Here is a 115,343-nt window from a genome sequence, read left to right on the forward strand (position 1 = left end):
CTTCACGGCCACCTCGGCCGTCTGCGTGACCGGGCTGACCGTGGTATCCACCGCGGTGCACTGGTCCTTCTTCGGCCAAGTGGTCATCATCGTGGGCATCTTCATCGGCGGGCTGGGCATCCTGACCCTGGCCTCACTGCTGTCCCTGGCGGTGAGCAAGCGGCTGGGGGTACGCGGCAAGCTGCGCGCCCAGGAGGCCATGAACATCCAAAACGTCGGGCGCCTCGGTGAGGTCGGCACCTTGCTCCGGGTGGTCATCACCACCTCGGTGACCATCGAGGCGCTGCTGGCATTGGCCCTGGCCCCGCGTTTCCTGGTGTTGGGCGAGTCCATCGGCCAAGCCATCTGGCATGGGATCTTCTACGCCATCTCGGCCTTCAACAGCGCCGGATTCACCCCGCACTCCGATGGCCTGGTCCCCTACGAAACCGATTTGTGGGTCCTGGTCCCCATCACCGTCGGGGCCATCATCGGGTCCTTGGGTTTCCCGGCCCTCATGGTGCTGATCGTCTTCCGCAGCAAATTCCGCAAATGGAACCTCCACACCAAACTCACCGTCGTGGTGTCGGGCATCCTGCTGCTGGTGGGCAGCCTCAGCTGGGGTCTCATGGAGTGGAACAACCCGCAGACCATCGGCGGGATGAGCCTGTCCGATAAGCTCATCCACTCGTTCTTCGCCTCGGCGATGACCCGTTCCACGGGTTTTTCCCTGGTGGACCAGAACCAGCTCGAATCCTCCACCCTGCTGCTCACCGACGCGTTGATGTTCGCCGGCGGGGGTTCGGCGTCCACGGCAGGGGGCATCAAGGTCACCACGATCGCGGTGATGTTCCTGGCCATCGTGGCCGAGGCCCGGGGCGATAAGGACATCAAAGCCTTCGGGCGCCGCATCCCCGAGAGCACCATGCGTGTGGCGATCTCCGTCACCGTCCTGGGGGCCACCCTGGTCAGCGTGGGCACCGGGGTGATCCTGTCCATCAGTGATGAACCGTTGGATCGGGTCCTCTTCGATTCGATTTCCGCGTTCGGCACGGTGGGGCTGAGCACCAATCTGGCGGCCGAGCTCCCTCCCGAGGGCAAGTATGTCCTCTCCGCGCTGATGTTTGCCGGACGCGTGGGCACCATTACACTGGCGACGGCACTGAGCCTGCGCCAACGCAACCAGCTGTACCACTACCCCGAAGAGAGGCCGATCATTGGCTGAGAACTCGTCGAAACATAATGCCCCGGTGCTGGTCATCGGTCTGGGCCGCTTCGGCGCGGCGGTGGCCAATCAGCTGGTGCGCCAGGGCCGGGAGGTCCTGGCGATCGAGCGGAACCAGGATCTGGTGCAGAAGTGGGCCGGCACGCTCACCCATGTGGTGGAGGCCGATGCCACCAACGTCGATGCCTTGCGCCAACTCGGCGCCCAGGATTTCAACTCGGCGGTGGTCGGGGTGGGCACCTCGATCGAGTCCTCCGTGCTGATCACCGTGAACCTGGTCGATCTGGGCGTCGAGCACCTCTGGGTCAAGGCGATCACCCCATCGCACGGCAAGATCCTCTCGCGGATCGGCGCCAACCACGTCGTCTACCCGGAAGCCGACGCCGGGGTCCGCGCGGCCCACCTGGTGGGCGGGCGCATGCTGGACTTCATCGAGTTCGACGACGGGTTCGCGATCGTGAAGATGTATCCCCCGACGGAGACCCAGGGCTTCACGTTGGGCGAATCCCAGGTCAGGTCCAAATACGGCGTGACCATCGTCGGGGTGAAATCCCCCGGCGAGGATTTCACCTACGCCCAACCCGATACCAAGGTCACGCGGCGGGACATCCTCATCGTGTCGGGACACGTGGACCTGCTCGAGCGGTTCGCCTCCCGACCGTAGGGCCGGCCGGCGGGCTATCCGGCCAGTTCGCGGGTGATCTCCGCGGCCCGTTCGGTGGCCGCCTTGACCCCGGAGCCGATACCGGCCCGCACGCCGGCGGCGTCGAAGCCCTCCAAGGCCGCCTGGGTGGTTCCCCCGGGGCTGGTGACGGCGGTGCGCAGCGCGGAGGGATCGGCGTCGGGCTCGTCGAGCATGACCCCGGCGCCGGCCACCGTGGCCCGCGCCAGATCCCGGGCCAACCCGGCTTCCAGCCCCAGCTCCTCACCCGCGGCGGCCATCGCCTCGGCCAGGTAGAACGCGTAGGCGGGTCCGGAACCGCTCACTGCCGAGACGGCGTCGATCTGGTCTTCGGAGACGATCCGCACCATGCCGGTCTCGGAGAGCAGCGCGGACACCGCTTCAAGGTCCTTCTCGCCGGTCGAGGTGCCCCCGGCCAGGGCCACGACGCCCTTGCCGACGGTCATCGGGGTGTTCGGCATGGCGCGCACGACCGGCTGTCCCTGCGGCAGGGCCTCTTCGATCATGGAGATGGTGACCGCTGCGGCCACGCTGACGACGACGGCCTGCGCCGGGAGGGAGGCGGCGATATCGCGGCAGGCGTCCTGGATCCCGACCGGTTTGACCCCGACGAAGACGATGTCCGCCGCGGCGACCGCCTGCTGGTTGGCGGTCTCGTCCACGGTGGTGGCGAGGGAGCGCACCCCGGTGTCGGCGGCCAAACGCTCCGCTTTTTCGCTGCCACGCACCGTGGCGGTGATGGATCGGGGGTCGAAGCCACCGGCGAGGATGCCGCGGAGGATCGCCCCGTTCATGTTGCCGGTGCCGATGAAGGCCAGACGCCGGCCGGTCGACGTGGTGTCAGGAGTGTGTTTCGAAGATGCCATGGAACCATTCTTCCACGGGGCTCCGGCGGGCGTAGTCCCTGACGGTTCGTCGGCGATCGGCCGGGCAGCGGCCCGGTGGTCCGCTCAGGAACGCAGCGTGGAGGAATCCGAGGTGTTCCCGGCATCGCCTGCCTCGTTGGTGCCGGCGGGGGGGTCGACCGCTTCCAAGTGCTTCCGGGCAAAGCGCAGGGTCTCGGCGAGCCATTCCTCGCGCCCTCCGGCTCCCTTGGCCTTGCGGGTCGATACCTCCACGACGACGTGGCCGTCCCATTCGCTGTCGCGCAGGAACTGCAACGATTCCGCGACCGGCTGGGTGCCCCGTCCGGGGACCAGGTGTTCGTCCTTGCCGTTGTCGACCCCGTCGCAGAGGTGGACGTGGCTCAGCCGGCTCCCCAGCGCCTTGATGGACTCCAACGAGTCCACGTTCGCGATGGCGGCATGGGAGAAGTCCCAGGTGACGTATTCGTAGGGTTGCGGCACGGGGTTCCAGTGCGGAAGGTACATCTTGGCTTCACGACCGCGGGCCCGCCAGGGATACATGTTCTCCACGGCGATGCGGACCCCGTAATCGTCCATGATCTTCTTGACCCCGTCGGCAAAACCGGTGGCATAGCCCCCCTGCCAGCGGAACGGGGGGTGGACGACGACGATGTCGCAGCCCACATCACGGGCCATCGCGGCCGACATCTCGATCTTCGACCAGGCGTCACCCCAGACCTGCTGGGTCAACAGCAGCGTGGGGGCGTGGATCGCCAGGATCGGTTGATCGTAACGGGTACTGAGTTCGTGCAGCTTGCGGGGGTCCTGCGAGAGATGGTTTCCGGTGACCAGCACCTCGACGCCGTCGTAGCCCAGATCATGCGAGACCGCGAAGGCATCGTGGACGTTCAGCGGGAACACCGACGCGCTGGACAACCCCACCTGGATCGGATCCTTCGACATTGCCTGGCTCCCTCTTTTCAATCGACCGCGCCCACGGTGGGCAATCCCGGCAGTTGGCCGAGTTCGACGTGGCCAACTCCCACGCTACTCCCCAGTGGTAAAGGTCCGTCAAAGATCAAATGGTCGAAGCGGCGCAGGATCAGCCCCTCACGCAGCGCCCAGGGGCAGATGCGCAGGGATTTCACCCCCAGCGTGTTCATCGCCACGGAGGCCACGATGGCCCCGGCGAGCATCTGCGGTGCGCGCACTTCGGATACCCCGGGCAGCTCGGTGCGTTCGAGGGTCGTCATGGCTTCAAGCCGGCGGGTCCAGAGTTTCAGGTCATCCAGGCGCAGGACCCGTTTGACATGGATCCCTTCGGCGCTCGGGGCGGCCCCGGTGATCCGGGCCAGGGACCTGAAGGTCTTGGACGTCCCGGTGACCAGGGTCGGCTTCGGATGCTCGGCGATCAGCGCCAGCGGTTCGGCCAAGGTCTCCTTGACGTGGGCCCGCAGCGCCTTCACATCGGAGGTGCGGGGCGGGTCCCCGGGCAACCAGTCACGGGTCAACCTGCCGGCACCCAGAGGGACCGAAAGGGCCAGTTCGGGAAACTCGTCGGTCCCGTAGGCCATTTCAAACGACCCACCGCCGATGTCCAGGTCCAGGATCCTTTCCGAGCTCCACCCGAACCAGCGACGGACCGCATGGTAGGTCATCCCCGATTCCTGCTCGCCGGAGAGCTCCGCCAGCTGGATCCCGGTTTCCTGCACCACCCGGTCCAAGACGGCGGGACCGTTGCTGGCACTGCGGATCGCCGAGGTGCAGAACGCCAGCAGGTCCTCGGCCCGGTGACGGGTGGCGAACAAGGAGGCCTCGTGGACGAAGTCAAGCAGCTCGCGTTGGCCGTCCTCGGTGATCGCCCCGTCCTCATCGAGGTAGGCCACCAGGGACAGCGGCCGCTTATGCGAGGCGAAGGCCGTGGGCCGGGCCCCCGGGTAGGCATCGATCAACAACAGATGAACCGTGTTCGAACCGATATCGAGGACACCCAGTCGCATCTCTGACCCCGCCTGCGCTACTTCTTCTTCTTGGCTGCCGGGCGCTTGGCCGGGGCCTTGCCAGCCCGCTTGACCGGACCCTTGGCGCGCTTGTCCGCCAGCAGCTCCACTGCCTGCTCGCGGGTCAGGTCCTCGATCGCGGTCCCGCGCGGAACCGTGATATTGGTGGCCCCATCGGTGATGTAGGCCCCGAAGCGGCCCTCCTTGACGATGATCGGCTTCTCGGACACCGGGTCGTCCCCGAATTCCGCCAAGGGCGGGGTCGCGGCGCGGCCACCACGCTGCTTGGGCTGGGAGTAGATCTCCAGTGCCTGTTCCAGCGTGATGCTGAAGATCTCTTCCTCGGTCCCGATGGAACGCGAGTCGGAGCCCTTCTTCAAATACGGCCCGAAGCGACCGTTCTGCACGGTGATCTCCGCGCCTTCGGCATCGGTCCCGAGCACCCGAGGCAGGGAAAGCAGCTTCAAGGCCTCCTCGAGGGTGATGGTCTCCAGGGACATCGACTTGAACAGCGAACCGGTGCGCGGCTTGATCTTCTCCGGCTTCTTCGGGGGCTTGGGCTTGCCGTTCTTGTAGTATTCGACCGGCCTGGCGGCCAGCTCCTCCTCGGTCGGCGGGACGATCACCTCGGAAACGAAGGGTCCGTATCTCCCGTCCTTGGCCACGATTTCGCGTCCGGTCTCCGGATCGATGCCCAGCGGGCGCTCCGAGGGCCCGGCATTGTCCATCAGGTAGGTCGCCTTCTCGGCGGTGAGCTCATCGGGGGCCAGATCCTCGGGGACGTTCGCCCGTTCGGGGTCGGTGCCTTCCGGGGAGCCGGCCGGGGCGGGACGTTCCAGATAGGGGCCGTATTTGCCCACCCGCAACACGATGCCCGGGGCGATGTCGATCGAGTTGATGGCCCGGGCGTCGATGTCGCCGAGGTTCTCGACCAGGCCCTGCAGACCCTTTTCCTCCCCGTCACCGAAGTAGAAGTCCTTCAGCCACGCCGAGCGAGCCAGATGTCCTGCGGCGATCTCATCGAGGTCGTCCTCCAACCGTGCGGTGAATCCGTAGTCGACGTACTGGGCGAAGTGTTCCTCCAGCAGGCGGATCACCGAGAAGGCGATCCAGCTCGGCACCAGGGCGCCACCGCGTTTGCTGACGTATCCGCGATCCATGATGGTCGAAATCGTGGGGGCGAAGGTCGAGGGCCTGCCGATCTCCCGCTCTTCGAGTTCGGCGATGATCGATGCCTCGGTGTAGCGCGGCGGAGGGGTGGTTTCGTGGCCGGAGGCCGTGACATCCGTGCCCACCAGGGCGTCGCCCTGGGCCAGCTGCGGCAGCCGGCGCTCGGCATCCTTCTCGGCTTCCTCGGCGGCCGAGACGTCCTTGCCTTCTTCATAGGCGGCCATGAAACCGCGGAAGGTGATGACCGTGCCGGAGGCGGAGAATTCAGCGCGGCGGCCGTCGGTGGCTTCCCCGGCCAGCCGGACCGAAGCGGTCGAGCCCTTGGCGTCGGCCATCTGCGAGGCGACCGTGCGCTTCCAGATCAGTTCGTAGAGCCGGAATTCGTCGGCCCCCAACTGGGATTTCACGTCCCGGGGGCGGCGGAAGGCGTCACCGGAGGGCCGGATGGCCTCGTGGGCCTCCTGGGCGCTATCGGATTTGGCCTTGTACATCCGCGGCTTCGAGGGCACCGATTCCTGCCCATAGAGTTCGGCGGCCTGTTTCCGGGCCGCCGAGACGGCCTCGTTGGAGAGGAACACCGAGTCGGTACGCATATACGTGATGTAGCCGTTTTCGTACAGGCGCTGGGCGACCTGCATGGTCGACTTCGAGGACCACCGCAGTTTGCGCGAGGCCTCCTGCTGCAGCGTCGAGGTGGTGAACGGGGCCGCCGGGCGGCGGGTATAGGGCTTGGTGTCGACACTGGTGACGGCGAAATCGCTATCCTGCAGGCCAGCGGCCAGCGAGGTCGCCGCTGCTTCGTCCAGGTGGACGACTGCGGTGCCGGATTTCGGGGTCTTCAGTCCACCCCGGTCATCGAAGTCACGGCCGGCGGCCACGCGGCCCCCGTCGACGGCCACGAGCTTGGCGCGGAAGGACTCTCCCGCTGTGGTCGCGAATTCCCCGGCCAGATCCCAGTAGGAGGCGGAGCGGAAGGCCATGCGTTCGCGTTCACGTTCGACGACCAGCCGGGTGGCCACCGATTGCACACGCCCCGCGGAGAGACCGCGGGCCACCTTGCGCCACAGGACGGGTGAGATCTCGTATCCGTAGATCCGGTCCAGGACCCGACGGGTCTCCTGGGCGTCCACCAGATCGGTATCGAGTTCACGGACGTTCTCCATGGCCCGGGCGATACCTTCGCGGGTGATTTCGGTGAAGGCCAGACGGTAGACGGGGACCTTGGGTTTGAGGACCTGCAACAGGTGCCACGCGATGGCTTCGCCTTCGCGGTCCGCATCGGTGGCCAGATAGAGTTCGTCGGCATCCTTGAGTTCGGCCTTGAGTTCCGAGACCTTCTTCTTCTTGTCCGGATAGACCACGTAATAGGGCTCGAAGTCGTTCTCCAGATCGACGGCGAACTTGCCGACCGAGGACTTCTTCAGTTCCGCCGGCAGCTCCGAGGGTTGGGGAAGATCCCGGATATGACCGACCGAGGCATCGACGATGAAGCCATCGCCCAGATACTTGGCGATCGACTTGCTCTTGGCCGGTGACTCGACGATCACGAGCTTCTTGCCGGTTTTTTCCTTGGCCTTGGGGGGCACAACACTCCTATTTGCCGCTGACGGCACGCCGTTGGGGGCGCACCTGCTCATTCTGCACTAGGTTAGCCGCTTCGGGCACACCAACCGCAAGCCAGGACCTCCCGGTGTGGTCAACGCCGCGTTGCGCGGGTCAGGAATCGGTGGCAGGTGCCTCGGGGAGGAAGGAGAGCATGTAGTAGATGCGTTCGCCTTCCACCCCGCGCTCATCCGGTTGCGCCAGGGCCTCGTATTCGTCCACCAGCCCGTAGACCCTCTGGGCGAACTCCTCCTGCAATTCCTTGCGCAGGAACACCATGCCGGTCGTCAGGACCGGTGGTCGGTTCGGGGAAGGTTCGATTCCTGCCTTGCGTTCCTCATCGCGACGGTTGATCTCCACGCTGAGCCGCTCGCGGAAGGCGTTGAGCTGGACGTTGAGGAAGGAATTCTTGGCTGCCGTCGAGTCGTTGAAGGATCCGACCACCAACTGGTCCCCCGCCGCCTTCCAACGGCGTTCCCGGCCATCGCCCTCGCTGGCTGCACGTTCGACGTAGCCGTACTTCTCCAGGGCCCGCAGATGGTAGCTCATGGCGCTGGGCGTCAGGTTGCAGCGCGAGGCAAGTTCGGTCGCGGTGCGGGTGGACTGCGAGGCAAACAGCTCTTCGAGGACCTCCAACCGGGCCTCGTGGGCCAACGCACGGATGGCCTGCGGGTCGCCGATGACCACCGGTTTCTGGGCCTGTCGCCGGAACTTCGCCTCAACGGGCGGCTCTTCTCCGGATGTGTTCTGAGTCATACGGAAAAAGTTTAGCCTTTGTTTCGCACTTCGGTGACGAACCCCTGGGTAACGAGTCGATCAACACTGGCCAGTAGGTTCGCCGCGGTCTCCCGTTCGTCCCCTTCCACGAGGGAGGCCACGGCCTGGGCCAGCACGCCGGCGCTGAATTCTCCGTCGCAGGCCGAAACGAATCCGGCCTCCGCCGAACCGAGCAGGGTGGTGCGTCGCAATCCGGCCCCCTGGCGCAGCAGGATGACCCCGGGATGTTGCGCGCCGGGTCGTTGGTGGCGTTCTTCGGTCACGTCGTCGGCGACCACCAGGACCAGCTCCGCCCGGTCACGCCCCAGCAGGGAGTCGGTGGCCTCGATCTGCGCCTGCAGATACGGGGCGACGGGCTGCTCCAGGGGATGGGTGATCTCTTCGAAACGCAGGCCGAACGGCAACCGGTCCGGCTGGGCCGGCCGTCGGAGCCAGAGCATCCCGAAACCGATCCCGGCCACGTCGCGGTCGGCGAAATCCCTCAGATAATCCCGGTAGGCCGCGTCATGGGCCTCCTGGTCACGCCCCTGGGAGGCATCGCGCAACCAGGTTTCGGCATAGACCTCCGGTGCGGTGACATCGCGCTGGATGAACCACGCTTCAGTGCCCTCGCGGATCCAGGAGCGAGGACCGGCCTCCCACGCATCAGGGGACTCCTCACCCGGTGTCATCTCATCTACGTGGTTCTCGCCGTCATCCGACGCCGCCTGGGTTCGGATCTCCCAGTTCGCCAGCATCTGCGCCGTCCCTCCGGGAGCGAGCACGTCCGGAAGGTCCCGCACCAGGGATTCGACGAGGGAGTCCCCCGGCATCCCTCCATCCCGGTAGGTGTACCGGTCTTCGGGCCGTTCGCTCGCCGAGCGGGGGGTGATCACGAAGGGCGGGTTGGAGACCACGAGGTCGAACTCCTCCCCGGCGACGGGTTCAAGCAGGGACCCCAGGCGAAGCCCGACCCGCTCCTCGAGTCGTTCCGGATCCACTCCGAGCACCCGGTGGTTCAGCAGCAGGTTGAACCGGGCAAAGGCCAGCGCCCGATCCGAGATGTCGGTGGCCACGATGCGTCGGCAATGGCTGAGCAGGTAGAAGAGCTGGATCCCGGATCCGGTGCCCAGCTCGAGTGCCCGTTCTACGGGCCGGCGGATGACCGCCTGCGCCAGGGTCGCCGACGCGCGGCCGACACCCAGGACGTGGTCATGCCGCAACGGCCCGGGCCGTTGGTGGGCCCCGAGGTCACTGGCGATCCATGTCTGCGCAACGACATCGCTGGCGTGCGGGCGCAGATCCACCGCGGCACGGAATCCTTCGCCGTCGGGTTCGATCAGCTGAAGCCGGGACAGCCCGGCGGTACCGGTGCGCGGGAACGCCATCTGGAGGGCCTCGTCGGGGAAGGACATCCCCAGCAACCACAGCCCGACCAGCACCGGGAGGGCCCCGGCGCCCCCGGCGCCCAGGGACCGTTCGACCACCAGCTTCGCCGGCACGATCTGGACCCGCCCCAGGGCCTCGTGGGACGCGTCTCCGAGGAGGGTGGCCACGGCCTCCTGGTGATAGCAGGCCCGGGTCAGATCGTCGGCCAGGGCATCGAGCAGATCCTGCTCGTTGCTATGGGGGGCATGGTTGATGACGGAGAAGGGGGCCGAGGTATTCACCGTTCGAGCCTAGCGGCGGATAGGCTTCCGATGCATCGACCCGCACCGGAACCCCAGGAGCAGCCTTGACCTTGGTCACCACGACATCCCTGCAGATGACTTCCGCCCGGTCCCTGACCCCTGCCGCACGCCCGCTGCCCCGGGGGTGCCGGATCGAACGCGTCCCGGGGATCACCGCCGACTACAGCAAGTTCCTCTACCGCTCGGTGGGCGGGTCGTGGAACTGGGTGGATCGGCTGGGGCTGACCCGGCAGCAGTGGGCGGCAGAAGTCCAGCGTGAGGGCAGCGAGACCTGGGTGTTGACGGTCGACGGCGCGCCGGCCGGGTACATCGAACTCGGTGGTTCGGCCGACGGGGTCGTGGAAATCATCTACTTCGGCCTCTTCCCCGAACAACTCGGTCGGGGTCTCGGTGGGGTGCTGCTCAGCGAGGGGACGGCACGGGCCTGGGACCTGCATACGCGGTGGGAGGGGTTCGCCGCGGTGCACCGGGTCTGGGTCCACACCTGTTCCCTGGACGGTCCCGCCGCCCTGGCCAACTACCGGGCCCGCGGCTTCGAGGTCTTCGCGACCGAAGAGGCCGATCAGGTCGTGGAGGACGCCTCGGCCGGCCTCTGGCCCAAGGCATAGCAGTCGGGGCATAGCCGCAGTTGGTCATCGGCGGCACACCCGGCGCAGAACAACCGCAACTTCCGGCATGAGGCCGTGGCGCAGTTCTCGAACTTGTTCGTCGGGTCCTGGCAGCCCACGCAACGTCCGACCGTCACCGCCTCGGGAGTGAATTCCAGGTGCATCCGACGGTCGAAGACGTAGAGCGATCCCTCCCACAGTCCACGGTCCCCGTATTGCTCGCCGTAGCGCGCAATCCCGCCTTCGAGCTGGTAGACCTCCGTGAACCCCCGGTTGAGCATCAACGCCGAGAGCACTTCGCAGCGGATGCCCCCGGTGCAATAGGTGACCACCGGCTGGTCCTTGAGGTCATCGTATTTTCCCGAGTCGAGTTCCTTGACGAAGTCGCGCGTGGTCTGGACGTCGGGAACCACGGCGTCGCGGAATTTGCCGATCTGCGCTTCAAAGGCATTGCGCCCATCGAAGAAGACCACCTCCTCCCCGGAGGTCCTGCGGTTTTCGACGAGTTCATGCAGCTGGCGGGGGTTCAGATGCCGGCCGCCGCCCTGCACCCCGTCGTCGGTGACCGCTAATTCGCCCGGGGCCCCGAATGAGACGATCTCCTGACGGACCTTGACCGAGATCCGCGGAAAGTCCTCGGCGCCACCCTCGCTCCACTTCACATCCAGGCCGTGGAAGGCCGGGTATTCGCGGGTGGCCTTCAGGTATTGCTTCACCGCACGGATCTCCCCGCCCACGGTTCCGTTGATCCCGTCGGGGGAAATGAGGATGCGCCCGCGCAGTTGCCATTGTTCCAGGAGTGAACGCTGCCACAGGCGGATGGCCTCGGGATCGGGCAACGGCTTGAAGACGTAGAAGAGGGCGATGCGGTGCTGGGCCATCCTTCAAGGATAAGGCGGCCATCGTCCTCGGAGCGCGTCGGGCCCGGGGCCGCGCCCACCCGCGCCGACGCCAGCGGTCCATGCGGTGGTCGCCGTCGTTAACAATTCGCTACCGAAGTGCCGAAAATGCCCTCCCGACTCTGCAGTGGATCGCGGCACCGGGTATTGTCTGGAGCATGGGATCGACTGCAACTGACAAATTGATTGGCGTCTGGGTCACCGGCTGGGTCGGTGCCCGCGGTTATGAAAGCCGTACCGAGGGCCGGGTCCATGCCGCCCTGCGCCATGACACGAGCGGGGACTGGGAATACATCATCAACGACCCCACCTCCGAGGAGCTCGTGGCGGTCAGCGAGACGCTGAACAAACACCCTGCCCGCCGGCTGACGATCGTCACCGGCGATTCCCTCAGTGTCACCGAGGCGGCCCTGGCCGCCGGCTTGGGCGTGGTCACCTCGGATGAGGCCCTGATGGTCGCCGACATCTCGGGACACGACGTGGAGTCGCCCCGCCCGGCCGAGGGCTTCACCATCGAGACCGAACGCGATGGCAAGCACGCCTACGTCTCCATCCACCTGGAGGACGACCCCGACGTCGTTGCCGCCAGTGGGCACGTCGCAATGGTCGACGAATACGCCGTCTTCGACCGGATCATCACGGCCGATGACTTCCGCCGCCGTGGGCTCGGCAGCCTGGTGATGCGCGCACTGGTCGCCCTCGCCCTGGAGCATGACGTCGAAGAGGGTCTGCTGGTGGCCTCCACCGACGGGCAGGCGTTGTACCACTACCTCGGCTGGACCCCCATCGGCAGCATCGTCACCCTCGAGGGCAAGAAGGACTAATCATCTCCGGTCCCCGTTCCGTCGGTCAGTGATGCCACACTGATGCGGTGAGAGAACCCAACGCACTGATCGAGCAACTGGGCCATGGCGATTCCCCCGAGGCCTTGACGCATCTGCACGTCATCCCGGCCCGCGAAGCCGTCCATGGTCCGTGGCCGCAGTGGGCGCATCCGGAGGTCGTGGAAGCCTTCGAACGGTGCGGCGTCCAGACTCCCTGGTTGCACCAGGTGCAAGCGGCCCACAGTGCCCACGAGGGCCATCACACGATCGTTGCCACGGGCACGGCCTCCGGCAAGTCCCTTTCCTACCAGTTGCCTGCCCTGGACGCGATCCACCGGGCAGAGCTGGACCAGACGGTCAGCCTGCGGACCACCGGTTCGGTGGTGCTCTACCTCTCCCCCACCAAGGCGCTGGCCGCAGACCAGCGTTCCGCACTGATCGGCTTGGGGTTGCCCACGGTGAAGGTCGCCAGCTACGACGGGGACACCGACCCCGGCGAACGCCGGTGGATCCGCGATCATGCCAATCTCGTGTTGACCAACCCGGACATGCTGCATTTCGGGATCCTGCCCAACCATCCGGGGTGGGCCCGGTTCTTCCGCCGGCTCAGCTACGTCGTCATCGACGAAGCCCACAGCTACCGGGGGGTCTTCGGCTCCCATGTGGCCAACCTGCTGCGGCGTCTGCGCCGGATCTGCGCCCACTACGGTGCCGACCCCGTGTTCATCGGGGCCTCGGCCACCAGCGCCGATCCCGCCGAGTCCTTCGGACGACTCATCGGGGCCGAGGCCCGGGAGGTCACCGTCGATTTCTCCCCCCACGGCCAGACCGCGGTGGCGCTCTGGGAACCCCCTCTGCTGGAGGGGCGGGGGGAGAACGGTGCCCCGGTCCGCCGCACGGTCATCGCCGAGACCGCCGGGCTGTTGGCCCATCTGGTCAGCGGTCAGGTCCGTACCATCGCGTTCATCAAATCGCGGCGGGGGGCGGAGACCATCTCCAGCATCGCCCGCCGTCTGGTCGACGAGGTCCACCCGTCGCTGCCCGGCCGTATTGCCGCCTACCGTTCCGGCTACCTGCCCGAGGAACGCCGGGACCTGGAAACCCAGCTGCGTACCGGTGAACTGCTCGGGATCGCGTCGACCTCGGCACTGGAATTGGGCATCGACGTCGCCGGTTTGGATGCGGTGCTGGTGGCGGGTTGGCCGGGGACCCGGGCCTCGTTCTTCCAGCAGATCGGCCGCGCCGGCCGGGCGGGCCAGGATGCGCTGGCCACATTCGTCGCCAGCGACGACCCGCTGGATACGTATCTGGTCCACCACCCGGAAGCCATTTTCGAGACTTCGGTCGAAGCCACCGTCTTCGATCCGTCCAACCCCTACGTGTTGGGCCCCCACCTGTGTTCTGCGGCGGCCGAGCAGCCGCTGCGCACCGAGGAGGTGGAACTGTTCGGCGCGAGCGCGGCCGGACTGTTGGATTCGCTGGTGGACCGCGGGTACCTGCGCCGACGCCCGTCGGGCTGGTTCTGGACCCACCCGGAGAACGCCGCCTCGATGGTGAACCTGCGGGCGGACGGCGGTGGCCCGATGAACATCATCGATGCCGCCACCGGCGCCCTGCTGGGAACCATGGGGTCCCCACAGACCCAATACCAGGCCCATACCGGGGCGGTCTATGTGCATCAAGGAACCACCTATGTGGTGGAGGAGCTCAATGAGCAGGACCACTGCGTGCTGGTCCAGCGGGCCACCCCTGATTTCTACACCCAGGCCCGGGACATCACCACCATCGGGGTCCTCGAGGTCCTGCGCACCCTGGATTGGGGCCCGGTCCAGGTGCACTTCGGCGAGGTGAAGGTGACCACGCAAGTGGTCTCCTTCCAACGCAAGGCGTTGGTCTCCAACGAGATCCTCGGAGAAGAGCCCCTGGAACTCGAGGCCCGGGACCTGTTCACCAAGGCCATCTGGTTCACCGTGCCCGAACGCGAGATGGCGGCGGCGGGAATCCTTCCCGATGCCGCCCCCGGGGCCTTGCACGCCGCCGAACACGCGGGCATCGGCATGCTCCCGCTGGTGGCCACCAGCGACCGGTGGGATATCGGCGGGGTCTCCACTGCATTGCACGTGGACACCGGGATGCCCACCATCTTCGTCTATGACGGACATCCCGGCGGCGCCGGTTTCGTCGAGCGGGCCTTCGAGCAGGTCACCGTCTGGCTACGGGCCACCCGGGAGGCCATCAGCGCCTGTGAGTGCGACGCAGGATGCCCCTCCTGCGTCCAGTCCCCCAAATGCGGCAATCGCAACAACCCCTTGGACAAGGCAGGAGCCATCGCCTTGCTGGGGCTGTTGCTGCGGCACGCTTCATGACTGCCTGATCACCCCGGAGGGGTCCAGGCGGTCGTGGGGGGACCGGCCCTGGAACGACCCGTGGCTTCCACCCCCAGCGGGGCCAGCCAGGAAAGCCCCGGCCCGAGCGGGATGTTGGTCCGGACGTCGACGACGACTCCTCCGGTCCCTGACCTGTGGCATTGGGCCAGGCCGGCCCCGTTCCGGGCGGCCGTCTGGGCAGCGACGGTGCACGGTTCACCCGGGGCCAGGCCGCGGGCCGCGTCGGCCGCGGCCAATGCCGCCAGATCGGCGGCGCTGGCCGCCCGACCGGCCGCGGTGGCCACCGCGGACACGGACAGGACCACCACCAGGCAGAAGGCGAGGCCGGCGACCAGGGCCACGACCAGCAGTGTCCCGGAACCGCGCTCGGATCCTGCAGGGCAGCGGACGCAGACCCCCACGGGTCGCGGTTCAGCGACCATCGTGGCCCACCGGCCCGCCCGGGTCGGCCTCGGTTCGCGCCTGGGCCTGCGCGCTGAGCACCAGGAACTCCCGGTCGGAGAGCCAGGGCAGCGTGATCGTGCGGGTGACCTCCACCTTCCGATACCGGCCCGCGGATCCGATCCGGACGGAGGCGCCCTCCCCCGCCAGACGATGTCCGGTGTCCACGGCGTGGGCGGCAGGTTCACCCCGGGCCAGTTCCCTGGCTGCCGCCCGGGCCGCCTGTTCCACCCTGACCTGGGTGCTGCCGCAGACACCCACCCCCAGGACCAGGGCCAGGAAGGCGGCCACCACCGGCAGCAGCACGGCGAACTCCGCCGTGCTGCTGCCTCGCTGGTGATTGACGATCACCACCGGTCCTAGAAGGACAGGGCCTGACGCACCAGGCCCATCAGCAGCTCACGGACACCCCCGCTGCTGAGGATGCTCACCAACAACCCGGCAAACCCCACGGCGGCCAGGGCCACGATGGCAAATTCAGCGGTGGCGATCCCCTCCTCACCGCTTCCCGACCCGGAGCCGATTTCCGCGGCGTCCTCCGGGCCGCCGGCCCTGGTGTGGCCTCCGGGGTCGACCTGTTCGTCCTGCTCGTTCATGATGTTCTCCATTCCTTCCGGCTACGGGCCCCGGCACGGGACCTGCCTCCACCCTCCGGTGCCCACGGCCGGGGGCGGGGGCGGGGCCGGCACGCTCTGGACAACGGCGTGGCCGCCACCACCTGTGAGGGATCCGTCGGCGGCCACGGGGCCATGAAGACGCCCGTCCGGCTAGCCCAGCGCCGGGAGCAGGGCCATGACCACGGGAACGATCCCGAGGCAGATGAAGGCCGGTAGTGCGCAGACGCCCAGCGGGATGACCATCTTCACGCCCAGTTCGGCCGCTTCCTTCTCCGTTCTCCTGGCCTCGCTCCGTCGGGCCTGGTCCGCGGCGGAACGGAGCAGGCCCGACGTGGCCGCCCCGGTGAGGTGGGCGAAGGCCAACGCCTCACCGATTCCGAGCAGCTCCGCGGGGGCGGCTTGCCAGGCCCGCTGCCAGTCGATGCCCAGGTCCAGGCATCGGACCACCGGCTGCAACCCCCGGCAGGGGGCCACCTCACGCGCCAGGGTCGCCAGGACCCCGTTGACCGGAAGCCCGGCGTCGAGCAAGGTCGCGGCCAGTTCCAGCAACAGCGGAACATCCGCGGTCGTCGGGTGCTGGTCCCCGGCTCCGGAGGCCTGCTTCCCGGCCCCTGTCGCTGGGCCGGCGGCGGGGCCGGGTCCGGCCCACGGGCCGCGCCGGACGGCCAATGACCACCAGGCCGTCATCCCGGCCAGGAGCGCGGCAACCAGGACCATCACCGGCTCCGTCCCGCCCCCCGGGTGCGCCCCCGGCGCCGATGCGGCCGGGGCGGCCCCAATAGATGCCTGCTCCACAGCGCGTTGGCCCACCAGAGTCCACCCCCGGCCACCAGGCACATCCGTCCCAGATCGGTTCCGGTGAGTGTTCCGAGGGGGTCCGCCCCCATGAGTTGGGCCAACCCCAATCCCAGGGCAGGCAACCAGGCCAGCAGCTTCTGCGTCATCCGTGGTCCGGCCAAGGCAGCCTCGAGGGCCCGGCGACGGTCCTGTTCGGCTTCAAGCTGGTCGGCCAGGCGGTGCAGCAGATCGCCCAACGCGGCCCCCGTGGACTCCGAGAGGCTGATGCACCACAACAGCCGCTGCCAGGCGTGCCGGAATTCCGGCCGGTCACGCAGATGGCGTTCGATTCCCGCCGAAGACCCCGAACCGGTTTCCTGGCAGATCCGGGCGGCCCGACATCCCGACACGATGTCCCGGGCGCCGGCAGCGCCACCGGCCCGTGGGCCCCTGCCTCCCACAGCGGACCCGCCGGCTGGTCTTCCGGCTTCCCCGGCGTGCGGGATCCTCAGGTCCCAGCTGGATTCCAGCAGCAGCCAGGCTTCCCCCGGGTGGCGCCCCGAACGCAGCAAGGCGGCCAGTTGGCGCATCATTTCGACGTGGTCGTCCAGCCCCGCCCCCGATGCCGGGCCGGGGCGATGGAACCATCGGCGTTTCCTGCCCGGGTCTCCGCCGGCTCCGGGCTCCTGCGTCCTCCTCGCGGCAGCGGGCCGTCCCGCAGCGGCTGCGGGGACGGAAGGCAGCGACCGGCTGGTCGGCAGGAACCAGCAGGCGAGCCCGGCCAACACGCTGCCGGCGAGGATCACCAGGGACATGGGATCGACCTTTCGGCCAACAGTCCGGCCAACCATGGGGCCGAAGGTCCCGGCCGCAGGGCCTGATCGGTCCCTGGGTGCAGCACCGGAGAGACCGTGAGGAACCCGTGCCCGTCGGGGACCAGCCGCCCCAATTCCAGCGGGGTGCGGCGTCCTCCGATCCGGCCCATGTGGATGACCAGGTCCAGGGCGCTGCCGGTCTGGACGGCGAGCGCGGTGCCGGTCATTCCCGACAGGGCCGCCAGGGCCGCCAGCCGTGCGGGGACCGCGGCGGCGGAACTGGCATGCACCGTGCCGCCGGCGCCGTCGTGCCCCGTGTTCATGGCGGTGAGGAAGTCGCTGACTTCGGCACCACGGCATTCCCCCACCACCAACCGGTCCGGGCGCATGCGCAGGGCCTGCCGGACCAGTTCGGTCATCCCCACCGCCCCGGCCCCCTCGATGTTCCCGGTCCGGCATTGCAGGCCCACCACATGGGGATGGTCTGGTTCCAGTTCCCGGGCGTCCTCCACGATCAGCAGCCTCTCGGTGGGTTCCGATTCCCCCAGCAGCGCCCCGAGCAGCGTGGTCTTGCCGCTGCCGGTGCCCCCGCTGACCAGGAAGTTCAGCCGGGCCCGGACCACGGCGAGCAACACCGGATGCCAGGGGTTGGACGTGCCCCCGGGCAGGAGCGCTTCCAGTCCCGCGGACCGACCTGGTCTGATCCTCACCGAGATCAGGGGGCCGCCGGTGGAGATGGGAGGCAGGACCACATGGATGCGGTAGCGTCCCACGACGACGTCGGCGAAGGGTTGGGCCCCGTCCAGCCTCCGCCCTCCCGAGGCGGCCAACCTCACGGCCAGGGCCCTGATCCGTTCGGGGTCGGTGAAATGCAACGCGGTCCGGCACAACCCCTCCTCGCCGTCCCGCCAGACCCGTCCCTCGGCGTCGACGAGGACATCGGTGGTGCCCGGTTCATCGGCGATGGCCTGCAAGGGGCCCAGACCCTGCAGGTCCTCCTGGAGCAGGCGGATGACCTGGGCCGCACTACTGCTGCCGACCACCAGTCCCGAGGCCCGGACCGCGTCGGCCAGATCCGCTCCGGTCAACGGTCCGGCCCCGCCCAGGGCCCGTCGCCGCACCTCTTCGAGCAGGCGTTCGTCGAGGTCCGGACCACCGGACCGGGCCGCGGCCCGCGGATCCCAGCGACGCCGACCGGTGGGCTGGTCCCGGGCCCCGGCGGCGGGCGACCCGTTGAGGCTCATGAGGCCACCGGTCCGGTGTCTGCCGGGTCGTCCACAGGCGGGAGGGACCACCCCACGATGCCGGCGAGTCGACGGCGCAACCGGCGGCGCGTGAGCACCCCACCCAGCCGTCCTTCCCCGGCCGCCGCGGAGAATGCGGCGCTTGCGGGGACGTATCCCAGCAGTTCCAGCCCCGTGGCGGAGGCCAGCCGGCCGGCATCGACCCCGGTGGGCAGGCGTCCGGTGACCACCAGGCGGCAGGGGCTTCGGTGGGCAGGCCCGTCACCGGGCACCGGTGGTCCGGTGCCGGTCATGGTACCCGGGGCCACCACGATGACCGAGTCCGCCAGCGAGGACAGTGTCTGATCCACCCCTGCAGTCCTGCCGGCATCGACCACGACCGTATCGAAGGTCCTGCGCGAGGCGGCGATGACCTCGTTCACCATCGCCGGCGGGACCGGTGCCGGCAGGCCCCCGGTCCAGGTCAGCACGGTGGTGCCCTCGCTGGAGGGCAGGACCTCGGCAAGATGCCCGGGGGCGATGCGGCCCCTCGAGCGCATGAAGTCCTCCCAGCCAACCCCGGAAACCGCCGGCCGGCCCAGCAGTGGCCACAACCCCCGGCTATGCGGATCCGCATCCACCAGCAGGCTCCGGACACCGCGGCGGGCGGCTCCCACCGCGGCGAGCACGGCCAAGGTGGTGGTGCCGGCACCCCCGGTGGCCCCGGAGAACACGGTGACCCGTCCCCGCCCCGAATGCAGGGCCCGTTCCCCGAGATACTCCCCCAGCCAGGCTGCTGCCTCGGGCAGCACCGCCACCCGGGCTCCCGGGTCCCGGGCCGCGGCCCGCCAGAGGTCCTCACCGTCACGGCCGAACCCGATCAGGACCACCGGAACCCGGAATCCGCCGGCCGGGCACTCCGGTGCGGCATCGGGGCCCAGCAAGACCATGGAACATCCGTCCGGCACCGCTTCCGGAACGCTTCGGTGGAGCAGCAGGACCACCCCGCACGCGGCAGCGATGAGGGCCACGTGATCGGCCAGCTGCTCATCGCGGGTCACCAGGAGACAGCCGGTGCCCGCCGATTCACCCCCGCCGGCCTCCTCGCGCCCGGCCGGTGGCATCGGCCGGGTGGGCTGGCCCACCTCCCGGACGGCAGCGCCGGTGGGTGGGGCCGACGGGGTGAAGGCTGGCGACTGGTCCATGAGCCCACCGTGCCGCGGGCCCCGGCCACGGCAGGGCCCCGCCCCGCCCGTTGTGGACGCTGCGCGGGCCGCTGCCTTCCGACACCGGCTGTGCAGGGCCCGTCGGCTCCGGTGTCCCTGTCAGAATGGGACGGTGCCCGGTTATGCAGTCCTTGCCACCCATTCCACCGCCCAGGCGGCCCCCGACCAGGGGGCGGCCACCGCCGTCGTGCAGTTATTGGATGGGTCCGGTGTCGCCGAGGCCGACCCCGTCGTCCTGCTCCGTGACCAATTGGCCGGTGCCGTCCAGGAATTGGGGCCACGGCGGCTGCGCTGGGTCTGGGGGCGCACCAGCGACTGGTATCCGGGCCTGCTGGCCGCCGGGTGCACCGTGGAGCGGGCCAGTGACCTGAGCCTGAACCGCACCATCCTGCGTCATGCCCCGGCCGCGACGAACACCGAATATCTGGCTTCCCTGCGGGCGGACGGGGCCGCGGGGGACGACGGCGGCGAACCCGCCTGGTCCCTGCCGCCGGCCCGGGTGCCGGAGAACCAGGGGGCGCTCTTTTCCGAGCCGAAGGACGATCAGACCTCCATCGAGGCCGTCACCGCAGAATTCCGGGAACAGCAGCGTTCCGTACCCGGCAGCCAGCCGGGGCGTCGGCTCCAATTGCTCTTGGCCGCCGAATCCGCCGGTGCCCTGGTGGCCGCGGAGATGCAGCACCAGGGCATTCCGTGGAACCGCGGGGTCCACGAACAGCTCCTGGTCGACCAGCTGGGTCCCCGCCCCGCCCCCGGGGTTCGTCCGCCGCGGATGGAGGAGGTCGCTGCCGAGCTGCGTGCCGCCTTGGGCGCCCCGGGACTGAACCCGGACTCCCCCCACGAATTGCTGAAGGCCCTGCACCGCGTGGGCGTGGACGCCAAGAGCACCGGCCAGTGGGAGTTGCGCGACTTCTCCCACCCGGCCCTGGAGGTCCTGCAACGCTATAAGAAGCTCTCGCGGCTGCATTCGGCCAACGGGTGGGTCTGGCTGGACGAGTGGATCCATGAGGGCCGTTTCCGGCCCGAGTACGTGGTCGGCGGGGTGGTCACCGGACGGTGGGCGTCGCGCGGCGGTGGGGCATTGCAGATTCCGCACACCATCCGCGATGCCGCCCGGGCCGACCCCGGGCATCTGCTGGTCGTCGCCGACGCCGCCCAGCTGGAACCGCGCATCCTGGCCGTCCTGGGTCGCGATACCCCGCTGGCGGAGGCCGCCCGGGGGCAGGACCTCTACCAGGGCATCGCGGAAAAGGGGTTCGGCGGGGATCGTGCCCACGCCAAGATCGCGATGCTCGGGGCCATGTATGGCTCCACCACCGGTGAGGCCGGACGCCTCATGCCGCAGCTGACCCGGACGTTCCCGCAGGCCATCGGGGTGCTGGAACGGGCCGCCCGGACCGGGGAATCCGGCGGGTCCGTGCAGACCTTCCTGGGCCGTGGTTCCCCCGCTGCCTCGCAGGCCTGGCTCACCGGGCAGCGTGCCGCCTCCGCCGAGGAACAACGCCGGGCCGATGCGGCGGCCCGGGCCCGGGGGCGGTTCACCCGGAACTTCGTGGTCCAGGGAACCGCCGCGGAGTGGGCCCTGTGCTGGCTGGCCGAGATCCGCCTGCGGTTGCGGGCCGCCCGGGCCGCTGGACGGGACGACGGCGCACTGGTCTTCTTCCTGCACGACGAAGTGATGCTCCATGTCCCCCGCGAAGCGGCCGAACGGGTCTCGGTGATGGTCCAGGAGGCCGCCGAGCGGGCGGCAACACTGCTCTTCGGCACCGTCCCGGTGCAGTTCCCCGTCGGGGTCACCGTCGTGGAATCCTACGCCGACGCCGACTGAGCCCCTCCGATCAGGAGAACGGGTGGGGTCTGGTCCTGGACGGATCCCAGGGAAGGGACCATCCCAGGTCGTCGAGCAGCCGGGACAACACGATCCCGGTGAACCCCCAGATGAGCCGGCCCTGCAGGTCGAAAGCCGGCGACCGGTGCTGCTGGCCTCTGCGGCTGACTTCGATGCTCAGCCGGTTCCGTGGATCCACCAGATCCGCGACGGGGGCACGGAACACGGAGGCCGATTCCCCCTGGTCGACGGCAAAGACCTCGCAGGGCAGCTTCCACCAGCCCAGCACGGGGGTCACCACGAAGTTGGTGACGGGAAGTTCGGCCGGCGGCAGCTGCCCCAGGATCTCCACGCCTTCCGGGTCCAGCCCGGTCTCCTCCTCGGCCTCGCGCAGCGCCGCCGCCCGGCTGGAGGAATCGGTGTCGTCGATGGCCCCGCCGGGAAAGGCGACCTGTCCCGGATGATTGCGCAGGGTCGTCGCCCTTTCGACGAACAGCACGTCCAGATCCGCGGGTGCGGTCAGCGGTGCCGCCGTCGCATCGATGTCGTCCAACCGCCCGAAAAGGATCAGCACCGCGGCCCGGCGGGCCCGGGAGTGGTCCATGCCATCGAACATCCACGAGGAGGGCATCTTGCTGACCCCCGCGTCACCGGCTTCGGCCATCGGACGGTGGCGTTCGATCACCTCCAGCAGGTCCTCGCGCGCCAGCCCCGATGTCACCTGCCGTCCGGGGGCCGCCTGGCCGTTGGTCTGCCGAGCGTTCATGCGCCCAACCCGAAGCCCAGCGCCCGCAGTTCGCGCCGCGATGTGCCCGACCGCATCAAATCCAGCAGGTCCTCACGTCCGGGCGCCAGCTCATATTTCAGCAGTTTCGCCGCCTTCACCGGGTCGACTTCCCCTTCCCCGTAGGACGGGCACAACGTGGCGATCGGGCATTGGCCGCAGGCCGGCTTCCTGGCATGGCAGATGCGCCTGCCATGGAAGACGATCCGATGCGAGAGCATCGTCCAATCACGTTTTTCGAAGAGCTCCCCGACGGCATGCTCGACCTTGACCGGATCGGTTTCCAGGGTCCACCCCAGTCGGCGGGCCAACCGCAGGAAGTGGGTGTCCACGGTGATGCCCGGGAGGCCGAACGCATTGCCGAGCACCACGTTGGCCGTCTTGCGCCCGACCCCCGGCAGGGTGACCAGATCCTCGAGACGAGAGGGGACCACGCCGTCGTACTCGTCGACCACGGCCCGGGCCAGCGCGATGATGTTGCTGGCCTTGGTCCGGTAGAACCCGGTGGAGCGCACCAGCTCCTGGACGTCCTCGAGCTGGGCCTCGGAAAGGGACAGCGGGTCCGGGTAGGCGGCGAAGAGCGCCGGGGTGGCCGCGTTTACCCGCACATCGGTGGTCTGGGCGGACAGGACCGTGGCGATGATGAGTTCGAAGGCGTTCTCGAAGTCCAGTTCGGGGACGGCATAGGGGTAGGTTTCGGCCAGGACCCGGTTGATCTTCCGGGCCCGGCGTTTGAGCCCGATCATCGTTTCCCGGTCACGGGGCGTCGCCTTCAGGGGGCGCTCGGCGGTCACGGTCAGGCTCGCTCGATCCGGCTCAGATCGCGCAGGACCCCGACCGCACCGTCGGAGGTCTGGACGAGGAATTCATATCCACGGTCCTCCAGGGCCAGGATCCACTCCCCCGGTTCCAGGACGAAGGAGTTGCGGCCGGTGGCTTCGTTGACCGCGGTGCGGCGGTCGGGGACGGCGAACCAGAAGGCCGTGGAGGCCGCGGCGTTCCCTCCGCTGGTGGCGGCGAAGGACTGTTCGGCGTCCTGCCGGGTGGCGGTGTCGCTGCCGGCGGCCACCGGATGCACGGTCGTCTGCGGTGCCGGGGCTTCGGCGGCGGGTTCCTGCGCTGCCGGGGTTCCCACGATGTCCTCCTCGACGGCCGGGGACCGGCGATCGGCGACGACCGGCAGGGCCCCCGCATCGGTGGAGGGTCCCGCTGCCTCAGGTTCCTCGCCTCCTCCGGCGGGCTCGGACGGCTCCGACGCTGCGGGTGCCTCGGGTCCTTCGTGCGCCTCGGGCTCCTCGGGCTCCTCGGGCTCCTCGGGCTCCTCGGGCTCATCGGGTTCTGCCGCGGCGGGCTGCGGGTCCACGCCGTCCGTGGTGTCGGCGGCCCGGTCGGCGTCCGCGGATACCGGCCAGGCACCCGGAACCGGTTCGGGCGTCGTGCTGTGTCCGGCGGCCAGTGCGGTCGCCACCGTGGCCTCCGCCGTCGGATCGTGCGGCCGGTCCGCGGTGGACGGTTCCGTTCCGGTGGCGGACGGGGTGGCCGCAGCCGGGGCGTTCGACTCCGCGGGCCGGGTGTCGGCGCGGGGGGCGCTGGGGCGGATCGGACGGGTCAGCAGGGCCGTCTGACCGGGCGCGAAATCAAGCACGAACCCGGGAATGTAGGGGGCCGCCGTCGTGCCTGCGGCCATGACCAGTGCGCCAACCAGTCCCAGTAGGAACGCCGGGTTCATCGACATCACCGACGAGATGAAGAAGTACAGGATCCCCAGCAGGGACACCACCGAACCCAGCTGGTCCAGGGTGAGGGAACCAGCGGTCACCTTGGTCCTGCCGGCGAGCCGGCGCCAGGCGAACGCCCCGCCGATGATCAGCGGCAGGGCCAGCGAGATGAACTGGTTGAAGGCGGTCGTCTGATGGTTCCAGACGTTGGCATAGGAGCCGGCGCCGATCTGGAACGGCAACACGGATCCCACCAGCAGCAGCAAGGCACCGGCCATCACCACGACTTCGCGCAGGGTGAAGGGACCGGCCAGGGCCGGGGCGGCCCCCGACGAATCGGCGGAGGAACTAGCCACGATGACTCCTTTCGCCGCCCACTTCGTGACGGTCTGCAATCGACTGTGGGTCCCAGCCTATCGGCGGGGGACGGCCAACGCCGCACCCTTTCCGACGCCATTTCAGCCTCCGGGGCGCCTCGGGGCTACCGTTCACCGCAGAATCCGCACGGTGGGCGTCTCACTGCGTGATCGAGGCCACCACGAGCGGCGATCGGTTGTAACCTGACTCACAGCACTTAATTCCGCGCCGAAAGGATCCGCACCGTGTCGGACAAGCACTCCACCCTCGATAACCTCTCCCATGAGGACCGCAGCTTCGCGCCGAGCGCCGAATTCGCGGCCCAGGCGGTGGCCCGCGAGGAGTTGTACCAGCGCGCAGCCGAGGACCGGCTGGGTTATTGGGCCGATCGGGCCCGGGAGGCCTTGACCTGGGAGACCGACTTCACTGAAACCCTCGACTGGTCCGAAGCCCCGGTCGCGAAGTGGTTCGTCGGAGGCAAGGTCAACGCCGCCTACAACGCCCTGGACCGGCACGTCGAAGCCGGCCACGGCGACCGGGTCGCCATCCACTTCGAAGGCGAACCCGGCGATACCCGCCGCTACACCTACGCCGAGCTCACCGCCGAGGTGAAGCGGGCCGCCAACGCCTTCGGCTCGTTGGGCGTGGGCAAGGGCGACCGCGTCGCCGTCTACCTGCCGATGATCCCCGAGGCCGTCATCACCATGCTGGCCTGCGCCCGCATCGGCGCGATCCACTCGGTCGTCTTCGGCGGCTACTCGGCCGACGCCCTGCGCAGCCGCATCGACGACGCCGAAGCCAAGCTGGTCGTCACCGCCGACGGGACCTGGCGCCGGGGCAAGCCCAGCACGCTGAAGCCGGCCGTCGACGAGGCGGTGGCCGGTTGCGCCGGCTCGGTGCAGAACGTGCTGGTGGTCAAGCGCAACGGCGAAGACGTCGCCTGGACCGAGGGACTCGATGTGTGGTGGGACGACGTCGTGGCCACCGCCGAGCCCGAGCATGTCGCCGAAGGCCATGACTCCGAGCACCCGCTCTTCGTCCTCTACACCTCGGGGACCACCGGCAAGCCGAAGGGGATCATCCACACCACCGGCGGCTATCTGGTGCAGAACGCCGTCACCCACCGCGACACCTTCGACCTGCACCCCGAATCGGATGTCTTCTGGTGCACCGCCGACATCGGCTGGGTGACCGGCCACAGCTACGTCACCTACGGCCCGCTGCTCAACGGTGCCACCCAGATCATCTACGAGGGCACCCCCGACAGCCCGCACCAGGGCCGCTGGTGGGAGATCGTGCAGAAGTACGGCGTCTCCATCCTGTACACCGCCCCCACCGCGATCCGCACCATGATGAAATGGGGCCGCGACATCCCCGACGGCTACGACCTCTCCTCGCTGCGCGTGCTGGGGTCGGTGGGCGAACCGATCAACCCCGAAGCCTGGATGTGGTACCGCGATGTCATCGGTTCCAATGCCGGGGCCAACGGGGAGCGCAAGGAGAATCCGACGCCGATCGTCGATACCTGGTGGCAGACCGAAACCGGCGCCCACATGATCGCCCCGCTTCCGGGCGTCACGGCGGCCAAGCCGGGGTCGGCCCAGGTCCCGGTCCCGGGCATCAACATCGACGTGGTCGACGAGAACGGCGAAGCGGTGGCCAACGGCGAGGGCGGCTACCTGGTCATCCGCGACCCCTGGCCGGCCATGCTGCGCGGCATCTGGGGCGATATGCAGCGCTATAAGGACACCTACTGGTCGCGCTTCGACGGCATGTACTTCGCCGGCGACGGGGCCAAACGCGACGAGGACGGCGACCTCTGGCTGCTGGGCCGGGTCGACGACGTCATGAACGTCTCGGGCCACCGGCTCTCCACCACCGAGATCGAGTCCTCGCTGGTGTCCAGCGACCTGGTGGCCGAGGCCGCCGTCGTCGGGGCGAAGGACGAAACCACCGGGGAGGCCGTCTACGCCTTCGTCATCCTCCAGCGCGAAGCACGCAACGGGGAGGACGTCGTGCAGTTGCTGCGCAGCCACGTGGGCAAGCAGATCGGCCCGATCGCCAAACCCCGCGATATTTTCGTGGTCCCCGAGCTGCCCAAGACCCGGTCGGGCAAGATCATGCGCCGCCTGCTCAAGGACGTCGCCGAGGGTCGTGAGGTCGGGGATTCCAGCACCTTGGCGGACGCCTCGGTGATGCAGGAAATCGCTGATTCCGTGCGCCACTGATCCACCCGGTCCCGGCGGGGACTTTCCGCCCCGCCGGGACACTGTTGCTGCCACGCCCCGTCATACACCATGTGTAGGCGGGGCGTGGGGGTTTAATGAGGGCATGACTGTCACCACTTCGGAACCCCGCCGCGTCCTGGTCCTGAACGGGCCGAACCTGAATCTGCTCGGAACCCGCGAACCGGGGATCTACGGCACCGCGACCCTGGCCGACGTCGAGGCCCTGTGCCGGGACCGGGCCGCCGCACATGGCCTGGCGGCCGATTTCCTGCAGTCCAACCACGAGGGCGTGCTCGTCGATGCCATCCAGGCGGCCCGCGATACGGCGTCGGGCATCGTCCTCAATGCCGGGGCCTACACCCATACCTCGGTGGCGATCGCCGATGCCATCTCGGCGGTCGGGCTTCCGGTGGTCGAGGTCCACCTGTCCAACGTCCACGCCCGGGAGGAATTCCGTCATCATTCCTTCATCTCCCCCGTCGCCACCGCGATCATCATCGGGGCGGGCCTCAATGGATATGGGTATGCCATCGACCAGCTCGCCGGTCTACCCTGAGCTGAAGGACCCCCACCAGGCAGGAGCAGCCCATGGAGGAAACGCACGAGCCGGTGGCAGCGACCGCGGCCATCTACGACCAGTTCACCCGGCACTGGTTCGCCGGACATTCACCGCTCTATGCCGCCTGGGCTTCCCGGGTCGCCACCGACCGGGAGCTGGCCGCACTGGTGGCGACCCTGCCGCCGGCCAAACGCCAACCCAATCTGGTGTTCGCGGCCAGCCGTTTCCTGGGCTGTCCGGACCAGGACGCCGACACCCTGGCCCGGTTCCTGCGCGACCGCTGGTCCGAGGTCGCCGAGGTGGTCCTAGCCCGGCGCACCCAGACCAACGAACCGCGCCGGTGCGCCACCCTGCTTCCGGCCCTGGGGCTGATCGCCGCGGCCGAGGAACGGCCCCTGGCCCTGATCGAGGTCGGCCCCTCCGCCGGGCTCTGCCTGCTGCCCGACCTCTACGCCTATGAGTACGACGACGGCCCCCGACTAGGCACCGGGAGCCCCCTGTTGCGCTGCACCACCACGGGGAATCCGCCGTTGCCCCCGGCCCTGCCCCGGGTCGCCTCGCGGACCGGGGTGGACCTGAACCCGCTGGACGGCACCGATGCCTCCACGGTCCGCTGGCTTGAATGCCTGGTCTGGCCGGGGCAGGAGGACCGGCTGGCCACCCTGCGCGCGGCGTTGGGGAGGTTGGCGTCCCTGGGCCCTGAAGGGCCGACGCTGCTGGCCGGGGACCTGAACGACCGGGTCGCCGAGCTGGTGGCCGGGGTGCCGGACACCCATGCCGCCGTCGTCTTCCATTCGGCGGTGTTGGCCTATCTGTCACCGGACGACCGGGCCCGCTTCGCCGCCACGGTCAGGTCGTTGGACTGCCGGTGGCTCTCCAACGAGAACTTCTTCCTCGATGAGGCCGGCCGGACCGTCGACTCGGTCCAGGGGGACCGGTTCACGCTGGCCCTGGACTCGGTCCCGTTGGCCTACACCGGTCAGCACGGGGCCACACTGGATTGGATCGGTTGAAGGGCTCAGTGCGCCGAGCAGGCCCCGGTGGACACGGTTTCGGAATAGTCGGAGGCCTGTTCCAGGACCGGGCCGACTTCCTGCAGCGAGAGCGCATATCCCACCTCGGTGTCGCCCTTGGCCTTGGCGAAGATGACCCCGACCAGTTTCCCGGCATCGTCCAGCAGCGGGCCGCCGGAGTTGCCCTGTTGGACGTCGGCGCCGAGCTGGTAGATCTCCAGGGTGGAGGCGTCCGCCCCGTAGATGTTCTGCACCGAGATGCTGCGCAGCGACTGGACGATGGCGCCCCGGGCCTGGAACGGGCCGCCTTCGGGGTAGCCCATGTAGGTGGCCGAATCCCCGGTGGATAGATCCCGGCCTTCCTTCACCGGATCCAGTCCCAGGGAGTCCACCGCCAGCACGGCCAGATCCTGGGTGGAGTCGAAGTGGACCACCCGGGCGGGGAGCGCCCGGCCGTCGGCGGTGTTCACCACCGGTTCGGCGATACCGGCGACCACATGCGCGTTGGTCAGGATCCGGTCCGGCGCGACGACGAAGCCGCTGCCGGTCTGGTTGACCCCGCAGGCGAAGGCCGTCCCGGTGATCTTGGCCACCGACTCCTCCACCGTGTTGATGGCTTCCGGCTCCGCCTCCGCCGCGGCCCCGTCGGGGGCCGGGGCGAAGGGTTCGATCAGATCGGGGATGGACTGTCCCATGACCACCAAGCGGGCCTTGGCCATCGCCGAGGAGACCGGGTCGGGGGTGGCATTGCGGATCGTGCTGATCACCTGCGAGGAGGCGATCTGTTGGGATAGGAAGGGCAGGCCCATGCTCGCGGCGGAGAAGGCGATCGCCGAGATCACCAGGGCCGCGACGACGACGTTGGTGATCCCGCCCAGGAGCCGGTCGAAGGTCTTGATGACGGGGAAGTTCAGCAGCAGGCGCACCCGGTTGCCGACCGCCACCCCGATGGAATGTCCCAGCAGCACCAGGACGACGGCGGTGGCGATGACCCAGAAGACCCGCCAGCCGGCCGTGGTGACCCAGCTGGAGACGAAGGGGATCGCGTAGAAGGCTCCGACCCCGCCGGCCACCAGGCCGACCACCCCGCCCAGGGTGACGAACAATCCCTTGCGCAGACCCGAGATCAGGAAGGCGACGAACGACAGCAACAGCAGGATGTCGAGCCAGCTGAACCCGAAAATCACCAATATCTCCTACCGTCGCGTGGGGCTGCGGCGGGTTTCCGGCAGGCGCCGGTGCCCGCACGGCTCCATCAGTCTACGGGCACGCCCGGGTCAAACATTGGTGCTGAGGGCTGAAATCATGCCACTATCGTTGTGGAAGGTGTCACATCGGTTCTGACTACGGCACAATAGGACAAGCGCCATCACACTTGCAAGGAGAATTCATGGACATCGAGGTACTGCGCCGGGCACCACTATTCACGACGCTCAGCGACGAAGTATTCGCCGCCCTGACCGAGGAATTGATCGAGGTCGATTTGTCACGCGGGGCATCAGTGTTCCGCGAGGGGGATCAGGGCGACCAGCTCTACTTCATCGTTTCGGGCAAGATCAAGCTCGGGCGTACCGCCCCGGACGGACGGGAGAACCTGCTGGCCGTCCTCGGTCCGGGTGAACTCTTCGGGGAAATGGCCCTGTTCGACCCCAGCCCGCGCAACGCCACGGCAACCGCCGTGTCGGAGACCCGTCTGGCCGGGCTGCGCCACGAGAACCTGCGCAAGGTCCTGCAGAACTCCCCGGAGGTCTCGGTGCAGCTGCTCCAGGCGTTGGCCCGCCGTCTACGCCGGACCAACGAGTCGCTGGCCGATCTGGTGTTCTCCGATGTCCCCGGCCGCGTGGCCAAGGCCCTGCTGGATCTGGCGGACCGTTTCGGCCGCCCGGCCACCGACGGGGTGCTGGTCGCCCACGAACTCACCCAGGAGGAACTGGCCCAGCTGGTCGGGGCCTCCCGCGAGACGGTGAACAAGGCCCTGGCGGAATTCGTCCAGCGTGGCTGGCTCCGGCTCGAAGCCCGCGCCGTGGTGATCCTGGACATCCAGCGTCTACGCCAGCGTTCGCGCTAGGGCCGTAGCCTCCGGGCGGTACCCACCGCCCCTCGTTCCACCCCCGCCACCGGGGACGCCCCACGACGGGGTCCCGGGGTGGGGGTCGTTCGTTTAAGCGCCGGGCCGGCCGTGCTGCAGGGCTCGGCCACGTTGGACCCGGTTCAGCGTCCGCGGGCGCCGGCTCCGCCCTCCGTGGCGGTACTGATGCTGACGTCGAGGTAGAAGGACCCCTCGACCTGGGTCAGCTTGGGGTGGTAGGACTTCATCCGGCGGCGATGGGAGAGATAGGCCACCGTGCCGCGGGTGGTGGCCACCTTCTCCAGGATGAACTCCACGGCGGGTGTGGTGATCCTGCTCAGTTCCTGCCCGCGGGTGTCCTGCTGGTCGACTTCATCACCCAGAGACGAGGTGGCACGGCCCTTCAGGACCTCGGCGGCTGACTTCCAGGCGCCCCAGACCCCCTTGCCCTGCAGGAGGCGGGCCTGTTGCTGCGGCGGCAAGGCCGCGGCGAAGTAGCGGGTGTCGAAACGCCGGTGGGCGAAATCGGGGCTGATCCAATGTGAGAGCGGACGCAGCAGGTCGGTCCGCAGTCCCAGCCCCCGCTTGGCCAGCATCGCGGTGAAGGAAATGTCCTGTCCGGCGACGGCCTCGCGGATCTGCATCCATTCGGTGGTGTTGGTGTTCTCCACGATGGACAGGGCGTCGGAACCGGCCAGCAGGATACCGGTCTCCTCGAAGAGCTCGCGCACCGCGCAGATGATGTGGCTCCGGGCGAAGCGGTGGTCCAGCACCCCCAGTTGGGCGCCCCACCAGCCCAGCGACGGACCGAACCAGTCGGTGTTCTCGTCGTCGCCGGCTTCGAAGCTTCCGCCGGGAAAGGCCACCGACCCCAGCGGGGAACCGCCCGGGCGGTACGTGAGATAGGTCTCCACCCCCCGGGGCGAGTCCCTCAACAAGACGACGGACGAGGCCTTCCGGGCGGCACGCGGGGTGCGGCTGCCATAGGTGATCCAACTCTCCGCCGCCCCGTATTGGGACGGCGGGAGCGGAAAAAGTCGCCGGAGCATGCCGGTGCGGGGTGTGGCGGATTCCGCTGGACGCGGTCCCCCGCCCCGACCGGACACGCCCCCGACGACGGGTCGTGACGAATCAGCTGAATTCGGCAATCAATTCAACTTCGACACAGGCGTCCAGCGGCAGGGCCGCCACGCCGACGGCCGACCGGGCATGAATGCCCGCATCGCCGAAGACGGTGCCCAGCAGCTCGGACGCCCCGTTCACCACGCCCGGCTGGCCGGTGAAGGACGGGTCGGAGGAAACGAATCCGACGACCTTGACGATCCGGGTGACCCGGTCGAGGTCGCCGATCATCGATTTCACCACGGCCATGGCGTTGAGCACCGCCGTGGCGGCTTGTTCCTTGGCGGTATCGGCGTCGACCTGCGCACCGACCTTTCCGTTTGCTGTGAGTTCGCCGTTAATGAACGGCAGCTGTCCCGAGGTGTGCACGAGGTTGCCGGTGATCACTGCAGGCACATAGGCGGCCACGGGTGCTGCCACCTGGGGCAGGGTCATCCCGAGTTCCGCAAGACGCTGTTCGACAGCGGATGAAGGCTGGTTTTCCACGATTTCAGGTTTCCTTTCGGACTACTGCTTGGGGCGTTTGAGATAGGCCACTGGAGCATTGCCGTCGGGCCCGGGAATGACGGTGACAAGCTCCCAACCGTCATCTCCCCATTGGTCCAGGATCTGCTTCGTGGCGTGAATTATCAGCGGTAAAGTCGCATACTCCCATTTCGTCATACCGAATACGTTAGCCCCTCCGGCTAAACTGGTCCGCATGGCGTCTAGAAAGTCCCCCTTCTTCAACACTGCAACCACCCTCGGCAAGATCGTGGCCTTCTTCGGGGTCAGTGCACTCTGTGGGGTCCTGGCTGCCGGAATGCTGGTGCCCGCAGCCTCCGTGGCCGGCTCCACCGCAGCGATCGGGATGGACTTCTTCGACGCACTGCCGGCGGAGCTGAAACAGGAGCCGCTGTCCCAGCCGTCCAAGGTCGTGGCCAAGGACGGGACGACCCTGGCCACGTTCTACGCGGAGAACCGCACGCCGGTCGAACTCGACGAGATCTCCAAGGACATGCAGAACGCCATCGTCTCCATCGAGGACGAACGCTTCTACGAGCACAACGGCGTGGACCTGCGCGGCATCGCCCGCGCTGCCGCGCACAACTTCACCAGCTCCTCGCAGCAGGGCGCCTCCACGTTGACCCAGCAGTACGTGAACAACGTGCTGATCAACGCCAAGTTCCTCAGTGGTGCCGATAAATCGGACATCACCTACTCCGGTACCAAGGACCTCGCCGATAAGCTGCGCGAGGCCAAGCTGGCGATCTCCGTGGAAAAGGAATTCACCAAGAAGGAGATCCTGCAGGGATATCTCAACCTGGTGCTCTTCTCCGGGACCAACTACGGTGTCGAAGCCGCCGCGGAACGCTACTTCTCCGTCCATGCCAAGGACCTGAACATCCAGCAGTCGGCCATGCTCGCCGGGATGGTCCAGCGGCCGAACACCTTCGATCCGATCAAGAACCCCGATCTGACGCTCAAGCGCCGCAACACCGTGCTCGGTGCCATGCTCAAGACGGATTCGATCACGAAGAAGGAATATGACAAGGCCGTGAAGACGAAATTGGGGTTGAAGCCCAAGGACGTGAAATCCGGATGCGTGGCCGCCAAGTCGGCGAACTACTTCTGCGATTACGTCTCCCACGAGATCATGAAGGATCCGGCCTTCGGCAAGACGAAGAAGGAACGCGAGACGCTGCTCTACCGCGGGGGATTGACCATCAAGACCACCTTGGATCCGCGCCTGCAGAAGGAAGCGGAAAAGGAAACCACGAAGACCATTCCCGCCGACGACAGCTCCAACATGGGCTCGGCCATCGTCACCGTGGAACCGGGCACGGGCAACATCCTGGCCATGGCCCAGAACAAGAAGTACGGCTCGGATCCGGACGATTCGTCATACACGACCTACAACCTCACCGCGGGCCGCTCCATGGGCGGCACCAACGGCTTCCAGGGCGGCTCGACCATGAAGCCCTACACCGCGATCGCCTGGCTGGAGGACGGCCGGCATATGTGGGACAAGGTCAACGCCCAACGCCGGCTGTACGACGCGAACTTCCATTGGAAGGCCTCCTGCATGCCCAAGGGCTACGTGACCGTCGACGGCGGCTACGAACCGAAGAACTTCGACGCGGGCTTCCGCAAACCGATGACCGCGGACTACGGACTGTACTGGTCCATCAACACCGCGACCGTCAACGAGGCCTCCCAGCTCGACCTGTGCAAGATCGCCGACGTCACCGAGCGGGTCGGGCTCTTGAACGCCGCGACCGGCAAACCGATCACCGGGGCCAACCCCTCGTTCGTGATCGGCGCGGATCCGATCACCCCGCTGGCCCAGGCCACCGCGTTCGCGACCTTCGCCAATAAGGGCGAATACTGCAAGAACCGGGCCCTGACCTCGGTCACCGACGCCGCCGGAAACTCCTATAAGGTCCCCGGCGAATCCTGCGAGCAGGTCATCGACGAGCAGGTCATCGCCAACCTGAACGGCACCTTGAAACGGATCGCCGGCACCCGTGTCGCCAAGGGCACCATCGACAAGCCGATCGCCGGCAAGACCGGCACCAACAACACCGCGTCCTCCACCTGGTTCGTGGGCTACAGCACGGGCATGGCCACCGCTGCCTGGACGGGCCGCTTCGATGGGAACGCGCAGATCAAGGGCGTGGAGATCAACGGCAAGCGCTATTCCAACCCCGACTCCTCGACCCTGGCCGCGCCCTTGTGGCTTGAATACACGAAGGACGTCATCGACTACTATCCGGCCAAGGGCTTCGGGAGCAAGGATTCGAAGCCGGGCAAATCCCCGGACCACAGCGATTCGCCGGACAACGGTCCCGCCGGTGACGCCGGTGACGACAACAACGACGACGATTAACGGCTAGGACGAGGGAGGGCACCCACGCCATGGGCGCATCACAGGACATCACGCAGGCCGTCAAACGGGTGGTCCCGGTCGCGGGGGCCGCGGCCGGCATCGGGGCCTCGTTGGCCGGGCTGGCCATCGGCTACGGGCTGCTGGAACGCAACGCGTTCACCATCCGCCACGAGACCGTCCAGCTCCTGCCGCCGGGGATGCCTGACCTGCGGGTGCTTCATCTGTCCGATATCCATCTGGTGCCGGGCCAGGATGCCAAGAAACGCTGGCTTCGTTCCCTGGCCGGGCTGGCCCCCGACCTGGTGGTCAATACCGGCGACAACCTCAGCCACCGCGATGCGGTCCCGGAACTGCTGGAGGCCCTTGAGCCGTTGATGGCCTTCCCCGGGGTCTTCGTGCCGGGCTCCAACTGCTATTACGGCCCGCGTCTGAAGAATCCGCTGCGCTACCTCACCGGCGGGAGGGACAAGCCCCGCAACCTGGCCAAATTCACGCTGCCCTGGCAGCAGATGCATGCAGGGTTCGGCGCCGCGGGCTGGACCAATCTGACCAACCGGGCCATCTCCAAACCGCTCAACGGGGTCCGCTTGGACTTCTCGGGCGTGGACGACCCCCACCTGAAGCTCGAGCAGTTCGCCGGCTGGCCCCGCGGTTCCTCCACCGCCGGCGAAGCACCCCATGTGCGCATCGCCCTGACCCATGCCCCCTACCAGCGGGTGCTGGACCAGTTCACCGACTCCGGTGCCGACATCATCTTCGCCGGCCACACCCATGGTGGCCAGATCTGCGTGCCCGGCTACGGCGCCCTGGTCAGCAACTGCGATCTGCCGACCTGGCGGGCCCGCGGTCTGACCGAATGGGAGCACCGGGGCAAGACCGTCCCCCTGGAGGTCTCGGCAGGCATCGGGACCTCCAGATACGCCCCGGTGCGCATCGCCTGCCCACCGGAGGCCGTGTTGCTGACGTTGACCGCCCGCGACTGAAACCCTCGTGACAATGGCCCGGGAACCACGTCGGAAATCCTCTCCCGGCGCCTCCGGGCCCACGATCCACGCTCCCGGTGGACCACGACACCTCGCTGATTGATGAAACCCAACCGGTGGTTGTACGCTGTCTTTGATTGCTGTAGGCAAACACAACAGATCGAGGACGCCCTCCGTGGTGCAACACCAGAATAGTCAGCAACAACCCCAAGCCCCAGCGTCGTTCTGGCAGACCGTGAGCCGGCTCGGCCCCCAGGTCCGCCCCTACGTCCCCCGCCTTTTCGCGGGGTTCCTCTGCGCCCTCGGAGCCGGCGTGGTCGCGTTGACGATCCCGCAGGTCCTGGGCCAGATGGTCAAGTCCGTCCTGCATGCCGGTGGCTCATCGGCCGACGTCTGGTTCAGTGTCGGCATCGTCGCCGCCCTGGGCCTGGCCGAAGCGGTCCTGGTCTTCTTCCGCCGGATCTTCGTGATCACCCCTGCCGCACGCATCGAAACCGATCTGCGCGTGGGGATGTACCGGCATCTGCAACGACTCCCCGTGGCCTTCCACGATAAATGGGGGTCCGGCCAGCTGCTCTCGCGGTCAATGGCCGATCTCGGGCTTCTCCGCCGCTGGTTGGCCTTCGGCTCGATCATGCTCATCGTCTCCACGGTGACCGTCCTGGTGGGGCTCACGCTGATGTTCACCAGCAGCTGGCTGTTGGGGGCGATCTACCTGGTCGGGGCCATCCCGATCACCATCCGGGCCTTCTACTTCCGCAACGTCTTCCGCATCGCCAGCCGGCTCAGCCAGGACCAGGCCGGCGACCTGGCCACCAATGTGGAGGAATCCGTCCACGGCATCCGGGTCATCAAGGCCTTCGGCCGCGGCAGCGAGGCCCTCGAGGGATTCGGCGTCCGGGCCAGGCGCCTGCGGGATACCGAAATCAGCAAGGCCCGCACGCTCTCCGGCTTCCTGATGTTCGTGGTCTCCATCCCCGAAGTCACCCTCGGGGCGGCCCTGCTGGTGGGCATCTGGCTCACGGCCCAAGGCCAACTCGACGTCGGGGACCTGACGACCTTCTTCGCCACCGCCGCCGTCCTGGCCGCCCCGGTGGAGGGCATCGGCATGCTGTTGGGCATGACCCTGACGACCAAGACCGCCCTGGATCGCCACTTCGACGTCATGGACACCGTCAACACCATCGACTCCCCCGCCACCCCGATCCACCCGGAACGCCCCGACGGACGACTGAGCCTGCACGACGTCTCCTTCAGCTACCCCGATGCCCGCCCCGGGAGCGCCCCGGTCCTGGACGGGGTCGATCTGGAGGTCGAACCCGGAGAGACCATGGCCCTGGTGGGGACCACCGGGAGCGGCAAGTCGACCCTGCTGCAGCTGATCCCCCGACTGTATGAGACCTCCGGCGGTTCCGTGGCCATCGACGGCGTGGACGTGCGCAACTACGATCTCGCCGAGCTGCGCACCGCGGTATCCGTCGCCTTCGAGGACACCACCTTGTTCTCCTCCTCGATCGCCGAGAACATCCTTTTGGGCGCCTCCCTCCCCCCGGGGACCGACCCCCGCACGGCCCTGGCGGAGGCGCTCGACGTCGCCCAGGCCCAGTTCGCCCACCATCTCACCGATGGCGTCGACACGGTCATCGGCGAGGAGGGGCTGTCCCTGTCGGGGGGCCAACGCCAACGCATCGCCCTGGCCCGGGCGATCGCCGCCAAACCCCGCGTCCTGGTCCTGGATGACCCGCTCTCGGCCCTGGACGTGCGCACCGAGGAGGCCGTCACCGAACGCCTGCGGGCGGTGGTCGCCGACATGACCACCCTCATCGTCGCCCACCGGCCCTCCACCGTGATGCTCGCCGACCGGGTCGCACTGCTGCGCAACGGACGGATCGACGACGTGGGAACCCACACCGAGCTCCTCAACCGCAGCGCCCACTACCGCTACGTGATCGCCAGCCTGGACGACCCGCCCACGGTGGAGGACGTCCTGCAGACCAACACCGGAAAGGGGCCCGGAGCATGAGCGGCACCCGAGGCGTCGAGAACGAAGACCAGATCCTGCTCGGCCGCGAGGACCGGGCCCGGGTCAGGTCCCGGTCCTGGGCCCTGCTCAAACAACTGGCGGCCACGCAGAAACCCCTCCTGAGCCTCACCGTGGTGCTGGTGATCGTCTCCAACCTGGCGCGGGCCTCCTTCCCGCTGATCGTCGCATGGTCCATCTCCTGGGCCCTGCCCCGGCTGATGGACGGGGACACCGCCCCCTTCGCCCTCACGGGTGGGCTCTACATCGTGGCCGGACTGCTCGCGGGGATCCTGCTGGGCTGGTACAACCTCTGCACGGCCAAGGTCAGCCAGGCCATGCTGCTGACCTTGCGGATGCGGGTCTTCCGGCACACCCAACTGCTCAGCCTGGAGTTCCACGAGAAGTACACCTCCGGACGAATCATCTCCCGGCAGACCTCGGATCTGGAGACGCTGCGCGAACTCCTGGATCAGGGCATCTCGGAACTGGCCTCCGGCATCGTGTTCATCACCTTCACCGCCGTGAGCATCTTCCTGCTGGACTGGCGCTCGGGGCTGGTCATCCTCTGCGCGCTCATCCCCATCTCGGTGATCTTCCGGTGGTACCAGAAGCGTTCCGAACTGGTCTACCGCGAGTCCAGGGTCTTCTCCGCCCGGCTGATCACCTCCTTCGTGGAGACGATGACCGGGATCCGTGCGGTCAAGGCCTTCCGGAGGGAACGCGAGAACAACGAGAGCTACCGCAAGGTCGCCCACGACTACCGTGACAACTCCATCCGTTCCATCAACCTCTTCGGTGTCCTGCAACCGTCCCTGGTCCTCATCGGGAACCTGACGGTGGCCGCCCTGCTGCTCTTCGGCGGCTTCCGGGTCCTGGAGGGGACCCTGGACGTCGGGACGCTCATCGGCCTGCTGCTGGCCGGCAAACGGGTCTTCCAGCCCGTGGACCAGATCGCCATGTTCTACAACTCCCTGCAGGCCGCCACGGCGGCCCTGGAAAAGGTGTCGGGGCTGCTCGAGGAGGAACCCACGGTCGTGGAACCGGTGGAGCCCGAGCCGATGGAGGAGCCCACCGGGCATATCGAATTCCGGCAGGCGGTCTTCGGCTACGGGGACGGGCCGGTGATCATGGAACGATTCGACCTGGACATCCCCGCCGGCCAGACCGTGGCCGTCGTGGGCCAGACCGGCGCCGGGAAATCGACGTTGGCAAAGCTCATCGCCAGGTTCTACGACCTCTCCGACGGGTCGTTGTCCCTGGACGGGGTCGAGCTGAGCCGGTTGGCCAATGAGGACCTGCGCCGGGCCGCGGTCATGGTGACCCAGGAGGCGTTCCTGTTCTCGGGAACCGTGGCCGAGAACATCGCCCTGGGCAAACCAGGGGCCTCCGTCGATGAGATCGTCCTGGCGGCCCGGGCCGTGGGGGCCGACGAGTTCATCAAGTCCCTGCCCGACGGCTACGACACCGATGTCAATAAGCGCGGAGGTCGGGTCTCCGCGGGCCAACGCCAGTTGATCTCCTTCGCCCGCGCCTTCCTGGCCGACCCTGCGGTGCTCATCCTGGACGAGGCCACCTCCTCCCTGGACATCCCCAGCGAACGGCTGGTCCAGCGCGGCCTCCAGACGCTGCTGGGCCAACGGACGGCCCTGATCATCGCCCACCGGCTGTCCACCGTGGAGATCGCCGACCGGGTCCTGGTGGTCCATGACGGACGGATCGTCGAAGACGGCACTCCCGACGAACTGGTGCGGGCCGGCGGACGCTTCGCGGCCCTGCATGACGCGTGGCAGGACAGCCTGAACTAGCGTCCGGCACGCACGAAAATGGTCCGGCCCCCGGAGGGACCGGACCATTTCCTTCTGACATCAATGCTCCTGCGGCGTTCCTTCCGGAACCCCGGGATCAGGCGATGGCTGCGTGCGGCCAATCGCCGACGGCCACCGTCGAATGCGGCCAGTCGCCCACGTTGATCGTGGCGTGCGGCCAGTCGCCCACGGCAACTGCCGAGTGCGGCCAATCCCCGACATTGATCGTGGCGTGCGGCCAGTCACCGACGTTGATGGTGGCATGTGGCCAGTCGCCGACTGCTACAGAGGAATGCGGCCAGTCACCGACGTTGGGGGTGACGTGGGGCCAATCGCCGACGGCCAGAACCGAACCGGCCGCCAGGGCGGCCGTGGCCGCGAGCGCTGCAACAAGCTTTTTCAATGTCTTCTCCTTGTGTGGGTCGCCACGAATTCTTCGATATATACCTCAGTGAGTGGCGCATCACTTAACATTCATTGTAAATTGGAGGGAACATGTTTCGTCAAGGTTTGCTACCAGACCTTTTCGAATAACACCGAGTTATTCACTTCCAGTTCGTTCTAAGGGGTTTCCATGGGAATCAAATTCGGCGAAAAGCTCCGCCATGCTCGCCAGCAGATGAAATTGACCCAGGCCCAGCTCGGACACGGGAAATACTCCACGAGCTACATCTCCCTGCTGGAGACCGGAAGCCGCGAGCCGACCTCGGATATCATCACCGAGCTCTCCTCCCGGTTGAACCTGGACCGCGAACTCATGGATTCGTGGAACACCCCGGTTTCGGCCGATGAAGCCGAGTTCGTCCTCCTGGAGCACCGTGCCCGCCAGTCCTTCACCGCCCGCGAATATTCCGATGCCGGGGAAACCGCTGCCGAAGCGGCCTCGGTGGCGCTGCGGCTGAAGAATTCAAGTGCGTGGTGGAACATGATGTTCCTGCGCGCCGAGTCTTTGCGTGACCAGGGCCGTCACGATGAATACCGCACCACGGCCGAGGAGGTCCTGAACCACCCGCTGACGGACGAGTCCCTGGCGCTGAAGGTCCGGGCCGAAACGCTGGTGGCCAATGCCTATCTGGGATTGGGCAAGCTGCATATCGCCGTCGAACATGCGATCACCGCCGTGGAACTGGGCAAGAACCTGCCCGGTGATTCGCTGATCTACATCGGCGCCTTGTTCTCCCTCATCGCCTCGCTGGCCGAATCCGGACAGCTCGACGCCGCCTGGACCAGCTGCGAGGCCTTGGCGGATGCGGTGGCCGAGGGCGCCCCCAGCCAGACCGCCGGCAACGCCTACTGGGCCATCGGCAACGTGGCCTTCAAGCGCCAGGACATCGTCTCGGGGCTGAGCAACCATCAACTGGCCGCCCAACGCCTGCTGCCGGCCAGCGACATCGAACAGTGGGCCCGCTTCAACAAGGCCTCGGCGTCGATGCGGCTGACCGCCGGGGTGGTCGAACCCGAAACCCTGGAGTGCATCGAAAAGGCCGAACTGGCGATCAGCGTCATCGGGGGCAACCCGGCCGAGGCCCTGGAACTGCGCCTGATCCGGGCCCGCTGGCTGCACCTGAACGGCCAGCCCGAGCAGGCGCTCGAGGAACTGGCCCCCGTGGAGAAGGACCGCGAGATCCTCTCCCAGCACCTCCAGGGCGAAATCGACCTGCTCACGGCCCGCTGCATGGTCGGGATGGGCAACGGCACCGAGGCCATCGACCATCTCGCCCGGGCCCAGCAGGCCTTTGCGTTGGCCGGTTCCCCGGACCGCGCCTCGTTGGCGATCGAGCTGGCCACGGAGATCCGCGCTTCACGGCGTTAGGGACCCTCCGTGGCCGGCGGGGCCCGCCCGCTCAGGCCGTGAAGGTCTTCCCGGTCAGGCGTTCGTACGCCTCGATGTAGCGGGCCCGGGTCCGCTCGACGACCTGCTGCGGGAGCGGCGGTGGCGGGGTCGTGCCGGCACGGTCCCACCCGGAGTCATCGGAGACGAGCCAATCGCGGACGAACTGCTTGTCGAAGGATGGCTGGGCCCGCCCCGGGGCGTAGGTGCGGGCATCCCAGAAGCGCGAGGAATCGGGGGTCAGCACCTCGTCGCCCAGGGTGATGGTCCCGGTGGCCGGGTCCAGTCCGAATTCGACCTTGGTGTCGGCCAGGATGATGCCGCGCCCACGGGCGATCTCCTCCGCCCGGGTATAGATGCCCAGGGTCAGGTCGCGCAGTTGCCCGGCCACCTCGGCCCCGACCCGTTCCACGACGGCGTCGAAGGTGATGTTCTCGTCGTGCTCGCCGACCTCGGCCTTCGCCGAGGGGGTGAAGATCGCCGGTTCCAGTGCCGAGCCGTCCACCAGTCCCTCCGGCAGGGGAAGTGAGCACACGGTTTGGTGAGCCGTGTATTCGGCCAACCCCGACCCGGTCAGGTATCCGCGGGCGATGCATTCGACCGGGTACATCTGCAGTTTCCGACAGACCATGGCCCGTCCGGCGACGGCGTCGGGCACTTCGGTGGAGATGACGTGGTTGGCGAATCCGTCGAGCTGGTCGAACCACCACAGGGACAGCTGGGTGAGGACCTTGCCCTTATCGGGGATGGGGGTGTCCAGGACGAAGTCATAGGCGCTGATGCGGTCGCTGGCGACCACCAGGACGCGATCCGACTGCTCGGCGTCGATCCCCGCGGGGGTGTACAGATCGCGGACCTTCCCCGAATACAGGTGGTCCCATCCCGGTAGTTCCAGGGTCTCGGTGGTGAAGTCGGTCATCAGTGGCCTTCCGGTTCGACGATGATTTTTCCTTGTTCCGCACGCAGGCCGATGTCGGTGCGATGCTGGCTGCCCGCGAGGCCGATCCGTGCGATTCCCGCATAGGCGCGTTCCCTGGCCGCTGCCAGGGAACGCCCCAGTCCGACCACCGCCAGGACCCGGCCCCCGGCGGAAACGGTGGTCCCGGCATCGTCCAGCGCCGTTCCCGCGTGCAGGACGCTGACCCCCTCGAGGGCTGCCGCCTCGTCGAGCCCGGTGATGGCGTCCCCGGTCACCGGTGCCTCCGGGTAGCGGGCCGAGGCCACGACGACACCCACGGCCGTCTCCGGACGCCAGGTGAGCGGTTCGACGTCGTCCAGGGTGCCCTGGGCCGCCGCCAGCAGCAGCGAGCCCAACGGGGTCTTGAGCCGGGCGAGGACCGCTTGCGTCTCGGGATCGCCGAACCGCGCGTTGAACTCGATGACCCGGATGCCACGGCGGGTCAGCGCCAGCCCGCAATACAGGACCCCGGTGAACGGGGTCCCGCGGTCGGCCATCGCCTTGATGGTCGGTGCCGCCACCCGTTCGATGACGTCGTCAACGAACCCCTCGGGGAGCCATTCCAACGGGCTGTAGGCGCCCATGCCCCCGGTGTTCGGGCCCTGGTCGTCGTCGAAGATGCGTTTGAAGTCCTGGGCCGGTGCCAGCGGAACGGCATGCCGGCCGTCGGACAGGACGAAGAGGGAGACCTCGGGCCCGTCCAGGAATTCCTCGATGACGACGCTGCCGCCGGCGGCGAAGCATTCGGTGGCATGGGCCAGGGCCTCGTCGCGGTCCCCGGTGACCACGACCCCCTTGCCCGCGGCGAGCCCATCGTCCTTGACGACATAGGGTGCCCCGAAGGCATCGAGGGCGTCGGCCGCGGTGGCGGCATCGGTGGCGACCCGGGCCATGGCGGTGGGGACGCCGGCGACGGCCATGATCTCCTTGGCGAAGGCCTTGGATGCCTCGAGCTGGGCTGCGGCCTTCGAGGGGCCGAAGATCGGGATGCCCGCGTCGGTCAGGGCATCGGCGACCCCTGCGGCCAGCGGGGCTTCCGGCCCGATGACCACCAGGGATGCTTCCAGCGTCCGCGCCAACGCAAGGACGGCCTCCGGATCCTGGGCATTGATGGCATGGACCGGCACGTCGCCGGCGATGCCCGCGTTGCCCGGTGCTGCATGGACCTCGGTGACGAATGGATCGTCGAGGAGGGAACGGATAATGGCGTGTTCGCGGCCGCCCGGGCCAATGACGAGTACCTTCACGATCCCCTAGCCTACCGGGGCGGATGGCCCCCGGCGTGAGTAGGCTGGTCCCCGTGCGTAAAGAAACCCTGTGGGAAGCCCAGTGCAAGGAAAACCCGGGACATTCACGGTCCTATATCGAACGCTTCGAGTCCCTGCGGGCCGAAGGCGCCGACCTCGACGGTGAAGCCCGTCTGATCGATGCCATGCTCCCGCGGAGGAGCAGGATCCTGGACGCCGGATGCGGCCCGGGACGCGTGGGCGGGGAACTGGGCCGACGTGGCCACCAGGTCCTGGGCATGGACGCCGACCCCGTGCTGCTTGCGGCGGCGAAGACCGCGTTCCCGGAGCAGGGCTGGAGGGTCGGCGATCTCTCTGACTCCGGGCTGTCCGCGGAAGGGGCGGTATTCGACCTGGTGGTCTGCGCCGGCAACGTCATGGCCTTCCTGGCGCCGGGCACCGCCCCGGAGGTGTTGCAGGGATTCCACTCGGTCCTGGCCCCCGGAGGCCGGGCCGTCATCGGGTTCGGCACCGATCGGGGCTACGCCCCGGAGGACTTCCTGGCCGACGCCCGGGCCGCCGGCTTCACGGTGGACGGGCTGTTCTCCAGCTGGGATCTGCGCCCCCACCCCGGGGACACGAATTTCCTGGTCGCCGTCCTGGGCCGCGCGTCCGCGGATGCCTGAGCCGGATCGGCGGGGCGGCGAATACACTGGGGGCATGCCACAGACCCACTCCGACTTCGCCGACCTGGCTGTCATCGACCGCAGCGGCCTCGTCGAGTCGCGCCATGCCGGTACTGCCGTCGTCCTGGGGGCCGACGGGGCGGTCCTGCACGCGCTGGGCGATATCGACGCCCCGATGTACCCCCGTTCCTCGCTCAAACCCTTCCAGGCACTGGCCTCCATGCAATCCGGGGTCCCCTTGCGCGGCGCGGAGGTCGCCTTGGCCTGCGCCAGCCACGTCGGCAGCACCGAGCACCAGGAATTGGCGGCCTCGATGCTGTCCAAGGCGGGGCTGACGGACGACGATCTGCAATGCCCCGCGGCCTGGCCCCGGCATGAAGCCACCCGGATGGAGGCGATCCGTTCGGGCGGTTCCCCGTCCCGCCTGGCCTTCAATTGTTCGGGCAAGCATGCCGCCTTCCTCTGGGCCTGCACCGAGAACGGGTGGGACACCGCCACGTATCTGGATCCGGATCATCCCCTGCAACGCCGGGTGGTCGAGGTCGTGGAGGACTACGCCGGGGAGAAGATCACCCATCTGGCCGTCGACGGATGCGGGGCCCCGGTGCCCGCCATTTCGTTGCGGGGCCTGGCCTCCGCCACCGGACGGCTTTCCCGCTCCCCCGGCAACAAATCCTCCGACGCCCGCGCCACCACGATCGCCACCGCCATGCTCGACTACCCCTGGGCCGTGCACGGGCACGGGGAGGAGAACACGGTGGTCATGGAGGATCTGGGCGTCATCGCCAAGCTCGGTGCCGAAGGGGTGCTGATCCTGGGCACCTCCGATGGTGTCTCCTGCGCCCTGAAGATCCGTGATGGGAATGCGCGGGCCGCCACGCTGGTCGGTCTGACCCTGCTGGCCTCCGTCGACGCCGTCGAGATCGATGCGATGACCGCCGTCCTGGAAAAGATCAACAAACCCGTCCTGGGTGGTGGCCGACCGGTGGGGCGGATCCGTGTCGCCAAGCCGGTCCTGGATCTGTTGGACTAGGACATGGCCGTACGACGACGGATCCCCGCCGAGCAGGGGCTCGCGGCGCTGTCCACCTGGCGGCGGACCGACGCGGACGCCCGCGCCGACCTGCCCCGGCCCACGGTGGCGATGGCGGTGCGCTACGCCCTCGAAGAGCTTTCAGAACGGGCCGAGGGCAATTCGGTGGAGGTCAGGGTCCCGCCCTTCGGGGTCGCCCAATGCGTGGCCGGCCCGCGCCATACCCGCGGCACCCCGCCGAACGTGATCGAACTCGAGGCCGCCGTCTGGCTGCCGCTGGCCACCGGTGAACTGGACTGGTCCGAAGCGGTGGCCTCCGGTTCGCTCTCGGCCTCGGGGTTGCGGGCGGACCTGTCCGAACATCTTCCGCTCTTCGGTATCCTTTAGGGTATGGATTCACCCCGTTCCGCGCCCGTTCCCCCCGACCGCGACCGCGGCTCCGCTTCCGAGTCCGTCGAGGTCTCGGTGTCCAGTTCACCGAAGTTCTGGCCCTTCGTCGGCGTCGGGGCCTTCATCGGCGTCCTGGCGGCCATGTTCACCGCCCTGGCCGGGGATCCGGGAGCCGAGTTCACCCGCGGATCGGTATTCGGTTTCTTCGCCGTGGTCTTCGCCTTGGCGGGGGTCCTGCTCGGTTCCATCGCCTTCCTGGCCGTCGATGCGGTCCTGCGTCGGCGCTCCACCCGGGCCCGTGCGGTACCCATGGATGACGGGAACGCGTCAAAGTAGCAGCTTCGGGACCTTCCGGGCACCCACAACGTGCAAGAATGATGACCATGGTGCGTGGTGACGGAATGCTTTCACATGATCTTTTGGCCGACGAGAAGGGCCCGCAGGACGAATGCGGGGTCTTCGGTGTCTGGGCCCCGGGCGAGGACGTGGCGAAGCTCGCCTACTACGGCCTCTATGCCCTCCAACACCGCGGTCAGGAGTCCGCGGGCATCGCGACCTCGGATGGCCAGCGGATCAACGTCTACAAGGACATGGGGCTGGTGTCCCAGGTCTTCGACGAGAACACCCTGAACTCCATGAGCGGGCACATCGCCATCGGGCACTGCCGCTATTCGACCACGGGTTCCAATCATTGGGCCAATGCCCAGCCCACCCTGGGCGCCACCGCCGACGGCACGGTCGCCCTGGGCCACAACGGCAACCTCATCAACTCGGCCGAGCTGATGGAACTGGTCGTGGCCGAGCAGGGCTCCAAGTTCCGCGGCGAACTCGCCCAGGGCAACACCACCGACACGGCCCTGGTCACCGCCCTGCTGCGCGGCGAAGAAGGAACGACCTTCGAGCAGACCGCCCTGGACCTGCTGCCCAAGCTCCAGGGGGCCTTCAGCCTCGTCTTCATGACCGAAGGCACCCTGTATGCCGCCCGCGACCCCCACGGGGTCCGTCCACTGGTCCTGGGTCGACTCTCCCGGGGCTGGGTGATCGCCTCCGAACAAGCAGGCCTGGCCACCGTGGGCGCCAGCTTCATCCGGGAGATCGAACCCGGCGAATTCATCGCCATCGACGACGAGGGCATCCGCTCCCAGCGGTTCGCTCCCGCCACCCCAGCCGGCTGCGTCTTCGAATACGTCTATCTGGCCCGCCCCGACGCCGCGATCAGCGGCCGGTCGGTCTACGAATCCCGGGTGGACATGGGACGCCAGCTGGCGCGCGAGAGCGCCACCGACGCCGATATCGTCATCCCCGTCCCGGAATCGGGCACCCCGGCCGCCATCGGCTATGCCGAGGAGTCGGGGATCCCCTTCGCCCATGGCTTCGTGAAGAACGCCTACGTGGGCCGGACCTTCATCCAGCCCTCGCAGACGCTGCGCCAGCTGGGCATCAAGCTCAAGCTCAATGCCCTCGAACCGGTCATCCGGGGCAAGCGCGTCATCGTCATCGACGATTCCATCGTCCGCGGCAACACCCAGCGGGCGGTCGTGCGGATGCTGCGCGAGGCCGGGGCCGCGGAGATCCATGTCAGGATCTCCTCGCCTCCCATCAAATGGCCCTGCTTCTACGGCATCGATTTCGCCTCCCGGGCCGAATTGATCGCCAACGGGGCCACCATCGAGGAGATCACCACCTCCGTCGGCGCCGATTCCCTGGCCTACATCTCCCAGGACGGGATGATCGCCTCCACCCGGCAGCCGCGCGAGCGTCTGTGCACCGCCTGCTTCTCCGGGGAATACCCGATCAAGCTGCCCGACCAGGACCGTTTGGGCAAGAACCTGCTTGAGCGTCCCGATGCCGGCAGCCGCGGTTGCGATCCCGGACCGGACGCAGAGTTCGAGGACACCCTCTCCCCCGCCGACAAGACCCCGAGCTCCCAGTAAAGGACGCCCCCAGAATGACTTCCTCCCAGCCCGGATCCGCAGGCATCACCTACGCAACCGCCGGTGTCGACGTCGAGGCCGGCGACCGTGCCGTCGAACTCATGAAGGACGCCATCAAGGCCACCCATAATGATTCGGTCATCGGCGGAGTGGGCGGTTTCGCCGGTCTCTTCGATGCCAGTGCCCTGCGCTCCTACGACAAGCCCCTGCTGGCCACCTCCACGGACGGTGTCGGGACCAAGGTCGCGATCGCCCAGGCCATGGACATCCACCACACCATCGGCCAGGACCTGGTGGGCATGGTCGTCGATGACATCGTCGTGGTCGGGGCCAAGCCGCTGTTCATGACCGACTACATCGCCTGCGGCAAGGTGGTCCCCGAGCGTATCGCCGATATCGTCAGGGGCATCGCCGAGGGCTGCTCGCTGGCCGATACCGCGCTGGTCGGCGGGGAAACCGCCGAGCACCCGGGGCTGCTCGGGGAGCATGACTACGATATCGCCGGGGCCGCAACCGGCGCCGTCGAAGCCGATGCCCTACTGGGCCCGGAACGGGTACGCGACGGTGACGTGGTCATCGCCATGGCCTCTTCGGGCATCCATTCCAACGGCTACTCGCTGGTCCGCAGCGTCATCAACCATGCCGGCTGGTCGCTGGAACGCGAGGTCCCGGAATTCGGTGGGACGCTGGGTGAGGAACTGCTGGTCCCGACCCGCATCTACACGGCGGACTGCCTGGACCTGATGGGCCACCTCAATACCGGCAGCACCATGGCCCTGCACGGATTCAGCCACGTCACCGGTGGTGGCCTGGCGGCGAACCTGGCCCGCGTGCTGCCACAGGGACTCATGGCCTCGGTGGACCGTTCGACCTGGTCGCTGCCGGCGGTGTTCACCGTCATCAGTGAGCTGGGGGGTGTCCCCCAGTCCGACCTGGAGCGCACGCTGAACCTGGGGGTGGGCATGATCGCGATCGTCGACGGCGCATCGGCAGATGCTGCCGTGGCCCGGCTGAACGACCGCGGTGTCCCCTCCTGGGTCGCCGGGACGGTCGGGACCGTCACGGAGGAAGCGTCGAGCGCCGGTACGGACTTCGTCCAGGGTGCCAAGGGCGTCGACGGCGGAGCCGTGTTGATGCGCGGGGCCTACGCCGGCTGATCCGGTTTCCCCTGCCGACCGCCGCGTTCCCGCTCAGGGGGCGCGGCGGTCGTCATGGAGCTCCAGGCCAGCGGACCAACCCGCCGATCCGGGATGCGCCAGGGCTCTAGCTGGGGTCTTCGAGGCCCAGGGCCCGGGTCAGTTCATGCAGGGCAGGGGTGACCCGGGTGCGCCATCTCCAGTCGGCCTTTGCATCGCCGCGGCTGGGCCCGCCGTTGATGATGCCCACCGGCCGCCCGGCGGCCACGGCGTTGAGCACCAACTTATAGCCGCTCATGACCGCCAGACTCGACCCGATGACCAGCAGCCCCCGGGAGCCCTTCTCCAGGTGCTTCAGCGTCTCCTTGCGCTCCACCGGGACGTTCTCCCCGAAGTAGACGACGTCGGGTTTGAGTTCCATGCTGCCGCAGGACAGGCACCCGACCATGGTGAAGTCGGCGATCTGGTCTGCACTGAGAGTGATGTCGCCGTCGGGGTTCACCGAATCGGGGTCCACGACGATCCGATCGAGGTATCCCGGATTGGCCTCCACCAGCCTCCGGTCGAGATCGACACGGTTTTCCACGAAGCCGCAGTTCAGGCACTTCACCTCATCGAGGTCCCCGTGCAAAGGCAACACCTCGGTGGATCCTGCGAGACGGTGCAGGCCATCAACGTTCTGGGTCACGACGCCGTTGAGGAATCCCGCTTGCTGAAGTGAGGCCACCAACCGGTGCCCCTCGTTGGGCTCCGATCCGGACATCCTGCGCCATCCCACGAAACTGCGGGCCCAATAGCGTTGGCGGGCCCCGGAATCGTGTTTGAACTCCTGGAAGGTCATTGGCCGATGGGAGCGCAGGGAACCGTTCGGGCCGCGATAGTCGGGGATCCCCGAGTCGGTCGAGATCCCGGCACCGGTCAGGGCCAGGACGGATCCACCCTCAAGCATCGTGGTGATGCCACGCCGGGCGACGTCAGGGGCCTGGGGTGGTGCCGACTCGGCGACGACCCGCTCGATGGAACGGATCGCCGCCCGGTGCGCGTTGGCGATCGGCAGGTCCATGGGCATCATCCTGGCTTCCGGGCATGAAGAAGTACACAGGCGACACGGTTGTGTCGTCCGGCGTCGGTGCACCGTATCGGGTGGAACTCATTGCCACCGCATCCAGGGGATGCCGTGGTCAGCCGATCCGACGGGATTCGCCCTCGTCGTCATCGCTGGAATACCTGTCCGCATACTCCGCGTAGTCCGCGTCGTAGGAATCGTCGGCATGCGCAGAGGAGCCTGTCCCATGACCGCGGCCTTGTCCGAGCTCGCGTTGCAGGGCAGACAAATCAGTGGCCGGGGAATAGTACTTGATATCCCTGGCCTGTCGTGTCGCTTTTGCCTTCTGACGGCCGCGCCCCATGGCGTGACCCCCTTTATCGCTAGATCCGGAGGTGGTCCCTCACGTGAGGAGGAAGGCCCCGGAGAATGTGGCTGTTTCTTTCGTATTCCAAGGTTAACATGTTTCCCAGTCGGGTGCCGTCCCGACGACTCCCGGGCGCCCGTTAGAGTAGGTGGTAATACTCTCATCGCCGCACTCGTCCTGAAGGGAGCGTCCGTGGAGCAGCCCCCCGATCAGCAACCGCCGGGTTACCAACCAGCGCGGTCGGCACGGACCCAAGTCTCCCACCGGTTCGGGATCGCCCCCGTCTGGTTGGTGATCGGTTCCATCGGCATCATCCTGATCCTGGTCTTCGGCGTCACCCGGTTGGTCCAGTCCAGGCAACCGGACCCCGAACCCACGGACAGCGTGGCGCGCAACAGCTCCCCGGGGATCGACGGGATCATCGCGGAGAAGGCCCCTGCCTCGCAATTCGAGGTCGGCGACTGCCTGGCGGAGTTCAGTTCCCCGCTCGAGCCGGCGACGATCGTCACCTGCTCGACGCCGCATGCGGCCCAGCTCATTGGCCTCGAGACCCTCGAAGACGTCCCCTTTCCCGGGGATCCACGGGTGACCACGAAGGCGGAAGAGGCCTGCCGGGCGATCGAGCTCGATCCCGAGGCTGCGCTGGAAGGCAACTGGAACTATGCCTTCAGCCGCCCCTCCTCGGGAACCTGGGAGGCCGGGGATCGCAGTGTCGCCTGCTTCCTCGCGCTGGAGGAGGGAACGACGACGGTCTCGCTCCTCCCGGCCTCCGAAACGACCTCCACCTAGCTGGCGGTGCCTGTCGGCGCGGCAGTGGACCGGTTGACCGTCAGTGCCTCCGCCTCGGCATCGAGCTGGACGTCCACGGTGTCCCCGTCGACGATTGCCCCGGAGAGCACCGCCTTGGCCAGACGATCCCCGATTTCGCGCTGGACCAGCCGACGCAGGGGTCGCGCCCCGTACGCGGGGTCGTATCCGGTCCTGGCCAGCCATTCCCGGGCTTCGTCGCTGACCTGCAGGCTCAGCCGCCGTTCGGAGAGTCGACGGGCCAGGGTGGCCACCTGGATCTCCACGATCCGGCCCAGCTGGTCCAGGGAGAGCGGATCAAAGAGGATGACGTCATCCAGGCGGTTCAGGAACTCGGGTTTGAACGAGGTGTTCACGATGTTCATGACCGCTTCCTTCTTGGCTGTGGCGTCCAGCGCGGGATCGACCAGGAATTGTGAACCCAGGTTGGACGTGAGCACCAGGATGGTGTTGCGGAAGTCCACCGTACGGCCCTGCCCATCGGTCAGGCGCCCGTCGTCGAGGACCTGCAGGAGGATGTCGAAGACCTCGGGATGGGCCTTCTCCACCTCGTCCAGCAGGATCACCGAATACGGCCGACGGCGAACCGCTTCGGTGAGTTGTCCGCCTTCCTCATAACCGACATACCCCGGAGGGGCGCCGACGAGCCGGGATACCGCATGCTTCTCGGAGTACTCGGACATGTCGATGCGTACCATGGCGTGTTCGTCGTCGAACAAGAAGTCCGCGAGCGCCTTGGCCAGTTCCGTCTTGCCCACGCCGGTGGGTCCGAGGAACAGGAACGAGCCCGTGGGCCGGTCGGGGTCGGCGATCCCTGCCCGGGAGCGTCGCACGGCGTCGGAGACCGCGGTGACGGCATTGGACTGGCCGATCAGCCGCTGCCCGAGCAGGGACTCCATGTCCAGCAATTTCTGGCTTTCGCCTTGGAGCATGCGTCCGGCGGGGATCCCGGTCCAGGCCGAGATCACTTCGGCGATGTCATCGGCGGTGACTTCATCGGAGACCATCGTCTCCTCGTGGGCGCCTTCGGCCTCTTCGGCCTGGGCGGCGTCGAGCTGCCGCTGCAATTCGGGGATCTCACCGTAGAGCAGGCGCGATGCCTTCTCCAGGTCCCCCTCCCGTTGCATCCGCTCGGCCCGTGAGCGCAGCTCGTCGAGCTGGACCTTCAGATCGCCGACACGGTTCAGGCCTGCCTTTTCGGCGTCCCACCGGGCGTTCAGGGCATCGAGCCGTTCGCGCCGGTCGGCCATATCCGCACGCAGTGCCTCGAGGCGTTCCCGCGAGGCGGGGTCGTTTTCGCCCTTGAGGGCCAACTCCTCCATCGTCATCCGGTCCACCACGCGGCGCAGCTCGTCGATCTCCTCGGGAGCCGAATCGATTTCCATGCGGAGCCGGGAGGCGGCCTCGTCAACCAGATCGATGGCCTTGTCCGGCAGCTGGCGACCGGAGATGTAACGGTTGGACAGGGTGGCCGCGGCCACCACCGCCGAGTCGGCGATCTCTACCTTATGGTGTGCCTCGTAGCGTTCCTTGAGACCGCGCAGGATGCCGATCGTGTCGTCAACGCTGGGTTCGCCGACATAGACCTGCGCAAAACGGCGTTCCAGGGCAGGGTCCTTCTCGATGTTCTGCCGGTATTCGTCCAGGGTGGTGGCCCCGATCAGCCGCAGTTCGCCGCGGGCCAGCATCGGCTTGAGCATGTTGCCGGCATCCATGGCGCCCTCGGAGGCCCCGGCACCGACCACGGTGTGGATTTCGTCGATGAACGTGACGATCTGTCCGTCCGAATCCCGGATCTCCTCCAGGACCGCCTTGAGGCGTTCCTCGAATTCGCCCCGGTATTTGGCGCCCGCAACCATCGATCCGAGGTCCAGGGCAATCAGCGTCTTGCCGCGCAATGATTCGGGGACGTCGCCGGCGATCATCCGCTGGGCCAGCCCTTCGACCACTGCGGTTTTGCCGACGCCCGGATCACCGATGAGCACCGGGTTGTTCTTCGTCCGGCGGGAGAGCACCTGGACGAGCCGGCGGATCTCGGCATCACGTCCGATCACCGGGTCGAGTTTGCCCGAACGGGCGATGGCCGTCAGGTCGGTACCGAACTTCTCCAGGGCCTCGAAGGTGCTTTCGGGGTCTTCGGTATCGCGCGGATGATCCCCGCGCAGCCCCTCGACCGCGGCCTTCAGTGCCTGTTCGGAGGCCCCTGCGGATCGCAGGATCTCCCCCGTCCTCCCGGCGTCGGCCGCCAACCCCAGCAGCAGGTGCTCCGCCGATACCCGGCCGAAGCCCAAATCGGAGGCGGCCTTCGTTGCGGCGTTGATGACCTGCAGGAACGACCGTGAGTACTGGGCCTGGGCGACGGTGCTGCCCGAGGAAGCCGGCAGGTCACGAATCGCCCCGCTGGCGGCGACGGAGACCTGGTCCGGGTCGACCGCGGCCTTCTTCAGCAATTCGACGGCCAACGATCCGCGGTCGTCCATCAGCGCCTTGAGCAGATGCGCCGGTTCGACCTGCGCGTTGCCCGCGGTGGAGGCGTTCATGCCGGCAGCCGAGAGGGCTTCCTGGCTCTTGGTGGTGAATTTGGCGTCCATGTGGATCCTTTCCTGGGAGGTCCATCCTCGTTTCAAACTTGAGTCTACCTGACTCAACTCTATTTGGGGATGGGTTATTCCCGGGGCGAAGACCCGGAACCGGGAGTGCTTGTAGGATCCTGCTCAAAATGAGAATTTCCTATTGTCATGAGAATTTTTTGAGAATTAATCCGGACTAAACAAGAAAGATGTGACATAGTGTTAAATAGCGGCTTCTGGAACCGGTAGTCCACGTTTCGGGTACCGCCTCTCCATCGACCGGATACCGCTTCCAGGGGATGTGTTCTTCTGGTCATGGCAGCAACACACACGGTGTTGCGCCTTGACCCTCAAGGAGGACCGATGGCGGATTACCGAGCCATCATGCGGCTGCTGGTGCAGGGCCGCAGCTATCACGAGATCACCGCGAGCTTGAACTGCTCGCGCCGCGGGATTTCCCTGGCCAACAAGGCCCTGGCCACCCGGGGCATCACCACCACGGCACAGGTCCAGGAGCTCGCCGACCACGACCTGGACGACTGGTTCCCGGACGGCCGATCCGCCCGGTCCGAAGGCTATGAGCTTCCGGATTTCGAGCCGGTGCTCCAGCGGATGAAGCGAGACCGGAACTTCACCCTGCAGCAGGCCTGGCAGGCCTACGTCACCACCGCCGGAGACCACCGCAAATACGGGTATTCGAAGTTCTGTGCCCTTTTCGCCCGGCACGTGGCCACCAACGACCTGAGCGCGACGATCCACCACGAACCGGGTCGCTCGATGCAGGTCGACTGGGCCGGGCAAACGCTGCCGGTTACCGACATTTTCACCGGCCGGGTAGCCAAGGCCTACCTGTTCGCCGCAGTGCTGCCCTATTCGGGGATGGTCTTCGCCCGGGCCTCGCTGTCGATGAACCTCGAAGCGTGGATCGACCTGCACGTTCGGGCTCTTGAATATTTTGGTGGCGTCCCACAGATCCTGATTCCCGATAACGCCAAGACCGCGACATACCGGCCCGAGCGCCGGGATACCCAACGGGTGCTCACCGACCGGTATTCCCAGTTCGCCACCCATTACGGCACCGCGATCGTGCCAGCCCGGGTGAAATCACCGAAGGACAAGGGCGCCATCGAGCGGGCGGTGCGCACCGCCAACCACCGCATCATCGGCAAGCTCAGTGCCGAGGTGTGGTCCACGATCCAGGAGCTGAATGCGGCTATCCAGGTGCAGGTCGAGGAGGTCAACGACCTGAAGAATCCGCACGGGATCACCAAGCGCGAAATCTTCACCGCTGAGGAGGCAGCCCTCCTGGCAGAGCTGCCCGACCACCGGTTCACGCAGGTGACCTGGAAGCAGCTCAAGGTCCAGCGGAACTACCACGTCACCACTGATTACCAGCACTACTCGGTGCCCTACCGGCTGGCCGGGCAGATGCTCAAGGCCCGGTTGACCGGCACCACGGTGACGCTCTTCGCCGGGGAAGAGGTCGTCTGTGAGCACGCGCGCAAGCACGGGCGCAAGGGCCAGTACTCGACAAGCACCGAGCACGTTCCGCCGGCGCACCAGAACGTCGCCAACCTCTGGTCGCGCACCTGGTTCCTGGACCGTGCCAAAGGCTTTGGGCCCGCCACCGTCGGGGTGATCACCCAGGTCCTGGACCGGCACGTGATCGAGGCCCAGGGCTACCTCGACTGCCAGAATATTCTGGATGCGCTGGGCAAGAAGGGCAAGGCGCGCCTGGAGGCGGCCTGCCAGCAGGTGCTCAACACCTCCGCGGTCCCCACCTATACGACCCTCAAGCGGGTGCTGGCCACCATCACCAGCGACCAGCACGCTCCGTCGGTGCCCCGGGCCGCGGCCAATACCCTCAAGCCCGAGCACCTCGGAAACCGGGAAACCACCGGGCAGGTGTTCGTGCGCGGCTCCGATTACTACCAGGAGGGATTCTGATGCCCATCTTCACCAGCGAGGACCACGACAAGTTCAAAACCCTACGCATCACACGCGTCGCCGAGGCCCTCGAGCTGCTCCTGGTCGAGGAAGCGAACGAGCAGGTGCCCCCGGAGAGACTGTTCCGCCAAGCCGTCGATGACGCCCTCGAGCAGCGGCGCTCCAACAAAATCGAAAGACTGATCACCCAAGCCCGGATGCCGTTCGCGGACGCCACTGTCGAGGAACTGGACTACCGGGAAGGCCGCGGGGACCTGAACCCGGTACAAATGAGCCGTTACGCCGCCAACGATTGGAGCCGCGAGCAGCTCAACGTCGTCATCACCGGCATGTCCGGTTCAGGCAAGACGCACCTGGCCTGCGCGATCGGGGTCGCGGCATGCCATAACGAACACAGTGTCCGCTACTGGCGCATGGACGATCTGGCCCTGGCGCTGGTCAGCGTTCACGACGACCACATCGCCCACCGGAACCTGCTCAACCAGCTCAAGGAAGTCGAGTTACTCATCCTTGATGACTTTTTAACGGTCGGAGTCGATGCCAGAGCTACCAACGACCTGTTCGGGGTCCTGGCCGATCGGGACCGACGTGCGCCGACGATGGTCCTGGCCCAGACCGGACCGGAGTACTGGATCCAAATGATTCACGACCGAGTCGCGGCAGACTCGATCGTGAACCGGCTGGCTAACAACTCACGCCACATAAAACTCGGAACGGTTGATATGCGGCGTGAGCAAAACATGAGAAGACGCCAAACCGAGGGCCACTGGAACTAACCACGATGCCCTGGGACAAGACTACAGGGCCGAGCTGAATGGATATCGGCCGCCGACCTCGATCGGCGGCCGGTACCCGCCATGGAAAGGAGGTACCCGGTACATGGACTACCGGTTCCCGAAACGGCCATTTAACAACATACTTCATAAATGGAGGAACTCGCTACCGAGGTCCGGTTCCGCCGCACAGGCTCCGAAGATCTCGAAGTGACGAAACTCGCGCTGGTCGATGCTCATGAAGTGATCAGCGGCGATCCCATCCGTCTACCGCCCTCGCATAAGGGCCAACGAAATTTCCCCGGCTTGTTCTGGCTGGCCAAGACACAAAGAACAGTCGTTTACGAAAGCCTCCTTGAACGCGACCGCCTTTGGGCGGCTGATTTCGACCCGAACATCACAGCCGTCGCAACGCAACCACTCCAATTGCAGGGAAAAGACGGCGCCCACCTGCGCCGGCACATCCCCGACATGCTCTTCAGCCACCGCGACGGCAATTTCACCCTTGTTGACGTGAAGCCCGCGGACAAGCTTGCCAACCAGAAGGTGCAGGAGCAGTTCGCATGGACCGGGCGCTTATGCCACGCGAAAGGGTGGACCTACGAGGTCTGGTCCGGCGGGGAACCGGCCTTCATGCGCAACCTGCGCTTCATCGCCGTCGGACGGCGGGCCCGCTTCCTGTACCCGGCGCTATTGGACGAATTGGAACCTCTCGGGCTGCCTGGAATGACGTTGGACCAGCTCGAACAGGCAGCTACCGAACTGGCGGATCCGAAGATGCTGCGGATGGCAGTGATGGCCATGCTCTGGTCCGGCAGGTGGCACGTCGATATGAACGTTCCCCTGTCTAGCCGGACAGTCCTTCTGGAAGCAGGGACGTCCCATGGATGAGGTATTGGACCTGAACGTAGGGAACTTCGTTTGGTTGGATGGCCAGCGGTGGAAAGTCACCGAATTCCAGGCAGACACCGTCCTGCTGTCATCTGGTGCGACGATGCGCCGGACCACCATCAATTCCCTCGTGGGGCGAGCAAGCAACATCGATCCACTCCCCCGCGATAAGGCGTCCGAACGAGACGGATTCAAGACCACAGACCGTGCCTTGTTGGACTCTCTCTCCAAGTCGCAGCTCGAAACCATAGCCAAGCGGGCCGAAGTCCTCGACGGCCTGTTCAAGGCAGGAATCGGCGACAAGCGGACCAAAGAACGCCACGAGATCGCGGCACAAACCCTGGGTGTCGGCGTCAGCACCATCTATCGACTGAAGAAGCAGTACAAGGACCGAGGCCTGGCCGGGCTAGTCGACACGAGGCTCGCACGGGAATCCCGGGACCTGTTGGACCCGGGATGGGAAGCGATCTGCCAAGAGGTCCTGGCCTCGTACCGGGATGCATCGAACCCCACCATCGGAACAGTCATCTCAAAAACGAATCGTGCCTTCGCTGCAAGCTTTCCCGACCAGAAGCCGCCGTCCAGGTCCGTCGCGTATATCCGGGTGAAGCAGCTCGACAAGGGCCGGTACACGTTTGGTGCCGCGAAACAGCGCCGGTCAGTCGCCGGCCGCCCGGACGGTCCCTACGGGCGGCTGCAAGCTGACCGGCCCGGGCAGTTCATCGTCATGGACACCAACAGCCTGGACGTCTTTGCGATGGAACCCGTTTCCTGCCGCTGGGTCAACGTGGAACTCACCGTGGCAATGGATGTTCATTCCAGGGCGGTAACTGGGGTCACGCTGCGGCCCGTCGCCGCCCAATCGGTCGACGTCGCCTCCGTTCTTCACCAGACCGTCACACCGCAGAAGTGGGGTCCAGCCAAAAATGCGCCCACAGGGCCCTATATCGGGATACCGGAGCAGGTTAGCGCGGAGGAAGGGAGCAAGGCCAGTCACGAGCTCCTTCCGGACAGCATCATCGTGGACCATGGCAAGGCATACCTCTCACGTCACGTGCTCGCTGTCTGCGACCGGCTGGGAATCAATGTGCAACCTGCTCGCCCGATCCAACCCACGGACAAGGCCATGATCGAGAGGTTTTTCCGCACCCTCCGGCAATCGCTCCTCGAACACCTGCCCGCCTACAAGGGACCGGATGTCTTCTCGCGGGGCAAGGACGTGGAGAAGTCGGCCTTCTTCTTCGTTTCCGAGCTCGAGCAGATAATCCGCGAATGGGTGGGCATTTACCACGAAACCCCCCACGATAGTTTGCGGGACCCCCACATGCCCGACATCATGCTCACCCCAAACCAGATGTTCGAACGCGGCATTAGCCAATCAGGTGTCCTTCGCCTTCCCGCGAACGACGACGTGGTCATGGAATTCCTTGCAGTGGAGTGGCGACAGATTCATCACTATGGGGTCGAAGTCAACGGTAGACGGTACGACGGGGCAGGCATTTCGCCGTACCGTGGCCAAAAATCTGCGTACACCGGAAAGTTTCCCGGAAAATGGCCAATCTACGTCGACAGGGACGACGTCAGGTGGGTCCACTTTAAGGACCCCGCAGACGGGACGTGGCATAAGCTCGAATGGGAACACGCACACTTCCTGGATACCCCCTTCAGCGCCGAAGCAGCCGACTACACGAGGCGCCTCAGCATCAGCGAAAACAGGTTCCACGACCCGCAATCCGCCGTTATTGCGCTGTTGGAGGACTGGCACGAGAACAAGGTCACCGACCGACGCGCCAGAAACATCGCCAAAAGGGTCAGCGCAACACGAGCGCACCCAGACGAGAGCAGCGACGGGGACACCGATCCACGTGATCTTGCATCCACCCCAGGAATCATCGACATGCTCACCCGCGCCAAAACCAAGAACGCCACCGGCACCCGCGACGACCTGGACGTCTTCGAAAACGACACCGGGCCCGAAAACGAAGGATTCGAGGTCTTCGACGAATGAGCAACCCCTACGCCGACTGGCTCAGGCAACACGGAACAAAGCACTTCAACCTGGGCACCAAGGCCGGGTGGATCGACTTCGTTAACACCGGGATCCGGCCGGACTTCCGGACCCTGACCATGGACGAAATGCGCGGACTCGACCCCGAAACGCTAGAAGACTACAACCAGGCCAGAAACGTCTGGAACTCGAACCCCGCCACAGTCAAAACCCCGCAGCTGAAGAACGCCCACGACCTCATCGATCAAGTTATGGCCTCATCCCACCGGGACGGCAGTAGCGTCCGCGGAGCCGTCGCACTCGATGCCCTCCCCGGCTTGGGGAAAACCACCATCGCCAGCAGCTACGCCCGCCACTTCGACCAACAACAACGCCGACGGTACGGACACACAACCGCCGATGGAAACCCCCGGCTACCCGTAGCGTTCATCCCGCTCTCCGCTGGGATGACCCTGAAACAGCTGAACCAGAAAATCCTTCGCTTCTATGACCACCCGGCCGCCACCCGAACATCAAAGGCAGAACTCGGCACCCTGGCAATGGACTGCATCCACAGCACTGAAACGCGCCTTATCGTCCTGGACGACCTGCACTTCATCAACTTCAACCACCGCACCGGCGTGGAAGTCAGCAACCACCTCAAATGGTTGGCCAATGAATCTGCTGCCACGTTCATCCACGTGGGAGTCGGCCTCTCCCGCAAGAAATTCTTCGACGAAGGACTCGGCGGGGACCCGTCACTGTCGCAGACTTCCCGCCGAACCACTTCCTGCCCGGTAGCCCCGTTCACTCTTTCCACGGAATCCGGGAATCGGGCATGGCAACGCCTACTCTCATCTTTCGAATCCCACTTGAAGCTAGCCAACAATACCGAGGGAACCCTGACCGGCCTCGGGGACTACCTCTTCGAACGCACCCAAGGCCACATCGCCTCCGTAACGAACCTGATGGACAGGGCCTGCGCGGCAGCCATCACAACCGGCACCGAAACGATCACCTACGACATAGTCAAGAAGGTGGTCATCGACAATGCTGCCGAAACCGCTTCCTCAAGGAGATGAATCAGCACTCCCACGTAGGCGGCGCCTCGACGAACTCATACCTGTTGAGCACCGCACCCGTTGGCCCATCCACGTCCCGCCGATGCCCAAGGAACCCATCCACAGTTGGGCCGCCCGCGCCAGTCACCGGTATGGGCTCACGCCACGCCAATTCCTTACTGCCCTCGGTATCCCCAACGAGCAGACTTCCGCCCGTCTCCTGGCGCACGTGCCGGAACACTTAGCCAAGATTACGGCAGCTTTGGGAAGGATACCCACCGGCTACCAGTTCCAGGACAACCGGTCCGTCGCCAAACCCTACATATCCGACGCACCTTCACAATACTGTCCTCGTTGCCTCGCTGAAACAGGCGCTTGGAGTACAGACTGGCAAACCGAATGGGCCCTCACCTGCCCCACACACCAAATCCTGCTCAACATCTCCTGCCCCGCCTGCGATTCCAGCCAATGGACCCCGTCCAGTTGGCTCAGCCGCACCGCGCTCCCCCACCGCTGCACCGAACGCACCCCCACAACACCGTCCACTACAGGGCGCAGCTCCGTTCGAGAATGGTGCAATCAAGACCTCCGCGAAGCCTCCACACGGCCGGCCCCACCCGAACTCATCGAAGCCCAACAAACCCTCCACCAAGCACTCCGAGACCAAGCCGCGACCCCGGATGCCCTCCACCCCTTCGGTCCCTGGGAGTTCGTCACCGCCCACCAGAAAGCCCACGCCTTCAAAAAGCTCATCAGCTACACCGCCACACAACCCCCCGGACTCGGCGGACAAGTAGCCACCCTCCTTGAAGCCTGGAACGCTTACACCGAACTCTCTTCCACCCCCGGAACGGGCCCCAACCTCAAACGGCTCCTAGACGATCCATCAAAGACCGGCCTCCTAGGCCCACCCAGAACCGCACAAGCATCCGCGCTCGGCCCCATCCTGACTGCAGTCGGCCTAAGACAGCACGGCCACCTTTCCGCGAACAAGCAACTCGCATTCCGAACCGGCAGAAGCTGGCCGGCGCACCCCGCCGACTGGTCAACCAACTCGTCCCATCCGACGCAAAACGCTGAACAATTACTCCTCCCCGAGCACCAGACAAAACCCATATCGCCCCCCGCCGAATGGATCCCCCAAGTCCTCTGGCCCGGATTCAACACCAAAACCCCCACTGACGACCCCGGGGAACGCGCAACCCAGTCAATGCTCCTCCTCCACCTCGGAAGAGCATCCCGTTGGAGCCACCTCGCCCTCGAACTCGGCCTACCCCGCCAACTCCAACACCAAGCCCGAACACACGTACAACACCTCGCAGCAACTAAATGGGCCGAACAGATAGCCTGCCTCGAACACCAATTCAACCGACTCCTCGACTCTCCACCACCCATCAACTACAGGATCCGCCGCGTCGTCGCCCACGACCCGGCCGACCTCCAAAGGGCCTTGCACCAGGCCACCAGAACCAATCCAGGCCCCGACCTGATCCGACACTTCTGGGAAGCCTTCACCGGCGGCGACATCTCCTTGGCACCACCACCACTCGGAATGGACCCCACATCCAGCCAATACGCCATATTCAAGACACAGCGGCCCACCGCACGCACCGAACACGAGAGCGACTTCACCAAAGCGTTGGGATTCCTCCAACACGAATACGGGATGGCCCCGGGAGAACCCCTGGTCTGGTCCCCACCCCCATGAAAGGGACACTCCAAACGGGCAACTCGAGCACCATTGCCCGCGGAGGCCCACCTCGGCAACATCTTCTGGTGGTCAGTTACATGGAGATCAGAACTCGTGCCCCGGTGGCCGGCGCACGACACAACCCACCCGATCTCCGACGTCACCGACGTGCTGCGACGGGACGGATGGGCCTACGAACCGTTGAGCTACACGACCACACGCCACCAACTCCTCGCCGCCCTATCTCACACATGCGGTCCCCTCACAGAGTTCGAAGACCTCACACGTACAGTCCCGCAAAGCAACCTAAACACCCAGTGGCAGCTCCTTCCCGATGAGCACTGGACCGAGGCGTACGAACGGCTGGCCGGAGGCCCGCAAGGGCCGCTCCGCTCCTGATAGACCTCCATGAAGGGGCGCGCCTTGTGAATAAGCAAAATTCCGACGCTAGCCCGGTATCTCAACAAGAGAGTCCACGCCCTTGTGTGCCATCTCTACGGAAGCTGATTCCAGCTTCCACGGCAGAAATCCTCCGGGCTCAAGTCCGCAAGTGGCCCGTTCATCGGACGAATCACCGGACAGGGTAAAAGGGATGATGATGGCCGCCGCTTCTCATGTGTGCTGGTCAGCCCGGTCGATGTCCGGTGGAGGACCGGCATACGGGCAGCGCTGTTGGGTAACGGGATCCGGAATAAGCTGAAGCCTGAGACAGTGACGTGGGATCTGAATGTGGGGGAATGATTTGAGCGACTATGGTGAGGACTATCTGCGGCGCCTACTCGATGCTGTTCAACGCTTCGAGGCGGTTTTCAATGCATGGATGGAAACGCAACAAGAATCTGATCATCTGTCTTCCCGCGGGCTTCTTCCAACCGTCTGGGTTAAGGACGGAGTTGACTCTGCGCTGGTGCGCCGCCTCGAACTCGATGTGGCAGAGGCCGCCGGGCTGGCAGCACGCGGCGTCGCCGTTACTGGGGCGTACATTTCCGTCGCAGGGCTGGGTGTTATCGACCCGATTTCCAACTGGTCGTTCATGTCATCACCCAAGGCTCCGCTTGCACCGCGCGACATTCGAATGACAGCTGCAAACGTCAAAGGCCGGTTGGAAGCCATGCTCATCGACGCGCAGAGCATCGCGGACTCTAGCCTGCCAAGCTTTTCCCCCGCGCAGCTGCACCCTGTGATCTGGTCGGGTGCAGCTGCGCACTGGACGGCGCACCAGTTCCGCGTCGCCGTCCGCGAAGCAGCTGAAGGGCTGACGGTCCATTGGAAGCAGAAGCTTGACCGCAACGACGTGGATGACACCGTGTTCTGGCAACAGACCCTGTCAGCGGGTGAGGCAGCCGATGGCCGTCCCAAGCTTACTTGGCCCGGTCCCGTCGACGACAAAACCGCCAAGAGCATGCGCGGCGGTCTTGAACCTCTCGCCAAAGCTTTAAACGCCCTGGCTACTGGCCTGAATCTGACTGTCCGAAACGTTACTACCCACACTAGAGACGAGCTCACTGAGCAGCAAGCAATGGAGCGCCTTGCCGCGTACAGCTTCCTCGCCCATTTACTCGACCAGTGCCAGATAGACCGCTTCGAGAATGATCCCGCCCGGTGAAGAATCGCCTTATGAAATGCCCGGAGATGTAGTCTCTGGTGCTCGACGCCCCCTCGTAGGCGGCCGTTCGAGATTCGGATGGAGCGATGCGTGACGCCCGAGAACGCATCCGGCGCAGTAGATCACCTCTTGGTGGCGTTCCTGGTCAGCGGCCTAGTTCTTCGGTGGTCATGACGTGGACTGACAGGCCCGTTTCATTTGGCCGGACATCAGGCTCGAGGTCCCATTCCGCCGTGTAGTCGCCTTGAAACTGAGGCCGATACGGAATTGGCTCAGCATCAAAGAGATGGCTCAGACGGCGCCCGAGTCTTTTTTCCGCGAGGTAGTAGCTTTGGGAGTCGGTGAAGTCAGCACTGGGGAAAGCTACCGGATCAATGACATCCATTCCCGTATAGGCGAAGGTCCCGTGGAGGAGCCCGAAGAGCAGCTCGTGGAGTTCGCCGCTCTTCCCTCGCGGACCGATGGCGCGTTCCCTGTCGCCGAGGGTCATGACGACGAGCACGCGTTTGCCGCGGAAAGGTCCCTGTTCGAACCTAAGCCGTTTCCCGGTGTCGGGGTTCTTGCCGAAGGCGAAGCCGCTGATGAACACGCGATCGATCCAGCCCTTGAGTATCGCGGGCAGTCCGTACCACCACAGAGGGAATTGAACGACGATCGCATCTGCGGCCCGGATTTTCTCCTGCTCCGCCGATACGTCGTGGGGCAGCCGGCCTTCGAGGTAGGCCTGACGGGAGTCGGTGGTTGCGTTGAATCGAGTCCCAGGGGGAACGATGCCGTCGCCGGTCACAACGGGATTCCAGCCCATTTCGTAAAGGGGCGAGGTCACCACCTGGTGGTCCATACCAACTAGCTTGTCGATGCCCGCGGATCGGAGGGAACCGTTCAGCGAGTGGGGTTCGGGGAAAGCACTGACCCAGAGAATTTTTCGCGAAGTTGTCATAGGTTCATGATTGCAATCTTGTGTCGACTTCGTAAGTAGGGTGATTTTTGGCTTATAGTGGCAGTTTGGAAAGTATTGGAGGTTGCTCGGATGCGCGATCCTGTTCGAACTGCCATGGAGATATGCCCGGTCGAGGTCGCCATCGCGGTTCTCGGTGGAACATGGAAAATGACCATTGTGAAGCATCTCTTGGAATCGACGCTTCGTTTCGGTCAGTTGCAGCGCCGGCTGAGCCCAGTGAGTACTCGGACACTGACCCGTCAGCTACGCGATCTGGAAGCCGACGGGATCATCCACCGTGAGGTGTTCGCTGAAGTGCCCCCACGCGTTGAATATTCGCTGACTGAGCTCGGGCGCACCCTGGGTCCGATCGTGACCCAACTTGATCAATGGGGAGCTGGATACGCCCAGTCTTGATCACATAGTGGCCTCAGGCCGCGTCTCACACATAACGGGATCAGCCCGAGCAATTGCTGTGTCGAGTTCGTGGGCACCTGCCCGCAGAGCGTTCCCCCAGCGGACGGCCTCATCGATCCCTTTGGCGTTGTCGCTAGTCGCCTTCAGACCGTCCGCCACCTGCTTATGGCGCTTTGCCGTTGATGCTCATCACACAGTGGCAGCCTTATGTCCGGAAGCCACTCACAGGAGTTCGGCAACGTCCACAACGCTAGTGGGCACTACCAGATATTCACTGTGGGCTCGCATATTCTTCATTGCTTCGTCTTTCCTTGCGGCCGCAAAACCCGCAGGGGCTCCGCATACATTTGTGCTCTTTTCGAGTCGATCTTTCGTTTCATATGGCAATGCAACTCGCACGGCGAGGCTAGCAATTACTGCGGACTACCCTGAGTTGGCAACGTTCCGGAGACGTTCAGCGCATCGCGTGGAAATCCTGAAAGCTTACCTGCGGAAATTTACTCAACGGAAAATGAAATGAGATGCCCTGTCATCCATTTGTCTGTCGTATGTAGGGTGCTATCACAAACCGTTAAACAGGAGGCATCAAGAAAGATAATCCAGAGGCCACTTCAAGTCCCGGTAGTTAGCCAAACACCGTCCACCAGCGATCCAGACCCAGCGAGCAGTCCAGCCAAGAACGGCAGAACCGCAGAACCGCAGAACGGAAGTATGACAATGCGTTACGTCCCCATCCTCAAAGCAAAAAGGGCCGAATTAGCTGCGCTCTCCACCCAGCAAATCAGCTGCCCAGTCGAGCCGGTATTCGAAATCCAAAACGCGCTCTGGGACCCGACAGGCACGAACAAATCCATCGGCGCAGATGCAGCATCTTTCATCGATAACCTCCGCCGCCAATGGTGGAAGCCCTCATTTGTGGACCTCAGCCGCGTGGCCTCAACCCGTCCAGAACGCACAAACTGGTGGGTTGCCCTCAACGCCCTCATCAGCCTGCCCGGCGTACCCACACACCATCTGGCCCCGGTACTGAGCACCACGGACGACAACGCAGTGCTCAACAGCGCAAAGCCACTCGCAAAAACAGCAGGAAAGGCACTCGTCCGCGTTACGGCGCCCTGCCCCGACATTCCAGCACTCGCCAAGTTCGTCAAGAACTGCGCCAACACCCTGGACCTACCAGCCACCGCAGTCGAACTACTGATCGACTGGGGTGACTCAACCGAACAGCATGCCTTGGACTCCCTGGAGCACCATGCGCAGGCCATCCTCGGTGCAGTCCCGGCCGCTACTCCCGTCATCGTGGCAGGTACCCCCGACACCACCACTTGCACACAAGCAGGGCAGTGGGACTTCACCCGCCGGGAGTGGTGGCTGTGGCTCCGCCTGAATGCACAAAACCAAGACGTCAGTTTCGGCGACTACGCCCTGTTTCCACCCCAGCAGCCGGGCCGCGGGCGTCCTACCTATGGACACTTGCGCTATTCAGCCGGCGACGAGCTGCATATCGAACGCCAAGTCGCACCAACAGGCGGTATGGGGGCCGGCTTCAAGATGTGCTGCGACAACCTCGTCGCCTTGCACATGTTCGCGGGCCGCGCGTTCAGCCTCGGCGACTCCACGATCGACGATGTGGTCCATTCCGTCGGAAAACCGAAGGGCAGCCCTGAAGCATGGCGAACCATTGCCCTGCAACATCACCTGCGCCTGGTCGAGGATCAGCTCACGGCACCGCCAGCGGCACCACCGGCCGGTACACCTTAGGCGACAGACAGGGCCTGCGAAGCCCTCCGTGACTTCGCTACCCAGTCTTCGCGCGTCCTCATCACCGTGATGGCTGCTTGCGCGGTCTTGGTGGGGCCGAGCCGGTCCAACAAGAGGAAACGCATTTCATCCACCGTCCGCGTTGAGAGACGGGCCTCACCGAGCTCACGGAGCTTCCCCGTCAAGTCCGACCGTGACATGTATGTGGTGAGCATGATCGGGTTGAACTCGGGGTTGCGCCGTGCCCTGCGAACTTCTTTGAGCTTTACTCCCGCTGCCCCCGGCGTGGCAGACCAGATCCCCCACCATGAGGGCAGGAGGGATGTCGCATGGGCCCGTAGCCGGTTTCCGACGACGAGGTGTGCCCGCTGCACGAAGGGGTTGTATCCGCGGATCTGGCGTTCGAGCCGGGCGACACTGTCCTTGTCGCTTTTGATCTCGTATCCAGAGACCTTATCGGTGATGAGCATCTCATCGATTCTCACCGGGGTCCCCCATCGGACTTCGACTTCTGGGACGAGCAGGTGCGGCTGACCATGCAAGCGTGTTTCGAGTCGCCCCCGTAGGGCCGCTCGTATGTCGGAGTCGTACATCGTTTAACCCTGCCTAAGTCCCTGTAGATCCCTATGGATGTTACTTCCTCCACGCATTCGCCATTTCCCTTCTGCTTATAAAGGCGACGATAGTAACGTTACGATTGTAACAACTATCGAAAGAGAACGAGCTTGCGACGAGCCGAAATTAGCCAGTGGCGCCTCCCTATCCCTCGGGAAAAACTCAGCGCCTACATCCACTCAGCCCGATTGGGAAGAGGAATTTCCCAAGACGAAATGGTTCGTGGCACGGAACTCTCCTTGAGTACACTAAGAAAGATCGAAAACGGCACGACAACGAACCCCGGACTTTTCACTTTGCACCGGATCTGGCACAAACTCGACCTGCCGTGGGATGCCCTCGGCCAAGTCACCCAGGAACTCACGTCATCCCGGCGCCGAACCCCTTGACCACATAGCAGAGCCCCTCGGCCCCTCCGATCGCGGCAACCAAGTATTGAGCCCGGCGAACGCGCCGAACTCGGAGTAGTGGCGACCGCGCGGGACCTCATGTTTCAGCCGGGTGGAAGCCTGAACCGAAGTGCCCCCAGCGATTTCGCCAAATACCCGGAACCCACGGGCCTAAACCCTTAGACCTCTAGTGAACCCACCTACATCGGTCCAGGAAGGGCTGACTCATCTCGAACAGATAGCCGATAGCGGACAGGGACACATCAACAGCTATTCCAGCCCCTAGAAACCAAGCACGGAAACGCCCAACCCGTCATTCCTCGTCGAGCTGGCCGGCGATGAGTTTCATGAGCTCAAAACGGGACTTGACTCCGCATTTGCGGTACACGTTGGTCAATCGCAGCTCGACTGTGCGTACAGAAATGAATAATTCATGTGCGATGCTCTGGTTTTTGTATCCCTTGGCGAGTAGCCGGACAACGGGCAGTTCCTTACCGTCGAGCAGCTCTAGGAGCGGCGATCCCGCTGAGGCCGGTTGTTCATCGTGGCAGGGCTCTATCTTTGAGCTCACCCCTATCTCATGGAAGATGCTCAAGGCTTCGCGTCTGGCTTCCATGCTCCGCCTGCCGTGGCCAAGTTCCTGTAACTTGTCGGCATAAGAAAATAATGTTCTCGCTCGCAAATACTCGTAGTTTCCATCAATCCACGACTCCACCAGCTCAGCGAATGCTTGAAGGGATTCCTCTCCGTCCAAAAGCTTTGCCTCACACCGTCTCAGGGTAAGGGCAGCCCAATTCGACGGGGTGTTCCCAGCAGCAACCTCAAGCTCCTGAAAAAGTTCTGTCGCCAGTTCGCGCTGCCCCAAAGCTAGCAACGTATCGATGTAGTCCCCATGGAATCTTAGAAATTGAGGATTCATCAGGTCCGCACCAACCTTCCAGGCCCGCGCGAAGTAGAACGACGCGACCTCGTGGTCGCGCGTCATCATCGCGATACGGGCCTGCCTTACCGCAATGAGCGCCTCTTGGGCGGGGCTCTGCCCCGGAGTGACTAGCTGGGCGGTCTCTCGCACAATCTCATTGGCACGTTTGGCGTCCCCGTCCAAGCTGGCCAGCGTTGCGGACATCAAGCCACGATTGACCTTGAACGATCGGCGCATCCCTCCACTTGCTTCGATCACTTCAAATACACCACGTGCGCGTTGATAGTTGCCTGCTCGACACTCGTTGAACCATTGCGCCTGTCTGGCCCCGTCGATCCAGAACCTCGGCACGCCGGTTACCTCGTCGAAGACCCGATTGAGTACGCCACGCGCATCCGCATAACGTTCCCCCAGCGTCAAAGCCCTCGCCACAAGAATCCGTGAAATTTCCCGCCCGAAGGCCACTTCGATGACGTGCAGAAGTGGCTCCAAGTCACGAGGCGCGGGAAGCGGCCGTCCTTCGAAGGCAAGTGCGTGCAATCGCAGGACTTCCGACGCGCCAGCCACGCTTTCAGCGCCCGCCCCGGTCAAGGAAATAGCCTGTCCCAGAACCTCGCGCGCCTCCGGCAATTCCCACCTTTCCAACAGACCGAGAGTCACGATGCACAACACCCGCGCACTACCGCCAGCATCCGTCTTTGGACGTTTCGCCAGTGCGGCCATGCTCGACGGCACGGAAACAATCTGATGCTGTGCAAAGTCGAGGAGGCCCATGAACACCACGAACTCCAACGGAAGCTTCTCCGGATGGACCGTTCCACGGGCAAACCGCAAATATCTTCGGGCAAGGTCATACTCCGCAGTCAGGATCAGTGACCTCACCAGGGGAACAAAGTCCTGGGCGACATCGGCGCCGTCGCTCAATGCCAAAGCACGCTCCGCAAATTCAATACCCACCCGGATAACGCCTCGCTCGACCGATAACGCCGCCGTGGCGAGCAGCTCAGCCGAATGTTCCCCGGACACCTGCAGGAAACTCGCGTGCCAAGCGTAGAGCCCTGGCCGCGTTTCCTTGCAAACATCCGCGAGTTGCTCATGTAGCTTCAGTCGCGCTGTCGAAGACAGCGCCCAAAGCCCAGTCGAATAGGCCGCGGAATCCTTGACAACGAGATATTCACCCTGCCGTTCCACGAAATCCTTGGCAATAAGCTCCTCAAGCCCTTCCAAGGACGCATCGTCCAGCAGGCGGAACACAGACTCCGGAATATAGGGTCCGCAGACCAACAAATCCAAAGAGCGCCGTGTTTCAACTCCGAGTCCGTCGAGGAAATCGGAAGTGAGAGCAGCCAGCTTCTTGCCGGGGCGCATGGGCACCGGTAGCGGTGTCGCCCCTTCGAGGACACTCATAGGCAACTCGCCCAAAATGCTCTTGAACGCCATGGGGCTGCCTGCGCTTGCGCGCGCCACACAGTCAAGAACCACGTAGCTGGTCGACGGAGGGGCGAGCGATCTACCCAGCTCAATGAGCGTGGCAACATCTAGGGGACGAAGTACTAAACGCGGGATACCAGCAAACGGACAGTCTGGTGTCACGCAAGCAACAGTCAGGACGGTACGCATACCCGTTGCAGCCATCCGACGGAGGACATACCCCAGCACCTGCTGGCTAGGTTCGTCGAGGAGATCCGCGTCGTCAATCAACACAAGAAGAGAATTAAGGTTCGCATCGCGCAAGAGCAAAACAATTTCCTGGGCAAGTTCAAAGGACGACTCGCGAGGCTTCGCGCGATGAAATACGGACAACAAATCGGTCCCTTGAGCGTCATCGATCGCAGCCAGAAACGCCGTTACCCCCGCCAATGGCCAGCAAGTCTCGATAGGATTTCCCCGAACAATTGCCACGTGGGAGTCAACTGAGGACGCAGCTGCATTCAGAATCGCCGTCTTGCCGCTCCCGTGTTCACCAACAAGTGCCAACGCCTCGCCTGCAGACGCTCGAACAACGCCCAGGACAGCCTTCAGTTCAGTGTTTCGACTAAAGAATTCCATGTGTTGGGCCCCCTTTTCTACGCCCCCGGGACGGTTGCGTTTCTACTGTGGTCGCAACCGACCATTCCGGCCCCGATGGAGACCCTTGGAATCATTGAGACCGTTCCAGGGGTCAGCCGCCCATTCTGTGCCGCCGGAGGCATAATGCACTACCAGCAACCGCTGTTCGCTCTATACAGTGCAGCAGCGGGTCAGCGTGGGCGGACTCTCAGCGAAACCGCTCTCTCCCAGGAAGCGGGTCTATCCCGATTCTTCATGAGAAGGCGATGCGTCTCATAAAGCGGGGCGACGAGGCCGTTTCTCACCATATAGGCCATGAGTTCCCAACCCTCACCTTTCCCCCGGAAAATGCGGACAACTCGGCACAACATACGGAAACTGCGGGATATGGGACACAGTTCTTCGCAAATGAGTCCTAGAAAGTTCTTTAGACGGCCCCTTCTCTGGGACAACGCCCGTCAGGAACAGCTCAATCACAGCAACTTGTGACCGCGCTCCCCCAATTAATCCGCAGGTTGTGTTCCCTGTCACCGAGCGGGTCCGCACCGTTCCTTAAAAACTCGCCAAGTATCCGCACAATGCCGCATTCGCCTCTCCTACAGGCAAATTCAGCCCATAACGTCGAATTGAGAACCGAAAATGCAAACGCAACCCACCCCGCATTTCCTTGCTCATTCAATATCTGAGGTCCACCATTGCTTAATTCATACCTTCCCACCCAGACAAGAGTCTTGAAGCAGCGCCGGGTATCTCGGCAGAACCAATCGCTTGCCCGGATAGCGTCAGGGTTCGCCCGAGCCGCAGGCGAGGGGCACTCATGATGCACGTCGCCAGCCTCACCGTGGCAGAACAAGCAACTCTCGGCCAACACGGAACGATGTTCGAAGACGTGCTGGGCTTCGTGGCACAGCTGAGCATGGTGCTCTGGAGTCTGGTAATCCTAACCACGATCATCCGCTTCATCGGCATCCAGAAGTACCGGCGAAACTCCAACAGGACCACTGGCGCCGAGGCACCAACCCCGAGCACCACCGTTACAGCCCCCCATCAGCTGTCTGACTCCGGATTGGCCCGCCTCGGTCTGATCGAGGTCGACACGGCTGAAGCAGAGGCCATACCCGCCTCGGCTGAACACTCCTACGTCTTGACGAGAGAACCAATCAGGAACGCTACCTTCGACGAGATACGCCCGCCAAGCCAGACGCGGACCATTGCTCCCACTTCCAAGAAGGTGCAGCATCCCACGCCTGACGAACGGCGCACCGAGTCCCGGCCACCCGCACTGGCCGGCAACTCCACGAGGAACTGAACATGGACATCGCGCTAGTGGCCATCTGGTTATTCGCCGGCGTCAGCATCCTCTACGTTGCGCACTTCGGCCTCTACCTAGTCGGGGCCAACTTCTACGACGTATGGCAGGAACGGCGAAAGGGCCTGAAGAGCCTCCTATCTCCCGTCCCCTACGAAACAGACTGCGCGGCGACAGCTACCTCCAGCGCCCGCGCGCTCCCTGAGGTGCCTGGGTTGGTCTCTATAGTCGTTGCCGCCCACAACGAAGAGGCAGTGATCGTCCAGACGCTTACTTCCATCCAACAAAGTACCTACCCCTCCTTCGAGGTCCTCGTAGCTGACGATGCATCCTCCGACCTCACCGGTCGACTGGTGCGCGACTTCCAAGTGCGTCACCCCGAGATCGAGCTCCGCCTCGTGCGGATGGGCAAGAACGTCGGCAAGGGCGAGGCCCTCAACACGGCGCTTCGCCGGCACGCACGCGGACAGTTCGTCATGACCCTCGACGCAGACTCGACAATCGAGCCGGACGCCATCACGAACGCACTGTCCTACTTCGACGACCCGTATGTAGCCGGTGTCGCCGCCAACGTGCAGATCCTGCAAGAGAAGTCATCGCTGGGCATCCTGCAACGGTTCGAGCACATGATCGGATACCGCTCGAAGAAGCTCTACTCGCTACTGAACTGCGAGTTCGTGGTGGGCGGAGTGGCCTCCACTTATCGGATGTGTGTGTTGCGCATGGTTGGTTTCTACGACACGGACACTTTAACGGAGGACATAGGCCTGAGCACGAAGATCACGAGTCTGGGTAATCGGCGCTTCCGAATGATCTACGGCGTCGACGTGGTCGCAAAGACAGAAGCAGTGCTTACGCTCCGTGCCTTGGCAAAGCAACGCTTCCGATGGAAGTACGGAAGCCTCCAGAACCTCATCAAATATCGTGGCATGATCCTCAATCCACGCCGTCGATTCACGCGCACGTTGACCTACTACCGGATGCCGATGGCGGTGCTCAGCGAATTCACGCTTCTCGTCTCGCCCCTGATTTGGGCCTGCGCCATCTACTGGTCGGTCGTCATGCAGACGTACGCGCTGATGCTCGGCGCATATGTGACGATCGTCGCCTACACGCTACTGACGGTCTGGATGGATGAGAACTTGACACCGCGTGAGCGTCGTTGGCTTTACCTTTTCGCGCCGACCTCATACTTCCTGTTCTACATCATGGAGATGGTACAGCTCGCTGCGGTGCTTCGATGTTTCGCCCAGCCACGTGGCCTGTTCCGTGGCTCCGAGAGCAGCACCTGGAAGTCGCCGCAACGGTCCGGCAGATCGGTGGCAGATCGTGCCGCATAAAGCTCCGGAGAGTTCCCCGTGTGCTAAAAATCCCGCTCACCGTGGTCGCCAAGAAGACCAGCCGGTCCCTACCGTGCACTGATGGTGGGACCCCCTAGCCAGAATCCTGCCGTTTAGGAACCTGCCCCCAGAGCCCCATCCGCCTGAGGCAGCCGAACCCAGCCCATCGCCCAGGCGTTCCAATATTTGCAGGGCCCGTGCTAGCCGCCCTGCTCTAGTGCCCGACGCTATCGCCCGCCAGAAGTGAAGAGGAAAATCATGACCAGAACCAGATCCAACATGGCCCGTGGGCAAGCCAAGCTCGTGACTCTCGTAGTTGCTGTGGGAGCCATGTCCGCCTCATTGCTGACCCCCGGGGTGGCGAATGCCGCAGTAGGCAACTCCGAGCCGTCCGCTTTGGTGTCTTTCACCTTTGATGACGGCCTCCTTAGTTCCATCACCGAGGCCGCCCCGACTCTCCAGAAGCACGGTCTTACGGGCACGAACTACGTGATCACCGACTGTGTTGGCATGACGGCTGTCCCGAACTCCTGCCGTGCCAACAGCGACGCGCCGTACATGACCTGGGCCCAGACAAAGCAGCTGCAGACCAAGTACGGCTGGGAGATCGGATCGCACGGAGTCGACCACCAATGCCTCGCTTCGACCGGTGACGACTGCCAGGCCGAAAGACTGACTGCGGCTCAGGTCGACGACCAGATGGCAAACAGCAAGGCCGCGCTGGCCGCGCAAGGCATCACCGCGACCGCCTTCGCACCGCCGTACGGCGACTACGATCAGACGGTAATGGCCAAGACGGCCAAGCACTACACGTCGATGCGTGGGTTCAAGGATACCGGAGTAAACCATTGGCCGTTCAGCGACTACTTGATCACCAATGTCCCGGTCCAGGAAGGCGTTGACACGGTGGATACCCTCAAGGCAAAAGTCGACCAGGCAATCGAATCCAAGACGTGGGTGGTGTTCACCTTCCATGACATCGTCAAGAAGCCCAGCAAGGACCCGGATGACTACCAGTTCGGTTCCAAGGAGCTGGACAAGCTTTCCGCTTACGTAAAGAAGAAGGTGAAGGGAGCCCAGATCAAGAACGTCAACGTTTCCGATGGCCTCGCAACGGGAACGCCCAACAAATTGCCCAACGCCAGCTTCAGCTCGGGAATCGACGAGGGCTGGAGGACTGACTCTCCATCAACCATCACAGCCGATGCCGAAGGTAATGGCAGTTTCCCCGACCCGACACACTCGGTGAAGCTCACCTCTGGGGAAGCTCCCTCGCACTTGTTTTCGCCACGGGTCCCCGTGAGCCCCGGGACGGATTATCTGTTCAAGACGTTCCTCAACGTCTCTTCGCTAACCTCTGGGGAGGTGGCGTTTTATGTCGACGAGTACGATGCGGCTGGAAACTGGGTCTCCGGGCAATACCGCAGCCGGGAGAACTCCAAATGGGTGGAGGCACTCAACTTCACCTACACTCCGAGCTCGAAGAACGTTGCCAACGCAAGCCTTCAGGTGGTCGTTCAGGGGAGCGGCATTACTGCCTACCTGGGCAACGTGGAGATGCTCGCCCTTGGAAAAGAGGCGACACCGCCACCGCCGCCTGCCAATCTAGTCGCCAACGGCACCTTCGATGCCGGACTCGGTGACGGCTGGAGGACCGACTCTGCAACGTCCATCATGGCCGACGACACCGGCAAGGGAGCCAGCGCCAACCCCATGAACTCCGTGAAGCTGCAAGGAACAAGTGACACCGGCCACCTATTTTCACCGCAGGTCAAGGTGGCATCAGGCGACTACAACATCTCGGCGCACCTCGACATCAAGAACCTCACCGCTGGTGAAGTTGGCTGGTACATCGACGAATACGACACCAATGGCAACTGGATCTCCGGGCAGTGGAAGCTCGCCAGCACCACAACCGGCGTCTCCAAGATCGACTTGGCCTACTCGCCGAGCACGGACAACGTCGCAAAAGCCAGCCTGCAGGTCTATGTCCCCGGCAACTCCGGAGTGCTCGCCTACATGGACGACGTCCGCTGGTGGCAGCGCTAAGGGGCGGGCACCAGTGCGTACCGATCCTGCTGGTGTCCGGCCTTCTGCTCATCCTCGCCGGTTGCTCCTCGAACGCCCCCGCACCGGAGCCCGACGTGTCCGTTGACCTGCTCCAGCAGGATTGGCGGCACATGCCAGGAGTAACGGGAGAAGGCGGCGGCTTGCATGTCGGGACCGACAGCGAGCGGAGCATCGTCGAACAGAATGGCCGCCCAGGCCAGCCGAACCCGTCGATCAACTTAGCCTCGATCCACCGATGGGAGCCGGTGAAGCAGGACGTCATTAACGCGGAGATGCCCGACTTTTCAAGGATAATTGGACTTGCGACAGTACAAATTTCCTGAAGAAGAAGGGCATCTCGCAGATGCAAGTTTCCCACACTCCCACGGCCCTGTCAGCCGCGTTCGACGAACCGAACCTCATCGCGGCGGCAGGTCTGGTCCCGGTCATGGAACTGGCCCGCGACTCTGGCCTGCATGAGCTGGCGGACAGGCAGCTGAGCGTGCCGACCGACAAAGGTGCCAACGCCGGCGCGAAGACCGCAGCGCTGGTTGCCGGGATGGCCGCCGGAGCCGATTCCATCGATGACATGACCGTGCTGCGCCACGGCGGGATGAAACGGCTCTTCGGCTCCTGCTACGCCCCCTCGACCCTGGGATCCTTCTTGCGGTCCTTCTCCTTCGGGCACGTCCGCCAGCTCGACGCCGTTGCCTCTCGTTTTTTGGGAAACCTCGCAAACAGGGCACCGCTGTTGGGCGATCCTGGTGCCGAGGAGTTCGTGTTCGTTGATGTCGATGACACGATCATCGAGGTCCACGGCTATGCCAAGCAGGGCTCCGGGTACGGATATTCAGGGGTCCGTGGGCTCAACGCGGTGCTGGCCATCGCCTCCACCGCCGATACTGCCCCGGTGATCCTGGCCCAGCGCCTGCGCAAAGGGGCCGCGAACTCGGCGCGTGGCGCCAAACGTCTCGTTGCCGATTCCCTGGCGACCCTGGGACGGATCCATGCCGAATCGCCAGTGCTCTGCCGCTTCGACTCCGCGTATTACGGCCATGCCGTCATCTCCACGGCTCTGGCTGGCGGTGCCGATGTCTCGGTGACGGCGCGCATGGACTCCGCGGTCAAACGCGCCATCTCCGGAATCGAGGAGGCCGCGTGGGAAAGCATCGAATACACCGATGCGATCTTCGACGAGACCGCCGGTGCCTGGATCTCGAAAGCCGAGGTCGCCGAAATTGACTTCACCGCTTTCTCCTCCCGGAAGAAGGCCGACCGGGTTCCCGGCCGACTGGTGGTACGCCGCATTCCGGAGCTGAATCCGAAGGCAACCGACGGGCAACCAACCTTGTTCGATGCCCATCGGTTCCACGCGTTCTTCACCACCGTGTCCATGGAAGCCATGGGCACCGTCGTCATGGACAAGACCCACCGCCGCCATGCGGTTATCGAGCAGGTGAACGCGGACCTGAAAAACAGTGCCCTGGCGCACTTGCCTTCGGGGCACTTCGGAGCCAACAGTGCCTGGTTGGCCGCCGCGGTCATGGCCTACAACCTCACCCGGACCGCCGGGGTACTGGCGGCGGGAAGGTTCCGCAAGGCCCGCACCGCGACGATCCGGGACAAACTTGTCAACGTCCCGGCCCGGATCGCCTCGAGTGCCCGTCGAATCCGATTGCACCTGCCCGAGGCATGGCCCTGGCAACAGGCGTGGGAGAAGCTCTTCGCTGCCGTTCATGCACCACCTCAGCGAGTCTGACTGATCGTTCACCAGCCGGACAACGGCATCATCAGGAACCATCGTGGAACATCATCGGCAGCGAGGCCGGGCCCTGAGTAGTGCCCAGTTTCCTTACACTCAAGACTTCAAAGAGCGTCCCGGTCCCTCATGGCAGGTCGGTGGATCAAGGCTTAGCCGGCACACACCTGGTGGCCGAAGGGAACTTCACTCTCAAGGCATCTTTCACCGACGTGTCCGCCGACGCATCATGGGCCGTCTATGACAGCCCCCCGGTGATCGCCGACGAGTTTCGGATTGAGCCAGCGGGTCTACGGCTTACCCTCCGCGGTGACGAGCTTGAGATTGCGGTCTTCGACGGCTCGCCCCAGCACGACGTTCCCCGACCTCAGCCGACGCACAACGAGTACGCAACGATCTCGAATCCGGAGGCCGTGCTCTCCGTGCACCGCTCTGGGGATACGCTCGAGATTGCCAGCGGAGGAGACACCGTGTCGTCATTGCCCCTCGGTGGTGTGTTCAAATCGGGGGACCTCTGGCTGGGGCTATCCAGCGCCAGTGGCTCATTCCAGGTCAGCTCCCTCACCGCCTCCGCGACGGAAGGCGCCGCCCTGCGTACCGCTGGCCCAGCAATCGCGCAGGCCGAGCAGTCGTCGGACGGGCTGCAGGCCCTAGTTGGCCTTATCCGCCCGGACTTTAGGCTTGGTGCGGCCGTGGCTTTGGGTCCGCTTGCCTCGGACGCGGACTACGCGCGAGAGCTAGTCGATAACTTCGGCGCTGTCACACCCGAGAACGCCATGAAGCCTCAAGCTCTCTCCCCGCAGAAGGGTTTGTACACCTTCGAAGAAGCCGACGCGATAATAGCGATCGCCGAGAGCAAGGGCATGACGGTGCACGGACACACCATCGCTTTTACCGAGGCCATGCCCCGGTGGATGCAGGAACTCCCCACGGGCTCCGACCGGGAGCGCCGCGACAGTGCAGAGGCCCTGCTCGACTACATTACGACCGTGGTGACACACTTCAAAGGAAAGCTCGACTCCCTCGACGTCGTCAACGAGCCGTTCGACGTGGACCAAGGGACCAGCTTCCAGCAGAACATCTGGTACCGGGTCTTCGGGCCGGACTACCCAGCTGTCGTCTCGCAGGCCGTTTATGACGCCGATCCGGACGTCAAACAGTTCATCAACGAAAACGGGGCTGACGTGCCGGGAACCCGTCAAGATGCCCTCCTCAAGCTAGCCGTAGACACAAATACTCTGGGTGGGCACATCGACGGTGTTGGCCTCCAGGCCCACGTCTACGACCTCGAGACCGACGCCATCTCCGCGGATGACCTCACCACCACGCTAAATATCTTCGAGGCGGCTGGACTCCACGTCCGCATCTCGGAGAACGACGTCACGGACGACCAAGGGACGGATGCCCAGGCGGAGCAGTACGCCGTCGTGCTTGCAACATGCCTGCGCTCACGAGCCTGCGTCTCCTACACGACGTGGGGCATAGACGACCGCTACAACTGGTGGATCGATGAAGACGGAAGCTTGCAGCAAGGCCACGACTACCTCTTCGATCACGGACAGCCGACACCGGCTTACGAAGCGATAAGGCGTGTGCTAGGCAACTGACCGTTCCATTGCTGGCGGACCGGCCAAGATGGACAGTAGCTTCCGGGGACATGAGACACCCCGACGACCGAGAGACCATTTTCTCGGGTCTGGGGCCTCCGATTTCTGCCGGCGAACACAGAGATGCTTCGGCTGGGTTCCCCCGTACTAGCCTCGATCAACCAACCCTTCTGCTAATGGACCACGATCGCTGCTTCGATTCTCCTCTCCCGGACGATGGGCCAGTCGTGGATGGGTCTTCCTCGACCGACAGCAATGGAACGGGCGTGAATTTTGGCCATCCTCGTGGAAGTCTGGCCAGAACACCCTCCAGCGTTACCGATCAGAGGCCCTAGCTCGGTGGCTGATGGGTCGCTTGTTGCCGATAGCAGCACGGACCCTGTGCTGATTGCATGTAAGAGTCCAGGCCCTTAGGGCGCTTCGGAGGGTTATCGCGCCGCCGTAGAACTTCGCAAGGTCCCCTTCGACGGCCGACGAGCACCACTTGGAACTACAACTCGACGAGCACTTGTTGAAACGAAGTTCGTCCAGAGCCGTCAAACGCGGCACATTGTGACCGCGGTCCCCTAGCGAATCCGCAGCATGTGCGCCACGTCTCCAGCCCGCCCCGCAGCCTTCTCCAAAAACACGTCAGATATCCGCAGGATGCCGCAAATTCCGCCGCAGCACCGTATGGACCCCACTAGCGTCGATTTGAGAACGGAATGAACATACACATTCCGCCCCCTTTTCCATCCTCGTTTAGAACTTGGAGCCAGGAAACTGGGGAGGCCCCCTGGTTATTAGGAACAGAAACACATGCTGCTATTTGTAATAGGCGCTTCTCTCGCCGGAGTCATAGCCATTCAAGCGTTTAGCGGAAGTGGGTCCAGGTGGCTCGTTCGTAATTTCCATCAAAATCACCGCCATCGGATCACCATCGCCTCACTCGCCGCATGCGTGTTTGCAGTAAATCTCTGGTGCCTGTTCTTTCCCATCGGTGCGGCTATCGGAGAGGTGGTCATTGGGGTCACGTTAGTGCTCTTTGCAGGCCTCATCGTCTGGCTCTACCGGTCAGCAGCCAGCCCGGACAGAACACCGAACCAAGCCCAGACCGTTCTAGCCGTGGGCGCCCACCCCGATGATCTGGAACTCGCCTGCGGAGGAACACTGGCGAAGCTGGTGGATTCAGGGTATGAGGTGCATGCGCTGATCATGAGCCACGGCCAGGTCGGCGGCGACAAGGCGCGCCGCCCCTCTGAAGCACTCGCCGGCAGCAACTATTTGGGTCTTTCATCTCTTGACGTCCTCGACTTGCCTGATACGTACCTCAGCCAGCACAACATGGAGATGGTGGAGGCCATCGAGGAGAAGATCAAGTCCCTCGGCCCGGTAATCGTGTTCACGCATTCTTCACACGATCACCATCAGGATCATCATGCAGTCCATCTGGCGACGCTTCGTGCTGCCCGCAGACACCCCTCGATCCTGTGTTTCGAAAGCCCGTCAACGACCCGAGGCTTCAATCCCAGCATCTATGTCGACATCGACGCCTATGTCGATATCAAGGTTCAGGCCGTCCAACTTCACCGGAATCAGAACGGAAAGCCCTACATGAGCGCCGACAGGGTCCGGGGCGTGGCTTCATTCCGCGGCAGCCAGGCCAAACGTGAATTCGCCGAGGGCTTCGAACCGGTCCGCCTACTCGCCTCAACCCCTGGAGCGTCACTATGAGAATCCTGATCACCGGTTGCGAAGGACCCGCCGGGCGTGCACTCGGTAGGCAACTCGCTTCCACCAAACATACGGTCATCGGTGCGGACATGACCCGCAGCTTGCATTCGATCTTCCAGACGACCGTGACCGTGCCGGCAGCGGCTGATCCGGCCATGCTGCCAGCCCTCCGACGGTTGTTGAAGGAGTACGAAATCGATGTTCTTATCCCGACAGTCAGCGACGAACTACCGCTCGTGGCTTTGGCATCTTCTTCCTTACTCACCCACGCGTCGGTCGTGATCGGCAATGAGACAGCCGTGACAACCGCTCACGACAAGTACCTGACCATGGCGAAACTGGCTTCGCAGTCCGTACCCGTACCGAACTTCGCGCTACCCAGTGATTTCTCGACGACCAAGGAAGCCCTGTCGCATTTTAGTGGCCCGGTCGTCGTCAAGCCCCGCGTGGCCAGGGGAGGACGTGGCGTGCTGGTGGTGGAGAAGCCCGGCGACATCGACTGGGCGTCCCTCGATGATGGCCAAATAGTCCAGGAGTTCGCCCCCGGAATCGAGTACGCCCCGATGGTCTACCGCCCCAAAGCTGCCCCTGCCAGCAGAGTTATTGTCGTTGTCGAGAAGACAGGTCTGAAGGAGGGCCGGGTCGGCAACGCCACCCACGTCAAGAGGGTCCCAAACATGGCCGCCCCTGACGTGGCGAAAACTGCTTTCCAAGCCACCGAGGCGCTCGGACTGGATGGACCAGCAGACCTGGACATTCGCCGCCGGACCGACGGCTCTCCCGTAGTGCTCGAAGTCAACGCACGATTCGGGGCTAACAGTGAGCACGCACCAGAAATCCTGAATGCCGCTCTCCTTGAACACCTGACAGTGGCGTTCCCAGAGGTGGGCTGACCCATGTTCTTGCCCGAAGACTGGCTCGAAATAACACTCTTGGTACTTGGCGGCGTCATACTCGTATTCGGGCTCCTGAAGCTCCTCTACGTCCCCCTGGCCATCAGTTTCGAACTGCTGGAGGGAAAGCGCCGGCGCAATAACCGTTGGACTCTACTCGATGAAAAGCCACTCGTCAGCATCGTCGTCCCTGCCTTCAACGAGTCGGTCGTCGTAGCCAATTGCGTCCACTCAATCATTGAAGCGCAGTACCCGCATAAGGAGATCATCCTCGTTGACGACGGGTCGACTGACGACACCGCGACAGTAATGGCCGCCTTCGCCTCTGAGCATTCAGAAGTGAGGGCCCTCAAACAGAAGAATGCAGGCAAAGGCGCGGCCTTGAACGCAGGAGCAGCCCTTGCTTCCGGGGACGTCCTGGTTTTTGTGGACGCAGACAGCCTCTTCCTCACGGACACCATCGAAAACATGCTGCGAGGGTTCAATCACGAAAAAGTTGGTGCCGTCTGTGGTGACGATCGGCCCGTCAACCTGGACTCCGTCCAGACCCGCCTCTTGACTGTCATCAGCCACATCGGGACCGGTTTGGTACGCCGCTCCTTGACGATCATGCGTTGCCTGCCAATCGTGTCCGGAAACTCCGGCGCCTTCAGACGCGACGTTCTCGAAAAGACTGGACCCTTCAACACAGATACCGTCGGCGAAGACCTCGAACTGACTTGGCGCGTCCACAAAGCCGGCTACCGGGTCAATTTCGCCCCACGCGCCCTGGTCTACGCCGAGTCCCCATCCACTATTCGGGGTCTGTGGAAACAGCGTGTCCGTTGGGCCCGTGGGCTACTTCAGACAACGGCGATGCACCGGGGCATGGTCGGCAACCTTCGATACCGGGTATTCGGTGCCTTCCTTGCCTTCAACACGATCACCATGGTCATTATCCCCATGATCCAACTGCTCGTTCTCCTGCTGCTGCCCGCAGCGCTCCTGACTGGTAGCAACCCGCTCCCCACCTCTGTCTGGCAAACCATAGGGTGGCTCGGTTTGATCACCACGGTGGTTCTGGCGGTGATCTCGATAGGGCTGAACAGTGCTTGGTCCGACCTACGTCACCTCTGGACGCTGCCAATATGGCCAATATATTCGGTATTCGTGGCCCTCACCATGGCGTCAGCCTTGTATATGCAAGCCGCGCGTCGCCCGAGCGTGTGGAACAAGCTTGAACGTACGGGGGTGGTCAGCGTCAACCATCCGGGGCATGCTGCCCGAACGAGTGCATGAATGAAGACAGCCAAACCCTCAGACAATTTACACGGCGACGCGTCTTGACCCTCGCTGGTGCCGCAACAACGATCGGATTAACGGCTAGCTGCATGTCCAGAGCCCATGTGCCCAGAGAACGCTCAGTCAGTTTCGGTTTCGAGGATGTCGTCGCCGAGAAGCCGCGATGGAGCTACTACGGAGACCAGCTCCACCGGGTGAACGCGAATGCGATGTCAATTAGCGTCGGCCGGGCCGACTGGACGGCTTTCCCCTGGGCCAGCCATCCGACCGCAACTGCGTCCAAAGTGTCCAAGACAGGCAGGGACTACGTCGCCGAAACAATCGACGCTCTCCAACCACGCCTAAGCGGTGACCAACAACTAACCCTGACGATCGACACGCTAGCCCCGGCACGACTAAAGGCCACACCAACGTTCGCTGGCGTCAACCCGCAGGGCAAAAAAGCAGACTCCTTCCCAAGTGTCAGCGCCCTATCCACTGGTCCGGTAGGTGACCGAATTGTAGAACTCACATCAGACGTCTGCTCACGCTACAACCCAGACCGGGTGTCCATTACCGAGCTCATGTTCGACGACTACACCTTCGGCAAGGAAGACCTGAACTCCTATAGAAACCACACCGGTGAGGCAGGATGGCCGCGCACCGCCAGCGGAGAAATCGACACAGAAGACCCTTCACTGGGTATCTGGCGCTCCGACGCCTTGGCTGAGCTTCTGTCGCGCATCAAAGCTGCGGCGTCCGTGCACGGTGCGAGATTAGACATGGACGTCCGAACTTCCTGGTCCAAACCCGGCGGCGATCGTGCTCATTCCGGACACTCTTACGATGTAGTGCTCGAAGAAGCGGACAGGATCGTTGTCTGGAACTATTTCGCCATCAACGGAAGCACCCCCGAGTACGGCGCCAAAATCGTTGATGCTCTGAAAGGCCGTGTGCAAGGCCGTTTCGTCATGTCAACCGGATTGTGGGCCGACGACGGCGTCATCAGTTCAGAAGAACTGGAAGCAAGCCTGACTGCGCTGGCACGATCAAACGTCGACGCCGTATCTGTGACTCCTGCGAGCCTGATGACCGAAAAGCATTGGGCAGCCCTGGAGAAACTGTGGAAGGTCTGAAATACCAAACAGCTACCCCTAAGAAATTCAGGACGCCAACAGAGCCAACAGAGCCAACAGAGCCAACAGAGCCAACAGAGCCAACAGAGCCAACAGAGCCAACAGAGCCATTAAACGATAATGCCAGTGGTCCAACGCTTGGCAGAACTTACGCAGAACCGACCAATGGCCAAGACACGGGGCACCTGGTCCGGAACGCTGAAGCTGCCGACAAAGCCATAAACCGCATGGGCACATACGACCCCTACTTGTCCTCCCTACCTGCTCCCGCCGCAAGAGCAGTCCTTGGACACATGCAGTCCGCAGCCACCCGGCTCACACCACTCATCGGCCTACTAACGACTGGCATCCGCCGTTCCCTCCACAAATACGAGATGATTGAGGAGAGCGGGGCGAACCCGGCCATATCTGTGGCAACCGCAACCGCGCATCTGGACCAGGCAAGAAAGCTCGCCATAGAACTAAGCCACGAATTGCTGGCCGCAACTGAGGCTCTGGCAGGACAACGCCCCTGTCTCAGACCCAGCGAACCCGCACACGCACAATCCAGTGCTGCGAAAAAGTTCTTCGAAGCCCATGGATATGATTACATGTCCGCCAACGACCGCGTGACCTATACAAGGCTCCGGGAAGGCGGATTCGGTTCGAATTGACCGTGCCCGTGAGGCGAGTTGTTTTGGCCGGCGGCATTTGGGCCGTGGAATCGTTCTTCGCGCTGGCGCAGGAGTCCGTTCTCGAGCCCCGTCAGCGGACGCGAAGAGTCGATTTGGGTATCATATTCGGGACCTTGTTCGATTGGTTGTTTGGCCAGCGGCGTTCTCAACTCCGGCTCGATCACGAGACCCTACGGAGTTCGAAGGAATCTTAAACCTTGCGCCCTTGCCGCCAGACGCGCAAACCGCTGGCCCTCCGTGCATCAGTCCCTTCTAGTCGGCGGTCTCCTGAGAGAGTCGCTCTTGAGGGGGCAACATGCCACGGAGACCTAGGATTATTAGCTTCCGAGCCGCATCATCAAGAAGCCGCAGTTTCTTTTCCCGAAAGTTCTCGGTTGAATCTCCAGAGAATATCCCGAAAAACAATGGCCGAGCCCCGGGGGTGCTCTCCCCTCCATGCAGCCTTCCGTCGTGAACGGTGCGTGACCGGTGATTGTAGAGTGGGTCGAGCTCTCCCGCATCGCTTTCGCTGAGCACGACCCGAAGTGCTGCCTTGAATTTTTTTGCGATGCCCAGTGAAGTCTTGCACGTTGGACACCGTTCTGTTTTGAATAGCTTGGAAGCAATGATTTCTATGCTGGCAACATAGGCAACGGCGGCCAGTGAAGGATGCCTTTCCTTCGCATATCGCGCTTCCAAATAGGCGTCAACCGCATACGATATGTGGGGTTTTTCATGAAGTGTTGTCCACGCATCGCAGATCCAGGCGGGAACCCTGTGTGCGTGCCATTCCTGTGGCTCGTCTGGAACATCTAGGGGTTCTCCATACCAGGGCCGTCTTTCTCTACCCTTTCGCAGCCCCCAAGATAGGGGTGCCGCGGGCTGGGCGACCTCGTACTCGTGCTCCCAGCATATCGAGAGTAGCCCACACAATGTTCGTAGGGTCCGGGCGGCCTTCTTTGACGCATCTCCATCCCAAGCGTATCCGTCGGTTTGTCCGCAAACCCGGATAGGCACTGATTGACGTACGCCCCAAGTACCTTCGAGGATGCTGCCAGTGGGGGCACTCGGAAACGGGTCTTTGAAGATTATCCCGAGTGGTTCAAGCTGAAGGTCTCCGATGCTGACTTCCGCAGTTAGGCGTTCAGCGGCTGGCGCTAAGGATTTTGGGCTCTGGACCAGGACGGCTGACCAGGAATGGGCGGTCGTGGGCCCATTGCCGACTTGCTGAGATGCGAGAGTCACTGCTCGCATCACTGCATCCAAGAGCGCTAGTGATGGTTCCTCACCATGACCGTCCAGAACGAACCTGACTGGTTGCTCTTCATAGAAGACACGTAGGCAAAGTTGCGATTCTGCACGCCCCACTCGCAGCCGCACAAGTAGCCACGGATTGTCTGTGCTGTACTCATGTCCAGAGACCGCAAGCGATTGCCCAGATTCGGGAAGTACTTCGCCAAAGCGAACGAGCCACTCTTGACCATCCTGATCGAAATGCAGGTCACCGCTCCCGATGTTTCTATACCAACCGCGCAAGTCCACTTAAGCATCCTCCCAGACGACGCCGTGGCGCCAGTTTCGTGGACAGCATTTTGCTTCTGAAGTATGCGCAAAACGAGAGATCATTCTGCTGCGTTCGCACCGGGAACGGTAATCACGATACATAGGTGGGCGAACTAGACCAGCGAGGAATCGATTCGCATCTGGCGTCAAAGTTGTTCAACTGTTCCTCGCCGGAGAACCCGAACCGTCGTTGCCTCCTCACTCGGTATGGCGGATGCACACTTTCGCGATGAGGTTCTCGAGCGGGATTCCTAGGGCATGCGCCAGCGCGTGGACGGATGCGATCGTGGGGGTTTTGTGGCCCTGTTCTATGTTGATGATCGTCTTTCGGGAGAGCTGTGTGTGTGATCGACTGTTTGTAGGCCAGTTCAGCAAGGAAAACCTGCCAAGTTAGTGGCAGGAATCCCGCCAAAAGAGCGATAAGAATCCGGCCACCACAGCGACAACCCAAACCGGGAAAAGCGCTCTGAGAAATGATCACCCTGATGGCCAGGACCATGCCCGAAAAGGAAGGAAGGACATGGGCCCGCCACCACTCATATAAGTTCCTTACGGCGCCGCCATTCCACTAGCAAATGGCGCCGGAAGGGCTGGAAAGCAGATGACGGTACCCATGTCCATGCAAGAAGATATCAGGCGTCTGGACGCCGAGGGAGCCACAGGGCGGGCGATCGCCCGACAGCTGGGCATCAGCCGCGACTCCGTGGCCAAGTACGTCGGGCTCGAGGATTGCTCGCCAACACCACCAACACCACAAACACGCCCCGGTGGTTCGGTGCTGGCAGGGTTTGAGGAGACCATCGATACCTGGCTCAGAGAGGATGCGCGACGCGCACGCAAACAACGCCATACCGCCAAGCGCGTCTTCGACCGTCTGGTCGCCGAGCACGGTTTCTCAGGCTCCTATTCCCCGGTCCAACGCCACGTGAAGCGCTTTCACACCCGGCACCGGAGACCGGGCGAGGGCTACGCGGAACTAGTCTGGCCCGCGGGGAGCGCGCAGGTCGATTTCGGCCAAGCCGAAGCCATCATCGCCGGGGTGCGGCAGCTGCTTCATATCCTGGTGATCACGTTCCCGTTTTCGAACATGCGCTTCGTGCAGGCCTACCGCGGCGAAACGGCGGAATGTGTCTGCCACGGGCTGCGCACCATCTTCGAACGCATGGGTGCCGCCCCACGGCACTTGGTCTTCGACAACGCGACCGGCGTCGGCCGGCGCACCGGGGAGAAGGTCGTGGAGTCCAAACTGTTCTCCGCGTTCAAGCTGCATTACCGTGCCCAGGCACGCTACTGCAACCCGAACTCCGGGAATGAAAAGGGCAACGTGGAAAACGCGGTCGGGTTCCTGCGCCGCAACTTCATGGTCCCCGAGCCCGAAGCCGAATCCCTGGCTGGCCTCAATGAGGTCCTGCTGGCCCGTTGCGAGGAACTGGCCACCGCCACGCATTGGCGCAAGGGCCTGGCCATCGGTGAACTCTTCTCCGAGGACATCGCCGCGTCGATGGAGTTGCCCGGGGTTGGTTTCGACCCGGTGCGCTACGAGTCCCGTAGGGCCGACAAGACCGGGAACGTCCTCATTGACGGCAACACCTACGCCGCCGGACCCTCGATGCATTCGCGTGACCTCACGGTCGGGCTGCGCCACGACAAGGTCGAGATCCTCGACGAGCAAGCAGAACCCGTCATCACGTTCAACCGGGTCTTCGGCAAGCAGTCCAAGACGGTGTTCGAGCCGGCGACGTTGTTGCCGTTGTTGGAGCGCAAGCCCGGTTCATGGTCGCATTCACCGCTGCGTGAGCTGGTTCCGGACCCGGTGCGTGACTGGCTCGATACCGCCAGGTCACCGGATCGGCGACGCCTGTTCAACGCGGTGGACGCCGCTGCGGGCTCGGCCGGTTTCGATGCCGCCGTACAGGCAGCCGAGACTCTGATACGTCGCGGCGATGCCCCGGATGCCGCCGGTTTGGGGATGCTCGCCCGCCGGATCGCCAACGGGGCCGAACCTGACGTGTCCGGGGTGGACCTGGGCGTTTATGACAACCTCGTCGCCACTGCCGGAGAACCGGCATGAGCGCGGTCGTGGAGGTCCAGGACATCGTGGACGCCGGTAGGGCGGCGTCGTTGACGAGCAGTGTTCTGGAGCAATGGGCGCTGAAGGGGACTCCGAAGCAGCGTGAATACCTGTTGGGGATCCTGCAGGCGGAGCATGCCTCGAGGCAGGAATCCCGTCGCCAGCGTCTGCTTCGTGCTGCCCGGCTGCCGGCACTGAAGTCCGTGGAGGGCTATGACTGGTCGGCGGTGCGGTTCCCGACCGATTATGGCCGCGAGGCATTGCTCTCGCTGGACTTCATTGACCAGGCCCAGGACCTTGTCCTTTATGGCGACGTGGGCACCGGCAAGACGCATCTGGCATCGGCGTTGGCTGCCGCTGCCTGCCGGAAGGGCATCCCGGCGAGGTTCTTCACGACCTCGGCGTTGGTGATGCAGTTGCGTCGGGCCAAGGAGGAGCAACGTCTGGATAAGGAACTCGCTGCCTTGGCCAGGAACCGGGTTTTGATTATTGACGAGCTTGGCTATCTGCCTATTGATACCGAAGGGGCACGCCTGTTGTTCCAAGTCATATCGGATGCGTATGAAAAACAGAGTCTGATTTTGACAACAAATTTGGAATTCTCCCGGTGGGGAACCGTGTTCGGCGACGACAACATGGCTGCCGCGGTGATCGATCGCCTCGTCCATCACGGTCGTCTTTTGCAGTTCCGCGGGGAGTCCTACCGGGTCAAAAATGCGCTGATGAAATAGCTTGGTGCTGATTTGGCAGGAAAGCGTGCCGCAGTGGCCTGATTCTTAGCGCTTTAATGGCCGACTTCGAGTTGACGAAACACAGAGCTGGCTAGCGTCGCCAAGTTTGTCCAATGACCATCCACGCGTGAGGCGTTGGCGTGCGATTTCTATGCCAAGGGCATGGAAATCGGGTTTTGGTATAGCAGGCACCAAACAATCGTCTGATGGTGAACCATAGGAGACAGTCCCCTGCGGTACCCTATTTGGAGCAGCCAGAGAGAGGGACTCCACGATGAACCGAGCTCATACCGGAATTGCTATTTGCATCTTGGCCACCACCACAATTGCCAGTTGCTCCAGCACGCCGGCCCCAGTGAACAGCGAAGAAACTAACACTCCACCAATCCCCGAAATCGACTACCCACAAGAGGCCTTTGAACCGGCCAGATGGGGCACCAACGCGGCAAGTGCCGACGACCCCTATCTGGCAACTAGCTCAAACTTCGTCTACCTCAACGAAGAGGCATTGCACGGCATCGACGCCAAAGGAGAACCGGCATGGGAGGTGAATATAGAAGGGACCCCGACCGATGAGCACAGCAACCAACTTCCGGAACTGCGACTCATCGACGACAAGACCATCGCCGTCATCGAGGAAGGGGAGACAGCGGGCGCCGGGCTCGAAGAATCCAGATCCATCATCCGGGTGACGGTCGTCCACATCCAGACCGGTGAGAAGGTGGACCAACAAGACATCGAAGGGTACGACGACTTATCCGAATTCGGTGTCGCTTTCCCCACAGCCGGCGACAAAGCTGGCAGACCCATGGTGACGGCAGCAGCAAAGGTCAAACTCATGCCCGATAGCAAAATCGATTTGTTAGGCGGGAAAGTCAACCGATCACTACTCGGAAGTTCCGGAGGCACCCCAATTTTCAAGCTTGCGGCCGTAGCCGCAAAACCACAGTCCATCCTCGACAGCTCCAAACCCGCCGAAGAGTCGAAGCTTCAAAGCGGATTCGCAGGTACAGACTGGAATTCTGTTGAAACCAACCCCAAAGCCGGACCTCGACCCCGGGCATCCATCGCAGCGGCCGATAACCACTTCGTGGTGGGGACATGGGTTTCATCGGACAAAACGGCTACCGAAAAAACGTCTGGCATCATCAACAGTAAGAGTGGCAAGCTACTCGGGACAGCCAAATGCGGGACCACCGGAGGCAACCAGCCACTCGTGGCCAGCCCAAATGGGAAGTACAGGGTCCTCGAGAATCTCTGGTTCGATTCGAATGGGGCCACAGAGTGCTACGGCGGTGGGCAAGGACAAAAAACCGTGGACTTCACTGCAGTGGCCGACGACGGAACGGCCATAGGCAGCGCATCAGGACAAGCTGATGGCGAACGGCTGCTGGTCACCGCTATCCCCGGGAACAAAGCCGAAACACATCCAATGCCCGAAGACGCATATCCCCCGATCATTGTCATGGACGGCGACCTTGGCCTTTTTCGCGACGACGAGACCGGCGCAGTCAGCGCCAACAGGCTGAAGTGACCATCAAGTATGCAAGGACCCGAAAATCCACAAAGCATCCGTTCTCGATATTGCCCAGAATCAGTGTGTCGCCCAGGAAATTCTTGCTCGTCGGGAAATGTCTAACGCGGCTCCAAAACACATCGCGACCTGACGCGTCCCCAACGGATCCAACCTGGAGCCACACAATGGACAGCAACAAAGCTGCTCGCTTTCGAGCAACCTCCAACAAAAAGACAGAAACATACCCATTCCGATACAACGTCGAACAACGCAGATTGCTCCACTTCGCTTCAGAAGTATCAGGGCAATCCATGCAGAGCATCATTGAAGATCACCTATGGGAAGATCTCGAAGAGCTCTACGGTCATTCGGTACCAGTGAAAGTTCCAAATAACCCCCATGAGCCGACCAGCGCCTGATCGCTCGTCTAGTAACTGTCACTTCTCAGACACGCACCAAAGCCCATCCAAGCCAAGAGAATCTGGCCAGAGCCAAGGTGACACGCGGTATGGGCCTTCAACTGTTGCTCCACGGCATCATCAGCTAGGGACTCATACAATAAAACGTTTGTTGCCAAGGAGATGGTCCGTGCCGAGTGGGTCGGTCCTCATCACTCCGGCGTGCGATCACTGCCGGATTTTGCGTTGAACGTGATGAAAATACACAAAATTCATTTGGGCCGTCACTCTGGATTGCGTCCCCAATGGCAGAGTGCCCTACAGGGCGCCCGAGGCCTGGAAAAAGTCAACCGCAACGCCAAGGCGATCGGACCTACGGTGCTTGCCTTGGAATTCTCTGCAACGGTAATCATGTTAAGTCGGCTGGGCGGCGGATGACATGGTGTCAAGCTCCGAGTGAGTAAGTAGTGCCCCATAAGGTGGTGTAGCGTCCGGTCACCCGCCGATATGGAGTGCGGCCACCGGACGTATCCTTCGAGGAATCTCCTACAACCCACTCGAAAGGACATCGCCGCGATGACCGCTACCCAAATTATCGACCCTCAACGCCTGCTTGTCGAAGCACTCTCCGATGCCTCACCGGACCTGATGCGCTCGATGCTGCAGACCATGATCAACGCTCTGCTGTCCGCTGATGCCAGCGCCGTCTGCGGCGCCGAATACGGCACCGCATCCCCGGAACGGGCCAGCCAGCGAAACGGATACCGGCATCGACCCCTGGACACCCGGGTCGGCACCGTTGACGTCGCGGTGCCGAAGTTGCGGCAGGGGAGCTACTTTCCAGAGTGGTTGCTCGAGCGCCGCAAACGCGCAGAGACCGCGATGATCACCGTCGTGGCGGACTGCTACCTGGCCGGAGTCTCGACCCGCAGGATGGACAAACTCGTGAAGACCCTGGGCATTCATTCCCTCTCCAAGTCCCAGGTCTCGCGCATGGCCGCGGACCTCGACGAGCAGGTCGAGCAGTTTCGTCACCGGCCTCTGGGTGAGGCGGGACCCTTCACCCTCGTGGCAGCCGACGCGTTGACCATGAAGGTCCGTGAAGGTGGACGGGTCGTGAACGCGGTCGCCATGGTTGCCACCGGGGTCAACGCCGACGGGCGTCGTGAAGTGCTCGGGGTGAAGGTCGCGACCAGCGAGACCGGGGCGGCTTGGAACACGTTCTTCGCCGATCTCGTCGCACGCGGACTGGACGGCGTGCAGCTGGTGACCTCGGACGCCCACGCTGGGTTGGTTGAGGCGATCCGGGCGAACCTGCCAGGGGCCAGCTGGCAGCGGTGCCGTACCCACTACGCCGCTAATTTGATGGGGATTTGCCCGAAGAATCTGTGGCCTGCGGTGAAGGCGATGCTGCACTCGGTCTATGACCAGCCCGATGCCGAGAGCGTCCACGCCCAGTTCGACCGGCTGCTGGACTACGTCCAGGAGAAGCTGCCCAAGGTCTTCGAGCACCTCGACGAAGCCCGGGCCGACATTCTGGCGTTCACGGCGTTCCCGAAGGATGTGTGGCAACAGATCTGGTCCAACAACCCCAACGAACGGCTCAACCGCGAGATTCGCCGGCGCACCGACAGCGTTGGTATCTTCCCCAACCGCGACGCGATCATTCGGCTGGTCGGCGCGGTGCTGGCCGAGCAAACCGATGAGTGGGCAGAAGGCCGCCGCTACCTCGGATTGGACGTGCTGGCCAGATGCCGGCTCAGCCTCGTCAACGACGCTGACAACACCCTGAATGCGGAGGAGGCGCCTGCAGATCCCTTCCAAGCGTTGACCGCCTAAAAGCAATCACCGAAGGAAACCACCGCTACACCACTTCCCGGGGCTTGACCAGTGAGTATTTGTTGGAGACCAATTTAGTCGGAAATCAGCACTGCTTTCGGCTCGACGACCTGGGTAGTCAGGTGTTCACATTCGACAAGTTGAACGTGGCCGAGTTCGTCATGAGGATGCCGGGAAATTTACCAAACGTCCCACTCTTGGGCGTCGACCTCCACACGTCTGAATTCGTTCTGTCTTTTTCACTGACCGGTCGGCTAGTATGTCGATTATCGTTGATGCTTAGGGGAGGAAGTCCGGTCATGGGTACTTTGTCAGTTCGGGTTTTGGGATCAGGGGAAGCGCTACCACGACGGATCGTTCCGACAGCGGAGGTTGCCGCTCTCTGCGGAATCTCCGCGGAGGAAGCCATACAGCGGACCGGGATACACCATAGGCATTGGATCAGTGCCGACGAGGACCCTCTAGCGCAGGGCGCTTTGGCCGCGGAGAGGGCCATTGAAGATGCCGGACTGATCCTGAGGATATCGACCTGGTGCTCAATGCCTCGGGAAGTCCCATGCAGGCCATCCCCGACGGAGGTGCACTCATCGCTAGCCAGTTGGGGATAACCGGAAAATTTGCGTTCTCCATTCATGCAACTTGCATTTCGTTCCTGGTGGCCTTCCAACAAGCGGCTCTCATTCTTGAAGCTGGCCTTGCTGCCAACATCCTGGTGGTTTCGACGGAGGCTGGTAGCCGCGGACTGAATTTCAGTCAGCCAGAAAGCGCCTGTCTCATCGGCGATGCAGCGGCGGCAGTGGTGCTGGGAAAAGCAGATCGTTCGGGCCAAGGAATCACGGATTCATCGTTCTTCACGGATCAACGGGGGATTCGTGATGCCGAAATTCGCGGTTTTGGCAGTCGGTTGCGCGTCGATGACGCCCCCGCACACCCGGAGGACTTCCAGTTCGATATGCAGGGCCTGAAGTTGCTTCGGGGCGCCATTGGAACTTTTCCGCCCTTCCTCGAAGCTCTCCGCCCCGGGTTGAGCACCAGCGCGGAGGGGATCGACCATGTGATTCCCCACCAAACGAGCAAAGCCGGAATGGAAATGATGGCCAGGTTCTGGGGACGGGAGAAGATGACCATCACCCTGGCGGAGGTGGGCAATACCATCGCCGCCAGCATCCCCCTGGCCCTGCATAGGACGCGGATCCGACCCGGAGAGACCGCGTTGCTGGTGGGAACGGGCTCGGGAACGCACTATGGAGCGCTGATCGTCCAGTGGTAGCTACACACCCGACCTATATCTCGACCAGTGGCGCGGGCCGGACCTTCGGCACCGGACACGCCCGAGTCGTTGCGCTGGCGGACGTGAGTGTCCAGATTGCCGCCGGTGAGTTCACCGTTATCCTCGGTCCTTCCGGGTCGGGGAAGACCACTCTACTGAACATCATCGGGGGCATGGACAGCCCGAGCACAGGCACCATCCGTGTTGGCGAAGACCATCTGGAGTCGCTGTCGGATCGTGCCCTGACGCAGTATCGGCGCGCTCAAGTCGGATTTGTCTTCCAGTTCTACAACTTGGTGCCCAATCTGACCGCCGTCGAGAATGTTGCCCTCGCGGCTGCTCTGGTCATGTCACGTCGCGAGGCGGGGAGCATCGCTACTGATCTGTTGCGTCGCGTCGGACTCGGACACCGGCTCAACCAGTTTCCTCGCCATCTCTCGGGCGGGGAAATGCAACGAGTGGCGATCGCGCGGGCGCTGGCCAAGAGGCCGGCCCTCTTGCTTTGCGACGAGCCCAGTGGTGCCCTGGATTCTCAGACCGGGGTGGAGATTCTCGCCCAATTGCAAGAAACCGCGCACGCTACGGGCACCGCCGTGGTTGTTGTGACGCATGATCAATTGTTGGCTGCCGCTGCCGATAAACTCATCCGTCTGGCGGACGGAAAAATCATTGAGGACACCCACAATGCGACCCCCGAGATCATCGGTCGGCAGGCTTCCGCATGATGGTGCTGTTCATCCACAAACTCGGCAGGGACCTGCGAGAGCATTGGGCCCAATTCGCCGCCGTTTGCCTCATGGCAGCCCTCAGCGTTCTAATCTTTTCGGGTCTGGAAGGCGGGTGGAAGGGAATCGAAATGGAGCTTGATTCCTTTGCCGCTGAGAACAGGATGCCTGACGCATGGATCACCGGTCTAGACCTCACCGATGAGGATCTTGCCGAAGTCGAGCAGATCGGTGGTGTGGACGAGGCCGCCCTGGTGTCTTCGATCCCGGTCACGGTAACCCGTGGAGGGACGGTCGATGATCTTGAACTGTCCACCAGAGGCGTCAGCGACATCAATTCGCCGCGGGTCGTCACCGGCGCCCCGGTGGACTCCTCGGACGGAGTTTGGCTCGACGAGTCCTACGCGAAAGCCAACAATCTGGACACAGGCGATCGGATGACCGTGACGCGTGAGGGGGAGGAAACAGAACTACGCATCAATGGGCTGATACTCCAACCGGACAAGATAGCCTATGCCGGTAGTGGGATGGTCGCCCCCGACGCTTCGACCTACGGCTATGGGCTGGTCAGCAACGAGACCGCCATGGAACTGGCCGCCCAAGCACCCGTCAGCCAGAGCATCGTGGTGAGCGGGGACCCCGCACAATTGGGTGATGCGGTCAGGACGATCCTGGGCGATCGGTACGGGTCGTTTACTGAAACAGATACTTACCCCCATGTCGCGACCGCGTACGAGCGGGTGGACCAGATCCGGAGTCTGTCGTACCTGTTCTCGTCGTTGTTCCTCCTCGTGGCCTTGCTATCGATTTCCACCTCCATCCGGCGTCTCACCGATATCCAACGCGCCGAGGTGGCCATCCTGAAAGCCCTTGGCTACTCGAATCGAGTTATCGCCTCCTACTACACCGCGGTGGGGATCGTCGCCGTATCGGCAGGTTGCGTCGCGGGACTGGCGCTGACGCCCGCGTTGTCCCGCTATGTTCTTGATACGCAGCAGGGCAGCTTCTCGTTGCCCATCTGGCAGCCCGCCTATGCCATCGACAGCGCTGCCCTTCCACTCGTGCTGATTACGGTCTGTATCGTCGCGTCCTGGTCTGCAACCCGCCGCATGCGAAGGATGAGCCCGGCAGAGGGGATGCGGCCAGACACGGGGAGGGCTCGACGGACACCACTTGAACGCCTGCGCGCCATATGGCAGCGGATTCCCTATGGCAGCAGGTGGGCCATTCGGGATGCCACGGGTAGTCCCGTCCGGGTCATTATGGGGGTCATCGCGACGACAGGATGCATGATGCTACTTGTCACCGGCTTCGGGATGCCGGATACGCTCAATAAGCAGGTGGAGCTGTCTTACGAGGAACAGTATCGTTACGACACACGTCTGCAGATCTCCCCGCTGGCAGGTGCGGGGGCACGAGACAGGATCGAATCCGAAGCCGGGACCGGACAGTGGATCGAGCAGTCCCCGGCGCGCATCGACTCTGATGGAGGTGTCGAGCACACCTTGACAGTTCTGGGAGAGGGGGATCTCTTCCGGGCTCTCGATTCAGGCGGAGACCCGGTGACGGTGAACGACGGCGCAATCATCAGTGAGCGGCTCGCTAATCAACTGGGCGTCGATGTCGGAGACGAGATCAACGTGGAAACGACGGATGGCTCCGGTATCGATCTCCAGATCACCGCGTTGACCTCCATCTCCGAACCCCAAGGTGTCCTCGTCTCGGATTCCACCTGGGACGCAGCCGGAGGGATATTCACGCCAAACGGCTATCTGACCGAGAAGTCCGTTGGCCAGGAGGTCATCGACCTGTCCGCCGTGGCCGGGGCGGTCACGCTCGACGAGCAGAGCGAAAATGCGCGGTCGCTGGTCGCGTCCCTGACCAGCGTTTTCACGCTCATTAAGGTCTTTGCGATCATCCTCGCCGTCGTAGTCCTTTATAATCTCGGCGCGATGAGCTTCACCGAACGTATCCGAGACTACGCGACCCTGCGCGTCTTGGGCTTCCATCATCAGGAACTCCGATCTCTGGCCAGCCGCGAGAACATTTCCACCACCTTGATCGGGTGGCTCTTGGGCATCCCGGCCGGGTGGTGGTTCCTCGGTGAATATGTTGGCCTGTTCAGCACGGATCGAGCCAGTTATCACCCGTTCATTACGATGGGAAGCTGGGCCATTGCGTCCCTGATTACGATCGTTTTCGCGATGACTGCGACGCTGATGTTGACCAGGCGGATCAAGGGCATCGATATGACGAGCGCGCTCAAAGGCGTCGAATAGCAGCACTACCACGTGCGGACCCGGTGGCTGGTCCTGTTCTGGGAAGGAGTCAGGTAGCTTTTAGCTCGTGCGTACTGCCGCGATCCCGGGCAGAAACATTTCCCACATCGCTTCAACTCGCTCGACGAGATCGGAGCGCCCAGTGAGCTGGTGGGATATTTCCTGGGCACCGAAGAAGCCGGCAACGATCTGCCACGCGACGGCGTCGAGATCCAGATCGGGGCGAACCTCCCCCCCGTGGCGGGCTTCACCCAGATGCTTTGCGACCGACTCGACCCATGCGAGGAACGGAGTCGGCAGGTCGATGCCAACGAGATTGGCTTCGCGCATCAGTCGGAGTGGTGCCCGGACTCCGGCGTCATCCCGATAGCGGCGCGCGACTTCGGCCGAGAGCCAACGCAGTGCTGTCAGTCCTGTCAGTTCGCGATCGGAGATTGCCTGCACGAGTGACTCCCACGCCGAGAAATACGTATCGATCACGGCTTTGGCCAGGTCGGACTTGGAATTGAAGTGGAAGTACACCGATCCTTTGGTCAATTCGATGCGCTTCGCGATTTCGCTCAGGGCGACCGCAGCATATCCACGCTCGTCAAATTCCTCCGCAGCCACCCGCAGGATCGAGGCCCGCGTGCGCTGCCGCTGCTGTTCGCGCATCGCCAGTTCCACTGCGCTCTCATCATCCACTAGTCGGTCGGTATGCCAATACCTTATCAGCCGTTGATTTCCAGTGAATGGCACCCATCCCTACATCAGGTTTTTGGAGCCCGTGCCTGCGAACGTGAGCCGGGTTCTGCCCGGAGTTAGGCCGTGGCAACTTCGTCTGGATCGTGGTGCGGGCGGGGAAGTGTGTGAGCTTCGGGAATTGGCAGCGCGGAATGTCATACGTCGCTGTTGAAGTGAAACTAGAGGCCCCGCCTTAGCAGGGAACTTTGACCAGTCGCCTCAAAATCTCTTACCGGACCTCTTGCTTTCAGTAGTTCAACTCACGGCATCGATGTTCGTCGGATTTACGAGTCGGGGCTCTATGAGGCAGCTGCTTGGCATAGGTTTTCATCGCTGCTGCGAGCCACGGAGGCAAGACGGGATCGATCTTGCTGATCCACGCTCGTTGCTGGTTGTCACTCAAGTAGAGATCGGCCAAGGCCTCGTAGGAACTGGCATCTGGCTGCCAGAATCGGCCCATGGAGTTGTAGTGCTCGCCGACGAGCTCCTGAGCGGGGCCCGCACATGGTGGGACGCTTTGATGGAAAAGGGCCGCCATTCGGTGCAGAAGCTCGCGGCTCTTGGTTGCCGCCTGCTCGTAGTCGGCGACTTCCCAACTGGAGGTGGCCGCCGCGGCACTGCTGAAGGTGGCCTCCACACCGGGGCCGTGCACCGCCGACAAGTGGTTCCGTAAGCGGAGACGGTCTTGATGGAGGCCACGGAAGAAATCCTCGGGATCCATGACATCATTGCCAGTGAGGTCTGTGATGGTCCGCTCGATCGTCTCGATGACGGCGTCCAGACGATCTCGCTCAGAGAGGATTTGATCGCGTTGAAAACGCAGCGCGGAAATCTCGCTGCTCTGCCCGCTGATTACCTGCCCAATCTCGACCAGGCCCAGGCCCATCTGTCGCAACAACAGGATGCGTTGGAGCCGACGTAGCTCGGCACGGCCGTACCAACGGTAGCCATTGGCACCGACTTCACTGGGGGTAAGAAGGCCGATGGCGTCATAGTGTCGAAGTGTTCGAGAGGTGACGCCAGCGATCTTTGCGACCTGGCTGATGGAATGTCGCACCAAAGAAGCCTAGCCGCTTGACCTTCTCGTTAGGTCAACTTCTATCATCGTGGACATGAGCCTCACGATCACCAACATTCGGGTATTTGATGGCAACCGGATCACTAAGGACAGCGCCGTACGTATCGTTGACGGATGGATCGACGACGTCGGCGGCCCGGAGTTAGCCGACCCGTCGGATCAGGTTGTCGACGGAGCCGGGGGGACACTGCTGCCGGGGTTGATCGATACCCATCTTCACTTGTTGCCAGGAGCGCCGCAACAGGCGGTGACATTCGGGGTGACGACCATCATTGATCAGTTCAGCAAGCCGGAACTCGTCACACCGATCCTTGCCGGCAACGGATCTTCAGACGTCGCCGAGGTCCGGACCTCAAGTATCGGAGCGACCGCCCCCGGAGGGCACCCGACGATGGCATACTCTCCGTTTCCCTACGTCACTGGCCCCGAGGAGGCCTCTGGGTTCGTAGCGGACCGTCTTGCCGAAGGCGCGACCCACCTGAAGGTGCTGTACGACGACGGATCCACCAGCCCCGTGCCGATGCCCTCATTGGGCTTGGGCACGTTACGGGCGCTGGTGGAAGCAGCTCATGCTGCAGAGATCATCGTCGTCGCGCACGTCATGACGGCCGCCGCGGCCGTCGACGTCGTCAGCCAGGGCGTCGACGTGCTGGCTCATGTGCCCTTTGAATTGCTGAATCCCACGCAGGTGGAGACGTTGGCGGCAGCCGAGGTGGCGGTGATCGCCACGCTCGACATCGCTGATGGCTTCCCCGACTCCGAGGGCCGGATGCCGCTGTTGACGCAGCTCGGGCTAGCCACACGTCTGGGGCCGGCATGGACCGGGATGCTCGAACGCCAGGCACAGCGGTGGATGCCTCCTGGACTTCCGGACTTCGCTGCCGCACGTCGAAACGTGCACGCACTGCATTCCCGAGGAGTTGTTCTTCTGGCTGGCACGGACGCCCCGAACCCCGGTCTGGTCCCCGGTGCCAGCCTGCACCGTGAACTCCAACACCTGACCGAAGCCGGACTCAGCCCCTGTGAAGCACTCGCTGCCGCGACGTCCCGACCTGCTGACGTTTTCGGTTTGAACGATCGCGGATCGATCCTCCCGGGAAAACGAGCCGACCTTCTTCTGGTCGTAGGATGCCCAGACCAAGAAATCGTCGCAACACAGGCCATCGCTGCCGTGTGGAAGCAAGGGATACCGGTCGTGCTCGACGCCTACGTGGGCAGTGTCCAGGAGGACGAGAGCCTGACCGCGCTCCAAGCAACCAACGAGAAGATCATCGCCGCCATCACGAAGATGTGGCCGGAAATCTCCAGCTAAAGCTGGTCCTAGGCTCTTGGCCGAACTTAGCAAAAGCTCCAGCGGACGGGCAGCACGATGTGTGTCTCATCCCACAGGCGACGCCCCTAGGAAGTGCTTTCCGATTTGCCCAACTGTGAGTCAGATCCCACAGAGCTAAATCGCCTAGATCTGGGCGGCCTATTCCAGATAGGGCGCGCAGGAATCGCATGCGATCCAGCCTTGCGACAACGCGGCTTTCCCTTCCAAAGCGAAATCCAAATGTTCTGGAACAGTGCCTGGCGCTTACCCTAAATAGGATGGGGGTAGGTCTAACTCGAGGGGGAAATTTGCGAATCGAAAATATCAAGTCCATCAAGGACTTCAGGATCTTTCAGGGCTGGTCCCCTCCAACGGCATTCACCGGCTTTAGAGATATCAACCTTATTTACGCCAACAACGGCAGTGGGAAGTCCACACTCGCGTCGCTGCTGTGCCCGCCGCAGTCCCCTGACGGCTGGGCTGCTGGCGTCTCCTTGGAAATCTCTGAAGGAAAAGCCAATCGAGAAGTCACCTCCCCCGAGGACCCACTTTGGGAAAGGGTCTCGACTTTCAACAAAGCCTACGTGGAGGAGTGTTTCGATTTCCAAGCGGGCGAAGCCAAAGCACTTCTCGCCCTTGGAAAAGAAAATGCAAACCGCGAAAAAGAGCTGCGGGCTACACGCGCCCGGTTGGATGAACTGATTCTCGAGTCGCCAAAGCTAGAGAGAGCGGCCGCGCAAAAGGAAGCATCCCCCAAGATGATTCTCAAGAACCTCGGGACACTTGTCACTTCAACGCTTGGGGGTGTGAACGGTTACGGTCGTGGATACGACGCCCGCAACGTTCATAAGGCACTTTCGCGGGCGATGAAAGACAAGCTGAGAGCAGCTTTTGATCCTGAGGCGGAGATAGAAAAGGCACAATCTACCTTTCTCGAAAAAGTGACACGAACACCGCCGCTGTCCCTCGAAGTGCTAAGTACAGAAGACATTGCGGAAATACTGGCACGGATCCCAACAGCCAAGTTGATTAATTCTCTGATCACACATCCAGAGCACTCCGACTGGGTGCAGAAAGGTCTTTCACTTCACGGGAACCGAAGGACTTGTCTTTTCTGCGCCAACGATCTCAATCATGACCGGCTCGAGACACTGAACAGGCACTTCGATGAAAGTACAACGGAACTGCAGGATGAGCTTCGGGAAGCTATCGAAAAAGTCGAAGAAATCACAACGTTGCTTCTTGAGCAGAGCACCTACTTTCCAGACCCCGGACTTCTGTATCCCGAGTTCCGAAAGGAATACAAGTCACTACTTCAGGCTCTCCAGGAGCGAACTGACGAAATCACTCAAGATCTCATAACCGTGCGCGAGTTGCTCGATGCCAAGCTGAAATCCCTACACGAGCCTGCTCATCTACCAGAGCACTTGAATCAAAATTCCTTCACCCTCCCGAACATCGATCGGCTAGTGACGCTTCTGGACAATCACGACGCCCGAAGTGTGGCCTTCGCTAAAGTGCGCGAAACAGCATGCCAACAACTCGAGGCGTTCTGGATTGGCGAGCAGAAAGACGCTTACGACACAGCCATCCGCGAAGCCGACACAGCCAACAAAACACTTCAAGACAATGACACGATGGTGTGTGCTACCCGAGACAAGATCGTCCAGCTGGAGTCTGAAAAGCATGATCCTGGGCCGCCAGCCGAGTGGCTGAACCAGAGACTACACATCCTGCTCGGCCGGCCCGATATTCGGATTGTCCCCGTGGAAGAGGGACGTTACGCAATTTACAGGTATGGCTCGCCAGCGCTCCACCTTAGCGAGGGAGAATGTACCGCATTGGCTTTGCTGTACTTCGTTAAGAGCCTCAGCACTCAAGGCCGGAATCGCAGTGAGCAGATCGTCGTCATAGACGATCCCGTTTCAAGTTTGGACGACAACTTCGCAATCGGCGCCTCCAGTCTCTTATGGGCGGAGCTGGTGCAGCCGTCCGCATGTGGCTGCGGCCAGCCCGTTGCCTGCTTATGCAACCAGAAGCCTGTCCGAGACTGCGGTCAGGTGTTCCTGATGACCCACAATTTCGAACTCTTCAAAATCTGGGCAAACCAACTGGATCGCCTACCCAACAGCCCCCCCAAGGAGAAACGAGACTTCAAAATTCTCGAGCTACAAGCCCAGGCTCAGAAAGTCGACGTCGGGGTAGTCCGTCGCGTTCCCACGTGGCGCGACTGGGGATCGGACAAAAAGGACAAGGCCTTACGAACCCGTCTTCGTTCGGAATATCACTACCTCTTCTGGCGATCAGCAAGAACGCTGATTGACTGTGGCGATCGACCAACAATCGAGCAGGAAATGGATGCGGCTGTCATCCTTCCCAATGTATGTCGCCGTCTTCTCGAGGGCTTTCTCAGTTTTCGATTCCCCGAACAGATGGGCGACTTCAGGGTTCAGATGCAGACTGCACTCGACGGGATGGACGATGGCCTCACCCGCCAGAGACTAGTCACATACTTACATCATTATTCCCACAATGAACGCGTGGAGACAGGCCGGGGAATCAGCAGGCCAGAAGCAGTACACATCCTCCACGCCGTCTTTGAACTTATCCGCAAGGAAGATAAGAAACACTTCGTGGCCATGTGCCGTGCCTTAAAATTGGAGCCTCAGCTTCTGGCAGAAGGCACATCTCGCGCACCCGAAGAACCGGAAGAAGACGAGAAACAGGACCGAGCAGGTCAAGCCCCGGGAAGTGGTGTAGCGGTGGTTTCCTTCGGTGATTGCTTTTAGGCGGTCAACGCTTGGAAGGGATCTGCAGGCGCCTCCTCCGCATTCAGGGTGTTGTCAGCGTCGTTGACGAGGCTGAGCCGGCATCTGGCCAGCACGTCCAATCCGAGGTAGCGGCGGCCTTCTGCCCACTCATCGGTTTGCTCGGCCAGCACCGCGCCGACCAGCCGAATGATCGCGTCGCGGTTGGGGAAGATACCAACGCTGTCGGTGCGCCGGCGAATCTCGCGGTTGAGCCGTTCGTTGGGGTTGTTGGACCAGATCTGTTGCCACACATCCTTCGGGAACGCCGTGAACGCCAGAATGTCGGCCCGGGCTTCGTCGAGGTGCTCGAAGACCTTGGGCAGCTTCTCCTGGACGTAGTCCAGCAGCCGGTCGAACTGGGCGTGGACGCTCTCGGCATCGGGCTGGTCATAGACCGAGTGCAGCATCGCCTTCACCGCAGGCCACAGATTCTTCGGGCAAATCCCCATCAAATTAGCGGCGTAGTGGGTACGGCACCGCTGCCAGCTGGCCCCTGGCAGGTTCGCCCGGATCGCCTCAACCAACCCAGCGTGGGCGTCCGAGGTCACCAGCTGCACGCCGTCCAGTCCGCGTGCGACGAGATCGGCGAAGAACGTGTTCCAAGCCGCCCCGGTCTCGCTGGTCGCGACCTTCACCCCGAGCACTTCACGACGCCCGTCGGCGTTGACCCCGGTGGCAACCATGGCGACCGCGTTCACGACCCGTCCACCTTCACGGACCTTCATGGTCAACGCGTCGGCTGCCACGAGGGTGAAGGGTCCCGCCTCACCCAGAGGCCGGTGACGAAACTGCTCGACCTGCTCGTCGAGGTCCGCGGCCATGCGCGAGACCTGGGACTTGGAGAGGGAATGAATGCCCAGGGTCTTCACGAGTTTGTCCATCCTGCGGGTCGAGACTCCGGCCAGGTAGCAGTCCGCCACGACGGTGATCATCGCGGTCTCTGCGCGTTTGCGGCGCTCGAGCAACCACTCTGGAAAGTAGCTCCCCTGCCGCAACTTCGGCACCGCGACGTCAACGGTGCCGACCCGGGTGTCCAGGGGTCGATGCCGGTATCCGTTTCGCTGGCTGGCCCGTTCCGGGGATGCGGTGCCGTATTCGGCGCCGCAGACGGCGCTGGCATCAGCGGACAGCAGAGCGTTGATCATGGTCTGCAGCATCGAGCGCATCAGGTCCGGTGAGGCATCGGAGAGTGCTTCGACAAGCAGGCGTTGAGGGTCGATAATTTGGGTAGCGGTCATCGCGGCGATGTCCTTTCGAGTGGGTTGTAGGAGATTCCTCGAAGGATACGTCCGGTGGCCGCACTCCATATCGGCGGGTGACCGGACGCTACACCACCTTATGGGGCACTACTACCGAGCATGAACCGCCGCTCAACACTCCTGCGCGTATTCGATGAAGCCGGTACACCCGTCTGAGCGGTTCCTCCGTATGGCTCGTCGTGGAACGATCTGGGGTATAGGGATATTTGTTTAGCCACCTGATGTGCAAAGCTTCCCTGCCCTACGAGGCCCCGAACGCCGGGCACTTTGAGGACCTGCGCTGGGCGTGTTAAGACGGAGCTTCGGGTAGCGCCTGTGTAACGAAGTGGTAGCAAGTGTGCGGGTAGCGGTGTCGCGGAGGTTTTCGCCACCGTCCAACTGGGGGTCACCGCGGCCGTGGGTGAATGTCGCAAGACCCCGCTCATGACCAACTTCCGCCAAGTGCTTGCCTTGCTTTCGTGAACGCGCCCCCAATCCGCAGAACGAAAGGAGGGCCGCTTGTTCGCGCCGCGATCGCCAAGGCCTGGCGCGCGCTCGTCGACAAGCAGCAGTGCAGGCGGGAGGAGAGCAAATCGCTCACCGTCAAGGACCTCGACTGCCTATTTGCCGATGGTGAGAAAGTGCTATCCGATAGCCGTGCCCGCGCTACGGGATGTCTAAACAAGAGCTATCGGAAGCTCCGTCTTAAAAAGTCTCGTCCTCCTCCGACTATTTGCAACCGGACTTCTTTCGCAGCTGCAACCGAAACACCTCAACGCACGTCAAGAAGTTCTCATTTTGCGTGGATTAAGAATTCTCATACTGGCAGGAACTTCTGCAAAATCGATACAAAAATTCTCAAATTGTACCGGACCCTACAAGTGCTACCGCCGGCTCAGGAGCCACCCCCCGCGCCCGGCTCCGAGGCAGTGGCGCCGAACTGCGGCAAATGGCCCAACTGATCCACCTGTTCGGCCAGGGCGTCGATCACGGAGCGCAACTGGACCTGGGCCACCCGGGTGTAGGTGCGGACATACTCGATCTCCGGGACCGGCTCCCCGTATCCGGGGACGGCCGGGGCGGCGGCGGAACCGGCGCTACCCGCATTGTCTTCGGCCTTCTGCAGGATTTCCGAATATTGCTTTCGGGCCCCGTCGATGAGGTCATGGGCATATTGCTCGGCCTCGCTGACGTGCTTATCGGCGATGACCTGCGCCCGACTGAGCAGGTTCACGGTTTCGGCACTGACATCAAGGCCGGAGCCCCGATCCTCTTCAGCGCGTCGTCGCAGCGTCCGGATCTCCTCGCGGTCCGAAGCCATCTGGACGGAGGCATCGGCCAGGAACAGATTGATGGCCACGGGGTCGAGCCCGCCGACCTCCACGGCCGGGAACATGGCGTCACGGACGGCCTCCGGTGTCAGGGCGCGGGCTGATCGGGTGTCATTGGCATAGGGCATTATCGTGATCCTTCTTCGTCACTCTGGCCGATGGCCGAGGAACTCTCATCTAGGGTTGCGAACGTCTCGAAGCGGAGATCATCCGGAGCAAGTCCGGCGGTCCCCAGTTGGGCCACGGCATGCCCGACCATGGGCGGGGACCCGCAGACCAGGGCCGTCCGGCCGGCCCACGAGCCTTCGGCGGCCGCCGCGGAACCCACCAGTCCACGCAGCCCGTGGAAGGTCGGATCGTCCGAGACGACCGGTCGGTAGGTGAACCAGGGCTGTTCCGCCAGGCGGGTGAGCTTCTCGTGGTCGTAGAGGTTCCACGGCAGGCGGGCCCCATGGAACAGGTCAACCCGCGGCCCGGTTCCTTCGGTCGTCCACTGGGTGCCGACCTGGTCCAGGACCGCCGCCAGAGGCGCCAGCCCCGTGCCGCCGGCCACCAGGAGAAGGTCCTTCCCGTTCCGGGGACGGGTGAGCTGGTCGCCCATCGGGGCTCCGAGCCGGGCCGTGTCCCCGGGACGGATCTTGCGTACCGCGGTGCTACTGAACTGCCCGCCGGGCACCAACTGGATATGCAGTTCCACCAGGCCGTCCGGCTGCGGCTGGTTGGCGGGGGTCACGTAACGCCATAATCGGGGCAGCCGCCCCAGTTCCATGGCCATGGATTGGCCCGGCAGGTAGTCCATGGCCGGGGTGGTCCGCAGCTGGATCACCGTCACGTCGATGCTGCGCCGGTCAACGGAGACCACCTCGGCATCCCACCATGGGGGTGAATCCTCGGCGGCGTCCTCGGCGGCCACGACCATGATCTTCGCGATCTGGCCGTAGGCCGCGGACCAGTCCGCCGCGACGCTTTCGGTCCATTGGCTGCCCAGGAACTGCTTGAGGGTCGCCAGCAGCGAGGAACCAACGGCGGAGTAGTGTTCGGGTTCCACCGCGAATCGCCGGTGATCGCGGCCCAGTTCCTCGACGAATCCGGTATCGGAATCCAGTTTCTCCACATTGCTCACGATGTGCCCCAGCGCGCCGAACAGCTTATCGCGTTGGCTGGCCATGGAGACCGGGAACATCTCGCGCAGTTCCGGATGGGTGATGAACAGATGGGAATAGAAGTACAAGGGGGCTTCGTCGCCCGCCTGGGACATATCGGCCCAGGTGCTCTTGAGCATTTCAACATTCATGGCAGCCCCCGAAGTCCTGGAACACGGACGCTTTCGGCGTCGTCTCCCGACTCGATGCGGCGGCCCTCTGACCTATTCGGTCCATGTATTGCTATCAACTCTCATTGTGGGGGCGATCACTAACGGTCGATAACTATGCCACATAAGTCAAGGACGGAAGAGTGCAATTCGAGAGGAATCGTCTTCCCTGCCGGCCCGACCGGCGGCTGGAGGCCCGGGTCGACGGCCTCGGGGCACATGCCGGGGCGGCGGGATCCGCGGGCCCGGCAGGCTGCTTGGTTCGCCGGACCCGGAACCGTTCAGGCGGCCGGGCCCATCGGCAGGCGCGACCCCGAGGGCACGATGACCTTGCCCAGGGGCACCAGGGAGACGGGGATCAGTTTGAGGTTGGCGATGCCCAGCGGAATGCCGATGATGCTGACGAACATCGGGATGGCGGTGACCACATGCCCGATGGCGATCCAGATCCCCGCCACGAGGATCCACACGACATTGCCCACGGTGGAGAAGAAGCCGGTCCGCCCGCCCCGGTCCACGATGGTGCGGCCGAAGGGCCACAGCGCATAGTTGGCGATCCTGAACGAGGCCAGCCCGAAGGGGATGGTCACGATCAGCACGCAACACACGACCCCGGCGGCCAGGTAGCCCAGGGCCAGCCAGAATCCGCCGAAGACGAGCCAGATGATGTTCAGGATCAGGTTCAGGGGTCCGTTCATGTCTCCAGTGTGCCCGTCCGCGGCCGGCGCCGCCATCCGGGAAGACCCTGACATGACGTCCATCGCGGCGACGACTAACGTGGACCCAATGAATGATCCCGCAGCCCCCAAGCCCCCTGTCAACGGCCGCGCCGCCGACGATTTGCGCTTCTACCGGACCGATCCGGTGTCCTTCGTCCGTCGCGGGTCCCGTTTGCACGGCAAGCGCAAGGACTCCTGGGACCGGCTCTCCGGGGACTACGTCATCCAGGTTCCACGCCATCATGCAGACACCTCGGTCCACGAGGATTTCCGCTTCGACGCCGAGGAGGCCTTCGGCCGTCAGGCCCCGCTGACCGTGGAGATCGGTACCGGGCTGGGCGAAGCCATCGCCGAAGCCGCCGAAGCCCATCCCGAACGGGATTTCCTCGCCGTGGAGGTCTATCTGCCCGGCCTGGCCCAGTTGATGGCCCGGATCGACGCGAAGGGGCTGACCAATGTGCGGGCCGTGCAGGCCAACGCCCCCGAGGTCCTCGATGTGATGCTGGAGCCCGGTTCGGTGGATGAACTCTGGATCTTCTTCTCCGACCCCTGGCATAAGACCCGGCATCACAAACGCCGGCTCATCAAGGAATCGTTCCTGCCCAAGGCCGCCCGTGTGCTGGCCCCCGGCGGCATCTGGCGCCTGGCCACCGATTGGTCGCAGTATGCCGAACAGATGCGTTCGATCCTCGACGCCTCGAAGGATTTCACCTCCCTGCACCCCGGTGAAGGCGCCGGGGAGGACTCCCCCCTGACCCGGGTCCGCCGCGGCGGTCTAGAGGGCCACGACCCGGAACCGGGTTTCACGGACGATCTCGGGGGGTGGGCCCCACGCTACGCGGGGCGGGTGCGCACGAGCTTCGAGGCCAAGGCCGTGGCCGCGGGCCGTCTGGTCTTCGATCTGGCCTACCGCCGGGAACCGGAGGCGGACGGGGACCGCCGGGGGCCGGTCAGCTGAACGGAGGGGTCCCCCCGATGAGGATCCGGGCCAGGTTGTGCAGCGAGAGCGTGCCGGGGTCCCGATAGCCGTATTCGGGGTCATCGGATCCGGGCACGAAGCGGGAGGTGTTGTGCCCGGTGACGGCATGCAGCCCCGATTCCGGGTGTCCTTCCACGGCGAACGGCAGCCCGGCGACCGTGGTCCGCCCACTGAGGAGCCGGCCGCATCGGGCCAGCAGGTCCCGGCTCGCCACGGCCTCGTATCGGCGGCTTGGTGGGATGCCCAAGTCAGACGGGTCCCGCAACAAGCGGTCCGGAATTCCCGCCGAACCAATGGTGGCCAGCGTGTCGATCAAGGGGCCCGCCTGGCCGGCCGGGGGTGGTTCGGCATCCAACCGGGCGAGCGCGTACGCGGCCAACGTCGCCCCGTAGGAATGTGCTTCGATCGCCATCCTGGCCGTACGGGGAAGGAGCTCCCCGACCCGACGGATGTCGAAGGCCAGCCGCGCGGCACAGGTCCGGGCGGTACGGTCCGAGAGGGCCCTGAACATCCCCGGTGCGGGATACCCGAGCCAGGCGATGACGGCCGGGGCTCCGGCACCGGCGGCCCGCTGTTCGAGCAGGAGTTCGCCGGCTTCACGGGCCGTGCCCCACATGGCGGTTCCGGGACGGATGCCTGCCCCGGAGACCTGCCAGGTCAGGTGGGTGGCATGGTCGGGGTCCCCGAGCACCACGGCCGCCAACGGATGCGGTCCTTCCAGGTCCAGGAAGAGCAGCCGTCTGGCGGGAAGCCGCCGGTGCATGGACGTGGGCCTCAGCGCATGGGCGACCCCGTCCACTGCCGCCTTGCGGTCCTGATCGAATCCGTCACGCCGGCCCTTGGTGATCTCGAAGCCGCGCTCCGCCCGCTCGATCAGCTCGGCAACGGTCGCCAGCGTCCCGGGGACCATGAGGTGTCCGCCTAGTCCTGGGCTCGCCAGATGACGACGGCCTGGCTGCGGGCCCTGGGGCGTTCCCCCCGGGCCAGGGTGACGACGTCACCGCCGCCGGCTCCGGCGGCAAAGACCCGTTCCATCTCCGAGGACCTGCGGTCGGCTTCGGCCAGTTCCTGACTCAGTTCCGCCACACGGGAACGCAGCGCCGCAACCTGGTTCTCGAGTTCCAGGACCCGCCGGATCCCTTCCAGCGAGACCCCCGCCTTCGAGAGGCTCTGGACCTCCCGCAGCAATTCGACATCATGCTTGGAATAGCGCCGCTGCTTGCCGCGCTGCCGCGAGGGCGAGACCAATCCCATGCGGTCGTACTGGCGCAGTGTCTGCGGGTGCATATCGGCCAGTTCGGCCGCGACGGAGATCACGAATACCGGGATGAAACGATCGTTGATGGCCAGTGCCTTGCCTACCGCCATGTGCTTGCCTCCTCCTGGTGTGTTCGGTTCCGCCGTGCTTCCCGCGCCCCGGGCCCGCCGCTAGAGTACCGCCTTGGTGGCGATCCCGGCGCGGGGATCCGCGTCGGCGGTTGCTTCGGCGAAGGCCTTGACGGCTTCCTGCGCCTCGGCATTGAGCTTCTGCGGTACGACGACCTCGACGGTGACCAGCAGATCGCCGACGGCCTTGGACGTCTTCACCCCGCGCCCCTTCAGCCGCAGGGTCCGCCCCGATGAGGTCCCGGCGGGGATCTTCATCTTCACGGTCTCCCCGGTCAGCGTGGGGACCTCCAACGTGGCTCCCAGGGCGGCCTCGGAGAAGCCCACCGGCAGGTGGATCCGGATGTTGTTGCCCTCGCGGGCGAAGAAGGCATGCGGTTTGACCGAAACCTTCACCAACAGGTCCCCGTTTCCTGCCGGGCTGCGCTGGCCCTTGCCCCGGACCCTGACACTCTGGCCGTCACGGATGCCCGCGGGGATGCGCACGTCGATGACGTCGCCATCGGGTTCGCGCAGTCCGATGCTGGTGCCGCGGATGGACCCGGCGAAGGAAATCGTGGTCGAAGCGGTCCGATCGGCGCCCTTCTGCGGGGCCTGCTGGAAGCCGCCGAATCCGCCACCACCAAAGAGGTCCGCGAATTCGGGGGGAACCTGGCCGCCTCCGGGGAACCCGCCACCGCGGCGTCCCCCGCCCCCCTGGTTGAACAGGTTGCCGAAGACGTCGTCGAATCCCGCGCCGCCACCGGAGGGCCCTCCGGCGCCTCCGGAGGTGAACCGGGCGCCGGATCCCATCGCCCGGATGGCGTCGTACTGTTCGCGTTCCTCGGGGTCGGACAGCACCGAATTGGCCTCGGTGATGTCCTTGAACTTCTTTTCCGCGGCCTCATCGCCGGGATTGGTGTCGGGGTGGTATTTGCGCGCCATCTTGCGGTAGGACTTCTTGATATCGGCGTCGCTGGCGTCCTTGGAGACGCCGAGGGTGGCGTAGAAATCCTTGTTGACCCAATCCTGACTGGCCATCGGGCGCCTCCTGTTTCCTGGTTGTTTCTCAAGCTAATGGGGTCCCGGCCGCCCCACCGGTGGTGGGGCGGCCGGGGGTGGTTCATTCTCCCGTGGAGACAACCACCTGGGCGGCACGGATGACGCGCTCGCCCTTCTGGTAGCCGATCCGCAGGACCTGGGCCACGTGGTCCTCGGGGACCTCGGAGCTGGGTTGCTGCATCAGGGCCTCGTGGAAGTTCGGGTCGAAGACGACCCCCACTTCCTCGATCCGGGTCAGTCCGTGGCCCGCGAGGATGGCGTCGATCTTGTTCGCCACCGCCGCGAACGGCCCTTCCTCGAGATCGCCGTGCTTGCGGGCGGCGTCGAGATCGTCGAGTACGGGCAGCAGGCTGACGAGCACCGACTGGACGGCGAGGTCGCGCACGGATTCCCGATCGCGCTCGACGCGCTTGCGGTAGTTCACGTACTCGGCCTGCAGACGCAGCAGGTCGTTACGCAGTTCCGCTTCGACGTCGGACGCCGCCGCGGGCTGCTCCTGCTGGTCGCCTGCCTCGTTGAGGATCTGCTCGGCCTGGGCCAGCGCATCCTCCGACTCGGCACCTTCCGCTGCAGCGGTCGCTTCCTCATGCCCTTCGGCGCCGCGCACTTCGCCCGTCTCGGGATCGACCTTGCGCTTATCGGTGAAGCGCACCGGCTCGTCGCCGTCGTGCTCTTCTTCGTTGCCGTGTTCTGGCATCAGATTCGAACCGCCTTACTTCTTCTCTTCGTCTTCTTCGTCGACAACCTCGGCGTCGACGATGTCCTCGTCGGGCGCCTCGGTGCCTTCGGACTCCCCGGCTTCACCGGCGGCGCCTTCGGACTCGGCCTGGGCGTAGATGGCTTCGCCGAGCTTGGTCTGCGACTCCTGGAGCTTCTCGTACGCGGCCTTGACCTCGTCGTCGTTGTCCTGGCCCTCAAGGGCAGCCTTGACGGCGTCGACGTCGGCCTGGACCTCGGTCTTGACCTCCTCGGGCAGCTTGTCCTCGTTGTCCTTGATGAGCTTGTCCACGGAGTAGGCGGACTGCTCGGCGGAGTTGCGGGTGTCGGCGGCCTCGCGGCGCACCTTGTCCTCGGCGGCGTGCTCCTCGGCTTCCTGGACCATGCGGTCGATGTCTTCCTTCGCCAGCGAGGTACCGCCGGTGATGGTCATCGACTGCTCGGTGCCGGTGCCCTTGTCCTTGGCGGAGACGTGCACGATGCCGTTGGCGTCGATGTCGAAGGTGACCTCGACCTGCGGCACGCCACGCTGGGCCGGCGCGATGCCGGTCAGTTCGAACGTGCCCAGCGGCTTGTTGTCCCGGGTGAACTCGCGTTCGCCCTGGAAGACCTGGATCGACACGGACGGCTGGTTGTCGTCGGCCGTGGTGAAGGTTTCCGAACGCTTGGTCGGGATGGCCGTGTTGCGCTCGATGAGCTTGGTCATCACCCCGCCCTTGGTCTCGATGCCCAGCGATAGCGGGGTCACGTCGATCAGCAGGACGTCCTTGCGCTCGCCCTTCAGGACACCGGCCTGCAGCGCGGCGCCCACGGCGACGACCTCATCCGGGTTGACGCCCTTGTTGGCTTCCTTGCCGGCCAGTTCCTGGACCAGCTCGGCAACGGCCGGCATGCGGGTGGAGCCGCCGACGAGGATGACGTGCGCGATATCGGAGACCTTGACGCCGGCTTCCTTGATCACGTCGTTGAACGGCTTGCGGGCCCGCTCCAGCAGATCCTTGGTGAGGTCCTGGAACTTGGCGCGGGAGAGGTGCTCGTCCAGGTGGACCGGGCCATCGGCGGTGACCGAAAGGTACTGCAGCGAGATGTTGGTGCTGGAGGCGCTGGAGAGTTCCTTCTTGGCCTGCTCGGCCGCTTCCTTCAGACGCTGCAGGGCGATCTTGTCCTTGGACAGGTCGGCACCCTTGGCCTTGGCCTGGGACAGCAGCCAGTCGACGACGCGCTGATCCCAGTCGTCGCCACCGAGGCGGTTGTCGCCGGAGGTCGAGCGCACCTGGATGGTGGAGAAGTCGTCTTCGTCCTTGCCGACTTCGAGCAGCGAGACGTCGAAGGTGCCGCCGCCGAGGTCGAACACGAGGATCAGCTCGTCTTCCTTGCCCTTGTCCAGGCCGTAGGCCAGTGCGGCAGCCGTGGGCTCGTTGACGATGCGCAGCACGTTCAGGCCCGAGATCTCGCCGGCTTCCTTGGTGGCCTGGCGCTCGGCGTCGTTGAAGTAGGCCGGGACGGTGATGACCGCGTCGGTGACCTTTTCGCCCAGGTAGGACTCGGCGTCGTGCTTAAGCTTCATGAGGGTACGGGCGGAGATTTCCTGCGCCGTGTACTTCTTGTCATCGATGGTGGTGCTCCAGTCGGTGCCCATGCTGCGCTTGACCGAGGAGATCGTGCGATCGATGTTGTTGACTGCCTGGCGCTTGGCGATTTCGCCGACCAGGACTTCGCCGGCCTTGGAGAAGGCCACCACGGACGGAGTGGTGCGTGCGCCTTCGGCGTTGGCGATGACAGTGGGCTCGCCGCCTTCCAGGACGGAGACGACCGAGTTGGTGGTTCCGAGGTCGATACCTACGGCACGAGACATAATGCATCCTTCTTTCCGGTGGGAAATGCTGGTTCCTCCGCCCAACCGGGGAGGTTGAGCGTTCTGCACTCAAGTCTACTCGGGCTCATTTCATTGTCAATTCGAACTTGAGCGCAGTTGGCTCAAGTTTGGATTCCGGCCCCGATCCGGGCACGCAAAAGGCGCCTTTGCCCCGTCAAATGACGGGGCAACGGCGCCTGGGACGGTGAACGGGGTGATCCGATTCACCTCATGCGTGGAGGTCTAGCCCTTGGAATTGGACTGCGGTGCTCCGGCTCGACGGCTACCGCGACCGCGCCCCGGGCGTCCGGCGCCAAGGGCTTCCTGGGTCTTCTGCCCGATGGCGTCACCGATGGTGTTGCCCTGGCGGGCCCCCGATGAGGTGGGACGCGGGGACGAGGACGGGCGGCTGGTGTTGGCATCGCGCCCCTCGGGACGCCCCGACCCCTGGCGCTGTCCGGAACGGCTGCGGCCGCCCCCGGAACGCTGGCTTCCGGCACGCTGGCCGCCATTGCGCCCTCCGGCACGCTCACCGTTGCGTTCCCCGCGCACGGGGCCCGGACGGCCGCCGCGCTCGCCACGGGGCCGGTCATCACGTGACCGCTCGCCTCCGTCGCGTCCGCCACGGCTGTCGACACCGGCTGCGGAGCCTTCGCCACGAGCCGCCGGACGCCCCGGACGTGAGTTCCCGCGCCCGCCCCGGCGGCGTCCACGGCCTCCGGCGGCATCGGAATCGGCCAGGGTCTTGGCGCGCGGGTTCGATTGCGGGCGCGGCGCCACATAGGTGACCGGCTCGGCCTTGTCGCCGCGGACGGCGGCCACGGCCGCGGACTGCGGGCTGACCTTTTCGAAGGGGACCTTGATCCCGGCGGCCCGCATCAGGGACTTCACGTCCCCCTGCTGGTCGGGGGTCGCGATGGTTGCCACCGCGCCGGCGGATCCGGCGCGGGCGGTCCGGCCGGAACGGTGCAGGTATGCCTTGTGCTCGGCGGGCGGATCGATATGGACGACCAGCTCGACGCCATCGACGTGCACACCACGGGCGGCGACGTCGGTGGCCACCAGCACGCGGGCATCCCCACCGGAGAATGCCGCCAGGTTGCGGTCCCGGGCGTTCTGGCTCAGGTTCCCATGCAGGTCCACCGCGGGGACCCCCGCTTTGGATAGCCAGACGGCCATCTTCTTGGCGTGGTGCTTGGTGCGCATGAACATGATGCGTCGTCCGGTCCCCGACGCCAGTTCGAGCACCAGCTCCTTCTTGGAGTCGGCGTCGACGACGAACACGTGGTGGTCCATGGTGTCCACGGCGGCCTGCGAGGAATCCACCGAGTGGACGACGGGCTGGTCGAGGTAGCGCTGGACGAGTTTGTCGACGCCGTTGTCCAGGGTCGCCGAGAAGAGCATGTGCTGGATGCCGCGCGGGGTCTGGTCCAGGATCCGCTTGACCACGGGCAGGAAACCGAGGTCGGCCATGTGGTCGGCTTCGTCCAGGACGGAGACCTCGACGCGGGAGAGGTCCACGACCTTCTGGCGCAACAGGTCCTCGAGGCGGCCGGGGCAGGCGATGACGATGTCGACGCCGGAGTTCAGCTCCTTCTCCTGGCGGACCTGGGAGACGCCACCGAAGATGACCGTGGTGCGCAGATCCGCGCCTTCGGCCAGCGGGATGACGACCCGGCTGATCTGGGTGGCCAGTTCACGGGTGGGAGCCATGATCAGCGCCCGGGGGAAACGCGCCTTGCGCGGTTTCGGGTTCGCTGCCAGCCGGGCCACCAGCGGCAGCGAGAAGGCCAGCGTCTTGCCGGAGCCGGTCCGGCCCCGACCCAGGACGTCCTTGCCTTCCAGTGTGGAGGGAAGCGTGGCTTCCTGGATGGGGAAGGCGGTGTCGATGCCCTGGCCGGACAGGATGGTCGCCAGGCGTGCGGGCACGCCGAGGGAAGTAAAGGAAACGCTCACGGGGCTGCTTTCGGTCGTTGCTGTGCGCAACCGGGTTCGGCGCGCTATCTCGCCGAAGAAAAGGAATGCCTGGGCCCGGTGGTTCTGGGCTCCGCCGGACCTCCACGGGGGTGGCCGGCCTTCCGCCGCAACGTAGTGCCCCGCTCAAGGCGGGACGACGGCGGGAAAAGGATCAAATCTGTCGACGCATGGCTGGTCCACCGCACATCCTGCCGGTGGGACGAGCCACAAGGGCCCATCCTACCAGCAGGCCGACCGGCCGACCTCCGCTAGTTCCCGACCTTGGACAGTTTCGAGGGCCACCAGATGGCCTTTCCGAGGTCGTGGGCCAGTGCCGGCACCAATAAGGAGCGCACCACCAGGGTGTCCAACAGCACACCGAAGGAGACGATGAAGGCCAGCTGGGCCAGGAACATGATGGGGATGACACCCAAGGCGGCGAAGGTCGCAGCCAGGACGACGCCGGCCGAGGTGATCACCCCGCCGGTGACCGCCAACCCACGCAAGACCCCCTCCCGGGTGCCGTGCTTGAGCGATTCCTCCCTGACCCTGGTCATCAAGAAGATGTTGTAGTCCACCCCGAGCGCCACGAGGAAGACGAACCCGAACAGGGGAACCGA

The 115,343-nt window shown here is 64.2% G+C and carries 97 protein-coding genes and 1 pseudogene (2 of these 98 running past the window's edge); 53 read left to right on the forward strand and 45 right to left on the reverse strand.

The genetic code is table 11. The features are described 5' to 3' along the window. A protein-coding gene (locus AC3ZI9_RS13400; protein ID WP_444561091.1) for a TrkH family potassium uptake protein crosses the window boundary here: on the forward strand, nt 1–1,204 show its 3' portion. It extends 215 nt beyond the left edge of the window; 1,204 of the gene's 1,419 nt are visible here — the last part of the coding sequence; the start codon falls outside the window, past its left edge; its stop codon occupies nt 1,202–1,204. A gap of 25 nt (nt 1,205–1,229) precedes the next feature. Continuing rightward, complete coding sequence (locus AC3ZI9_RS13405) at nt 1,230–1,868, forward strand: potassium channel family protein (RefSeq protein WP_444553429.1); 639 nt, start codon at nt 1,230–1,232, stop codon at nt 1,866–1,868. A 14-nt stretch (nt 1,869–1,882) separates the two neighbouring features. Here AC3ZI9_RS13405 and proC read toward each other — a convergent pair whose 3' ends face one another. The 6 genes from proC to AC3ZI9_RS13435 all read right to left on the reverse strand — a co-directional run bounded on the left by proC (nt 1,883) and on the right by AC3ZI9_RS13435 (nt 9,929). Then, nucleotides 1,883–2,752, reverse strand: a complete 870-nt coding sequence (gene proC, locus AC3ZI9_RS13410; protein ID WP_444553370.1) for a pyrroline-5-carboxylate reductase — start codon at nt 2,750–2,752, stop codon at nt 1,883–1,885. 84 nt (nt 2,753–2,836) lie between these two features. Further along, entirely contained in the window at nt 2,837–3,694 is an 858-nt protein-coding gene (locus AC3ZI9_RS13415; RefSeq protein WP_444553371.1) for a sugar phosphate isomerase/epimerase family protein, read from the reverse strand. Nucleotides 3,695–3,711: 17 nt separating this feature from the next. Beyond that, nucleotides 3,712–4,731 carry a Ppx/GppA family phosphatase gene (locus tag AC3ZI9_RS13420; protein WP_444553372.1) on the reverse strand — a complete coding sequence of 340 codons (1,020 nt, stop codon included), beginning with the start codon at nt 4,729–4,731 and terminating at the stop codon, nt 3,712–3,714. A gap of 17 nt (nt 4,732–4,748) precedes the next feature. Then, entirely contained in the window at nt 4,749–7,487 is a 2,739-nt protein-coding gene (topA, locus tag AC3ZI9_RS13425; RefSeq protein ID WP_444553373.1) for a type I DNA topoisomerase, read from the reverse strand. 130 nt (nt 7,488–7,617) lie between these two features. Then, the gene (locus tag AC3ZI9_RS13430; RefSeq protein WP_444553374.1) at nt 7,618–8,259 is read right to left on the reverse strand and encodes an ArsR/SmtB family transcription factor; all 642 of its coding nucleotides are present in this window, start codon (nt 8,257–8,259) and stop codon (nt 7,618–7,620) included. 11 nt (nt 8,260–8,270) lie between these two features. Continuing rightward, nucleotides 8,271–9,929: a DUF7059 domain-containing protein gene (locus AC3ZI9_RS13435; protein WP_489923682.1), complete on the reverse strand. Its 1,659-nt coding sequence runs from the start codon at nt 9,927–9,929 to the stop codon at nt 8,271–8,273. A gap of 65 nt (nt 9,930–9,994) precedes the next feature. Here AC3ZI9_RS13435 and AC3ZI9_RS13440 point away from each other — a divergent pair, with 65 nt between their 5' ends. After that, complete coding sequence (locus AC3ZI9_RS13440) at nt 9,995–10,558, forward strand: GNAT family N-acetyltransferase (RefSeq protein WP_444553376.1); 564 nt, start codon at nt 9,995–9,997, stop codon at nt 10,556–10,558. Here the strand turns inward: AC3ZI9_RS13440 and trhO are convergent. Further along, nucleotides 10,513–11,439 (reverse strand): oxygen-dependent tRNA uridine(34) hydroxylase TrhO, encoded by a 927-nt coding sequence (gene trhO / locus AC3ZI9_RS13445; protein ID WP_489923683.1) that lies wholly within the window; start codon nt 11,437–11,439, stop codon nt 10,513–10,515. The genes AC3ZI9_RS13440 and trhO overlap by 46 nt on opposite strands. 176 nt (nt 11,440–11,615) lie before the next feature. On the opposite strand from trhO, the gene AC3ZI9_RS13450 reads away from it, so the two are divergent. Beyond that, nucleotides 11,616–12,281 (forward strand): GNAT family N-acetyltransferase, encoded by a 666-nt coding sequence (locus AC3ZI9_RS13450; RefSeq protein WP_444553378.1) that lies wholly within the window; start codon nt 11,616–11,618, stop codon nt 12,279–12,281. Between the two features lie 47 nt (nt 12,282–12,328). After that, nucleotides 12,329–14,647 carry a DEAD/DEAH box helicase gene (locus AC3ZI9_RS13455; protein WP_444553379.1) on the forward strand — a complete coding sequence of 773 codons (2,319 nt, stop codon included), beginning with the start codon at nt 12,329–12,331 and terminating at the stop codon, nt 14,645–14,647. Nucleotides 14,648–14,655: 8 nt separating this feature from the next. Here AC3ZI9_RS13455 and AC3ZI9_RS13460 read toward each other — a convergent pair whose 3' ends face one another. From AC3ZI9_RS13460 to ssd, 7 genes are all read right to left on the reverse strand, one after another. Beyond that, nucleotides 14,656–15,090, reverse strand: a complete 435-nt coding sequence (locus tag AC3ZI9_RS13460; protein WP_444553380.1) for an Rv3654c family TadE-like protein — start codon at nt 15,088–15,090, stop codon at nt 14,656–14,658. Continuing rightward, on the reverse strand, nt 15,080–15,460 hold the full coding sequence (locus tag AC3ZI9_RS13465; RefSeq protein ID WP_444553381.1) for a TadE family type IV pilus minor pilin: 381 nt from the start codon (nt 15,458–15,460) through the stop codon (nt 15,080–15,082). The genes AC3ZI9_RS13460 and AC3ZI9_RS13465 overlap by 11 nt, the downstream gene beginning before the upstream one ends. Nucleotides 15,461–15,468: 8 nt before the next feature. Continuing rightward, nucleotides 15,469–15,705 carry a DUF4244 domain-containing protein gene (locus tag AC3ZI9_RS13470; protein ID WP_444553382.1) on the reverse strand — a complete coding sequence of 79 codons (237 nt, stop codon included), beginning with the start codon at nt 15,703–15,705 and terminating at the stop codon, nt 15,469–15,471. Between the two features lie 171 nt (nt 15,706–15,876). Further along, on the reverse strand, nt 15,877–16,443 hold the full coding sequence (locus AC3ZI9_RS13475; protein ID WP_444553383.1) for a type II secretion system F family protein: 567 nt from the start codon (nt 16,441–16,443) through the stop codon (nt 15,877–15,879). Continuing rightward, complete coding sequence (locus tag AC3ZI9_RS13480; protein WP_444553384.1) at nt 16,443–17,318, reverse strand: type II secretion system F family protein; 876 nt, start codon at nt 17,316–17,318, stop codon at nt 16,443–16,445. The genes AC3ZI9_RS13475 and AC3ZI9_RS13480 overlap by 1 nt, the downstream gene beginning before the upstream one ends. Then, complete coding sequence (locus AC3ZI9_RS13485; protein ID WP_444553385.1) at nt 17,306–18,562, reverse strand: TadA family conjugal transfer-associated ATPase; 1,257 nt, start codon at nt 18,560–18,562, stop codon at nt 17,306–17,308. Before AC3ZI9_RS13485 ends, AC3ZI9_RS13480 begins: the two co-directional genes overlap by 13 nt. After that, entirely contained in the window at nt 18,559–19,746 is a 1,188-nt protein-coding gene (ssd, locus tag AC3ZI9_RS13490; protein ID WP_444566675.1) for a septum site-determining protein Ssd, read from the reverse strand. The genes AC3ZI9_RS13485 and ssd overlap by 4 nt, the downstream gene beginning before the upstream one ends. Nucleotides 19,747–19,879: 133 nt before the next feature. On the opposite strand from ssd, the gene AC3ZI9_RS13495 reads away from it, so the two are divergent. Further along, entirely contained in the window at nt 19,880–21,595 is a 1,716-nt protein-coding gene (locus tag AC3ZI9_RS13495; RefSeq protein WP_444566676.1) for a bifunctional 3'-5' exonuclease/DNA polymerase, read from the forward strand. Nucleotides 21,596–21,605: 10 nt separating this feature from the next. Here AC3ZI9_RS13495 and AC3ZI9_RS13500 read toward each other — a convergent pair whose 3' ends face one another. From AC3ZI9_RS13500 to AC3ZI9_RS13510, 3 genes are read right to left on the reverse strand one after another with little or no spacing between them, the layout of a single operon-like run. Continuing rightward, nucleotides 21,606–22,361, reverse strand: a complete 756-nt coding sequence (locus tag AC3ZI9_RS13500; protein WP_444561096.1) for an NUDIX hydrolase — start codon at nt 22,359–22,361, stop codon at nt 21,606–21,608. Next, nucleotides 22,358–23,125 carry an endonuclease III gene (nth, locus tag AC3ZI9_RS13505; protein ID WP_444553430.1) on the reverse strand — a complete coding sequence of 256 codons (768 nt, stop codon included), beginning with the start codon at nt 23,123–23,125 and terminating at the stop codon, nt 22,358–22,360. Before nth ends, AC3ZI9_RS13500 begins: the two co-directional genes overlap by 4 nt. Nucleotides 23,126–23,175: 50 nt before the next feature. Next, nucleotides 23,176–24,453 carry a hypothetical protein gene (locus AC3ZI9_RS13510; protein WP_444561097.1) on the reverse strand — a complete coding sequence of 426 codons (1,278 nt, stop codon included), beginning with the start codon at nt 24,451–24,453 and terminating at the stop codon, nt 23,176–23,178. Nucleotides 24,454–24,699: 246 nt separating this feature from the next. Here AC3ZI9_RS13510 and acs point away from each other — a divergent pair, with 246 nt between their 5' ends. From acs to AC3ZI9_RS13525, 3 genes are all read left to right on the forward strand, one after another. Continuing rightward, nucleotides 24,700–26,682, forward strand: coding sequence for an acetate--CoA ligase (gene acs, locus AC3ZI9_RS13515; protein ID WP_444553390.1), 1,983 nt, complete (start codon nt 24,700–24,702; stop codon nt 26,680–26,682). A gap of 103 nt (nt 26,683–26,785) precedes the next feature. Next, on the forward strand, nt 26,786–27,238 hold the full coding sequence (gene aroQ, locus AC3ZI9_RS13520) for a type II 3-dehydroquinate dehydratase (RefSeq protein ID WP_444553391.1): 453 nt from the start codon (nt 26,786–26,788) through the stop codon (nt 27,236–27,238). A gap of 32 nt (nt 27,239–27,270) precedes the next feature. After that, nucleotides 27,271–28,254 (forward strand): DUF2332 domain-containing protein, encoded by a 984-nt coding sequence (locus AC3ZI9_RS13525; RefSeq protein ID WP_489923684.1) that lies wholly within the window; start codon nt 27,271–27,273, stop codon nt 28,252–28,254. A gap of 5 nt (nt 28,255–28,259) precedes the next feature. On the opposite strand, the gene AC3ZI9_RS13530 is transcribed toward AC3ZI9_RS13525, so the two are convergent. Further along, nucleotides 28,260–29,441, reverse strand: coding sequence for a MarP family serine protease (locus AC3ZI9_RS13530; RefSeq protein WP_489923685.1), 1,182 nt, complete (start codon nt 29,439–29,441; stop codon nt 28,260–28,262). Between the two features lie 203 nt (nt 29,442–29,644). On the opposite strand from AC3ZI9_RS13530, the gene AC3ZI9_RS13535 reads away from it, so the two are divergent. After that, nucleotides 29,645–30,322, forward strand: a complete 678-nt coding sequence (locus AC3ZI9_RS13535; protein ID WP_444553394.1) for a Crp/Fnr family transcriptional regulator — start codon at nt 29,645–29,647, stop codon at nt 30,320–30,322. Between the two features lie 143 nt (nt 30,323–30,465). Here AC3ZI9_RS13535 and AC3ZI9_RS13540 read toward each other — a convergent pair whose 3' ends face one another. The 3 genes from AC3ZI9_RS13540 to sp36 all read right to left on the reverse strand — a co-directional run bounded on the left by AC3ZI9_RS13540 (nt 30,466) and on the right by sp36 (nt 32,107). Further along, on the reverse strand, nt 30,466–31,371 hold the full coding sequence (locus AC3ZI9_RS13540; RefSeq protein WP_444553395.1) for an NUDIX hydrolase: 906 nt from the start codon (nt 31,369–31,371) through the stop codon (nt 30,466–30,468). A gap of 82 nt (nt 31,372–31,453) precedes the next feature. Next, nucleotides 31,454–31,879: a RidA family protein gene (locus tag AC3ZI9_RS13545; RefSeq protein WP_444553431.1), complete on the reverse strand. Its 426-nt coding sequence runs from the start codon at nt 31,877–31,879 to the stop codon at nt 31,454–31,456. Nucleotides 31,880–31,951: 72 nt separating this feature from the next. After that, nucleotides 31,952–32,107, reverse strand: coding sequence for a Sp36 family protein (gene sp36, locus AC3ZI9_RS13550; RefSeq protein WP_481736572.1), 156 nt, complete (start codon nt 32,105–32,107; stop codon nt 31,952–31,954). Between the two features lie 37 nt (nt 32,108–32,144). On the opposite strand from sp36, the gene AC3ZI9_RS13555 reads away from it, so the two are divergent. The 4 genes from AC3ZI9_RS13555 (at nt 32,145) to AC3ZI9_RS13570 (ending at nt 39,124) form a co-directional block, all read left to right on the forward strand. Next, nucleotides 32,145–34,313: a transglycosylase domain-containing protein gene (locus tag AC3ZI9_RS13555; RefSeq protein WP_444553396.1), complete on the forward strand. Its 2,169-nt coding sequence runs from the start codon at nt 32,145–32,147 to the stop codon at nt 34,311–34,313. A 29-nt stretch (nt 34,314–34,342) separates the two neighbouring features. Beyond that, complete coding sequence (locus AC3ZI9_RS13560) at nt 34,343–35,296, forward strand: metallophosphoesterase (RefSeq protein ID WP_444553397.1); 954 nt, start codon at nt 34,343–34,345, stop codon at nt 35,294–35,296. Between the two features lie 175 nt (nt 35,297–35,471). Next, nucleotides 35,472–37,319 carry an ABC transporter ATP-binding protein gene (locus tag AC3ZI9_RS13565; RefSeq protein WP_444553398.1) on the forward strand — a complete coding sequence of 616 codons (1,848 nt, stop codon included), beginning with the start codon at nt 35,472–35,474 and terminating at the stop codon, nt 37,317–37,319. Next, nucleotides 37,316–39,124, forward strand: a complete 1,809-nt coding sequence (locus AC3ZI9_RS13570) for an ABC transporter ATP-binding protein (protein WP_489923686.1) — start codon at nt 37,316–37,318, stop codon at nt 39,122–39,124. The genes AC3ZI9_RS13565 and AC3ZI9_RS13570 overlap by 4 nt, the downstream gene beginning before the upstream one ends. 97 nt (nt 39,125–39,221) lie before the next feature. Here AC3ZI9_RS13570 and AC3ZI9_RS13575 read toward each other — a convergent pair whose 3' ends face one another. Then, nucleotides 39,222–39,527, reverse strand: a complete 306-nt coding sequence (locus AC3ZI9_RS13575; RefSeq protein WP_444553400.1) for a hypothetical protein — start codon at nt 39,525–39,527, stop codon at nt 39,222–39,224. 171 nt (nt 39,528–39,698) lie between these two features. Between AC3ZI9_RS13575 and AC3ZI9_RS13580 the strand changes: the two genes are divergently transcribed. Next, on the forward strand, nt 39,699–40,937 hold the full coding sequence (locus AC3ZI9_RS13580; RefSeq protein WP_444553401.1) for a helix-turn-helix domain-containing protein: 1,239 nt from the start codon (nt 39,699–39,701) through the stop codon (nt 40,935–40,937). A gap of 31 nt (nt 40,938–40,968) precedes the next feature. Here the strand turns inward: AC3ZI9_RS13580 and AC3ZI9_RS13585 are convergent, their stop codons facing one another. Both AC3ZI9_RS13585 and purD read right to left on the reverse strand, forming a co-directional pair. Next, nucleotides 40,969–41,874 (reverse strand): phosphoribosylaminoimidazolesuccinocarboxamide synthase, encoded by a 906-nt coding sequence (locus AC3ZI9_RS13585; RefSeq protein ID WP_444553402.1) that lies wholly within the window; start codon nt 41,872–41,874, stop codon nt 40,969–40,971. Next, nucleotides 41,874–43,160 carry a phosphoribosylamine--glycine ligase gene (gene purD, locus AC3ZI9_RS13590; protein ID WP_444566678.1) on the reverse strand — a complete coding sequence of 429 codons (1,287 nt, stop codon included), beginning with the start codon at nt 43,158–43,160 and terminating at the stop codon, nt 41,874–41,876. The genes AC3ZI9_RS13585 and purD overlap by 1 nt, the downstream gene beginning before the upstream one ends. A 53-nt stretch (nt 43,161–43,213) precedes the next feature. Here purD and AC3ZI9_RS13595 point away from each other — a divergent pair, with 53 nt between their 5' ends. Genes AC3ZI9_RS13595 through purM form a run of 6 tightly spaced genes read left to right on the forward strand, consistent with a single transcriptional unit; the run spans nt 43,214 to nt 48,339 of the window. Further along, a complete protein-coding gene (locus AC3ZI9_RS13595; protein WP_444566679.1) occupies nt 43,214–43,825 on the forward strand; it encodes a class I SAM-dependent methyltransferase in 612 nt (203 codons plus the stop codon). A gap of 34 nt (nt 43,826–43,859) precedes the next feature. Continuing rightward, nucleotides 43,860–44,858, forward strand: a complete 999-nt coding sequence (locus AC3ZI9_RS13600; RefSeq protein WP_444566680.1) for an asparaginase — start codon at nt 43,860–43,862, stop codon at nt 44,856–44,858. A gap of 3 nt (nt 44,859–44,861) precedes the next feature. Further along, nucleotides 44,862–45,245, forward strand: coding sequence for a sterol carrier family protein (locus tag AC3ZI9_RS13605; RefSeq protein WP_444553406.1), 384 nt, complete (start codon nt 44,862–44,864; stop codon nt 45,243–45,245). Nucleotides 45,246–45,248: 3 nt separating this feature from the next. After that, entirely contained in the window at nt 45,249–45,584 is a 336-nt protein-coding gene (locus tag AC3ZI9_RS13610) for a hypothetical protein (protein ID WP_444553407.1), read from the forward strand. Nucleotides 45,585–45,631: 47 nt separating this feature from the next. Next, a complete protein-coding gene (purF, locus tag AC3ZI9_RS13615; protein ID WP_444553408.1) occupies nt 45,632–47,182 on the forward strand; it encodes an amidophosphoribosyltransferase in 1,551 nt (516 codons plus the stop codon). Between the two features lie 14 nt (nt 47,183–47,196). After that, the gene (gene purM / locus AC3ZI9_RS13620) at nt 47,197–48,339 is read left to right on the forward strand and encodes a phosphoribosylformylglycinamidine cyclo-ligase (RefSeq protein ID WP_444553409.1); all 1,143 of its coding nucleotides are present in this window, start codon (nt 47,197–47,199) and stop codon (nt 48,337–48,339) included. Nucleotides 48,340–48,445: 106 nt separating this feature from the next. On the opposite strand, the gene AC3ZI9_RS13625 is transcribed toward purM, so the two are convergent. Together AC3ZI9_RS13625 and AC3ZI9_RS13630 are read right to left on the reverse strand one after the other, a co-directional pair. Further along, nucleotides 48,446–49,390: a Sir2 family NAD-dependent protein deacetylase gene (locus AC3ZI9_RS13625; protein ID WP_444553410.1), complete on the reverse strand. Its 945-nt coding sequence runs from the start codon at nt 49,388–49,390 to the stop codon at nt 48,446–48,448. Between the two features lie 109 nt (nt 49,391–49,499). After that, nucleotides 49,500–49,727 carry a DUF3073 domain-containing protein gene (locus AC3ZI9_RS13630; protein ID WP_444553411.1) on the reverse strand — a complete coding sequence of 76 codons (228 nt, stop codon included), beginning with the start codon at nt 49,725–49,727 and terminating at the stop codon, nt 49,500–49,502. A gap of 195 nt (nt 49,728–49,922) precedes the next feature. Between AC3ZI9_RS13630 and AC3ZI9_RS13635 the strand changes: the two genes are divergently transcribed. Next, nucleotides 49,923–50,519, forward strand: a complete 597-nt coding sequence (locus tag AC3ZI9_RS13635) for a septum formation family protein (protein WP_444553412.1) — start codon at nt 49,923–49,925, stop codon at nt 50,517–50,519. On the opposite strand, the gene clpB is transcribed toward AC3ZI9_RS13635, so the two are convergent. Beyond that, nucleotides 50,516–53,128: an ATP-dependent chaperone ClpB gene (gene clpB / locus AC3ZI9_RS13640; RefSeq protein ID WP_444553413.1), complete on the reverse strand. Its 2,613-nt coding sequence runs from the start codon at nt 53,126–53,128 to the stop codon at nt 50,516–50,518. The genes AC3ZI9_RS13635 and clpB overlap by 4 nt on opposite strands. 342 nt (nt 53,129–53,470) lie before the next feature. Here clpB and istA (AC3ZI9_RS13645) point away from each other — a divergent pair, with 342 nt between their 5' ends. The 6 genes and pseudogenes from istA (AC3ZI9_RS13645) to AC3ZI9_RS13670 form a co-directional block, all read left to right on the forward strand. Next, a complete protein-coding gene (istA, locus tag AC3ZI9_RS13645) occupies nt 53,471–55,054 on the forward strand; it encodes an IS21 family transposase (protein WP_444567019.1) in 1,584 nt (527 codons plus the stop codon). Further along, nucleotides 55,054–55,830, forward strand: coding sequence for an ATP-binding protein (locus tag AC3ZI9_RS13650; RefSeq protein WP_444567020.1), 777 nt, complete (start codon nt 55,054–55,056; stop codon nt 55,828–55,830). The genes istA (AC3ZI9_RS13645) and AC3ZI9_RS13650 overlap by 1 nt, the downstream gene beginning before the upstream one ends. A gap of 150 nt (nt 55,831–55,980) precedes the next feature. After that, nucleotides 55,981–56,718 (forward strand): TnsA-like heteromeric transposase endonuclease subunit, encoded by a 738-nt coding sequence (locus AC3ZI9_RS13655; RefSeq protein WP_444566681.1) that lies wholly within the window; start codon nt 55,981–55,983, stop codon nt 56,716–56,718. Beyond that, on the forward strand, nt 56,711–58,726 hold the full coding sequence (locus AC3ZI9_RS13660; protein ID WP_444566682.1) for a TnsB C-terminal domain-containing protein: 2,016 nt from the start codon (nt 56,711–56,713) through the stop codon (nt 58,724–58,726). The genes AC3ZI9_RS13655 and AC3ZI9_RS13660 overlap by 8 nt, the downstream gene beginning before the upstream one ends. Beyond that, a complete protein-coding gene (locus AC3ZI9_RS13665; protein ID WP_444566683.1) occupies nt 58,723–59,787 on the forward strand; it encodes an ATP-binding protein in 1,065 nt (354 codons plus the stop codon). The genes AC3ZI9_RS13660 and AC3ZI9_RS13665 overlap by 4 nt, the downstream gene beginning before the upstream one ends. A gap of 82 nt (nt 59,788–59,869) precedes the next feature. Continuing rightward, a pseudogene (locus AC3ZI9_RS13670) lies at nt 59,870–60,142 on the forward strand (TniQ family protein); the annotation flags it as partial. 894 nt (nt 60,143–61,036) lie between these two features. On the opposite strand, the gene AC3ZI9_RS13675 reads toward AC3ZI9_RS13670, so the two are convergent. After that, the gene (locus tag AC3ZI9_RS13675; RefSeq protein ID WP_444566691.1) at nt 61,037–61,423 is read right to left on the reverse strand and encodes a hypothetical protein; all 387 of its coding nucleotides are present in this window, start codon (nt 61,421–61,423) and stop codon (nt 61,037–61,039) included. Nucleotides 61,424–62,183: 760 nt separating this feature from the next. Between AC3ZI9_RS13675 and AC3ZI9_RS13680 the strand changes: the two genes are divergently transcribed. Then, nucleotides 62,184–63,062, forward strand: a complete 879-nt coding sequence (locus tag AC3ZI9_RS13680; protein WP_489923687.1) for a TIGR02391 family protein — start codon at nt 62,184–62,186, stop codon at nt 63,060–63,062. Nucleotides 63,063–63,207: 145 nt separating this feature from the next. Here AC3ZI9_RS13680 and AC3ZI9_RS13685 read toward each other — a convergent pair whose 3' ends face one another. Beyond that, on the reverse strand, nt 63,208–64,002 hold the full coding sequence (locus AC3ZI9_RS13685) for an NAD(P)H-dependent oxidoreductase (RefSeq protein ID WP_489923688.1): 795 nt from the start codon (nt 64,000–64,002) through the stop codon (nt 63,208–63,210). Nucleotides 64,003–64,092: 90 nt separating this feature from the next. On the opposite strand from AC3ZI9_RS13685, the gene AC3ZI9_RS13690 reads away from it, so the two are divergent. Beyond that, nucleotides 64,093–64,419: a winged helix-turn-helix transcriptional regulator gene (locus tag AC3ZI9_RS13690; protein ID WP_444566686.1), complete on the forward strand. Its 327-nt coding sequence runs from the start codon at nt 64,093–64,095 to the stop codon at nt 64,417–64,419. 711 nt (nt 64,420–65,130) lie between these two features. Continuing rightward, a complete protein-coding gene (locus AC3ZI9_RS13695) occupies nt 65,131–66,180 on the forward strand; it encodes a beta family protein (RefSeq protein ID WP_444566687.1) in 1,050 nt (349 codons plus the stop codon). Here AC3ZI9_RS13695 and AC3ZI9_RS13700 read toward each other — a convergent pair. Continuing rightward, complete coding sequence (locus AC3ZI9_RS13700) at nt 66,177–66,773, reverse strand: sce7726 family protein (RefSeq protein WP_444566688.1); 597 nt, start codon at nt 66,771–66,773, stop codon at nt 66,177–66,179. The two genes, AC3ZI9_RS13695 and AC3ZI9_RS13700, sit on opposite strands and share 4 nt — an antisense overlap. Before the next feature lie 132 nt (nt 66,774–66,905). Here AC3ZI9_RS13700 and AC3ZI9_RS13705 point away from each other — a divergent pair, with 132 nt between their 5' ends. Then, nucleotides 66,906–67,184, forward strand: a complete 279-nt coding sequence (locus AC3ZI9_RS13705) for a helix-turn-helix domain-containing protein (protein WP_444566689.1) — start codon at nt 66,906–66,908, stop codon at nt 67,182–67,184. A 313-nt stretch (nt 67,185–67,497) separates the two neighbouring features. Here the strand turns inward: AC3ZI9_RS13705 and AC3ZI9_RS13710 are convergent, their stop codons facing one another. Further along, a complete protein-coding gene (locus tag AC3ZI9_RS13710; RefSeq protein ID WP_489923689.1) occupies nt 67,498–70,155 on the reverse strand; it encodes a helix-turn-helix transcriptional regulator in 2,658 nt (885 codons plus the stop codon). 817 nt (nt 70,156–70,972) lie between these two features. Here AC3ZI9_RS13710 and AC3ZI9_RS13715 point away from each other — a divergent pair. The 10 genes from AC3ZI9_RS13715 to AC3ZI9_RS13760 all read left to right on the forward strand — a co-directional run bounded on the left by AC3ZI9_RS13715 (nt 70,973) and on the right by AC3ZI9_RS13760 (nt 83,221). After that, nucleotides 70,973–71,464, forward strand: coding sequence for a hypothetical protein (locus AC3ZI9_RS13715; RefSeq protein WP_444566977.1), 492 nt, complete (start codon nt 70,973–70,975; stop codon nt 71,462–71,464). Nucleotides 71,465–71,466: 2 nt separating this feature from the next. Next, nucleotides 71,467–72,804, forward strand: a complete 1,338-nt coding sequence (locus tag AC3ZI9_RS13720) for a glycosyltransferase family 2 protein (protein WP_444566978.1) — start codon at nt 71,467–71,469, stop codon at nt 72,802–72,804. A gap of 330 nt (nt 72,805–73,134) precedes the next feature. Next, nucleotides 73,135–74,853, forward strand: coding sequence for a polysaccharide deacetylase family protein (locus AC3ZI9_RS13725; RefSeq protein WP_444566979.1), 1,719 nt, complete (start codon nt 73,135–73,137; stop codon nt 74,851–74,853). Between the two features lie 95 nt (nt 74,854–74,948). After that, entirely contained in the window at nt 74,949–75,197 is a 249-nt protein-coding gene (locus AC3ZI9_RS13730; RefSeq protein ID WP_489923690.1) for a hypothetical protein, read from the forward strand. 20 nt (nt 75,198–75,217) lie between these two features. After that, nucleotides 75,218–76,612 carry an IS1380 family transposase gene (locus tag AC3ZI9_RS13735; RefSeq protein WP_102598821.1) on the forward strand — a complete coding sequence of 465 codons (1,395 nt, stop codon included), beginning with the start codon at nt 75,218–75,220 and terminating at the stop codon, nt 76,610–76,612. Between the two features lie 170 nt (nt 76,613–76,782). Next, nucleotides 76,783–78,219 (forward strand): endo-1,4-beta-xylanase, encoded by a 1,437-nt coding sequence (locus AC3ZI9_RS13740; protein WP_489923691.1) that lies wholly within the window; start codon nt 76,783–76,785, stop codon nt 78,217–78,219. A 798-nt stretch (nt 78,220–79,017) separates the two neighbouring features. Next, nucleotides 79,018–79,932, forward strand: a complete 915-nt coding sequence (locus tag AC3ZI9_RS13745) for a PIG-L deacetylase family protein (protein ID WP_444566981.1) — start codon at nt 79,018–79,020, stop codon at nt 79,930–79,932. Continuing rightward, nucleotides 79,929–80,825, forward strand: a complete 897-nt coding sequence (locus AC3ZI9_RS13750) for an ATP-grasp domain-containing protein (RefSeq protein WP_444566982.1) — start codon at nt 79,929–79,931, stop codon at nt 80,823–80,825. The genes AC3ZI9_RS13745 and AC3ZI9_RS13750 overlap by 4 nt, the downstream gene beginning before the upstream one ends. Before the next feature lie 3 nt (nt 80,826–80,828). Beyond that, nucleotides 80,829–82,103 (forward strand): glycosyltransferase family 2 protein, encoded by a 1,275-nt coding sequence (locus AC3ZI9_RS13755; RefSeq protein WP_444566983.1) that lies wholly within the window; start codon nt 80,829–80,831, stop codon nt 82,101–82,103. Nucleotides 82,104–82,195: 92 nt separating this feature from the next. Then, nucleotides 82,196–83,221 (forward strand): hypothetical protein, encoded by a 1,026-nt coding sequence (locus tag AC3ZI9_RS13760; RefSeq protein WP_489923692.1) that lies wholly within the window; start codon nt 82,196–82,198, stop codon nt 83,219–83,221. Between the two features lie 2,414 nt (nt 83,222–85,635). Here the strand turns inward: AC3ZI9_RS13760 and AC3ZI9_RS13765 are convergent. Beyond that, the gene (locus AC3ZI9_RS13765) at nt 85,636–85,812 is read right to left on the reverse strand and encodes a helix-turn-helix transcriptional regulator (RefSeq protein WP_489923693.1); all 177 of its coding nucleotides are present in this window, start codon (nt 85,810–85,812) and stop codon (nt 85,636–85,638) included. Nucleotides 85,813–86,050: 238 nt separating this feature from the next. Here AC3ZI9_RS13765 and istA (AC3ZI9_RS13770) point away from each other — a divergent pair, with 238 nt between their 5' ends. The 8 genes from istA (AC3ZI9_RS13770) (at nt 86,051) to AC3ZI9_RS13805 (ending at nt 96,266) form a co-directional block, all read left to right on the forward strand. Then, complete coding sequence (gene istA, locus AC3ZI9_RS13770) at nt 86,051–87,508, forward strand: IS21 family transposase (RefSeq protein WP_443349347.1); 1,458 nt, start codon at nt 86,051–86,053, stop codon at nt 87,506–87,508. Further along, nucleotides 87,505–88,239, forward strand: a complete 735-nt coding sequence (gene istB, locus AC3ZI9_RS13775) for an IS21-like element helper ATPase IstB (RefSeq protein WP_443349346.1) — start codon at nt 87,505–87,507, stop codon at nt 88,237–88,239. Before istA (AC3ZI9_RS13770) ends, istB begins: the two co-directional genes overlap by 4 nt. A 310-nt stretch (nt 88,240–88,549) precedes the next feature. After that, on the forward strand, nt 88,550–89,773 hold the full coding sequence (locus tag AC3ZI9_RS13780) for a hypothetical protein (RefSeq protein ID WP_444566986.1): 1,224 nt from the start codon (nt 88,550–88,552) through the stop codon (nt 89,771–89,773). A 167-nt stretch (nt 89,774–89,940) separates the two neighbouring features. Then, nucleotides 89,941–90,174, forward strand: a complete 234-nt coding sequence (locus AC3ZI9_RS13785; protein ID WP_444566987.1) for a hypothetical protein — start codon at nt 89,941–89,943, stop codon at nt 90,172–90,174. Between the two features lie 555 nt (nt 90,175–90,729). Then, nucleotides 90,730–91,992 (forward strand): IS256 family transposase, encoded by a 1,263-nt coding sequence (locus AC3ZI9_RS13790; RefSeq protein ID WP_102598824.1) that lies wholly within the window; start codon nt 90,730–90,732, stop codon nt 91,990–91,992. Between the two features lie 556 nt (nt 91,993–92,548). Further along, a complete protein-coding gene (locus AC3ZI9_RS13795; RefSeq protein WP_444567011.1) occupies nt 92,549–93,262 on the forward strand; it encodes a 3-oxoacyl-ACP synthase III family protein in 714 nt (237 codons plus the stop codon). Between the two features lie 83 nt (nt 93,263–93,345). Further along, nucleotides 93,346–93,987, forward strand: a complete 642-nt coding sequence (locus AC3ZI9_RS13800) for an ABC transporter ATP-binding protein (RefSeq protein ID WP_444555741.1) — start codon at nt 93,346–93,348, stop codon at nt 93,985–93,987. After that, nucleotides 93,984–96,266 carry an ABC transporter permease gene (locus AC3ZI9_RS13805; protein ID WP_444567012.1) on the forward strand — a complete coding sequence of 761 codons (2,283 nt, stop codon included), beginning with the start codon at nt 93,984–93,986 and terminating at the stop codon, nt 96,264–96,266. Before AC3ZI9_RS13800 ends, AC3ZI9_RS13805 begins: the two co-directional genes overlap by 4 nt. Nucleotides 96,267–96,326: 60 nt before the next feature. On the opposite strand, the gene AC3ZI9_RS13810 is transcribed toward AC3ZI9_RS13805, so the two are convergent. Next, nucleotides 96,327–96,950: a ScbR family autoregulator-binding transcription factor gene (locus tag AC3ZI9_RS13810; protein ID WP_444567013.1), complete on the reverse strand. Its 624-nt coding sequence runs from the start codon at nt 96,948–96,950 to the stop codon at nt 96,327–96,329. A 286-nt stretch (nt 96,951–97,236) separates the two neighbouring features. Beyond that, nucleotides 97,237–98,046 carry a MerR family transcriptional regulator gene (locus AC3ZI9_RS13815; protein WP_444567014.1) on the reverse strand — a complete coding sequence of 270 codons (810 nt, stop codon included), beginning with the start codon at nt 98,044–98,046 and terminating at the stop codon, nt 97,237–97,239. A 55-nt stretch (nt 98,047–98,101) separates the two neighbouring features. Between AC3ZI9_RS13815 and AC3ZI9_RS13820 the strand changes: the two genes are divergently transcribed. Together AC3ZI9_RS13820 and AC3ZI9_RS13825 are read left to right on the forward strand one after the other, a co-directional pair. After that, nucleotides 98,102–99,379, forward strand: a complete 1,278-nt coding sequence (locus AC3ZI9_RS13820) for an amidohydrolase family protein (RefSeq protein WP_444567015.1) — start codon at nt 98,102–98,104, stop codon at nt 99,377–99,379. A gap of 308 nt (nt 99,380–99,687) precedes the next feature. Further along, a complete protein-coding gene (locus AC3ZI9_RS13825; RefSeq protein WP_489923694.1) occupies nt 99,688–102,168 on the forward strand; it encodes an AAA family ATPase in 2,481 nt (826 codons plus the stop codon). On the opposite strand, the gene AC3ZI9_RS13830 is transcribed toward AC3ZI9_RS13825, so the two are convergent. The 4 genes from AC3ZI9_RS13830 to AC3ZI9_RS13845 all read right to left on the reverse strand — a co-directional run bounded on the left by AC3ZI9_RS13830 (nt 102,165) and on the right by AC3ZI9_RS13845 (nt 106,768). After that, a complete protein-coding gene (locus AC3ZI9_RS13830) occupies nt 102,165–103,427 on the reverse strand; it encodes an IS256 family transposase (RefSeq protein WP_102598824.1) in 1,263 nt (420 codons plus the stop codon). The two genes, AC3ZI9_RS13825 and AC3ZI9_RS13830, sit on opposite strands and share 4 nt — an antisense overlap. A gap of 895 nt (nt 103,428–104,322) precedes the next feature. Continuing rightward, on the reverse strand, nt 104,323–104,886 hold the full coding sequence (locus AC3ZI9_RS13835) for a hypothetical protein (protein ID WP_444566912.1): 564 nt from the start codon (nt 104,884–104,886) through the stop codon (nt 104,323–104,325). Further along, the gene (locus AC3ZI9_RS13840; protein ID WP_444554888.1) at nt 104,886–106,052 is read right to left on the reverse strand and encodes a globin domain-containing protein; all 1,167 of its coding nucleotides are present in this window, start codon (nt 106,050–106,052) and stop codon (nt 104,886–104,888) included. The genes AC3ZI9_RS13835 and AC3ZI9_RS13840 overlap by 1 nt, the downstream gene beginning before the upstream one ends. 299 nt (nt 106,053–106,351) lie before the next feature. After that, nucleotides 106,352–106,768 carry a YccF domain-containing protein gene (locus AC3ZI9_RS13845; RefSeq protein ID WP_444554887.1) on the reverse strand — a complete coding sequence of 139 codons (417 nt, stop codon included), beginning with the start codon at nt 106,766–106,768 and terminating at the stop codon, nt 106,352–106,354. Nucleotides 106,769–106,856: 88 nt separating this feature from the next. On the opposite strand from AC3ZI9_RS13845, the gene trmB reads away from it, so the two are divergent. Further along, the gene (gene trmB, locus AC3ZI9_RS13850; protein WP_489923695.1) at nt 106,857–107,747 is read left to right on the forward strand and encodes a tRNA (guanosine(46)-N7)-methyltransferase TrmB; all 891 of its coding nucleotides are present in this window, start codon (nt 106,857–106,859) and stop codon (nt 107,745–107,747) included. Here the strand turns inward: trmB and AC3ZI9_RS13855 are convergent. The 7 genes from AC3ZI9_RS13855 to AC3ZI9_RS13885 form a co-directional block, all read right to left on the reverse strand. Beyond that, complete coding sequence (locus AC3ZI9_RS13855; protein WP_444554885.1) at nt 107,740–108,678, reverse strand: alpha/beta hydrolase; 939 nt, start codon at nt 108,676–108,678, stop codon at nt 107,740–107,742. The two genes, trmB and AC3ZI9_RS13855, sit on opposite strands and share 8 nt — an antisense overlap. Nucleotides 108,679–108,689: 11 nt before the next feature. Continuing rightward, on the reverse strand, nt 108,690–109,136 hold the full coding sequence (locus AC3ZI9_RS13860) for a heat shock protein transcriptional repressor HspR (protein WP_444554884.1): 447 nt from the start codon (nt 109,134–109,136) through the stop codon (nt 108,690–108,692). Nucleotides 109,137–109,196: 60 nt separating this feature from the next. Next, nucleotides 109,197–110,174, reverse strand: a complete 978-nt coding sequence (locus AC3ZI9_RS13865; RefSeq protein WP_444554883.1) for a DnaJ C-terminal domain-containing protein — start codon at nt 110,172–110,174, stop codon at nt 109,197–109,199. Between the two features lie 82 nt (nt 110,175–110,256). Further along, entirely contained in the window at nt 110,257–110,892 is a 636-nt protein-coding gene (locus tag AC3ZI9_RS13870) for a nucleotide exchange factor GrpE (protein WP_444554882.1), read from the reverse strand. A gap of 15 nt (nt 110,893–110,907) precedes the next feature. Beyond that, nucleotides 110,908–112,767, reverse strand: a complete 1,860-nt coding sequence (gene dnaK, locus AC3ZI9_RS13875; protein WP_444554881.1) for a molecular chaperone DnaK — start codon at nt 112,765–112,767, stop codon at nt 110,908–110,910. A 243-nt stretch (nt 112,768–113,010) separates the two neighbouring features. Then, nucleotides 113,011–114,723, reverse strand: coding sequence for a DEAD/DEAH box helicase (locus tag AC3ZI9_RS13880; RefSeq protein ID WP_444561667.1), 1,713 nt, complete (start codon nt 114,721–114,723; stop codon nt 113,011–113,013). Nucleotides 114,724–114,992: 269 nt separating this feature from the next. Next, nucleotides 114,993–115,343, reverse strand: the end of a protein-coding gene (locus AC3ZI9_RS13885) for an MMPL family transporter (RefSeq protein ID WP_489923696.1). 1,812 nt of this gene lie beyond the right edge of the window; 351 of the gene's 2,163 nt are visible here — the last part of the coding sequence; its start codon lies beyond the right edge, outside the window — the gene reads right to left on this strand; it ends in the stop codon at nt 114,993–114,995.

Source organism: Arthrobacter sp. AOP36-F1-5 (assembly GCF_058137995.1).

Bases quoted from the DNA above. Each gene is read 5' to 3' on its own strand.
- AC3ZI9_RS13795 (WP_444567011.1), top strand. From the start codon at position 92,549: ATGCAGGCCATCCCCGACGGAGGTGCACTCATCGCTAGCCAGTTGGGG.
- AC3ZI9_RS13840 (WP_444554888.1), bottom strand. From the start codon at position 106,052: ATGAATGTTGAAATGCTCAAGAGCACCTGGGCCGATATGTCCCAGGCG.
- trmB (WP_489923695.1), top strand. From the start codon at position 106,857: ATGAATGATCCCGCAGCCCCCAAGCCCCCTGTCAACGGCCGCGCCGCC.
- AC3ZI9_RS13835 (WP_444566912.1), bottom strand. From the start codon at position 104,886: ATGCCCTATGCCAATGACACCCGATCAGCCCGCGCCCTGACACCGGAG.
- AC3ZI9_RS13860 (WP_444554884.1), bottom strand. From the start codon at position 109,136: ATGGCGGTAGGCAAGGCACTGGCCATCAACGATCGTTTCATCCCGGTA.
- purF (WP_444553408.1), top strand. From the start codon at position 45,632: ATGGTGCGTGGTGACGGAATGCTTTCACATGATCTTTTGGCCGACGAG.
- AC3ZI9_RS13660 (WP_444566682.1), top strand. From the start codon at position 56,711: ATGGATGAGGTATTGGACCTGAACGTAGGGAACTTCGTTTGGTTGGAT.
- AC3ZI9_RS13690 (WP_444566686.1), top strand. From the start codon at position 64,093: ATGCGCGATCCTGTTCGAACTGCCATGGAGATATGCCCGGTCGAGGTC.
- AC3ZI9_RS13700 (WP_444566688.1), bottom strand. From the start codon at position 66,773: ATGTACGACTCCGACATACGAGCGGCCCTACGGGGGCGACTCGAAACA.
- AC3ZI9_RS13460 (WP_444553380.1), bottom strand. From the start codon at position 15,090: ATGGTCGCTGAACCGCGACCCGTGGGGGTCTGCGTCCGCTGCCCTGCA.
- trhO (WP_489923683.1), bottom strand. From the start codon at position 11,439: ATGGCCCAGCACCGCATCGCCCTCTTCTACGTCTTCAAGCCGTTGCCC.
- AC3ZI9_RS13485 (WP_444553385.1), bottom strand. From the start codon at position 18,562: ATGAGCCTCAACGGGTCGCCCGCCGCCGGGGCCCGGGACCAGCCCACC.
- AC3ZI9_RS13560 (WP_444553397.1), top strand. From the start codon at position 34,343: ATGGGCGCATCACAGGACATCACGCAGGCCGTCAAACGGGTGGTCCCG.
- AC3ZI9_RS13785 (WP_444566987.1), top strand. From the start codon at position 89,941: ATGGACAGCAACAAAGCTGCTCGCTTTCGAGCAACCTCCAACAAAAAG.
- AC3ZI9_RS13870 (WP_444554882.1), bottom strand. From the start codon at position 110,892: ATGCCAGAACACGGCAACGAAGAAGAGCACGACGGCGACGAGCCGGTG.
- AC3ZI9_RS13805 (WP_444567012.1), top strand. From the start codon at position 93,984: ATGATGGTGCTGTTCATCCACAAACTCGGCAGGGACCTGCGAGAGCAT.
- AC3ZI9_RS13430 (WP_444553374.1), bottom strand. From the start codon at position 8,259: ATGACTCAGAACACATCCGGAGAAGAGCCGCCCGTTGAGGCGAAGTTC.
- AC3ZI9_RS13750 (WP_444566982.1), top strand. From the start codon at position 79,929: ATGAGAATCCTGATCACCGGTTGCGAAGGACCCGCCGGGCGTGCACTC.
- AC3ZI9_RS13535 (WP_444553394.1), top strand. From the start codon at position 29,645: ATGGACATCGAGGTACTGCGCCGGGCACCACTATTCACGACGCTCAGC.
- AC3ZI9_RS13790 (WP_102598824.1), top strand. From the start codon at position 90,730: ATGACCGCTACCCAAATTATCGACCCTCAACGCCTGCTTGTCGAAGCA.
- AC3ZI9_RS13735 (WP_102598821.1), top strand. From the start codon at position 75,218: ATGCAAGTTTCCCACACTCCCACGGCCCTGTCAGCCGCGTTCGACGAA.
- AC3ZI9_RS13845 (WP_444554887.1), bottom strand. From the start codon at position 106,768: ATGAACGGACCCCTGAACCTGATCCTGAACATCATCTGGCTCGTCTTC.
- AC3ZI9_RS13725 (WP_444566979.1), top strand. From the start codon at position 73,135: ATGTCCGCCTCATTGCTGACCCCCGGGGTGGCGAATGCCGCAGTAGGC.
- clpB (WP_444553413.1), bottom strand. From the start codon at position 53,128: ATGGACGCCAAATTCACCACCAAGAGCCAGGAAGCCCTCTCGGCTGCC.
- AC3ZI9_RS13450 (WP_444553378.1), top strand. From the start codon at position 11,616: ATGGGATCGACTGCAACTGACAAATTGATTGGCGTCTGGGTCACCGGC.
- proC (WP_444553370.1), bottom strand. From the start codon at position 2,752: ATGGCATCTTCGAAACACACTCCTGACACCACGTCGACCGGCCGGCGT.
- AC3ZI9_RS13415 (WP_444553371.1), bottom strand. From the start codon at position 3,694: ATGTCGAAGGATCCGATCCAGGTGGGGTTGTCCAGCGCGTCGGTGTTC.
- AC3ZI9_RS13580 (WP_444553401.1), top strand. From the start codon at position 39,699: ATGGGAATCAAATTCGGCGAAAAGCTCCGCCATGCTCGCCAGCAGATG.
- sp36 (WP_481736572.1), bottom strand. From the start codon at position 32,107: ATGACGAAATGGGAGTATGCGACTTTACCGCTGATAATTCACGCCACG.
- AC3ZI9_RS13650 (WP_444567020.1), top strand. From the start codon at position 55,054: ATGCCCATCTTCACCAGCGAGGACCACGACAAGTTCAAAACCCTACGC.
- AC3ZI9_RS13855 (WP_444554885.1), bottom strand. From the start codon at position 108,678: ATGGTCCCCGGGACGCTGGCGACCGTTGCCGAGCTGATCGAGCGGGCG.
- AC3ZI9_RS13500 (WP_444561096.1), bottom strand. From the start codon at position 22,361: ATGAACGCTCGGCAGACCAACGGCCAGGCGGCCCCCGGACGGCAGGTG.
- istA (WP_444567019.1), top strand. From the start codon at position 53,471: ATGGCGGATTACCGAGCCATCATGCGGCTGCTGGTGCAGGGCCGCAGC.
- AC3ZI9_RS13830 (WP_102598824.1), bottom strand. From the start codon at position 103,427: ATGACCGCTACCCAAATTATCGACCCTCAACGCCTGCTTGTCGAAGCA.
- AC3ZI9_RS13625 (WP_444553410.1), bottom strand. From the start codon at position 49,390: ATGATGCCCATGGACCTGCCGATCGCCAACGCGCACCGGGCGGCGATC.
- AC3ZI9_RS13600 (WP_444566680.1), top strand. From the start codon at position 43,860: ATGCCACAGACCCACTCCGACTTCGCCGACCTGGCTGTCATCGACCGC.
- istA (WP_443349347.1), top strand. From the start codon at position 86,051: ATGTCCATGCAAGAAGATATCAGGCGTCTGGACGCCGAGGGAGCCACA.
- AC3ZI9_RS13665 (WP_444566683.1), top strand. From the start codon at position 58,723: ATGAGCAACCCCTACGCCGACTGGCTCAGGCAACACGGAACAAAGCAC.
- AC3ZI9_RS13605 (WP_444553406.1), top strand. From the start codon at position 44,862: ATGGCCGTACGACGACGGATCCCCGCCGAGCAGGGGCTCGCGGCGCTG.
- aroQ (WP_444553391.1), top strand. From the start codon at position 26,786: ATGACTGTCACCACTTCGGAACCCCGCCGCGTCCTGGTCCTGAACGGG.
- AC3ZI9_RS13545 (WP_444553431.1), bottom strand. From the start codon at position 31,879: ATGACCCTGCCCCAGGTGGCAGCACCCGTGGCCGCCTATGTGCCTGCA.
- AC3ZI9_RS13755 (WP_444566983.1), top strand. From the start codon at position 80,829: ATGTTCTTGCCCGAAGACTGGCTCGAAATAACACTCTTGGTACTTGGC.
- AC3ZI9_RS13480 (WP_444553384.1), bottom strand. From the start codon at position 17,318: ATGTCCCTGGTGATCCTCGCCGGCAGCGTGTTGGCCGGGCTCGCCTGC.
- AC3ZI9_RS13720 (WP_444566978.1), top strand. From the start codon at position 71,467: ATGGACATCGCGCTAGTGGCCATCTGGTTATTCGCCGGCGTCAGCATC.
- AC3ZI9_RS13420 (WP_444553372.1), bottom strand. From the start codon at position 4,731: ATGCGACTGGGTGTCCTCGATATCGGTTCGAACACGGTTCATCTGTTG.
- AC3ZI9_RS13680 (WP_489923687.1), top strand. From the start codon at position 62,184: ATGTGGGGGAATGATTTGAGCGACTATGGTGAGGACTATCTGCGGCGC.
- ssd (WP_444566675.1), bottom strand. From the start codon at position 19,746: ATGGACCAGTCGCCAGCCTTCACCCCGTCGGCCCCACCCACCGGCGCT.
- AC3ZI9_RS13555 (WP_444553396.1), top strand. From the start codon at position 32,145: ATGGCGTCTAGAAAGTCCCCCTTCTTCAACACTGCAACCACCCTCGGC.
- AC3ZI9_RS13685 (WP_489923688.1), bottom strand. From the start codon at position 64,002: ATGACAACTTCGCGAAAAATTCTCTGGGTCAGTGCTTTCCCCGAACCC.
- AC3ZI9_RS13710 (WP_489923689.1), bottom strand. From the start codon at position 70,155: ATGGAATTCTTTAGTCGAAACACTGAACTGAAGGCTGTCCTGGGCGTT.
- AC3ZI9_RS13745 (WP_444566981.1), top strand. From the start codon at position 79,018: ATGCTGCTATTTGTAATAGGCGCTTCTCTCGCCGGAGTCATAGCCATT.
- AC3ZI9_RS13760 (WP_489923692.1), top strand. From the start codon at position 82,196: ATGTCCAGAGCCCATGTGCCCAGAGAACGCTCAGTCAGTTTCGGTTTC.
- AC3ZI9_RS13695 (WP_444566687.1), top strand. From the start codon at position 65,131: ATGACAATGCGTTACGTCCCCATCCTCAAAGCAAAAAGGGCCGAATTA.
- nth (WP_444553430.1), bottom strand. From the start codon at position 23,125: ATGATCGGGCTCAAACGCCGGGCCCGGAAGATCAACCGGGTCCTGGCC.
- AC3ZI9_RS13865 (WP_444554883.1), bottom strand. From the start codon at position 110,174: ATGGCCAGTCAGGATTGGGTCAACAAGGATTTCTACGCCACCCTCGGC.
- istB (WP_443349346.1), top strand. From the start codon at position 87,505: ATGAGCGCGGTCGTGGAGGTCCAGGACATCGTGGACGCCGGTAGGGCG.
- AC3ZI9_RS13610 (WP_444553407.1), top strand. From the start codon at position 45,249: ATGGATTCACCCCGTTCCGCGCCCGTTCCCCCCGACCGCGACCGCGGC.
- AC3ZI9_RS13475 (WP_444553383.1), bottom strand. From the start codon at position 16,443: ATGGTCCTGGTTGCCGCGCTCCTGGCCGGGATGACGGCCTGGTGGTCA.
- AC3ZI9_RS13525 (WP_489923684.1), top strand. From the start codon at position 27,271: ATGGAGGAAACGCACGAGCCGGTGGCAGCGACCGCGGCCATCTACGAC.
- purM (WP_444553409.1), top strand. From the start codon at position 47,197: ATGACTTCCTCCCAGCCCGGATCCGCAGGCATCACCTACGCAACCGCC.
- AC3ZI9_RS13715 (WP_444566977.1), top strand. From the start codon at position 70,973: ATGATGCACGTCGCCAGCCTCACCGTGGCAGAACAAGCAACTCTCGGC.
- dnaK (WP_444554881.1), bottom strand. From the start codon at position 112,767: ATGTCTCGTGCCGTAGGTATCGACCTCGGAACCACCAACTCGGTCGTC.
- AC3ZI9_RS13540 (WP_444553395.1), bottom strand. From the start codon at position 31,371: ATGCTCCGGCGACTTTTTCCGCTCCCGCCGTCCCAATACGGGGCGGCG.
- AC3ZI9_RS13630 (WP_444553411.1), bottom strand. From the start codon at position 49,727: ATGGGGCGCGGCCGTCAGAAGGCAAAAGCGACACGACAGGCCAGGGAT.
- AC3ZI9_RS13655 (WP_444566681.1), top strand. From the start codon at position 55,981: ATGGAGGAACTCGCTACCGAGGTCCGGTTCCGCCGCACAGGCTCCGAA.
- AC3ZI9_RS13470 (WP_444553382.1), bottom strand. From the start codon at position 15,705: ATGAACGAGCAGGACGAACAGGTCGACCCCGGAGGCCACACCAGGGCC.
- AC3ZI9_RS13570 (WP_489923686.1), top strand. From the start codon at position 37,316: ATGAGCGGCACCCGAGGCGTCGAGAACGAAGACCAGATCCTGCTCGGC.
- AC3ZI9_RS13820 (WP_444567015.1), top strand. From the start codon at position 98,102: ATGAGCCTCACGATCACCAACATTCGGGTATTTGATGGCAACCGGATC.
- AC3ZI9_RS13585 (WP_444553402.1), bottom strand. From the start codon at position 41,874: ATGACCGACTTCACCACCGAGACCCTGGAACTACCGGGATGGGACCAC.